Here is a 115,343-nt window from a genome sequence, read left to right as displayed (position 1 = left end):
AGCAAGACCGTCACCGCGGGCGCCTCGACGACCGTGTCGCTGCCACCGCCGCTGGCCGGTCCCAACGTGCTCTACGCGCGGGCCGTGGACAGCGCGGGCAATGTCTCGATCGGTACGAAGTACCTGTTCTACGTCACCCCGCGCGACACCGCCGACGTGGCCGGCGACACCACGGGTGACGGCACCCCCGACCTGTTCGCCATCAGTTCGGGCGGCAACCTGTGGATGTACCCCTCGTCGACCGCCGGTGACCTGCACGTCGGCATGGAGGCCGCCCATGACAACGGCGTCGGCCTGCTCTCCGACCCGGACGAGGACGGCGTGGACCACGCGCCGGCCTACTGGATGGGCGCCGACGGCACGGCGGCGCTGATCGCCCACGGCGGGGACGCGCTCGGCGCCGACGGCATCGGCGACGTCTTCGCCCGGATGCCCGACGGCAAGCTGTACGTGTACCCCGGCGACGGCTACGGCAGCGTCGACATCTCCCGGCGCATGACCGTCCGGCTGCCCTCGGGCTCCCCGGACCCGGCGACCTTCGACCAGATCATCGTGGGCGACTACGACGCGGACGGCCGCGTCGACCTGTTCGCCACCGCCACCGGCGGCGAGATGTGGGCCTTCGAGGGCTACACCGGCGCCACGTTCCTGACGGTCACCAAGATCGCCTCCACGGCGTGGCTGGACCGCGACCTCGTCTCGGTCGGCGACCACGACGCCGACGGCGCGCCCGACCTGCTGTGGCGCTCCGGCTCCTCCAGCCGTCTCTACCTGCGGTTCGGCGTCAAGGACAGCGCCGGCGGCTCCACCATCGCCTCCCTGTCGACGGCGGCGGCCTCCAAGACGGGCGCCGACGAGGTCTACGCCGAGGGATGGTCGACGACCACGGTGCCCACGAGCCACCTCTACGGCACCCCGGACGTCAACAACGACGGCATCCCCGACCTCTGGGCCCTGTCCAGCGCCGGGAGCATCTACTTCTACAAGGGCGGCGCCGCGGTGATCGGCACGGGCACGGCGGTGATCAGCGCGGACAGCGCGTGGGCGACGACGAAGCTGCGCTTCGGCTGACCCGCCCGCAACTCCCCGCTAGGGGGCCGGAGTTCGTCAGAACTCCGGCCCCCTACCCGTTTCCCGGGAGGTGTGCGGCAGCGGGCCCGCGCGGTCCAGCAGACCCGTGCGGGCCGCGAGCGCCGCCGCCTCCAGCCGGGAGCCGACGCCCAGTTTCATCAGCACCCGCTGGACGTGCGTGCGGGCCGTGGACGGGGCGATGCCCATACCCGCGGCGATCAGACGGGTGTCCTCGCCGTCCGCGACCCGGACCAGGACCTCCACCTCGCGGGGCGTGAGCATCTGGAGCAGCCGCTGGCCCTCGTCGTCCGGCTGGGCCGCCGGGTTCAGCAGTTCGCTGAACGCGCCCTGCAGCAGCGCCGGAGCCACCGCCGCCTCGCCCGCCCGCGCCTTCATGATGGCCCGCTCCACGCCCTCTATGCGCTCGTCGTGGCGTACATACCCGGAGGCGCCCGCGGCGAAGGCCGCCGCGATGCCCCGCGGGCTCGGTACCGGACCGAGGACCAGGACCGCCACCTGTGGCCGCTCCCGCTTGATGCGGACCACCGGGTCGAAGATGCCCGGCTCGGCCGGGACCGCCGTGCCCAGCAGACACACCTCCGGGGCGCGGGTGATCACCAGCTCGGCCGCGCCCGCGGCAGGTGCCGCCGCGGCGAGCACCCGGTGCCCCCGCAGTTTGAGCGCCGAGGCCAGTGCCTCGGCCAGCAGTCGGTGGTCGTCGACCACCATCAGCCGCACTCCCAACGAGCAACCCCCCAGTCCCCCCATGGATGCCCACACGGGCTCACACGGACTCACACGGACTCACACGGACCGACAAAGGGTGCCCCCCGGCACCCTGTCCTTCATGCCCCCGGAAGCTACACGCTTGTTCGACGTTGCGCTCCCCCTACCGGTGAGAAGTGCCCCGGATCGCCGAAATTCCTCACATTCGAGGGGCATGCGCGGTAAGTGAACGGCCCCGCCCCTGAGCAGGGACGGGGCCGTCACGGCGATTAAGACGATCAGCTGCCCGCGCCGTACGCGACCGCGAGGTACTGCGGGTCGCCGCTCGAGAGCGAGCCGTCGTCGGCGTACACCTCGGACATGAACAGGCGTCCCTGGGAGTAGAGGACCTCGGAGTACTCCGGGGACATGCTGGTCTCCAGGTCGTGCACCGCCTCCGTTGCCGGGTTCTCCAGCAGCTTGGTCTCCTTGAAGGAGCCTCCGGCGATGCTGACGACCTGGCCGCCCTTGTCGTACGGCGGCCGCTTGTAGGCGATCAGGTTGCTGCCGTCCATGCGCAGCGGGTAGATCGTGTAGCCGTCGCCGGCGTCCGCGCGCTGGCCGGTCTGCTTGCCGGTGGCCAGGTCGAAGGCGATGACCTCGTTGGTCCGGCTGTATTCGCCGGTGCCGTCGTGCTCCTCGGTCGGGACGTAGATCCGGTCGTTGCCGACGGCCAGTCCCGTGCAGGCCTCGATCCTGGTGATGCCCTCGCAGTCGGCCGCGTACTGGTCGCCCGGGACCGAGATGCGGGTGCGCAGCTTGCCGGTCTTGTTGTCGATGGAGAAGAAGTCCGAGATGCCGCTGCCGTCACCGGCGCTGTCGCCGACGTCGGCGGCCACCACCAGGGGGTCGCTGGACACGACGGACGCGTACTCGATGCCCGTGGCCAGCTTGTACTCGGAGATCACCTTCCCGGACACCGGGTCGATGGTCTGGATGTGCAGCTCGGGGTTGTCGTACGCGCCGCACTTGCGCACGGCCACCAGCTTCGGGCCGCCGCCGTAGCCGGCGTCGTAACAGGTGTCGGCCGGCTTCGGCGACCACAGCACCTTGCCGGAGTCGATGTCGAAGGCGGCGCCGCCGTTGGTGCTGCCGAGGGCCACCGTGTTCGCACTGACCGTCACGTTATTGAAACTGATCGGGTAGTCACCGGAGTTGACGGTCTTCTTCCACAACTGCTTGCCCGCGGCGAGGTCGATCGCCGCGACCTGGTCGCAGGAGGCCGTCTCGGCGGCGCTCGCCTGGAAGGTGACCGCCGTGCGGTAGTCGTCGGTGGCGAACTTGCTTGCCTCGCACACCGGTCCGGGCAGCGGGACCGACCAGAGCTTGGTGCCCTTGTCCAGGTCGTAGCCGGCGATCTCGCTGACGCCCGTCTTCACGTACGCCTTGTCGGTCAGCCAGGAGCCCTTGACGCCGACGCTGTCGTCCTTCTTGATCACGGGCATCGGGACCTTGAACAGGACGTCCGAGGCGGGGTCGGCCGGCACCTTCTCCTTGCCGCCGGAGGACGTGCCGCCGGTGCCTCCCGTGCCGCCGGTGTCACCCCCGCCGCCGGTCGGGCCCGCGGGACCCGCCTCTTCCTTCTTGCCGCTGTCGCTGGACTTCGCGTACCAGACGCCGCCGCCGACGATCAGCGCGATCGCGACGACCGCCCCGACGATGATCGCCACCTGCGCGTTGAACTTCTTGCCGACGCCGCCCGGTCCCTGGCCGGGGCCGCCGGCCTGCGGGTGCATGGGCATGGTGGGCTGCCCCGGGTAGCCGTAACCCGCCGGAGCGGTCGGATACCCCGGCTGCCCCGGCTGCCCCGGGTAGCCGTACCCGGGCTGCTGGCCGTACGGGGGCGTCGGCTGGCCGTAGGGGCCCGGCTGCTGGGGCTGGCCGTACGGCGCGGGGGCGGGCGCGGGCGTGCCCGGCTGGGCCGGGTAGCCGTAACCGGCGGCGGCGGCCGGAGGCGCGGGCTGTCCGGGCGCCTGCGGGTAGCCGTACCCCGGCTGGGGCTGCTGCGGGGGCCCGGACGGGGCCGGGGGCGGAGGCGTCTGCGGCGGCTGGGGGTGCTGAGCCGCCTGGGCCGGGGCCTGGGGCGGCTGGGGCGCCTGACCCGGCTGGGGTGCCTGCGGGTAGCCGTAGCCCGGCTCCGGAGCCTTCGTCAGGTCGGGGGCGGGCGGCTGCGGCGCGGCGTCCTGCGGGGCCGCGTCCTTGGGCACGGCGTCCTGCGGCGGCGGGTCCTGCGGCGGCTGGGGCGGGCCGAAACCGCCCTGCTGCGGCTGCTGCGGGGGCTGGTTCGGCGGCGGGGGCGGCGGCTGGGTCATGGTGTGGATACCTCGGGAGAACGCTCGGAAGGCTCGGGCGGCGGGCGGGGACGTCGACGGGGCGGGGAAGGCGGTGGGTCGCCTCACTTGCCGTAGGCGAGCATCAGCTTCTCCTTCGTCTCGTCGTTGCCCGTCAGCCGGGTGGAGGAGAGGTAGAGGCGCCCGTCGACCCAGGCGAGGTCGCGCGAGTAGAAGCTGTCCTCGATCTCGGCGGTGCTCTGGGGCAGCTGCATCAGCGTCGTCGGCGTGTGGGCGGACCCGGCCGTCGGGATGCCCACCACCCGGCCGGCCGCGTCGTACGACGGCTCGACGTACGCGACGAGGTTGCCGCCCTCGACCTTCACCGGCAGCATCGCCTCGTCGGTCGGGGACTTCACGCGCCACTTCTCCTTGCCGGTGGAGAGGTCGATCGCCACGATCTCGTTGGGACCGCTGCTCGACTCGGTAGGCAGGTAGAGCGTGTTCGCGTCGGAAGCCGTGCCCGTGCAGCCGGTGAGGTTGCGCTGGAGGAAGCCGGAGTCGCACTCGGGCGCGAAGTCCTCGTCGAAGCCGACCTGCGAGCGGTAGGAGCCGTCCGGCTTGAACGTCGCGATGTTCCAGGTGTTCTTGTCGTCGTTGGTGCTGTAGACGACCAGCGGGTCGACGGAGTACGTCTTCGCCACCGACCAGCCCTTGTCGAACTTCTGGGTCCACTTGACCTTGCCGGTCGCCGGGTCCAGCTCCTGGATCTCGTCGTGCTCGTTGGCCTCGGTCGCGTCGCAGGACGCCACCGCGATCAGCCGGGTCCCGCCGGCGAACGCCGTCGGGAAGCAGGAGTCGCCGTACTTCTGCTTGTCGTACAGCTTCTTGCCGGTGCGGACGTCGTACGCCGTGCCGGACTGCGAGCGGCCCACCATCAAGGTGTTGCCGGCCAGCGACAGCTCGATGCTGATGGCGCTGTCGAACAGCGCGCCGTCCGCGACGACGCCCTTCCAGCCCTGGGCGCCGGTGGTGAGGTCGATCTGCTGGAGCTGGTTGCACTTGGCGCGGTCGCTGGTGCCGCTCATGTACGCCACGACGACCTTGTCGTCCGCCGTCTTCTGCGGGGTGACCGCGCAGATCTTCTGCGGCAGCGCGATGGTGTCCCAGGTGGGCTTGCCGTCGCCGACGTTGTACGCCACGACCTCCTTGTACGCCGCCTTCACGGCCGTCTTGGAGGTGATCCACATGCCGGGGGCGTCGGCGCCGGAGGCGGGTGCGTCGGGCGCCTCCTTGTACCAGAGCACCTTCGCCTCGCCGGCCTTGCGGTCCGCGTTGAAGTCCTCGGTGTCCCCGCCGCCGTCGCCGCTGCCGTCACCGGGGTTGACCGGTGCGCCGCTCGCCGTGGCCTTGCCGTCGTCGCTCGGCCCGGCGACCGGCTTCTTGCCGCCGTCGTCGTCGCCGTTCGTGACCGCGAACACCGTCCCGCCGATCACCAGCAGCGCCGCCACCGCGGCCCCGACCACCAGCGCGGGCCGCCCCTTGAAGGGGTTGCGCCCACCGGGCGGCGTACCGGGCGCGCCGGGGAACTGGGGCGGCTGCGGATAGCCGTAGCCCGGCTGCTGGCCGTACGGCCCCGGCTGGGCATAGGGGCCGGGCTGGCCGTAGGGGCCCGGCTGCTGGGGCTGACCGTAGGGACCGGCCTGCGGCGGCTGACCGTACGGGCCGGGCTGCTGCGGCTGTTGCTGCGGATAGCCGTACCCCGGCTGCGGCTGCTGGGCGGGCGGGCCCTGGGGCGGCTGCGGCGGCATCTGGGGCGCGCCGAAGCCACCCTGTGGCGCCTGCGGCGGCTGCGATGCCTGCGGCGGCTGTGGCGCCTGCGGCTGGTCCTGCGGTGCTCCGTAACCACCCGGCTGCGGCGGCTGATTGGGCGGCTGAGCCATCAGCGTGTTCCCCCTATGTCACTGGTTTTTAGCCACGCCCCCAGGTCAGTGACCCGCCCGGAGCCGTCTTCAGAGAGTTCTCAGACGGCTCTTTCTATCACCCGCGACGGACGGCTCCCGGGGCCGCTCCACCCCTGTTCCCAAGGGAGGACCGGCCCGTGACGCCGTCGTTATGCGCCTTCACGCACCCTTCACGCGTCCTCGGCGAGTTCCAGCCACCGCAGTTCCAGTTCCTCGCGCTCGCCCACCAGTCCCCGCAGCTCTGCGTCGAGTTCGGCGACCTTCTCGAAGTCGGTGGCGTGGTCCGCGATCTGGGCGTGCAGCTTGGCCTCCTTCGCGGAGACCTTGTCCAACTGCCGCTCGATCTTCTGGAGTTCCTTCTTGGCGGCGCGCTGGTCGGCGGCGCTCTTCTCGGTCACCGGCTTCGCGACGGCCGCCGGAGCCGAGGCGGCCGCGGCCTCCTCCATGCGCTGCCGGCGCTCGATGTACTCGTCGATACCGCGCGGGAGCATCCGCAGGGCGGCGTCGCCGAGGAGGGCGAAGACCCGGTCCGTGGTCCGCTCGACGAAGAAGCGGTCGTGGGAGATGACGATCATCGAGCCCGGCCAGCCGTCGAGGAGGTCCTCGAGCTGGGTCAGGGTCTCGATGTCGAGGTCGTTGGTGGGCTCGTCGAGGAAGAGGACGTTGGGCTCGTCCATGAGCAGGCGCAGGATCTGCAGGCGGCGGCGCTCACCGCCCGACAGGTCCCCGACCGGCGTCCACTGCTTGTCCTTGTTGAAGCCGAACGTCTCGCAGAGCTGCCCGGCGGTCATCTCACGCCCCTTGCCCAGGTCGACGCGCTCACGCACCTGCTGGACGGCCTCCAGAACCCGCAGCCCGGGGTCGAGCTCACCGACCTCCTGGGAGAGGTAGGCGAGCTTGACGGTCTTGCCGACGACGACCCGGCCGGCCACGGGCTGCACCTCGCCCTCGGTGCGGGCGGCCTCGGCCAGGGCCCGCAGCAGCGAGGTCTTGCCGGCACCGTTGACCCCGACGAGGCCGATGCGGTCACCGGGGCCGAGGTGCCAGGTGATGTGCTTGAGCAGCACCTTGGGACCGGCCTGGACGGTGACGTCCTCGAGGTCGAAGACGGTCCTGCCGAGGCGCGAGGAGGCGAACTTCATCAGCTCGCTGCTGTCGCGGGGCGGCGGCACGTCCTTGATGAGCTCGTTGGCGGCCTCGACGCGGAACCGCGGCTTGGACGTCCGCGCGGGGGCGCCGCGGCGCAGCCAGGCGAGCTCCTTGCGGACCAGGTTCTGCCGCTTGACCTCCTCGGTCGCGGCGATGCGCTCACGCTCCGCGCGCGCGAAGACGTAGTCGGAGTAGCCGCCCTCGTACTCGTGGACGTCACCGCGCTGTACGTCCCACATGCGGGTGCAGACCTGGTCCAGGAACCAGCGGTCGTGGGTGACGCAGACGAGCGCGGAGCGGCGCTCGCGCAGATGCCTGGCCAGCCAGGAGATGCCCTCGACGTCGAGGTGGTTGGTCGGCTCGTCCAGGACGATCAGGTCCTGCTCCTCGATCAGCAGCTTGGCGAGCGCGATCCGTCGGCGCTCACCGCCGGAGAGCGGACCGATCACGGTGTCCAGGCCCTGCGGGAACCCCGGCAGGTCGAGCCCGCCGAAGAGCCCCGTGAGCACGTCCCTGACCTTGGCGTTGCCGGCCCACTCGTGGTCGGCCATGTCCCGGATGACCTCGTGCCGGACGGTCGCGGCCGAGTCGAGCGAGTCGTGCTGGGTGAGTACGCCGAGGCGGACCCCGCCGGAGTGCGTGACCCGGCCGGAGTCCGCCTCCTCCAGTTTGGCGAGCATGCGGATCAGCGTGGTCTTCCCGTCGCCGTTGCGGCCGACGACGCCGATCCGGTCCCCTTCGGACACGCCGAGCGAGATGCCGTCGAGGAGGGTACGGGTCCCGTACACCTTGCTGACGTTCTCGACATTGACCAGATTGACGGCCATTTCTCTCCTGCCACGGGGGATGCTCGACCCTCCAGGGTAGTCGGCGCGGCGGACACCCTTCGGTGCCCGGTTTCTTTCGCGGTCATGAGGGCGGCAGCGGCGTGCGGCAGGGCTCGCGATGGTCGTGCGCGCTGTTCACGAACGGCGCGTGCGCGAGCGGCTCACGCCCCCGTGGTTCCCGCGGTCGGCCGGTGACACCCGTCGGGCGGCGGCACGCGGCGAACGGTTGCGCGCGCGGGGCGGACGCCCCCTCGCGCACGCCGGGGCGGGCGGGGCAGGGCGCGAGCGCGCCGGGCCGCCGGGACGCCGGGACGCCGGGCCGCCGGGCCGCCGGGCCGCCGGGCCGCCGGTCGGGATCGTCACTCCGGTTCGGAGGCCCTCGGTTCTGAGGCCCTGGGCTCGGAGGCCCTCGGCTCGGAGACCTCCGGGTGGCGTTCCTCGTAGCGCCACATCGCCCGCACGAGGCCGTCGTCCGGCCCGCCGTCGACGTCGAGGGGCCGCAGCGCCCGCACGGCGGCCACACAGCGCGGGTCGTCGCGCTGCGCGAGCCCGTGGGCGGCGTGCACCCGGGTGTCCCGCAACGCGTCGTCGAGGAGTCCGGCGAGCACGTCGGTGACGCCGGGCGCCTCCGCGGGGCAGCGCGCCAGCCAGCGGGCCGCCCGCTCGCGCACCCGGGGGTCGGGGTCGCGCGCGAGTGCGTACAGGACGTCGAGCTTCTCGCGCGGCACGCGCGTACCCGCGGTTTCCGGTCGCAGGGTGTCGGGCACCTCCAGGCGGACGCGCGGGTCGGGATGCCCGGCGTACGGCAGACCGACGGCCTCGATGATCTCCCCGTTCCCGTCCGAGTCGCCCTCCTCGCTCAGCCCGGACAGCACCAGGGCGAGCACCTCGGGGTCCGGCTCCTCCAGGGCCCAGGGCAGGAACACCTCGGGCGCGAGTTTGTGGACGACGGATCCCGGCCGCGAGAACATGCCGCCGAACCCGATGACGAGGCACCTCAGCACGTCCGCGGCGAAGAGCCGGTGCAGTCGGTCGGGATGCGCGCTCAACGCCTGGGCGGCGCCCCAGGTCTCCTCGTCCAGCCGGCCGGCGAGGAGGACGACGGAGTCGGACCAGGCGCCGTGGTCCCGGTCCGGGCGGGTGAGTGCCCGCGCGAGCAGCTCATCGAACGGCGTACGGATCCGGAAGCGCTGCTCCAGCACGGTGAGGACACCCGGATGGCCGTCCCACACGGTCTGCCCGCCGAGCGAGTGGCGCTCGTACTGCGAGGACCAGGAATCGACCCGCACCGTGCCGCGCTCGACCGGCCCGGCCGCGCCGGTCCTGCGCCGCAGCTCGGTCCCGAGGTCCGCCCCGGCCCAGTACCGCGCGCGTGCCAGCAGATCGGCCCGCGCGTCGGCGTCGAGGCGCACGAGTTCGGGGAGCAGTCTGGTGACCATCCAGGAGCAGCCGCCGTCCACCGCACGGGTCAGCGCGCTGTCGCCGCCGGGCAGCCCGGGATCCCCTCCGGGCGCCCCGTCCGGCGACCGCAGCGGGTCGGCGCCGGCCCTGATCAGCTCCTCGGCGACCGGCTCGTCGTAGGCCGCCACGGCCACGCAGAGCAGGGGGACGCCGTCGGCCGGGTCGCGGGCGTTCGGGTCCTGTCCGCCGTCCAGCAGTTCACGGACGGCGTCGGCATCTCCGCGTCGAACCGCCGCCACCAGCTCCGCCGACCCCATGCGCATGCCCTTCGCCCCGGCCCGGCCTTCTGCTGGAACCGGCCGAGGGAGGCTAGCGGGCGAGGGCCGCTCGAAGCAGCCGAATTACGGCAGGGACAGGCGGTCTACGACGAGGACGGCCGCGTCACGTGCCGTCCCCGACGACCGTCGCGCCCGGCGCCGGTCCCACCGCCACCCGCACGCTCCTGCAGGTGCCCGACGTGCGCAGCGCCTGCGCGATCTTCTCCGCCGCGGCGGTGTCGCGGGCGAGGAACGCGGTGGTCGGGCCCGAGCCGGAGACGAGCGTGGCGAGGGCGCCGGCCGCGTGGCCCGCGGCGAGGGTGTCGGCGAGTTCGGGGAACAGCGACAGCGCGGCCGGCTGGAGGTCGTTGGAGACGGTGGCCGCGAGGGCGTCGGGGTCTCCCTCGGCCAGGGCGTCGAGGAGGCGCCGGGAGGCCACCGGTTCGGGGATGTCCCGGCCCTGCGCCAGCCGGTCGAACTCCCGGAACACCGACGGTGTGGACAGCCCCCGTTCGGCCATCGCGAACACCCAGTGGAACGTGCCGCCGGTCTCCAGGACCGCCAGCTTCTCGCCGCGCCCGGTGCCCAGAGCGGCCCCGCCGACCAGGCTGAACGGCACATCGCTGCCCAACTCGGCACAGATTTCGAGGAGTTCGTCACGGGTGGCGCCGGTGCCCCACAGCGCGTCGCAGGCCAGCAGCGCGCCCGCGCCGTCCGCGCTGCCGCCCGCCATGCCCCCGGCGACGGGGATGTCCTTGGCGATGTGGAGGTGCACGTCGGGCGTACGGCCGTACCGCTCGGCCAGCGCGATCGCGGCCCGCGCCGCGAGGTTCGTACGGTCCAGGGGCACCTGGCGGGCGTCCGGGCCCTCGCAGGTGACGCGGAGTCCGTCGGCCGGGGTCACCGTGACCTCGTCGTACAGACCGACCGCGAGGAAGACGTTCGCCAGGTCGTGGAAGCCGTCCGCGCGGGCGGCGCCCACCGCGAGCTGCACATTGACCTTGGCGGGCACCCGCACGGTGACGCTCACTCGGAGTCCTTCCGCTTCGGCGACGCGAGGGGCGTCGGGGACGCGACGGGCGTCTCCCGGTCCGGCGCGGCCTCGGCGATGCGGGCGAACTCCTCGACCGTGAGGGCCTCGCCGCGCGCCTGCGGCGAGACGCCGGCCGCCACGAGGGCCTCCTCCGCGCGGGCCGGGGAGCCCGCCCATCCGGCGAGCGCGGCCCGCAGGGTCTTGCGGCGCTGGGCGAACGCCGCGTCGACGACGGCGAACACCTCGCGCCGCGAGGCCGTGGTGTCGATCGGCTCGGTCCGCCGCACCAGCGACACCAGCCCGCTGTCCACGTTCGGCGCGGGCCAGAACACCTTGCGTCCGATGGCGCCGGCCCGCTTGACCTCGGCGTACCAGTTGGCCTTGACCGACGGCACGCCGTACACCTTCGAGCCGGGCCCGGCGGCGAGCCGGTCGGCGACTTCGGACTGGACCATGACGAGGGTGCGCTCGATGCTCGGGAAGGTCTCCAGCATGTGCAGCAGCACGGGCACGGCCACGTTGTACGGCAGGTTGGCGACCAGCGCGGTCGGGGCGGGGCCGGGCAGCTCGGTCACCTGCATCGCGTCGGAGTGCACCAGCGTGAAGCGGTCCGCGCGCTCCGGCATGCGCGCCGCGATCGTCGCGGGCAGCGCGCCGGCCAGGACGTCGTCGATCTCGACGGCCGTGACCCGGTCGGCGGTCTCCAGCAGCGCCAGGGTGAGGGAGCCGAGCCCCGGGCCGACCTCGACGACCACGTCGTCGGGCCGGACCTCCGCGGTGCGGACGATACGGCGGACCGTGTTCGCGTCGATCACGAAGTTCTGGCCGCGCTGCTTGGTGGGCCGCACGCCGAGGACCGCCGCCAGCTCACGGATGTCGGCGGGGCCCAGGAGGGCGTCGGGGGCGGGGCTGGTACTCACGGGACAAGGGTACGGGGGCGCACGGACACCGTCCGCCGCCGCACCTCTTCACCCGTGCAGCCGTGTCCCGCAGTGCGGCCAGGGACTGGCCCCGCGCCGCACGTACAGCTTCTTCGCGCGGAGCGTCTGTTCCGCCGCCGGCGCGTCCTGGGGCCGTCCGCTGCCGCCGAGGCTCTGCCAGGTGCGGGTGTCGAACTGGTACAGCCCGCCGTACGTGCCCGAGGGGTCGACCGCGTTCGGCCGGCCGCCCGACTCGCAGACCGCGAGGCCCTGCCAGTCCAGGCCGTCGGCGCCCCGCTCGGAGGCCGGCAGCGGCTTCGTCCCGACCTTCACCACCTGATCGCGCGGTTCGCGCACGATCTCGTCACGGATCCGCCGCGGTGTCTGCCGCACGCCGTTCACGGTGCGCAGCGAGTACGTGATCCGGCGCAGGCCGGGCTGTCCGGCCCGCTCCACCACCTCCGTGCCCTTGAACAGCGAGGAGTCGTCGGTGCGGCGCACGTCGAACGGGATCGCCTCCTCCCGCACCTCCTTGCTGCCGGTGATCCGCAGCACGGTGACCGTCTGCCCGTCGCGCGGGAAGCTGCCGGGCGCGACGGAGGTGGTGTCCTGGCCGCGCAGGGTGATCCCGGCCGCCGCCACCGCCTCGCGCACGGTCGCCGCGTTGGTGCGGACGGTGCGGGCCCGGCCGTCGGCCATGACCGTGACCGAGCGCTCGGTGCGGACGTCCAGCGCGAGCCCCGCACGGCCGATCGGCTGGGAGCGCGGGACGGACATGTAGGCGCCCTCCGCGCGCACCCCGAGTTGCTGGAGCGCCTCCTGCACGGTGTGCGCCGTCGTCCACACCTCGTGCCGGTGTCCGTCCAGGGTGAGCCGGACGGGCCGCCCGTAGTGCACCGCGATCTCGTCACCGCTGGTGAGTTCGGTGTCGGGGCCGGGCGCCACCACGTCGTGCGCGCCCACCCGCACGCCTTCCTCCGCGAGGAGTTCGCCCACGTCGTCGGCGAAGGTGTGCAGCGTGCGCGGCTTGCCGTCGACGGTCAGCTCGACCGCCTTGTCCTCGGCGACGAAGGCGGTGGTGCCGCCGGCCAGGAAGGCGACGACGAGCGCCTGCGGGACCAGCCGACGGATCGTGGACTCCGGACGCTCGGCGGAGCGCGTCCGGCGCCGGCGCGCGGCCCGCCCCACGTCCTGCCGCGGCAGCGGCGACAGCCGGGGCGGCGGGGCCTGCCGGTCCGGCACCGGTCCGGTGAGCTGGACCGTCTCGGCGTACGGGACGGCCCCGGTGAGCTGGACCGTCTCGGCGTACGGGGCGGCCCCGGTGGGCTGGGTCTGCTCGGCGAACCGGACCGGTTCGGGGAGCTGGAGCGTCTCGGGAAGCGGGGGCGGCGCTTCGTACGTCTCGTACGCGGGCCGGTACGTGTCGTCGTACGTCCCGGGCGCCGCGTACACGCCGTACGCGATCGTCTCGGCGTTGTGCAGGTCGACGTACGACCCGCCACCGGCGTACGGCTCGTACTCGAAGTACTGCGAGTTGCTCACGCCGACACTCCAGGGGAGGGGTCCGGATCGGGCCCCCAGAACCTAGCGGAGCGACGGTCACTCTCCAAAGTGGCGCGACTACCGAGAGTTGTGTTCGACGGGTGGCGGGTGCGCTCAGTAGCCGAACGCGCGTGCGGTGTTCGCGGCGAGGGCGGTGGCCAGGGTGTCCTCGTCGATGTCCCGCACGGCGGCCATGGCGCGCACCGTGACCGGAATCAGGTACGGGGCGTTGGGCCGTCCGCGGTAGGGCGCCGGGGTCAGGAAGGGGGCGTCGGTCTCCACCAGGAGCAGCTCCAGCGGGGCCACCGCGACGGCGTCCCGGAGGTTCTGGGCGTTCTTGAAGGTGACGTTGCCGGCGAAGGACATGAAGTATCCGGCGCGGGCACAGATCTCGGCCATCTCGGCGTCGCCGGAGTAGCAGTGGAAGACGGTGCGCTCGGGGGCGCCCTCCTCCTTCAGGACGCGCAGGACGTCGGCGTGGGCGTCACGGTCGTGGATGACCAGGGCCTTGCCGTGCCGCTTGGCCATCTCGATGTGGGCGCGGAAGGAGTCCTCCTGGGCCTCCTTGCCCTCGGGGCCGGTGCGGAAGTGGTCGAGTCCGGTCTCGCCGACGCCCTTGACGTACGGAAGCGCGGCCAGGCGGTCGATCTCGGCGAGCGCCTCGTCGAGCGCCTGCGCGCCGCCCGGCGTCCGCGCGCCCTGGCGGGACCAGCCGTCGGGGTCGCCGTGCACGATGCGCGGCGCCTCGTTCGGGTGCAGGGCGACCGTGGCGTGGACCGCGTCGTGCGCCGCCGCCGTCTCGGCCGCCCACCGGGAGCCCCGTACGTCGCAGCCGACCTGGACGACCGTCGTCACGCCGACCGACGCGGCTTTCGCGAGGGCCTCCTCCACCGTGCCCGACTGCATGTCGAGGTGGGTGTGGGAGTCGGCGACCGGCACCCCGAGGGGGGCCGGAAGCGGCGGCGCGGCGTTCTTGTCGGCGTTCTTGTCGGCGTTCGAAGGCATGCCCCGATCCTACGGAAGGGGCATGCCCTCCCCGGCGGGCGATCGGCCCGCCCGGCTAGCTCGCCTTGCGGAACGGGTGCAGAAGGTCGGACAGGTGCCAGTGGTGGGGCTGCGGCGCCTTGGACTGCGCGTCGGGCTGTGCGTCGGACGGCTCCTCGGCCGCCGGGACCGGCGACTGGACCGGTCCGGCCGGGGGCGCCTTGTGCTGTCGGGCCGCGCTGAGCACCGACGAGACCTGCCCCGCCCGCATGATGCGCACGACGTGCCCGTCGCAGTTCTGGCACGCGGGGCGGCTCAGCGGTGACGGGACGATCCGCCCGTTCGCCACGTAGAGGACGAACTCGTGACCGTCGGCGTCGGTGTGGTGCTCTATCTCGAAGGCCTGCTCCCAGCCGTGCCCGCAGCGCATACAGGCGAAGGAGTACGACTCGTTGACGACGGCGCTGGCGCCGCCGCGGAGGCCGGTCTGCCCTGTGATCTCACTCATGACCGCTCCTGGTGTCCGCTGGTGGGACCGCTCAGGTCCCGTCGTCCAGTGGACGCCTCGCCCGGAGCGAATGCACCCGACCTGTGCACTGTTGAAGGCGATTTGGGCGTCCCTTGCCACAACGCCCGGCGCCCTTTGCCCGCACATGGGGCGCACGCTCAGACGACATGCGCCCTGCTCAGAGGGGGTGTGAGTCCCTTCACAACACCCGGGCCACAACCGTCACAGGCCCCCGGCGTTCTTCGCCGCCACCACCGCGTCGAACACCTCGCGCTTCGGCAGCCCCGCCTCCGCCGCCACCGCCGCGATGGCCTCCTTGCGGCGCTCGCCCGCCTCCTCGCGCACCCGCACCCGACGCACCAGCTCCGCCGCGTCGAGCTCCTCGGGGCCGCGCTCGGGCGCCCCGGTGACGACGACGGTGATCTCGCCCCGCACGCCCTCGGCCGCCCACTGGGCCAGCTCGCCGAGCGGACCGCGCTTCACCTCTTCGTACGTCTTGGTCAGCTCCCGGCACACGGCGGCCCGCCGGTCCGTGCCGAACACCTCGGCCATCGCGGCGAGGGTGTCGTCGAGCCGGTGCGGGGCCTCGAAGTACACGAGGGTCCGGCGCTCCTGAGCGACCTCCCGCAGCCGGGACAGCCGCTCGCCGGCCTTCCTCGGCAGGAACCCCTCGAAGCAGAACCGGTCGACGGGCAGCCCGGACAGGGCCAGCGCGGTGAGCACCGCGGACGGGCCGGGGACGGCGGTGACGCGGATGTCCTGCTCGACGGCCGCGGCGACCAGCCGGTACCCGGGGTCGGAGACCGACGGCATCCCGGCGTCGGTGACGAGCAGCACCCGCGCGCCGCCCACCAGCTCCGCGACCAGGTCGGGAGTACGGGCGGACTCGTTGCCCTCGAAGTAGGACACGACACGGCCCTTGGGCGTCACCCCCAGCGCCTGGGTCAGCCGCCGCAGCCGGCGCGTGTCCTCGGCGGCGATCACGTCGGCGCCGGTCAGCTCCTCGGCGAGACGGGGCGGGGCATCGGAGACGTCACCGATGGGAGTACCGGCGAGAACGAGGATTCCGGGCGTAGCTGTCACGTTTCCATCCTCGCAGGGCGGGGCCCCACTCGATCGACCAGGCCGGTTGGGACCCATGCACGGGACTCACACAGACCTGTTCCCTACGATGGCGCGGTGACCAGTACCGCGTCCTCCACGGACTCCACGGACTACCGGCAGGGCCAGGCGCCGCCCGACCAGCGGCCGTCGTGGCAGCAACGGCTGCGCCGTTTCGGATACACAGCGGAGCCCTCCGCCGACGTCCGGGAGCGGCTGGTGCCGCCGTTCGCGCAGCCCAGCCCCCGGTTGTGGCAGGCGCTGGGGCTTCCGCCCGTGTGGACGGACCGGATCACCCGCTGGTCGTCCTGGGGCGGCCCGCTGCTGGTCACGCTGCTGGCGGGCGTGCTCCGGTTCTGGCATCTGGGCAGCCCCAAGGCGGTGATATTCGACGAGACGTACTACGCCAAGGACGCGTGGGCGGTCGTCCACCGCGGCTTCGAGGTCAACTGGGACAAGAACGCCAACGACGTCATCCTCTCCTCCGGCGGGCACGTCACGATCCCGTCGGACGCGGCGTACGTCGTGCATCCGCCGGTCGGCAAGTACGTGATCGGGCTCGGCGAGCTGCTCTTCGGGTTCGACCCGTTCGGCTGGCGGTTCATGACCGCGGTGCTCGGCACGCTCAGCGTCCTGCTGCTGTGCCGGATCGGCCGCCGGATCTTCCGCTCCACCTTCCTGGGCTGCCTGGCGGGCGCGCTGATGGCGGTCGACGGGCTCGCCTTCGTGATGAGCCGCACCTCGCTGCTCGACGGCGTGCTGATGTTCTTCGTGCTGGCGGCGTTCGGCTGCCTGGTGGTCGACCGGGACAAGGCACGCGAGAAACTCGCCGCCGCGCTCCCCAGGGACGCGGACGGCCGCTGCCGCCCCGATCCGCACGTCGCGGAGACCGCCCGCCTGGGGTGGCGCCCCTGGCGCTGGGGCGCCGGTCTGATGCTGGGCCTGGCCATCGGCACCAAGTGGAACGGTCTGTACATCCTGGTCGCGTTCTGCCTGATGGCGGTGTTGTGGGACGTCTCCTCGCGCAAGGTGGCGGGCGCCCGCCACCCGTACCTGGCGGTGCTGAAGCGCGACACGGGCTTCGCGTTCCTGGCCACGGTCCCGGTCGCGCTGGTCACCTACCTGGTGTCGTGGACGGGCTGGATCCTGTCCGCCACCGACGGCAAGGGCGGCTACTACCGCAACTGGGCGGCCACCGACGGCAAGGGCGGCAACTGGACCTGGCTGTTCCCCGACTGGTGGCGCAGCCTGTGGCACTACGAGCACGAGGTCTACGAGTTCCACACCCACCTCACCTCGCCGCACACCTACCAGTCGAACCCGTGGAGCTGGCTCGTCCTCGGCCGCCCGGTCTCGTACTTCTACGAGTCCCCCACCCCGGGCCAGGACGGCTGCCCGACGGACGCGGGCGAGAAGTGCGCCCGGGAGGTCCTCGCGATCGGCACCCCCCTGCTGTGGTGGGCGGCCTGCTTCGCGGTCCTCTACGTCCTGTGGCGCTGGCTCTTCCGCCGCGACTGGCGCGCCGGCGCGATCGTCTGCGGCATCGCGGCCGGCTACCTGCCGTGGTTCATGTACCAGGAACGCACGATCTTCCTCTTCTACGCCGTCGTCTTCCTGCCGTTCCTGTGCCTGGCGGTGGCGATGATGATCGGCGCGCTCATCGGTCCCCCGGGCGCCGGCGACACCCGCCGCGTGGCGGGCGCCACCGGCGCGGGCGTCCTCGTCCTGCTCATCGCCTGGAACTTCATCTACTTCTGGCCCCTGTACACCGGCCAGGCGATCCCGATCGACGACTGGCGTTCACGTATGTGGCTGGATACGTGGGTCTAACGATTGCGGAAACTCCCGCCCCACGCGCCACCCTTTCCGCTTACTGTGAGCCTGAGGGATCTTCTGAACGCGTTCAGAAACGCCCACGAGGGCGACGGGGACAACGGGGAGGGCGCACATGCACAAGGGGGCCAAGGCAGCGATAGTCGGCTCGGTCTTCGCGGTGATGGTCGGCGGGGCCGGATACGGGGCCTTCAACATCGTGAACGCACTGAACGGCGGCGGGAGCGGGGCCGACGGGTCGGGGGGCAGCGAGCCGGTGGCCGTGAAGACCGGGCCGCCGAGCGGGTCCGAGGTGAAGGACACGAGCGCCAGGTTCTTCGCGGCCTGGGAGAAGGGGCAGGCCGTGGTGGCCGCCGGTCTCACCAACAACGCGGCCAAGGCCGAGCCCCTGCTGACCTCGTACGGCCAGTCGGCACACATCACCGGCGTGAAGATCACACCGGGCGCGTCGGTGGGCGGCAGCGTGCCCTTCACCGTCCGGGCGACGGTGTCGTACGAGGGGAAGTCCAAGCCGCTCACCTACAAGAGCGAGCTGACGGTCGTCCGGGGCGTCACCACCGGTAAGGCGCTGGTGGACTGGGCGCCTTCGGTCGTCCACCCCGAGCTGAAGTCCATGGACGACACCCTGGTCACAGGCTCCTCGGCGGCGCCGTCGATCGAGGCGGTGGACCGTGACGGCAAGGTGCTCACCAAGGAGAAGTACCCCTCCCTGGGGCCGATCCTGGACCAGCTGCGCGCCAAGTACGGCGACAAGGCGGGCGGAACGGCCGGCGTCGAGCTGGCGATCAGACACGCCACCCCGGACACCGCCGACACCCCGCTGCTGACCCTCGCCGAGGGCAAGGCGGGCAAGGTGCCCACCACGCTCAGCGCCGACGTGCAGGCGGCCGCGGAGAAGGCGGTGCAGAAGTACAACCAGTCGTCGGTGGTGGCCGTCAAGCCGAGCACCGGCGAGGTGCTGGCGGTCGCCAACAACCGGACGGACGGCTGGAACGCCGCCTTCCTCGGAGAGGTCGCGCCCGGCTCCACCATGAAGATCGTCAGCGCGGCCACCCTCATCGACAACGGCCTGACCACCGCGAACGGCCCCGCGCCGTGTCCGCCCTCGGCCATCTCCGAGAGCCAGACCTTCCACAACATCAAGAACATGAAGCCGAACGAGAACGCGACCCTCGCCGAGAGCTTCGCCCGCTCCTGCAACACGGCGTTCGTGAAGTTCGCGGACGAGGTGAAGGTCGACTCGCTGACGAACGAGGCCCGGGACCGGTTCGGGATCGGCCTCGACTGGCAGACCGGCATCCCGTCCTTCGACGGCTCCGTCCCGGCCGCCGGCGGCCCGGACACCGCGGCCGGCCTGATCGGTCAGGGCCAGGTCCAGATGAACCCGCTGAACATGGCGTCGGTCACGGCGACCGCGATGACGGGCACCTTCCGGCAGCCGGTGATCGTGCCGCTCAGCCTCGACGGCCGGGAACCGGCACACGCGCGTGGGCTGTCGTCGAGCACCGTGCAGCAACTGCGCTCCATGATGAACCGCACCGCGACCAGCGGCACCGCGGCCGAGGTGATGGCCGGGCTGAGCGGCCGGATCGGCGCCAAGACCGGTTCCGCCGAGGTAGACGGGCAGAACAAGTCCGACAGCTGGTTCACCGGCTACCGGGGCGATGTCGCGGCCGCCGCGATGACCCAGGACGGCGGTCACGGCGTCGACGCGTCCGGCCCCATCGTCGTGGACGTGCTGCGGGCGGGCTGAGCGACGGCACGGTGGCTGACGTCACACGTGACGTCTCCTCACAGGACGGGACTCTAGGGTGGTAGCCGTCGTTGGGGTCAGTGAGGGCAACGAGGGCAGCGGGGCTGGGGGGAGGCCCCTGGGGATCCGGAGGATCTGGCAGTGGGCAAGAGAAGGCGTGTCGAAGAGCGGCGCAAGAAGCGGCGGCCCGCCGTCGCCGGCGGCATGATCGCCGTCGTGGTGGGCGGGGCGGGCATCGGCGTCTACGCGCTGTACGGGGGCGGAGCGGCGGCCGACGAGGGTTCGGCCGCGGCGGCCAACGGCGCGCAGGTGCCGCGGGTCAGGGCCGACGCGCCGTCGGCGACCGAGGCGAAGGCCACGGCCGCCCGGTTCCTGACGGCCTGGCAGCAGGGCAAGGTGTCCGGGGCGGCCGCCGCCACGGACGACCCGGCGGCCGCCACCGCCCTCCTGACCGGCTACACCAAGGACGCCCACGTCACGGGCGCCACCTTCACCGCGGGCAAGGCCACCGGCGCCAAGGTCGCGTTCTCCGTGAAGGGCACGGTGAAGTACAAGGGCGTCAGCAAGCCGCTCACGTACGCCAGCGCCCTCACCGTCGTCCGCAACCCCGAGAACGGCAAGGCGCAGGTCGACTGGCACGCGTCCGTCGTCCACCCGGACCTCCAGGACGGCGACACACTCGTCACCGGCGAGTCCGGCACGCCGCCGGTCAAGGCCGTCGACAGTGCGGGCGGCGAGCTCACCGCCGCCGAGTACCCCTCCCTGGAGCCGGTCCTGGACGGGCTGCGGGAGAAGTACGGCAAGAAGGCGGGCGGCAAGGCGGGCGTGGAGCTCCGGGTCGTCCGCGGCAAGACGTCGAAGGCGAAGAAGGCCTCCGACAAGACGCTGCTGGAGCTCAGCAAGGGCACTCCGGGCACCGTGAGGACCACGCTGAGTCCGACCCTCCAGGCGGCCGCCGAACAGCAGGTGGCGAAGACCGCGCGCTCGTCGGTCGTCGTGATGCGCCCCTCCACGGGCGAGATCCTCGCGGTGGCCAACGCCGGCCACGGCTTCAACACCGCGTTCAACGGCTCGCTCGCGCCCGGCTCCACGATGAAGGTCATCACCTCGTCGCTCCTCATCGAGAAGGACCTGGCGTCGGCGGACAAGGTGCACCCCTGCCCGAAGACGTTCACGTACGGCGGCTGGAAGTTCCACAACGACGACGACTTCCAGATCACCGGCGGCACCTTCAAGGCGAGCTTCGCGCGCTCCTGCAACACCGCCTTCATCAGCCAGGCACCCGACCTGGACAACGACAGCCTGACCAAGCAGGCGCAGCAGGTCTTCGGCCTGTCGATGAACAACTGGGCGATCGGCGTGCCGTCCTTCGACGGCTCGGTGCCGGTGCAGTCGGCGGCCCAGATGGCGGCGTCGCTGATCGGTCAGGGCGGGGTGCGGATGAACCCGCTGAACATGGCGTCGGTCGCCTCCACCGTGAAGGCGGGCACCTTCCACCAGCCGTATCTGGTCGCCCCGTCGGTGGACGACCGCACGCTGGCGACGGCCTCGCGCACGATGTCGTCGTCCACCCTGTCGCAGCTGCGGGAGCTGATGAACTACACCGCCGCGGCCGGCACCGCCGCCGAGGCGATGTCCGGTCTGGGCCCCGACTACGGCGCCAAGACGGGCTCGGCCGAGGTCGACAACCAGGACAAGCCCAACGGCTGGTTCACCGCCTACCGCGGCGACCTGGCGGCCGCGGGCGTCGTCCAGGCGGGCGGCCACGGCGGCGACACGGCCGGACCCATCGTGGCGTCACTGCTGCGCCTGGGCGGCTGACACCCGGCTAGTGCGTGACCGGCTGCTGCGCCGTCGCCATGTACGTGCGGCGCAGGAACCGCAGCAGCGACTTCGACTCGAACTGGACGACCGAGACGCCGTGCGGGGAGTGGAACTCGACGACGGTCTGGACGCGCCCGCACGGCCACACGCGGACCTCGCCGGTGCCGGTCGGGGCGCGCAGCCCCTGTTCGAGGAGGTCACGGGAGAACGTCCACTCGCGCCGGTCGGGAAGCCCGACGCGGACCGACCGGGGATCCTCGGGGTCGTAGCGCAGGACGACCGGGAAGGCCCTGCGTTCTTCCTCGGCCTGGTCGGCCTCGGTGACGATGTGGGCTCGCGCGTACTGTTCGACTACGGACATCGGCCGACCCTCTCACGCAGCGTGACCTGTGCGGAAGCTGTGCGTCCACTCCCCTTCCAATGTCGCATATTTTGCGGATTGCGCTCCTCCGCGCAGGCGTATCTCACATGTGCGATACACGGGTTCGGCATGGGCCTGCCACGGGGGGCGCGGCGAGCCCGCCCACCCGAAGAGACAAGCTTCTCGCTCTTGCGAACCGTTCGCATTAAGCCACTATCATCGTCGGGTGCACGTACCCGACGGATTCATCAACGCCCCGACCTCCGCCGTGACCGGAGTCGTCGCCGCCGGCGCCATCGCCGTGAGCCTGCGCGGCGCGCGCCGCGAGCTGGACGACCGGACCGCGCCACTGGCCGGCCTGGTGGCGGCGTTCATCTTCGCCGTGCAGATGCTGAACTTCCCCGTCGCGGCCGGGACCAGCGGCCATCTGCTCGGTGGCGCGCTCGCCGCGATACTCGTGGGCCCCTGCACAGGGGTCCTGTGCGTGTCCGTGGTCCTGCTGATGCAGGGCATCCTCTTCGCCGACGGCGGTCTGACCGCGCTCGGCGTGAACATCACCGACATGGCGATCGTGACGACCGTCGTGGCGTACGCCGTCTTCCGCGGCCTGGTGAAGGTGCTGCCCCGCGGCCGCCGGTCCATCACGGTCGCGTCCTTCGTCGCCGCCGTACTGTCCGTGCCCGCCGCCGCCGTCGCCTTCACGCTCATCTACTGGATCGGCGGCACCACCGACGTGTCGATCGGCAAGGTGGCGACCGCGATGATCGGCGTGCATGTGCTGATCGGTATCGGCGAGGCCGTGATCACCGCGCTGACCGTGGGCGCCGTCGTCGCCGTCCGGCCCGACCTCGTCCACGGCGCGCGCGATCTGCGGCAGAAGCTCCGGCTGCGGGTGCACGGCGAACTCGTCGACGCCTCGGCGGCCGAGGAAGCGCCGGCCGGCGCGCGCACGCCCGTGGCGGCGCGCACCTCGCGGCGCACGCTGTGGGTGACCGGCCTGGTCACCTCTCTCGTCCTGGCCGGCTTCGTCAGCTTCTACGCCTCCGCGAACCCCGACGGCCTGGAGAAGGTCGCCGCCGACAAGGGCATCGACAAGAAGGCCGAGGAGCACGCGTCCGCCGACTCCCCGCTCGCCGACTACGGCGTCAAGGACGTGACGAACGCCCGGCTGTCCGGCGGCCTCGCGGGCGTGATCGGCGTCGGCACGACCGTCGTCGCGGGCAGCGCGGTGTTCTGGGCGGTGCGCAGGCGCCGGACGGGCGACGACGTGTCACCGACCGCCGTAGAGAACGTCTGACGTCATGGGCACGGGACACGCACACCGGCTCTACCGGCACGGGCACTCGCCCGTGCACGGCCTGCCGCCGCACACCAAACTCGCCGCCGTCTTCGCCTTCGTGGTGGTCGTGGTGTCGACGCCGCGGGAGGCGATGTGGGCGTTCGGCCTGTACGCGGTCCTGCTGGCCTTCGTCGCGCGCCACGCGCGCGTGCCCGCCGGCTTCCTGCTCAAACGGCTGCTGATCGAGGTGCCGTTCGTCGCGTTCGCGGTACTGATGCCGTTCGTGGCGGAGGGCGAGCGGGTGGACGTCCTCGGCCTGTCGCTCAGCGTCAACGGCCTGTGGGGCGCCTGGAACGTCCTCGCGAAGGGCACCCTGGGCGTCGCCGCCTCCGTGCTGCTGGCGTCCACCACCGAGCTGCGTGAACTGCTCCTCGGCCTCCAGCGCCTGCGGCTGCCCCCGCTGCTCGTGCAGATCGCGTCCTTCATGATCCGCTACGGCGACGTCATCGCGGACGAGATGCGGCGCATGCGGATCGCCCGGGAGTCGCGCGGGTTCGAGGCGCGGGGCGTACGGCACTGGGGGGTGCTCGCGAAGTCGGCGGGCGCGCTGTTCATCCGCTCCTACGAGCGCGGCGAGCGCGTGCATCTGGCCATGATCAGCCGGGGGTACGCCGGTTCGATGCCGGTGATCGACGAGGTGACCGCGTCACGGGCGCAGTGGTCGTACGCGCTGACCCTCCCGTTCGTCGCCCTCCTGGTCTGCGTGTTGGGATGGTCCCTGTGACTGACGCTGTGACGCCTTCCGTGACGCCCTCGCCCTCCCTGGAAGTGGCCGGCCTGGCCTTCGCCTACCCCGACGGCCACCAGGCCCTGTTCGGCGTGGACTTCTCCGTCGCGCGAGGCGAGCGGGTCGCGCTGCTCGGCCCCAACGGCGCCGGCAAGACGACCCTCGTGCTGCATCTCAACGGCATCCTGACCGGCGGCGCGGGCACCGTGACGGTGGCCGGACTGCCCGTCGGCAAGCAGCACATGGCCGAGATCCGCCGCAAGGTCGGCATCGTCTTCCAGGACCCGGACGACCAGCTGTTCATGCCGACGGTCCGTGAGGACGTGGCGTTCGGGCCGGCCGCCGCCGGGCTGAAGGGGGCCGCCCTGGAGGCACGGGTCGACCACGCCCTGGAACAGGTCGGCATGGCGGAGTTCAAGAACCGTCCACCGCACCACCTGTCCTTCGGCCAGCGCCGCCGGGTGGCCGTCGCGACGGTGCTCGCGATGGAACCGGAGATCCTCGTCCTGGACGAGCCGTCCTCCAACCTCGACCCCGCCTCGCGCCGCGAACTGGCCGACATCCTGCGGTCGCTGGACGTCACCGCGCTCATGGTCACGCACGACCTGCCGTACGCCCTGGAGCTGTGCCCGCGCGCGCTGATCCTGAGCGAGGGCGTGATCGCCGCGGACGGCCGGACCGGCGATCTGCTCGCCGACGACGCCCTCATGCGCGCCCATCGCCTGGAGCTGCCCTTCGGGTTCGACCCGCGCTCCGCGACAATGGGCGCGTGAACAATGGGCGCGTGACGAACGAGGCACCAACCGCCGACGGCACGCTGCTCCTCGACGAGCAGCTGTGCTTCGCGCTGTACGCGGCCCAGCGGGCGGTGACGGCCGCCTACCGGCCGCTCCTGGACGAACTGGGGCTCACCTACCCCCAGTACCTCGTGCTGCTGGTCCTGTGGGAGCGCGGCGAGACGACCGTCAAGGAGCTGGCGTCGGCCCTGCGCCTCGACTACGGCACGATGTCGCCGCTGCTGAAGCGGCTGGAGGCGGCGGGGCTGGTGCGCCGGGAGCGCTCGGCGCGGGACGAGCGCTCGGTGCTCGTCGCGTGCACCGGGCGCGGTGAGGAGCTGAAGGGGCGCGCGGAGCGCGTGCCCGCCTCCCTGCTCGCGACGACGGGGCTCGGGACGGCGGAGGTCACGCGGTTGCGCGAGGAGCTGTGGGAGCTCGCGCAGCGGGCACAGGGTGCGGCGGACCGCACCCGCTGAGTCCGACCGGGGCCGCCCGGGGCCGCACTGAGTGCAACCGACTCCGGCGGAATCCCACGGCAGCCCGCGACGGACGTTACCCGCGGTTACGCCCCCCCCTGGTAAGCGAGCACCTACCTACCGGCCGGTACCTTGTGCACGATGTAATTGGGCAACGTTATTGGGCAAGTTCCCGGGGGAGGTCCCGCCGTGACCGAAGGCAGCGCCGTCGACACCGTCAACACCGTCGACACCCGTCCGACGAAGATCACGTACGTCGCCGAGGCAACCGCGCACGGCGGCCGCGACGGGTACGTGACCAGCCAGGACGGCCAGATCGAGCTGAAGGTGGCGATGCCGCCGGAGCTGGGCGGCGACGGCAACGGCACCAACCCGGAACAGCTCTTCGCGGCCGGCTACAGCTCCTGCTTCCACAACGCGCTGATCCTCGTAGGCAACCGCGCGGGCTTCGACCTCACCGGCTCCACGGTGGCGGCGAAGGTCGGGATCGGCCCCAACAAGACCAAGGGCTACGGGCTCGCCGTCGCGCTCAGCGTCTCGCTCCCCGTCCTCGACCCGGAACTCGCCGGGAAGCTGGTCGACGCGGCGCACCAGGTGTGCCCTTACTCGAACGCCACCCGCGGCAACATCGATGTAACGATCATTCTCGGCTAGCGAAACGAAGGAATCGCAGGCTCGACGGGGGTGTTCCCCCAGGAGTTGAAGGCGATCTTCCGAGAGGGCGTGCGGGCGTGAACGTGAGCGGTGCGGTGGCCGAGGGCTTCGAGCCGGTCCGGGAGGCGTTCGTACGGAACTTCGAGGTGCTCGGGGACCGGGGCGCGGCGGTGGCCGTCTACCGGGACGGGCACAAGGTCGTCGACCTGTGGGGCGGCACGCGAGACGTCGACGGCGCGCTCGGTGCGGCCGGCGAGGCGCCCTGGGAACAGGGCACCGCGCAGATCGTACGGTCGGCGACCAAGGGCGTCGCCGCCGTCGCGCTCCTGCTGCTGCACCAGCGCGGGGAGCTGGACCTGGACGCGCCCGTGGGGACGTACTGGCCGCAGTACAAGGCGGCGGGCAAGGAGCGGACGCTCGTCCGGCACCTGCTCGCGCACCGCGCGGGCGTCCCCGTGCTGGACCGGCCGCTGACCCCCGCCGAGGCCGCCGACCCCGACCTCGGCGCGGCCGCGGTGGCGGCGCAGGCACCGGCCTGGGAGCCCGGGACGGACCACGGGTACCACGCACAGACGTACAGCTGGCTGACCGGCGAGCTGGTGCGGCGGATCACCGGGCGGACCATCGGCGAGTGGATCGCCGACGAGATCGCCGGCCCGGTGGGGGCCGACCTGTGGCTCGGACTGCCGCGGGCGCAGCGCGCGCGAGTGGGGCGTGTGGGGCAGGTGGACGCGCCCGCGCAGAGCGGGGCGCTGAAGACCCGACCCAAGCCGGCCGTCACCGCCGCCTACGCCGATCCCGCCTCCCTCACCCGCCGCGCCTTCGCCGCGATCACCCCGCTGCCCGACGAGAACGACCCCGCCTACCGGGCGGCCGCGCTCCCCGCCTCGAACGGCATCGCCACCGCCGACGGCCTGGCCCGCTTCTACGCGTCGCTGATCGGCGAGGTGGCGGGCGGGGTGCGGCTGCTGCGGCCGGAGACGGTGGAACTGGCGCGCGGCGAGCAGTCCTCGGGCCCCGACCGGGTGCTCGTCGTGAACACCCGGTTCGGCCTCGGCCCCATGCTGCACGGAGCCGCGTCCCCGCTGCTGTCCCCCACCTCCTTCGGCCACCCGGGCCGCGGGGGCGCGCTCGGCCTCGCCGACCCCGAGTCCGGCGTCGCCTTCGGCTATGTCACCAACGGCTTCCGGACGAGCGTGACGGCGGACCCACGCGCGCAGGCACTGCTGCGAGCGCTGCGGACGGTCCTGACCGCCGAGCGCCGGCCCCTGCGCGTCACACGTTGATCGAGTGAGACCTGCGGCCCGAGTCGTCGTCGATCTCCACATGGGCCTTGGTCAGCAGCTGCATGGCGATCTCGTTGAGGGCGCGGGCGCCGGCGATCTCCTCGCCGACCCGCGGCTGGTTGACGTCCACGTTGTGCCGGGTGGCATGCCCCTGGGTTTTGATCTCGGTCCCGTCCGGCAGGCGTACCAGCGCCACCGCGCGCGTGTGCCGGCCGTCCTCCTCGAACTCCAGCTCGACATGCCATCCGACAGTGGTGTGCATAGTGGTCATGAGGTCACCTCCGGGAGTCCTCCTTCCAGGGTGCTCCCGGGAGCGGACGAACGCACCCAGTCGGCTCAGGGCAGCAGCCGCGTTCCGTCCGGTACGGCGATGCCGAACTCCTCGTCGAGGACCCGGCGCGCCTCCGTCTCGTCGGTGAGTTCGCGTTGTTCGGCGGTACCGTCGGGGTGGGTCTCGGTGAGCACCGGACCGTTGAGGAGGAGATGGCGGTCGGGGGTGCTGCGCTGGACGTAGGGGCGGCTGCTGAACGGCGAGCGGGGGTTGGTGGCGATGTGCCAGTTGATCACCTCGAAGTCGGGCCGCTCGAACGGTTCGAGAGTGAACGCGTACTGCGCCTGCCAGACGCTCCCGTCGGACTGCCCGGACGCCCCGGGCGCCTCGGACACTCCGGCTGTCCCGGCCGTCGCCGCGTGTGCCTGGAGCACCCACAGCTCCAGCGGGCCGCGGTGCGGGGCGTGGACGAGGCGATGGCGGCGGCCCGCGTCGTGGAACTCCACGTCCGTGGTGAGCGGGACGGCCTCGAGCAGCGCTCCGGGGGCGCCGAAACCGACGTCGGCGAGGTACGGCCGCGGGTCGCCCGGGACCTCGACGAGGAGCGCCATATGGGTGCGGGGCCGCTCCTCGAACCGCTGCGCGCCCACGACGACCCGCGCCGTCAGCAGGGTCACCCCGAAGCCCAGCGCCTCCAGGACGCCCGCGAGAAGCATGTTGTGCTCGTAGCAGTAGCCGCCGCGCCGGCCGCCCCGCACCAGCTTGGCGATCAGGTCCGCGGGGACGAGCGAGGGGACCGTGCCGCGCAACGGGTCCAGGTTCTCGAAGGGGATGGCACGGCTGTGGGCCAGATGCACACCCCTCAGGGTCGCCGCGTCGGCACGGCGTTCCCCCTCCCAGCCGATCCTCCTCAGGTAGGAGTCGAGATCGTCAGGGCCGAACGCTGTTGTCTCGGGCATGACTTCACCCTAACCAGCCGCGCATCCGGACCGACGAAGAGCGGGCGAGCGGGTCAGCCCGTGTGCAGCATCAGGCCGATACCGACGACGAGGAGTCCGGCGGCGACGAGCCGGGGCGCGCCGAACCGCTCCTTGAAGAACAGCGCGCCGATCGCCGCTCCGACGATGATCGACGACTCACGCAGCGCGGCGATCGGCGCCAGTTCGGCGCGGGTCTGCGCCCACAGGACGAGGGCGTACGCGAGGACGGACAGCGCGGAGCCGAGCAGCCCCAGGGCGGCGTAGGGGCGGAGCACGGCGAGGGTCCCCCCGCGCCAGCGGTGGACGGCGTACGCCGGGATGACGACCCCCTGCACGGCCATCAGCCAGGCGATGTACCCCAGGGAGGACCCGGAGGCCCGCACGCCCAGCCCGTCGACGACGGTGTACGTGGCGATGGTCAGCCCCGTCGCCAGGGCGGCGCCGATCGCCGCCCAGTTCGGCCGCCGGCCGCGCAGCCCCCACAGGGCGACGCCGGTCAGCCCCGCGCAGGACAGCGCGACACCGGCGGCCGCCCAGCCGTCCGGCACCTCGTGTGCGAAGACGGCGGCCAGGACGGTGACGACGAGCGGCGCGGAGCCGCGCGCGATGGGGTAGGCCTGCCCGAAGTCGCCGAGCCGGAACGACCGCATCAGCAGCACGTAGTAGGCGATGTGGACGACAGCGGAGGCCAGCAGGTACGGCCACGCGCGGGGGGCCGGGAACGCGGTGAAGGGCACGAGCGCGAGCCCGATGAGCATGCCGCCGCCGGCGATCAGCGTGAACCCGACGAGTTTGTCGGTGATCCGGTGGGCGATGGCGTTCCAGCTGGCGTGGGTGATCGCGGCGACCAGGACGGCCGCGGTGACCAGCGGGGTCACGCGGTGCGCTCGCGCACGTCCACGAGGGTCGCGTCGGCGTGCTCGACGAGGTCCCGGGGCGCGATGGGGAAGACGGCGTGCGGGTTCCCGGCGGCGGCCCACACGACGTCGTGCGCGAGGAGGTTGCGATCGGCCAGCACCCGTGTGCGCGTCCGGTGCCCGAAGGGCGGTACACCCCCGATCGCGCACCCGGTGGTCTCCCGTACGACGTCCGCGGCGGCCCGGGTCACCTTCGCCACGCCGAGTTCCCTGCGCACCAGCTCCACGTCGACGCGCGAGGCGCCGTCCATCAGCACCAGCACGGGCACCCCGTCCGCGGCGAAGATCAGCGACTTGCAGATCTGGCTCGGTCCACACCCGATCGCGGCGGCGGCCTCGGCGGCGGTCCTGGTCGCCTCGGGGAACCGGCGGACCCGGGTGTGCAGCTGGTCGAGGCCCAGTTCGTGCAGTGCCTCGGCGAATCGGGGATGCGCGGCTGTCGTCGTCATGCACGGCACGCTAGCGGTCGGTGTAGGGGGCACGCGAGCGGGTTGTGCCGCCTCACGACGCCGGGTCCGTGCGGAGCCGTCGTACGTCCCGCGCGAGCGCGTACGAAGCGCCGAGCAGGATCGCGGCTCCGGCCCCGATCCAGAGGGCCGATGCCCCTTCGCGGCACTCACGGACGGCCAGGAGAAGCAGCAATGCGCTGACGAGAACGCCGAAGGACGAGATCAGAGCGCTGATGCGGTGAGTCACCCGGACATCATGGCCGACGGCCCCGGCCGGCCGATGGCCGGTCGCGCAGAAGGAAGCCGGTGAGGGCGCCCCGTCCCCACGGAGCCCTCACCGGCGGTCTGTCGGTGGACCGGTACGTCAGGCGCGGACCAGTTCCCGGTCCTCGTCGCCGTCACGGGACGAGTCGGCGTCGGCCCGGGTCTTCAGGCCCTCGCCCTCGACGTCCACGTTGGGCAGGGCGCGGTCCAGCCACTTCGGCAGCCACCAGGCCTTCTTGCCGAGCAGGGCCAGCACCGCCGGCACGATCGCCATGCGCACGATGAACGCGTCGAAGAAGACGGCGATCGCGAGGCCGAAGCCGATCATCTTGATCATCGACTCGGTGGAGCTGATGAAGCCGCCGAAGACGGCCATCATGATGATCGCGGCGGCGGCCACCACCTTGGCGCTGTGCCGGAAGCCGGTGACGATGGCCTGGCTCGGGCTCTCGCCGTGGACGTACGCCTCCCGCATCCGGGTCACGAGGAACACCTCGTAGTCCATCGCGAGGCCGAAGACCACGCCCACCATGAAGATCGGCATCATCGACATGATCGGGCCGGTCTCCTCGACGCCGATCAGGCCGCCGAGCCAGCCCCACTGGAAGACCGCGACGACGGCACCGAGCGCGGCGAGCACGCTGAGCAGGAAGCCGAGGGCCGCCTTCAGCGGGACCAGGATGGAGCGGAAGACCACGATCAGCAGCAGGAAGGCCAGGCCGACGACCAGACCCAGGTAGGGGATCAGCGCGTCGTTGAGCTTCTGCGAGAAGTCGATGTTCATCGCGGTGGTGCCGGTGACCAGCACCTGCGCGCCGGTGTCGGCCCTGACGTCGGTGCCCTGGTCACGGATGGCGTGCACCAGGTCCTCGGTCTGGGTCGAGGACGGCTTGGAGCCCGGGATCACGGTGATCGTGGCGGTGTCGCCGGCCTTGTTGAACATCGCCGGGGTGACCGTCGCGACGTCCTTGAGGTCCTTGATCCCGTCGGTCACCGTGGTGGCCGCAGCCTCGGGGTCGTCGCTGTTCCGGGCGTCGACCACGATCATCAGGGGCCCGTTGAAGCCGGGGCCGAAGCCCTCCGACAGCAGGTCGTACGCCCGGCGCTGCGTCGTGGACGTCGGCTGCGAGCCGTCGTCGGGCAGGCCCAGCTCCAGCCGGGTGGCGGGGACGGCGATCGCGCCCAGCCCGACCACGCCGAGCAGCAGCACGGCGGCCGGACGGCGGATGACGAAGCTCGCCCAGCGGACGCCCGGGCCGGGCTTGGCCTGCTTGCCCTGCCGGCCCTTCTCACCGGTCCCGGCACCGGTCTTCTCGCCGGTCTTCTCGCCGGTCATGTCACCGGTCGACCCGCGCTTCTCGCCCGTGGCCCTGACCCTCCTGCCGGCGTAGCCGAGCAGCGCGGGGATCATGGTCAGCGCGATGAGGACGGCCACCACGACCGTGCCCGCCGCCGCGAGGCCCATCTTGGTCAGCATCGGCACGTTGACGACCGCGAGGCCCGCCAGGGCGATCACGACCGTGAGACCGGCGAAGACCACCGCCGAGCCGGCGGTGCCGGTGGCGCGGCCGACCGCCTCCTCGCGGTCGCGGCCCTCGGCCAGCTCGCTCCGGTAGCGGGAGACGATGAACAGCGCGTAGTCGATGCCGACCGCCAGGCCGATCATCAACGCGAGGGTGGAGGTGGTGTCGCCCAGGTCGAGCGCCTTGGCGAGCGCGGTGATGGTGGAGACGCCGATGCCGACACCGATGATCGCCGTCAGCAGCGGCAGTCCGGCGGCGACCAGCGATCCCAGGGTGATGACGAGGACGACGGCGGCGATCGCGAGACCGATGACCTCGCCGATCGCACCCGGCTCGGCGCCGGCCTGGAGGGCGTCACCTCCGACGTCGACGGTCAGTCCGGTCGCCCGGGCCTCGTCCCCGGCCTTCTCCAGGGCGTCCCTGGTCGAGTCCTTCAGTTCCATGCCGGGGGCGTCGTACTTCACCGACGTGTAGGCGACCGTGCCGTCCTTGCTCACGGCGCCGGTCGTGAACGGGTCGGTGACGGAGACGACCTCGGAGCCGTCGCCGAGGGTGTCGACGGTCTTCTCGACGGTCGCCCTGTTGGCGGTGTCCGTCATCTTCTGGCCCTCGGGCGCCTTGAAGACGATGCGCCCGGTCCCGCCGTCGGCGCTGGCTCCTGGGAAGCGCTGTTCCAGCAGGTCGAAGGCCTTCTGGGCCTCGACGCCGGGGATGGAGAAGGAGGTCGTGCCGGCGGCGGGCGCGGAGGCGGCGCCGACGCCGGCCAGGGTCAGCAGGGCCACCCATATCAGGGCGACGAAGTGGCGTCGCCTGAAGGCGAGACGGCCGAGTTTGTAAAGGAACGTGGCCACGGAGGCGTACTCCCGGTCAGGTCGTGGTGTGGGGCCACAGGCCCCAAGGGCAGGGTTGACCAACCCGGCGGGGAGAGCAGGGGTGATCGGCCCGACGACGTGAGCGGTGACGTCAGGTGGGCGGACCGTGGGGACGGTCAGGTGGTGGTGGAGACGCCGAGGGCAGGGAGGACCACGGCGTCGATGTACGAGAGGAGGAAGGCCTGCGTCGGAGGTTGTTCGTCGAGCATGGTGCGGGCGGCGAACGCGCCGATCATCATGTGCGGCACGTAGTCGAGCGCGGGGTTGTCCGCACGGACCTCGCCCCGGTCGATCGCCCGCTGGAGCACGTTGCGGAACTCCGCCATCTCCGGCTCGACGAGGTGTTCCTTGAACGCCCTCAGGAGGTCCGGGTTGCCATGGATCGCCATGGCCAGCCCTCGCATCAGCGCGGAGTTCTGCTCCATCTCGCAGTCGTCCGAACGCATCGTGAGGGCATGCAGGTCGCCCCTGAGCGATCCGGTGTCGACGCCGCCGGCGGACGCGCCCGGCTTGTCGTGCCGCACCGCCTTCGCCACCAGCTCGGCCTTGCCGCCCCACTGGCGGTAGAGCGTCGCCTTGCTGGATCGGGTGCGGGTGGCGACGGCGTCCATGGTGAGGGCGTCGTAGCCGACCTCGCGGAGCAGGTCGAGCACGGCCCGGTACAGCTCGGCCTCGCGCTCGGGCGTGATGCGACTGCGACGCGTCGTTGCGATCTCAGTCATGTCACTCACCTTCCGGCTCCGTCGTCACCGACTCGTCTCGTACACCATGAAGATACCCTGAGGAACAGCGAAACGAAACCGTTTCGTACGTGTGCTGGCTCACGAAGGTGAAGGACGCATAAAGCGAGCGCATAAGTTGCCCGGCCCCATTCGCCGGAAAAGCATGGGGAGGTGAGCTATCTGCGTCTGCCCCACCTCAGTGGTGACCTGCTCTGCTTCGTCGCCGAGGACGACCTCTGGCTGGCCCCCCTCGCCGACCCCGGCCGCGCCTGGCGGCTCACCGTCGACCGCACCAAGGCCGGACACCCCAGGTTCTCCCCCGACGGGACCCTGATCGCGTACACGAGCTGGCGCAGTCTCGTCCCGGAGATCCATCTGGTGCCCGTGGACGGCGGGCCGGGACGGCGGCTGACGTACTGGGGCAGCTCCGACACCCAGGTCCGCGGCTGGACGCCCCCCGACCAGGACGGGCACACCGACATCCTCGCCGTCGCCTCCCACGGCGAGCCCTTCTCCTACTTCACCTGGGCCTACAAGGTCCCCACCGACGGCGCGCCCGGCCGCAAGCTCCCCTGGGGCCCGGTCTCCGACCTGCAGACCGCCGACATCGCCGGCGAGTGCAAAACCCTCCTGCTCACCGGCACCCCACCGCACGAACCCGCCGCCTGGAAACGCTACCGGGGCGGGGCGACGGGCCGCCTGTGGCTGCACGGGCAGCGGCTCCTGGCGGACCTCGACGGCCATCTGCACTCCCCCCTCTTCGTCGGCGGCCGGATCGCCTTCCTCTCCGACCACGAAGGCGTCGGCAACCTCTACTCCTGCGCCCACGACGGCTCCGACCTGCGCCGGCACTCCGACCACGACGCCTTCTACGCCCGGCACGCCTCCAGCGACGGCACCCGGGTGGTGTACCAGTGCGCCGGCGACCTGTGGATCGTCGACGACCTCGCCGCCGACTCCGAGCCGCGCCGGATCGACGTACGGCTCAGCGGACCGCGCGCGGGGAGGCGGCCCTACCAGATCCCGGCCGCCCAGCACGTGGACGGCATCTCCGTCGACGAGACGGGGCGGGCGAGCGCCGTCGTCGTACGCGGCAGTCTGTACTGGCTGACGCACCGCGACGGCCCGGCCCGGACGATCACCGACACCCCCGGGGTTCGGGTACGGCTGCCGGAGATGCTCGGCTCGGGCGGCCAGGTCGCCTATGTGACGGACGCGGAGGGCGAGGACGCCGTCGAGATCGCCCATCTGCCCCGGGCCACCGGCGACCGCGCGCCCCGCAGGCTGGCCTCCGGGCGGCTCGGCCGGGTGCTGGAGATGGTGTCCGACCCCGACGGCGAGCGGCTCGCCGTCGCCGCGCACGACGGACGGCTGCTCCTCATCACCGTGTCCGACGACCTCGCCCTGGCCGACGACGACATCACCGGGAGCGACGACGCGGGTGACGCAGGCGGCGCGGGCACGGACGGCACGGACCCGGACGGCACGAAGTCGGACGGCACGAAGTCGGACGGCTCGGAAGCGGACGGCGCCGTCACCGAGCTGATCTCCTCGGTCAACGGACCCGTGCGGGACCTGGCCTTCTCCCCCGACGGGAGCTGGCTGACCTGGTCGCATCCGGGGATCGGCCGGTCGCTGCGGCAGATCAAGATGGCCCGCATCAAGGACCGGCTCATCGTGGACGTCACCAACGGCCGGTTCGAGGACGAGAACCCGGTCTTCACCAGGGACGGCCGCTACCTGGCCTTCCTCTCCTGGCGCGGCTTCGACCCGGTGTACGACGTGCACACCGGGGACCTGTCCTTCCCGCTCGGCTGCCGCCCCTACCTGGTGCCGCTGTCGTCGGCGACCCCCTCCCCCTTCGCCCTGACCCCGGAGGGCCGGCCCGCCGCCGGAGGCCTGGACCCGGTGGAGGACGACGAGGGCGGCGACGGGGCCGTGACCGTCGAGATCGAGGGCCTGGAGAGCCGCGTCACGCCCTTCCCGGTACCGGCGTCCAAGTACTCGGCGCTGTACCCGGTGGCGGGCGGCGGACTGGTGTGGCTGCGCTGGCCGATCTCCGGGGCGCTGGGCGAGACCTTCGCGAACCCGGACGACACCAGCGGGCGGCCGACCCTCGAGTACTTCAACATCAGCAAGGCGAAGAAGTCCGAACTCGTCGACCACCTCGACTGGTTCGCGCTCAGCGGGGACGGCTCCCGGCTGGTCGTGGTCGACGAGGGCGACCTGCGGGCGGTGCCGTCGACCGAGTCCGGCGACCTGGACTCCACGGTCTGGATCGACATGCGACGCATCCTGCACGAGGTGGACCCGGGCGCCGAGTGGCGTCAGTCGTACGAGGAGGCCGGGCGGCTGATCCGCGCCTACTTCTGGGACCCGGGGATGTGCGGCATCGACTGGGACGCGATCCTCGACCAGTACCGGCCGCTGGTCGAACGGGTCGCTTCACCCGACGAGTTCGCGGACCTGCTGCGTGAGGTGCTGGGCGAACTGGGCACCTCCCACGCGTACGTCACCGCCGCCCGCCGCAACGAGGGTCCACCGCACTACCAACGCCTCCAGGGCCTGCTGGGCGCCAACTTCGTACACCGCGAGGCCGGTTGGACGGTCCGGCGGATCCTGCCCGGCGACTCCTCCGACTCCAAGGCGCGTTCCCCGCTGGCCGGGACCGGGATCCGCGACGGGGCGGTCCTCACACACGTGGACGGACGGCAGGTCGACCCGGTGACCGGCCCGTATCCGCTCCTCGCCGGCGCGGGCGGCACCACGGTGGAACTCACCTTCACCTCGGCCGAGGGCGGTTCGGGCCGTCCGCGCCGGGTGGCGGTGGTCCCGCTCATCGACGAACGCCCGCTGCGCTACCAGGACTGGGTGGCCAAACGGCGGGCCGTGGTACACGAGTTGAGCGGTGGCCGGTGCGGCTATCTGCACATCCCCGACATGGGCGGCTCGGGCTGGGCCCAGTTCAACCGCGATCTGCGGATGGAGGTGTCCAGGCCCGCACTGCTCGTGGACGTGCGCGGCAACGCGGGCGGGCACATCAGCGAGCTGGTGGTGGAGAAGCTGACCCGCACCATCATCGGCTGGGACCTCACCCGCGACGCCCAGCCGGTGTCGTACGCCTCGAACGCGCCGCGAGGCCCGGTGGTGGCACTGGCCGACGAGGCGACGTCCTCGGACGGCGACATGATCACGGCCGCCTTCAAGCTGCTGAAGCTGGGCCCGGTGGTCGGCCAGCGCACCTGGGGCGGCGTGGTCGGCATGACCGGCCGCCACCAGCTCGGCGACGGCACCGTCATCACCGTCCCGATGAACGCGGCCTGGTTCGACGCGTACGGCTGGTCCGTGGAGAACCGGGGTGTCACCCCCGACCTCGAGGTGCTGCGCACCCCGCTCGACTGGGCCGAAGGCCGTCACGCCCAACTCGACGACGCCGTTCGGCTGGCCCTGGACCTCCTCACCAGCCGCCCCCCGGCGAGCCCGCCGACCTACGACGACGTCCCCGACCGCTCCCGGCCCAAGTTGCCGCCCCGCCACGGGCTTTAGGGGTCACGGGCTTCAGAGGTAACGGGCTGCTCGAGAGGTAACGGGCTCGAGAGGTCGTCGCGACGACGGCCTCCGCCACGAGGCAGGGCGCCCTCCCGGAAGGAAGGGCGCCCCACGTCATCACACAGACCGGGCTCGGCTAGAAGTCCTGGCCGATACGGTCGTCGTCGTCGTCGCGCCGCATACGCTCCGTGTCCTGGCCGGGACGCTGGCCGGGACGCTCACCGGGACGCTGGCCCGAACGCTCTCCGGGACGCTCACCGGACCGCTCGCCCGGACGCTCACCGGGACGCTCGCCCGGGTGCTGCTTGCCGCGCTGCTGCGCCTGCTCCTTGGCCTGCCCGACCTTCTGCTTGGCCTGCTGCTTGAACTGCTCGGACTGGTCCTGGAACTTGTCCTTCATACCCATGTGGGTTCACTCCTGTGGGGAGATGAGGGGGGTTGGGGCCCCTTGGTGGGGCCTCGACCAGATTCACACGGGTGCTCACCGCGCGCATGTCGATCAACTACGCTGCGTAGCCCTCGCCTGTTCGTCGGCGGAGCCGCCCGCGCCCACCAGCCCCGTCCGCATCCCCTGCAGCCGGGGCGCGAACCGCCTCATCTCGCGCTGGCCCACCGTCCCGATGAGCGCGGGCAGATAGCCGCGCACCCCCTGCATCCCCCGCAGCCACCACTGTCCGTACACGTGCGACGAGCGCCGTTCGATCCCGGCCACGATCCGGTCGACGGCCGGCCCCAGCGGATACGTCTTGTTCGACGGCCACGGCAGCCGCTGCCTCAACTCCCGCATCACCTCGTCCTGATCGGCACCCCGCACCATGTCGGTGTCGGTCCAGGACAGATAGCCGACGCCGACCCGGACACCCTGGTGGCCGACCTCGGCGCGCAGGCTGTGCGCGTACGCCTCCACGCCCGACTTGGACGCGCAGTACGCGGTCATCATCGGCGCCGGGGTGATCGCGGCGAGCGAGGCGATCTGGAGGAGGTAGCCGCGACTCTCCCGCAGCAGCGGCAGGAAGGCGCGGGCCGTGACCGCCGAGCCGATCAGGTTGACCTCGATGACCCGTCGCCAGGCCTGCGGGTCGGAGTCGGCGAACGGACCGCCGTTGGCCACACCGGCGTTGGCGACCACGATGTCCACCTTGCCGAAGCGCTCCTTCACCTCCGCCGCGACCCGGGCCATCGCCTCGTGGTCGGTGACGTCGGCGTACCAGTGGTCGCTGTCGCTGTGCAGGCGCTCGGAGACCTGCTTGAGCGCGTCCGGCTCCAGGCCGACCAGCGCGACCTTCACACCGCGCGCGGAGAGCTTGCGGGCCAGCTGCTCCCCGACGCCCCGCGCGGCCCCGGTCACGACCGCGACCTGTCCTTCGAGACTGACCCTGCTCATGCGCCCTCCTTCAACTGTGCGTATGTGGTGACGAGTTCCCGGATCCGGCCGGTGACCAGGTCGGGTGCCTCGACCGGTGTCATATGGCCGAGGCCGGGCAGTTCGGTGAGGCCGACGCAGTGCGGGAGCGCGGCGGCGATCCGGCGGGCGTGCACCGGCGGGGTGAGCCGGTCGCCGCTGCCGACGATCACCGCCGTGGGCACCCGCAACTCCCGTACGCCGTGGTCGAGGTCGAGCAGGTTCAGCACGTGCGACCAGGTGTGGCGCACCTTGCGCGGGCAGGCGTGCACGATGCGGGCACACGCGTCCACCATGTGCGGGGCGGAACCGGCGCCCATCGTGGCGTACTTGAGGATCCGCTTGGCGACCGGCGTGACCGGTCCGAGGGGCGCCCTCGACCCGAGGACGTGCCGGGTCAGCCAGGTCCGCAACGGGCCCGGCCGCAGGGGGAGGACGGTGGACTCGGCGACCAGGGCCGAGGCGCCGGTGCTGCACAGCAGGACGGCCGCCGCGTGTTCCCGGAAGACGTCCCTGGCGGCCGCCGCCAGCACCGTCATGCCGCCCATGGAGTGCCCGGCGATCACCGCCTTCTCGCCCGGCGCGAGCGTCGCGGCGAGGACCGCTTCCAGGTCGTCGGCGAGGGTGTCGGTGCTGCACGCCTGGCTCGGCAGGGTGCGTCCGTGGCCGCGCTGGTCGTAGGCGATGACCCGGTGGTCGGCGGCGAGGTCGCGGATCTGGGCCGCCCAGAACGCGGTCGAGCAGGTCCAGCCGTGGGCGAGGACGACGGCGGGCGCGGTCTCGGGGCCATGGACCTCGACGTGCAGGAGCGTGCCGTCGGCGGAGACGGCGGTGAGCTCGCGGGCGGAGGTCATGCCGTCACCTCGTCGTTCTCGCTGTGCTCCGCGCGGGCCGGCGGCACCGCGGGTGCGCGCAGGACCTCGTACTCGGCGAGGTCGACGCGGCGGGTGGCCCGCCGGAACTCGGCCGTGGTGCCCGGCCAGATGGTGGTGTTGCGGCCGCTCGCGTCCAGGTACCAGCTGGTGCAGCCGCCCGTGTTCCACACCGTCCGCTTCATCCGGTCCTGCACCCGGCGGTTCCAGGCGTGCACGGCGCTCGGCCGCGCGTCCAGCGCCGCGCGTCCACCGAGGACGTCGAGCTGGCGCAGATAGTCGGCCATGTAGTTCAGCTGGGACTCGATCATCAGGATCATGGAGGAGTTCCCCAGGCCGGTGTTGGGGCCGATGATCGTCATCCAGTTCGGGAAGCCGGCGGCGGAGGCACCGCGCAGCGCCTCCATCCCGTCCTTCCAGCTCTCCGCGAGCGTCCGCCCGTCGGTGCCCACCACGCGGTCGGCGATCGGCATGTCCGTGACGTGGAAGCCGGTGCCGAAGACGATCGCGTCGACCTCGGCCTCGCTGCCGTCGGCGGCGACCAGCGTGGACCCGCGGATCTCGCTCAGCCCGCTCGCGACGACGTCCACGTTGGGCTGGGCGAGGGCCGGATAGTAGGTGCTGGACAGCAGGATCCGCTTGCAGCCGATGCGGTAGTCCGGGGTGAGCCTGGCACGCAGGGCCGGGTCCTTGATGGCGCGGGCCATGTTCTGCTTGGCGAGCTGCTCGACGAGTCCGAGCTGGTTCGGGTGCTTGGTGAACGCCTGGACCTGGAGTTCCCGGATGCCCCAGAGCAGTCCCCGGCGCAGCTGGGTGGTGAGGGGCACGGCGCGGTGCAGGGCGCGCTCCGCGCCGCTGATGGGCCGGTCCATGCGGGGCATCACCCAGGGCGGGGTGCGCTGGAAGAGCGTCAGCCGGGAGACGTCGGGCTGGACGGCGGGCACGATCTGGATGGCGGAGGCGCCGGTGCCGACCATGGCGACGCGCTGCCCGGTGAGATCGTGGTCGTGGTCCCAGCGGGCCGAGTGGAAGACCTTGCCGGGGAAGGTGTCGAGGCCGGGGATCTCCGGGATCTTCGGGTCGGACAGCGGCCCGGTGGCCGACACGACCACATCGGCGAAGTACCGCCCGCCGCTGGTCTCGATGTCCCAGCGCAGCTCCTGCGCGTCCCACGTCATCCGCAGCACCTCGGAGTCCAGCCGCAGATGCGGACGGAGCCCGAAGACGTCCGCGACGTGCTCCAGATAGGCGCGGATGTGTTCCTGCCCGGAGAAGGTGCGCGGCCAGTCCGGGTTGGGCGCGAAGGAGAAGGAGTACAGGTGGGAGGGCACGTCACAGGCGCACCCCGGGTAGCTGTTGTCCCGCCAGGTCCCGCCGACGCTGCCCGCCCGCTCCAGGACGACGAAGTCGGTGATCCCCTCGCGGCGCAGCCGCACGGCCGCCCCCAGCCCACCGAAACCTGACCCGATCACCGCCACCCGTACGTGTTCGGTCATCCCGACACCTCCTAGCCGTGCGTGCGACTCTACGGACTCTGCCAGTGAACACTGGCGCAATGGGAGCGTAGAGCAGCTCCGTACCGATGGGTAGGGGCCGGGAGAGGGAAGTTACCGGCGGTACAACATAGGCTTCGCCCGTGACGGACAAGCGGGAGTACCGAACGGAGGAGCTGGCCGCGGAGGCCGGCATCACGGTGCGCACCCTGCGCTTCTACCGCGAGCGCAAACTCCTCGCGCCACCACGCCGCGAAGGCCGTATCGCCTGGTACGACGACCATCACCTGGCCCGCCTGCGCACGATCGCGGCGCTGCTGGAACGCGGCCACACCCTCACCGGCATCGCGGAACTGGCGGACGCCCTCGACCACGGCCGCGGCGTGGCCGACCTCCTGGGCGTCGGCGGCCCCACCGAGGAGGAACCGGTCCGCCTGACCCCCGAGGAACTCGCCGCGCGTTTCGAGGGCCAGGTCACCACCGAGAACCTCGCCGCCGCCCTGGACCTCGGCTACCTGGGCACCGACGGCGACGAGATCGTCCACATCAGCCGCCGCTTGCTGGACGTCTCCTCCGCCCTGGTCCGCGAGGGCATCCCGCTCGCCGAGGTGCTGGCGGCCGGCGTCCGGGTCCGTGAACACGCCGACGCCCTCGCCACCCTCTTCACCGATCTGATCCTGCGCCACGCGACCGAGGACGACCTGCCCCGCCTGCGCCCACTGGCACGCAGCGTGGTCGAGGCGGAACTGTCCCTCGCCCTGGACAGACGACTGCACAAGTCGACCTAGAGATCCCGACCGCGGTCGCGCTCGCGGTGGTGATCGCGTCGGTGACTGCCGTCATACCCAGGTCGTACGTGCCGTCGCCTTACAGGTCGCCCCACAGGTCGTCCCAAGGGTCGTCCTGGAGGTCGCCCTAGAGGTCGTAGACCACCGTCACCGGAGCGTGGTCCGACCAGCGCTCGCCGTGCGTGGCCGCCCGCTCCACGAATCCCTTGACGGCCTTGCCCGCGAGGGTGGGCGTCGACACGTGAAGGTCGATGCGCCATCCCGAGTCGTTGTCGAAGGCCCGGCCCCGGTACGACCACCACGTGTACGGCCCCGCCACGTCCGGATGCAGCGACCGCACGACGTCGACGTAGCCGCCGTCCGTCGGGGCGAAGACCTGGGTCAGCCAGTCGCGCTCCTCCGGGAGGAAGCCGGAGTTCTTGGTGTTGGAGCGCCAGTTCTTCAGGTCGGCCTGCTGGTGGGCGATGTTCCAGTCGCCCACCACGAGGACCTCGCGGCCGTCGGCGGCGGCACGGGCGCGCAGGTCCTTGAGATGGGCCAGGAACTCGCCCATGAAGCGGACCTTCTCGTCCTGCCGGTCGGTACCGACCTCACCGGAGGGCAGGTAGAGGGAGGCGATCGTCACACCGGGCAGGTCGGCCTCGACGTAACGGCCGCTGCCGTCGAACTCGGACGAGCCGAAGCCGATCCGGACGGCGTCCGGCTCACGACGGCTGTACAGGGAGACACCGGCGCGACCCTTCGCGGCGGCCGGCGCGTGGGTGACGAACCAGCCCTCGGGGGCCCGGACCGCCTCCGGCAACTGCCCCGGCTCGGCACGCACCTCCTGGAGGCACAGCACGTCGGCGGAGGTGTCGGCGAGCCACTCCACGAAGCCCTTCTTCGCGGCGGCACGCAGTCCATTCACGTTCACGGAGGTCACGGTCAGCACCCCGGCACGATACAGGCCCGGTCCCGCGCGGGCCTGCGCCCTCCGGCCTCCCTCTCCGCCCTCCGACGTCCGACCTCCGGCGGATACCGGCACACTGGACCAGGTCCAGAATCGACTTTTCCAGGATTGTGCATACAACTACTGTGAGCAGCATGAATATACGCCCGGTCGCCTTCGACCACCCCGACGCCGTCAAGCTCAACGACGAGGTCCAGGCCGAGTACCACGAGCGCTACGGCGACGGCGGTGACGCCACGGTCCTGGAGCCGTCCGACTTCCGGCGGCCGCGCGGGGTCTACCTCATCGCGTACGACGAGCTGGACCGGCCGGTGGCCACGGGCGGCTGGCGCAGCCAGGACGACGACGGCGAGGGGCACGAGGACGGCGACGCCGAACTCAAGCGGATGTTCGTGATCCGGGAGATGCGGGGCAGAGGCCTGGCCCGGCGGATGCTCACCGCGCTGGAGGAGGACGCGCGGGCGGCCGGCCGTGTCCGGATGGTCCTGGAGACCGGCACCGAGCAGCCCGAGGCCATCGCCCTGTACACCTCCAGCGGATACGCGCCGTGCACGAAGTTCGGCTACTACCGCGAGTACGAGAACAGCCGGTGCTACGCCAAGCCGCTCGGCTTCTGAGCAACCTCGGCCTCTGAGCAGCCTCGGCCTCTGAGCAGTCGGCTGCTGAGGAGCCTCGGCTCCGGAAACCGCTCGGTTCCGGGAGAACCTCAGCTTCTGAGGTAGGCGAGCACCGCCAGGACCCGGCGGTGGGTGTCGTCGGCCGGGGGCAGGTCCAGCTTGGTGAGGATGCCGCCGATGTGCTTGCCCACGGCCGCCTCCGACACCACCAGCTGACGGGCTATCGCTCCGTTGGACCGCCCCTCCGCCACCAGCGCCAGCACCTCCCGCTCGCGTGGGGTGAGCCGGGCCAGCGGGTCGCGGCGCCGACGCAGCAGTTGCCGTACGACCTCCGGGTCGACGACCGTGCCGCCGGCCGCGACCTCGCGCAGCGCGTCGACGAACTCCTCCACCTGGCCGACCCGGTCCTTGAGCAGATAGCCGACGCCGGTGCCGTCGCCGGAGTCGAGGAGTTCGGCCGCGTAGGCGCGCTGCACGTACTGGCTGAGGACGAGCACCGGCAGTCCGGGCCGCTCCGCGCGCAGCAGGACCGCCGCCCGCAGCCCCTCGTCCTGGAAGGCGGGCGGCATGCGGACGTCGGTCACGACGATGTCGGGCGCGTGGCCGGCGACCGCCTCCAGCAGCCCCGGCGCGTCGCCCACCGCCGCCACGACCTCGTGCCCGAAGCGGGTGAGCAGCGTCGTCAGGCCGTCGCGCAGCAGGACGCCGTCCTCGGCGAGGACTACGCGGAGGCCTCGCTGACCGTACCCGTCCGCTCGTTCGGCTTGCTCGGCTTGCTCGGCGGGCTCGACTGACTCGGCTCGTTCGGCGGGATCGGCTGATTCGGCGGGCTCGGCTCGCAAGGGATCTCCACACGCAGCAGGGTCGGTCCGCCCGGCGGGCTGGTCAGGATCAGTCTTCCATCGAGCACCGACACCCGGTCCGCGAGACCGGTGAGGCCGGTGCCGCGGGCACTGTCGGCGCCGCCGCGGCCGTCGTCGGCCACCTCAAGGACGAGCAGCCGGCCGCCCCGGTGCTCCGCACGCACGCGTGCGCGCCGCGCACCGCTGTGCCGGGCCACGTTGGCCAGTGCCTCACGGACCACGAAGTAGGCGGCGGCCTCCACGGCCTGCGGGAGCCGCGGCGCCGGACGGGCGAAGTCCACGTCCACCGGGACGGGCGAGCGGTCGGCCGCGTCGGCGACGGCCGCCTCCAGGCCGTAGTCGGCGAGCACCTGGGGGTGGATGCCGTGGATCAGCTCACGCAGTTCCGCGAGGGCCGCACCCGCCTCCTCATGGGCACGGGCGAGCTGCTCGGCGAGGGGGCCGCCGGGCGGGGCGTCGAGACGGGCCAGGCCGAGGTTCATGGTGAGCGCGACCAGACGCTGCTGGGCACCGTCGTGCAGATCGCGTTCGATCCGCCGGCGCTCGCCCTCGAACGCGTCGACCAACCGCGCGCGTGAGCGTGTCAGTTCGACGACCCTGGCCTGCGGATCGCCCCCGCGCGGGGCGACGAGCAGCCGGGTCAGCGCGGCCCTGGCCCCCGCCGCCGCCCCGAGGGCGTACCCGCCCACGGCCAGCAGCAGCACGCCCAGCGCGGCGGCGCCGAAGGCGGCCGGCCAGCCGGTCACCGTCCACACCTTGAGCACCTTCGTCTCACGGCCCTCGCCGACCGTCGCCAGCAGCAGCGGGGCCGCGACCGTCGCGAGAGGGACGAACAGGGCGACGGTCAGCAGCAGCGCCTCGGCCGGCCAGAGGAGGCACGCGGCGAGGAGGGTGTGGCCGAGCTCGCGCCAGGTGGCCCGTTCCCGGAGCCGGGTGACGAGCCAGCTGCGCAGGCCCGGCGTGGCGGGCTCGGCATGCGCGCCGGGCGCGTCGTCCGCGTCGACGAGGCGCAGCCGGCGCCGCTCCAGAGCGGCCACGGGCAGCCCGGCGAAGGCGACGGCCGCGAGCAGCGGAAGCCCGACGAGGACGACCGCGAGAACTCCGCCCACCGCCACCACCGCGACCAGCCCCACGAGGACGGCGGCTCCGGTGGCGGCCCCCGTCAGCAGGTAGGCGACCGCCCGCCAGGGCCACGGCGACAACAGGTAACCCGGGCGGATCAAGGCCTGCCACACGTTTCGGGTTTGCATACGGATCACCGTAGAAGGGGCGCCGCGCCGGGACCATCGGCCTGACCGGAGGTTCGGGGGTATGCCTGGCCCTACCCCAGGTCTCGGTCCTGCCCGAGAGACGGGGCCGGGGCGCGCACGGTTTCGTGGGGCCATGACCACACACGCCGTCCAACTGACCTCCGTGAGCAGGCGATACGGCGCCTCGGGCACCGGGGTGACCGCGCTCGACGACGTCACCCTCGCCCTCCCCCGGGGCTCGTTCACCGCCGTCATGGGGCCGTCCGGCTCGGGCAAGTCGACGCTGCTCCAGTGCGCCGCCGGGCTGGACCGGCCGACCTCGGGGTCGGTGCGGATCGGCGGCACCGAACTGACCGGGCTGAGCGAACGGCGGCTGACGCTGCTGCGCCGGGAGCGGATCGGCTTCGTCTTCCAGTCGTTCAACCTGCTGCCCACCCTCACCGCCGAGCAGAACGTCGCCCTCCCGCTGCGGCTGGCCGGCCGCCGCCCGTCCAGGGCACAGGTCCGCGACGCCCTGCGGCAGGTCGGACTCGCCGACCGCGCCGGTCACCGCCCGGACCGGCTCTCCGGCGGCCAGCAGCAACGCGTCGCCCTGGCCCGCGCGGTGATCACCCGCCCTGAGGTCCTGTTCGGCGACGAGCCGACCGGCGCGCTGGACTCCCGTACCGGCCGCGAGGTGCTGATCCTGCTGCGCTCCCTGGTCGACGAGGGCGGCCGGACGGTCGTCATGGTCACCCACGACCCGCTCGCCGCCTCCTACGCGGACCGGGTGGTCTTCCTGGTCGACGGCCGCGTCCACGGCGAACTCCGCGGCGCCGACGCGTCCGTGGAGGCGATCGCGACCCGGATGGCGGGGCTGGAGACCGCAGCCGACGGCGCCACCCTCTCCCCGGCAGGTGCCGCGTGCTGAGCGTCGCGTGGCACACCCTGCGCGCCCGATGGGCCGCCTTCGCCGGCAGTTTCGTCGCCCTCGCGCTCGGCGTCGCCCTGCTCACCGTGATGGGACAGGCGCTGGCCGCGTCCCTGGACGCGCCGGTGCGCGCGCCGGAGCGCTTCGCGGCGGCGCCGGTGGTGGTCAGGGGCCAGGACACCCTGCGGGTGGCCACCTCCACCGGTGAGCGGACGAAGGAGCTGGCCCGGCCGCGCCCGGTGCCCGCCGGGACCGTCGCCGCGCTCCGCGCGCTCGGCCCGGTCACCGAGGACCGCTCCTTCCCGGTCAGGGCGTACGGCACCCCCGCCGCACCGGACGACCTGGTCGGCCACCCCTGGTCGACGGCCCGCTTCGCCCCCTACCGGCTGACCGCGGGCCGGGCCCCGGCAGCGGCCGACGAGGTGGTGACCAGCGGCGACTGGGCGACCGTGGGCACCCGACTGCACACCGCGGACGGGCCGTTGCGCGTGGTCGGAACAGTCGCGACGGTGAGCGAACCGGGACCCGACACCAGACCCGACCCCGGAACAGGCCCCGGCCCCGTCTTCGAGCACGCCGTGTTCTACCCGGACGCCCAAGCCGCCCGCCTCGCCCCGGAGTCGACCCAGTTGGTCGTCGAGGCCGACGCGGCGGCCGTACGGGCGGCGGTCAAGGACGAGGACCAGGACGGGGACGATGACGTACGGATCCTCACCGGGGACGCCCGCCGGTTGGCCGACGCCGACCCGGGCCGCGACGCCGAAGCCCTGACGGCGCTGAACGCCCTGTTCGGAACGGCGGGTGGCGTGACCGCCTTCGTGTCCGTCTTCGTCGTGGCCTCCACCTTCGCCTTCGCGGTCGACCGGCGGCGCCGCGAGTTCGGCCTGCTGCGCACCGCCGGGGCGACACCGGGCCAGATCCGGCGGACGGTCCTGGCGGAGGCCCTGCTGATCGGCACGCTCGCCTCGGCGACGGGCTGCGTGCTGGGCACGTACGGCGCGCCGCACCTGGCCGAGCTGGTGGTCGACGGCGGGCTCGCGCCGAAGTGGTACGCGATCGGCGGCCCTTCGGCCGGCGTCTGGCCGTACCACCTGGCCTTCTGGACGGGCCTGCTGGTCGCCCTGTGCGGTGCGCTCGCCGCGTCCTGGCGGGCCGGACGCACCGCCCCGGCCCCGGCGCTGCGCGAGGCCTCGGTGGACGGGCGCGCGCTGACCCTGGGACGACGCGCGTGCGGTACTGCTCTCCTGCTCACGGCGGGCGCGCTCCTGGTGTACACGCTGGCGACCGACCCGGGCGAGCTGCTCCACCGCAAGGCGTACATCAGCCGCCCCCTCTTGCTCATCACTGCGGTGGCGCTGCTCTCGCCCCTGACGGTGCGTCCGCTGGTGCCCCGGCTGCCGGGCGCGGTGGGCCTGTTGGCGCGGGCCGGGGCGGTCACCGCGGTCCGCCGTACCGCCGCGGTGGCCGCGCCCGTCCTGGTGACCGTCGCGCTGGCGGGCTCCCTGCTGGGCGCGACGGCCACGATCGGCGCGGCGCGGGCCGCGGAGGTACGGCAGCAGACGGTCGCCGACTTCGTGGTGACCCCGCGGGACGGAACAACCCTGCGGGCGGAAGCACTCGAGAAGCTGCGGCAGGTGCCCGGCACGATCGTGTCGGCCGGTTCCGCCACCACCGTGTTCACGCTGGAGGACGGCGTGGCGCTGGTGAAGTCCGAGGCCAGGGCGGCCGATCCGGCGCTGCTCGCCACCACCGTACGGCTGCCGGTGACCGCCGGGCGGCTCACCGACCTCGACGACGGGTCGATCGTCGTGACCGAGGAGTGGGCGCGTCACCGGGTGGGACAGCAGGTGCGGGTGTGGCTCGCGGACGGCACGCCGAGGACCCTCCGGATCGCCGCCGTACTGTCCATCGGCACCGGGGACAACGGCGCCTACGTCACCCCGGCCAACGCCGGCGGCGGGGGCGTGGACCGCGTGGACGTACGGGTACGGGCGGGCGCCGACCCGACGGCGGTGGGAGCACGGCTGCGGACCGTCGACGGGGTGCGGGTGACGAGCCGGACGCAGTGGGTGCGAGCGGCTCTCCCGCAGACCAACCGGACGACCCGGCTCGGCATGCTGCTCGTCCTGGGCATCGCGCTTCTCTACACCGGCATCTCGGTGGCCAACACCCTGGCCATGGCTGCCGCCGAACGCGGAGCCGACCTGACGGCCCTACGGCGGGCCGGCGCCACCGGCGGCCAGATACTGCGACTGGCCGCCACCGAGGCACTGATCGCCGTGGCGGTCGGCGCACTGCTGGGCCTCCTGGTCACGGCCGTCAACCTGACCGGCCTGAGCGCCGCCCTGCACCTGCTGTCGGCCCCACCGGCCATCGCCCTGCCCTGGCAGGCACTCACCTGGACAACGGCAGCCTGCGCCCTGCTCGCAACGACCACGGCAGTGACATCGACGACACCGGCTCTACGCCCGCCCCGGTCATGAACCACCGGACCTGCCACCGGACCTGAACCACCGGCGACGACCGACCGACCGAGCCCGAACACGATAGAGCCCCCGTCGGTTACCCGACGGGGGCTCTATGCTGCGTGGACCTGTGGGGATTTGAACCCCAGACCCCCTCGATGCGAACGAGGTGCGCTACCAGACTGCGCCACAGGCCCTTGCAACGAGTGAAACTCTAGCATCCCGGTCGGCCTGCTTGGAAATCCGTTCCCCGAGGCCGGGCGCGGGATGCCGGGGCTCTCATTCGTTGGCGGCCAGCGGTCGCTCGCCGTCCTCGTACTGGTCGAACAGCGGGGTGCGGCCGCGTTCGCGCGAGCGTCGGGCGGAGGCCGCGCGCCGGGCGTCGCTCCGCTCGTCGCCGTCCGCCTCCCGGTCCTCCGCGCGGTCCGCCTCGCCGGATTCCCCGGCCGGCGCGTCCCCGGCGTCCGCCGCTTCGTGCTCGGGCGCCACCGAACTCGAGCGGGCCGAGCTCCAGGCGTCCGGCGCCCCGAGGTCCACGTCGGAGGTCGCCCGGGGCGCGACCGGCGCGGTCACGTACGTCGGCAGCGGTACCGGGACCGGGTCCCAGCTCTCACCGTGGCCGGGCCGGCGCTGCCGCTCGCGCTGCTGGTCGACCCACTCCGCGTGATCGGTCTGCTCGACGAGTGCCCTGCGGTCCGCGGCGAGCGCCAGCAGACCCGGGTCGGTCTCCGGCTCGGGGGCCGCGTGCGGCTCCTCTGCGCCGGCGTCGGGGCCGGTGTCGACGGACGAGGCGTTCGCCGAGGCGGGCGCGCGTCGGCGCGGCTGACGCTCCCGCAGCCGCTGCGCGGCGACCTCGGCGCGCCTGCGGTCCATCTGGAAGGCGAAGCGACGGCGCTCCTGGGCGCGCAGGTACCCGATGTACGCACTGAGCAGGACGGCGGGCACTCCGGGCGCCCAGAGGAACGCGAGCCCGCCGACCGCCGCGACGATCGCACCGAGCGTGAAGGCGAGGAAGAGCATCACGGTGGTGCGCCGACGGCGCGCGAGCGCCTTCGAGCGCTGGGCGCGCGCGGCGGACGCCTGCTCGGCGGGCGTGCGCCGGGCGACCGGCGCCCGACGGCCGGCCGGAACGGCGCCGCCTTCGCGTGCGGCCTTGGCGCCCTGTTCACGGTGGTCGTGCACGGGCTTGGCCGCCGGTTCGCGCGCCACCTCCGGACGCCCGGCCTCCGGACGCCCGGCCCCTCGTTCCTGTCCGCGCTCCGGGGCTCGGTCCTGAGCTCGTTCCTGAACCCGCTCCTGGACCGGCGCCTTCACCTGCGGGCGGGTCGGAGGCATGGCGAAGGACCGGACGTCCACCGATGCGGTGACGGCGTCCGGAACGTCGGCGCCGGACTCCCCCTCCTCGGTGGAGCGCGCCCGCAGGTCCTTGGCGTACCGGCGCTCCATTCCCGCCCGTCCGGACAGCAGCCGGATGGCGGTGCTGAAGCGTTCCGTCGGACGGGCCTCGTTCAGCTCGTCCTGCCTACGGAGCCACATAGGCACCAAGTAGGCGGCCCAGGCCCCGACAATGACTGCGTAGATGAGGCCGCTGCTGCTCACGCCTCACACGGTAGAGGGGTTTACGTGAGGCCATCCGCCAATTGGGCCGGTGTGTCGCACGATCTGGCTGATATTTCGAACTTTTTTTGCGACCGGTGCGATCAACCGATCATTTTCGAACATTCATTCGGCTAATCGGCTAATTCAATTGGATGCCTTCTGCGAGCGTGTACGCCGCCACCGGTTCAGCAGTCCCTCCGGGACCTCCTCCGCCGTGAGCGCGAAGACGAGGTGGTCACGCCAGGCGCCGTCGATGTGGAGATAGCGCGGCCGCAGCCCTTCCTCACGGAATCCGAGTTTTTCCACGACCCGGCGGCTCGGCCCGTTCTCGGGCCGAATGCAGACCTCGATGCGGTGCAGTCCGACGGTGCGGAAACAGTGGTCCACGATGAGCGCCACGGCCGTCGGCATCACGCCGCGACCGGCCACCGACTCGTCCACCCAGTAGCCGACGTGCCCGGAGCACATCGACCCCCAGGTGATCCCCGCGACCGTCAACTGCCCGACGAGCCGCCCCTGGTACTCGATCACGAACGGCAGCATCCGGCCCGCGTTCGCCTCGGACCGCAGATGCCGGACCATCTGGCGGTAGGTCGGCCGATGTGCGATCGGCCCGCTGGGCGCGGGCGGCGGGATGGTCGCCTCCCAGGGGCGCAGCCAGTCCCGGTTGCGCCGGTTGACCTCGCGCCAGGCCCGCTGGTCGCGCAGCTTTATGGGCCGCAGGACGATATCGCCCTCCACCAGTTCGACGGGCCAGGATGAGGTGTTCAGCTCGCACCCCCGTGGCTCGGTCTGGGGTGGTCGCCGCCACGGATCTGGTCGACGGCGTGGATCAGCAGGTGCTCCAGGACGGCCAGGCCGTCCTTCACCCCGCCGGCGGAGCCCGGCAGGTTGACGATCAGCGTGCCGCCCGCCACTCCGGCCAGGCCCCGGGAGAGCGCCGCGGTGGGCACCTTCTCCCGGCCGTACGCCCTGATGGCCTCGGCGATGCCCGGCACCTCGTGGTCGATCACCGCGCGGGTCGCCTCGGGGGTGCGGTCGGTGGGCGAGATGCCGGTGCCGCCGGTGGTGACGACGGCGTCGTACCCGGCCTCGACGGCGGCCCGCAGCGCCGCCTCCACCGGGTCCCCGTCGGGGACCACCTGCGGCCCGTCGACGGCGAAGCCGAAGCCGCGCAGGCCCTCGGCGATCAGCGGGCCGCCCCTGTCCTCGTAGACGCCGGCGGCGGCCCGGTTGGAGGCGGTCACGACCAGTGCGCTGTACGGAGCGAGCAGCGCGCCACCGGCCGACGTGTCGAGTGTCATGCCCGGCTCCAGTCGCCCGACTTGCCGCCCGTCTTCTCCTCCACGCGCACGTCCGTGATGACCGCTCCCTTGTCGACCGCCTTCACCATGTCGATCACGGTGAGCGCGGCGACGGAGACCGCGGTGAGTGCCTCCATCTCGACTCCCGTGCGGTCCGTCGTCTTCACCGTGGCGGTGATCTCCACGGCGTCGTCCGCGACCGACACATCCAGTTTCACACCGGAGACGGCCAAGGGGTGGCACAGCGGGATCAGGTCCGGGGTGCGTTTGGCGCCCATGATGCCCGCGATCCGCGCGGTGGCCAGCGCGTCCCCCTTGGGTACCCCCTCGCCGCGCAGCAGCTCGACCACACGGGGCGAGACGAGGACCCGCCCGCTGGCACGCGCGGTGCGCGCGGTGACGTCCTTGCCGGAAACGTCGACCATGCGGGCGGCGCCCACGTCGTCGATGTGCGTCAGTCGGTCCTGCGTACTCATGGTGGTGTGGCGCTCCCGGTCCGGGCCTGTTGTGCGCGACACGGTACCCCCAACCAGGGCCACTCAGCCGAGGAGGACCACCTCGACGTCGGCACCGGGCTCGACGGACTCCACGTCCTCGGGGACGACGATCAGCGAGTCGGCGTGCGCGAGGGCCGCGATCAGGTGGGAGCCGGCACCCCCGACGGGGCGGACGGTACCGTCGTCGTAGGTGGCGCGCAGGAACTGTCTGCGGCCCTTCGGCGAGGTCAGCGCCTTGTCGGCGATCAGCTTCGCGCGCGTGGTGGGCCGATGGACGTCCTCGAGGCCCATGAGGGTACGGATGGCCGGGCGCACGAACAGCTCGAACGAGACGTACGACGACACCGGATTGCCCGGCAGGGCCAGCAGGGGGATGTGGTCCGGGCCGATGGAGCCGAAGCCCTGGGGCTTGCCGGGCTGCATGGCGAGCTTGCGGAACTCGACACCGCTGCCCGCCTCGTCCTCGTCGCCGACGTGCTCGAGGGCCTCCTTGACGACGTCGTACGCCCCGACGCTCACCCCGCCGGTGGTGACGACGAGGTCGGCGCGGACGAGCTGGTCCTCGATGGTGGAGCGGAGCGTCTCGGCGTCGTCGGCGACCGCGCCGACCCGGTAGGCGATGGCGCCGGCGTCCCGGGCGGCCGCGGTGAGGGCGAAGCTGTTGGAGTCGTAGATCTGACCGCTGCCCAGCTCCTCGCCGGGCTGGACGAGTTCGCTGCCGGTGGACATCACGACCACGCGCGGGCGCGGGCGCACGCGTACGGTGCCCCGGCCGATCGCGGCGAGCAGGGCGATCTGGGGCGGTCCGAGGACGGTCCCGGCGTCGAGGGCGCGGTCGCCCGCCTTCACGTCACTGCCCTTCGCGCGTACGTGCGCGCGTGCCTCGGCGGGCCGGTACACGCGCACGTGCCCCGAGGCCTGCTCGGGGGCGAGGCTGCGGGCACGCATCCCGCTGACCGGGCCCTCGCCGAGTCCACCGTCGGTCCACTCCACGGGGACGACGGCCTCTGCGCCTGCCGGGAGCGGGGCGCCGGTCATGATCCTGGCGGCCTGGCCGGGTCCCACGTACAGCAGGTCGGCCGCCTGTCCCGCCGCGACGTCCCCGACGACGTCCAGGGCCGCCGGGAACTCCTCGCTCGCGCCCGCGACATCCGCGACCCGCACCGCGTACCCGTCCATGGAGCTGTTGTCGAAGGGCGGCAGTGAGACCGGCACCATGACGTCGTCGACCAGGACGCAGCCCTGGGCGTCGGGCAGTTGCAGCTCGATGGGTTCCAGGGGGCGGACGGTGGCGAGGATGTCCTCCAGGTGTTCGTCCACCGACCAGAGCTGGTCCCGGCCGGTGGGGCGGTGCGCGGCGGTGCTCAAAGTGGCTACATCTCCTCGGTGACGTAACTGCGAAGCCAGGACCGGAAGTCCGGACCCAGATCCTCACGTTCGCACGCGAGTCTGACAATGGCACGCAGGTAGTCGCCGCGGTCGCCGGTGTCATAGCGACGGCCCTTGAAGACGACGCCGTGGACGGGGCCACCGACCTTCTCGTCCTGCGCGAGCTGCTGGAGGGCGTCGGTGAGCTGGATCTCGCCGCCGCGGCCGGGCTCGGTCTGCCGCAGTATGCCGAACACGCTCGGGTCGAGGACGTAGCGTCCGATGATCGCGTAGTTCGACGGGGCGTCCGCCGGGTCCGGCTTCTCGACGAGGCCGATCACCTTGACGACGTCGCTGTCCACGGTGGCCTCCACGGCCGCGCAGCCGTAGAGGTGGATCTGCTCGGGGGCGACCTCCATGAGCGCGACGACGCTGCCGCCGTGCCGCTCCTGCACCTCGATCATCCGCTGGAGCAGCGGGTCGCGGGGGTCGATCAGGTCGTCGCCCAGCAGGACGGCGAAGGGCTCCTGCCCTACATGCGGGGCCGCGCACAGGACGGCGTGTCCGAGACCCTTGGGGTCGCCCTGGCGCACGTAGTGCATGGTCGCGAGGTCGCTGGACTGCTGGACCTTGGCGAGCCGGGCGGCATCGCCCTTCTTCTGCAGGGCCGACTCGAGTTCGTAGTTGCGGTCGAAGTGGTCCTCGAGAGGGCGCTTGTTGCGGCCCGTGACCATGAGGACGTCGTCGAGGCCGGCGGAGACGGCTTCCTCGACCACGTACTGGATAGCCGGCTTGTCCACGACCGGCAGCATCTCCTTGGGAGTGGCCTTGGTCGCCGGCAGGAACCGGGTGCCGAGGCCGGCTGCGGGGATGACAGCCTTGCTGATCCTGGGGTGCGACTGCGTCATGTCGGCAACCTTATCCGGTGACTTTGAGAGGGATCTGTGGCTCCGGTTAATTGATGATCATATGAACGCATTGGAGCGGTGTGGGACAAGTGCGGGAGCGACATATGAGCCACCTCGAAGGCGTACCAGAGTCTGACAAACGTACGTTGCGGCGAGGGTTCCTCGCCGTGAGAAGCAGGTTGACGCCCGATGACGTGCGCGCGGCGGCCGTCGCCCTGGCCGAGCGAGCCCTGGAGCTGCCCGAGTTGACGCACGCGCGCACGGTCGCGGCGTACGTCTCCGTGGGTACCGAACCGGGCACCCTGGCGCTGCTGGACGCGCTCCGCGCGCGGGGCGTGCGGGTGCTGCTCCCCGCTCTGCTGCCCGACAACGACCTGGACTGGGGCGCCTATACCGGCGAAGGCGCTCTCACGCGGGTCCTGCACGGCGGCAAGATGGCCCTCCTGGAGCCGGCCGGCGAGCGCCTCGGACCGGACGCCGTGACGGCCGCCGACGTGGTGCTGCTGCCGGGACTGGCGGTCGACGCGCGCGGAACGCGCCTGGGGCGCGGCGGAGGGTCGTACGACCGCGTACTGGCGCGGCTGGCGGCCTCCGATGCCCACCCCGCGCTGGTGGTGCTCCTGTACGACGCCGAGGTCGTCGAGCACGTCCCCGGGGAGGCGCACGACCGGCCGGTGCACGCGGTGGTGACGCCCTCGGGGACACGACGCTTCACCTGACCGCCGTGCCCCCATGCCGGAAGGGGCCCTCCCACGCGCGCGTGGAGGGCCCCTTCCGGACGGTCGGCAGCTCAGGGTTTGAGCACCAGGGTGTCGCTGGTGCTGTCGTCGACCGCCTTCTTCGAGAAGGACCAGTCGAGCAGTTCACCGTTGGCCCACTTGCTCGTCTGGTCGGTGTAGTGAGCGCTGAAGGCGTGTCCCGAGGCTCCGGTGAGGTTGATCCACTTCGACTTGTCGAGGTCGTCGAGGTTGACCACCATCCGCATCGACGGCACCCATACGACGCCGTAGCCGCCAGCCGCGTTCCAGCCCGTCGCGTTGACCGTCGCCTCGCCGCCGCCGAGCTTCCACGGGCCGCGGTTGAGGATGTACTGGAGGAAACCGGGGCCGCTGGTGCCCAGGGTCTGGTTCTTCAGGAACAGGCGGTGCAGCCGGCCCCAGCTCCAGGTGTCGATGTCCTTGCCGAGCTTGGCGGTCAGCTCCCAGCGGGCGTCGATCATGGCCCGCGCGAACAGCTTGTCGCGGTCGTGGTCGGCGCCGGGGCGGGTGCCCGAGTCGGGCGTCGTCCACCAGTCGCTGTCCGTCTTCGTCATGAGGTTGCGCACGACCTCGAACCAGCGGTCGCCGCCGTCCGGCTGTGCCTGGTCGGCGTCGCGCTGGCCGCACTCACGGACCTTCTCGGTGTCGTCGACCGGGCCTGTGGTGTTGACCGGGTCGACCCACAGGCACTGGTCCTCGACGCGCAACTCCTTGGGCAGCTTGTTGCCGAAGGCCAGCTTGAGGATGTTGCGCCAGACCGCGTTGAAGTAGGCGGCCGCGGCCGAGTCGGCGTCCTGGGTGAAGTCCCAGTTCTCCAGCAGCTTCTGTGCCTCGCGGACGTCCGGGTCGTCGAGGTTGATCTTCTTGAGCACGGGCACGAGCAGCTTCGCGATCTCGCTGTCGTCGTCCAGCTGCATCTGACGCATGTCGTCGGTGGAGATCTTGCCGCCACCCTTGATCTTGCCCTTGATCAGGTCGGTGATCCGCTGGCTGCGCGCGCCGTAGCCCCAGTCCGTGGTGAGCGTGTAGGGGTACTTGTCCTTGTCGACGACGGCCTGGTTGGCGGTGACGATGTAGCCGCGGGCGGGGTCGTACTCGTAGGGCAGCTCATCGAAGTCGATGTAGCCCTTCCACTTGTACTTGGAGTCCCAGCCCGGCGCCGGGATCGATCCGTCGACGCCCTTCGCGCGCGTGGGGATCTTTCCGGGCAGCTGGTAGCCGATGTGGTTCGAGGTGTCGGCGTAGACGAGGTTCTGCGAGGGCACGTCGAATTTCTCGGCCGCCTTGCGGAAGCTGTCCCAGTCCTTCGCCTTGTCGATGTCGAAGACGGCGTCCATGGAGGTGCCGGCTGTCAGCGCGGTCCACTTCAGGGCGACGCCGTAGCCGTCACCGCGGTCGGGCGCCGAAGCGTCGACGTCGTCGACGGTGGCCTTCTTGCCGACCTCGATGAGTTCGTCGTCACGGTCGGACAGGAGGGGCATCCCGTCCTCGGTCTGCCGGACGACGATCTTCTTGGACTCGCCGCCGGCGACCTTGATGGTCTCCTCGCGCGTGACGAACGGCTTCACCTTGTCGTCGTACTGGTAGCCGTCGTCCCCGGAGAGCTTCTCCAGGTAGAGGTCGGTGACATCGACGCCGGAATTGGTCATGCCCCAGGAGATGGTCTGGTTATGGCCGATGATCACACCGGGCATGCCCGCAAAGGTGTAGCCGGAGACGTCGTACTGGCACTTGCTGGAGACGGCGCGACAGTGCAGGCCCATCTGATACCAGACGGACGGCAGTGACGCCGACAGGTGCGGGTCGTTGGCCAGCAGCGGCTTACCGGTGATCGTTTTCGTGCCGGCGACGACCCAGGAGTTCGAGCCGATGCCGTTGCCGTTCACGCCGACGGCCGTGGGCAGGTCGTCCAGGACGTTGTAGAGGCCGGAGAGCTGGCTCTGGAGGGCCGAGCCTTCCGTACTACCCGAGGATGAGTCCGAGGATGTACCCGTGCCGTCCGTGGAGCTGTCGTCGGAGTCGCTCTGGCCGTCGCTCTGCTCGAACGTCTTCGTCAGCTCGTCGTACTGTCCGTCCTGGACGATCGCCTGGTTCCGGTCATACGGGTACTGCGGGTACAGCTCGGCGATCTGGGCCGGGCCGAGGCGGCTGGTCATCAGGGCGCGGTCGATCTCGTCCTGCATGTTGCCGCGCAGGTCCCAGGCCATCGCCTTCAGCCAGGAGATCGAGTCGACCGGGGTCCACTCGGTGGGCTTGTAGTCGTTGGTGAACCCCAGAGCCGCGTACTCCAGGGAGATGTCGGCGCCGTCCTTGCCCTTGAGGTAGGCGTTGACCCCCTTGGCGTAGGCCTGGAGGTACTTCTTCGTGCCGGCCGACAGCTTGCTGTCGTACTCCTCCTTGGCGACACGGTCCCAGCCCAGGGTGCGCAGGAACTCGTCGTTGTCGACCTGGCTCTTGCCGAACATCTCCGAGAGCCGCCCGGAGGTCATGTGCCGGCGGACGTCCATCTCGTAGAACCGGTCCTGGGCCTGGACGTAGCCCTGTGCCATGAACAGGTCCTCGTCGGAGTCCGCGTAGATCTGCGGGATGCCGTAGCCGTCCCGCTTCACGTCGACGGGCCCGGTCAGGCCCTCGAGTGTGATCGAACCCTTGGTCTGCGGGAAGGACGCGCGGACGGTGCTGATGGACCAGTAGGCGCCGTAGGCGATGCCTCCGATGATGGCCAGCACCAGCACAAGCACGATCAAACGGGCTTTGCGCCCCTTCTTCCTGCCGGACTTGCCGGGCTTGTCACCCGATGTGGCGGTGGTGTTGGGGGGCATCGCTGTCCTTGCTGTCCTAACGCGAGCGGCAGGCGGTCCTGGAGTGCTGGAGCAACCATAGGCGCAGGGCCTTGTGCCACTTGACGCGGAGTCGGGTACCGGTACGGAGGGATGTTCGATCTTCCCTCGCCGAGCGTCAAGAAATCGTCAAGAGTTAGGTAAGGTAACGAAGTAGTTGGGTGCGAAGCTCGCAGCTTCGTGTCCGATGTATCCGAAGCACATGCGCGCCCGCGCGCAAGCCGCGCGCGCCGGTGAAGGGAACCGCCGCTGACTGTCCACCACCTCAACCAGCTCCTGCTCGTCTGCTCGCTCGTCCTGCTCGTCGCCGTCGCAGCGGTCCGGATCTCCTCGCGCAGCGGGCTCCCCAGCCTGCTCGTCTACGTGGGCATCGGCGTCCTCATGGGCCAGGACGGCATCGGCAACATCCACTTCGACAATGCCGAGATGACCCAGGTCATCGGCTACGCCGCCCTGGTCGTGATCCTCGCCGAGGGCGGCCTGGGCACGAAGTGGAAGGAGATCGAACCGGCCCTGCCGTCCGCCACGGCGCTGGCACTGGCCGGCGTCGCGGTCAGCGTCGGGGTCACCGCCACGGCCGCACACTTCGTGACCGGGCTGGAGTGGAGACAGGCGCTGATCATCGGCGCGGTGGTGTCCTCGACCGACGCGGCGGCGGTCTTCTCCGTCCTGCGCAAGATCCCCCTCCCCTCGCGCGTGACGGGCACGCTGGAGGCCGAGTCCGGCTTCAACGACGCCCCGGTGGTCATCCTGGTGGTCGCCTTCTCCACGGCCGGCCCCGTGGAGCACTGGTACGTGCTGCTGGGCGAGATAGCGCTGGAACTGGCCATCGGCGCCGCCATCGGCCTCGCGGTCGGCTGGCTGGGCTCCTGGGGCCTCAGGCACGTCGCGCTGCCCGCCTCCGGCCTCTACCCGATCGCCGTCATGGCGATCGCGGTCACCGCGTACGCGGCGGGCTCCCTGGCACACGGCAGCGGCTTCCTGGGCGTCTACCTCGCCTCGATGGTCATGGGCAACGCGAAACTGCCGCACTGGCCCGCCACCCGCGGGTTCGCCGACGGGCTCGGCTGGATCGCCCAGATCGGCATGTTCGTGCTGCTCGGCCTCCTGGTGACCCCGCACGAGCTGGGCGACGACGTACTGCCCGCGCTCGTCATCGGGCTGGTGCTGACCATGATGGCCCGCCCGCTCAGCGTCGTGCTGTGCCTGACACCGTTCCGGGTGCCCTGGCAGGAGCAGACGCTGATGTCCTGGGCAGGGCTGCGCGGCGCCGTCCCCATCATTCTGGCGACGATCCCCATGGTGAACGGCGTCGACGGCAGCCGCCGCATCTTCAACATCGTCTTCGTCCTGGTCGTCGTCTACACCCTGATCCAGGGGCCGACGCTGCCCTGGCTGGCACGCAAGCTGCGCCTGGGCGGCGATCCCGAGGCCGCCGACCTCGGCGTCGAGTCGGCGCCCCTGGAGCGGCTGCGCGGGCACCTGCTGTCCGTGACGATCCCCGAGGGGTCGAAGATGCACGGCGTCGAGGTCAACGAGCTACGACTGCCGGCCGGGGCGGCCGTCACCCTCGTCGTGCGCGAGGGGACGTCGTTCGTACCGCTGCCGACGACCGTGCTGCGACACGGCGACGAACTCCTCGTCGTCGCCACCGACCCGGTCCGCGACGCGGCCGAACGGCGACTGCGCGCCGTCGGGCAAGGCGGCAAGCTCGCCGGATGGCTGGGCACAGGCGGCGGCGCGCGTTAAGTGCATGTTTCGCACCGTTCACACCCCATCCATTCGGAGGCGGCCGACCTTACGGTGCTCATTTTCACAGGGATGACGCACCTTGATCCCTGTACGATGAAGGCACACCTTGATCGAACCAACTCTGCCTGACGCAGAGCTGGCGCGACCGTATGGCGGCCGGGACACCTCGTGCGGCGAGCACCGGCATCTACCGCAGCACGCGCAAGAGGACAGCTCTCGGCGCCCCCGCCCTCCGGACGGGGTCGCGCTACCAGGCGGCAGAAAGGCACGGGCCGTGGCATCCACGGTCACCACCGAGCCGTCGAAGGACTCGTCGGCCTCGTCCCGCCCGGGATACGGACAGCTGCTGCGCACCCGCGGCGCCTGGACGTTCCTGCTGCCCGGCTTCGCGGCCCGCCAGCCGTTCGCCATGCTCACCATCTCCATCGTGCTGCTCGTGCAGCACACCACCGGCTCGTACGGCGCGGCCGGTGCCGCCGCGGCCGTCACCGGTGTCTCCATGGCCCTGTGCGCGCCCTACAGCGGGCGGCTCGCCGACCGCTACGGGCAGCGCGCGGTGCTGATCCCCGGCGTGCTCCTGCACACACTGTCGGGCCTCACCCTCACCGTGCTCGCCCTGACCCACGCCCCCCTGTGGACAGTGTTCGCGGCGGCGGTGCCCACGGGCGCCTCGGTACCGCAGATCGGGCCCATGGTGCGGGCCCGCTGGGGTGCGCGGCTGAAGGGCTCGCCCTTGATGACCACCGCCGCGGCCTTCGAGTCCGTCACCGACGAGCTCACCTTCGTCTTCGGCCCGCTGCTTGCGACCGCGCTGTGCACCGCCGTGAACCCGGCCGCCGGCCTGGTCACCGAGGCCGCGCTGACGCTGCTCGGTGGCCTGCTGTTCGCCGCGAGCAAGAGCACGCAGCCCCAGGTCGCCGTCGCCGGGCACACACGCGTGGAGCACGCCTCGGCGCTGCGCGTCCCCGGGGTGCGCGTGCTGATCGTGGCCTTCCTGGGCATCGGTGCCGTGTTCGGCGGCATGCAGGTCTCACTGGCCGCGTTCACCGAGTCCATCGGCGAGCCCGGCCTGAACGGCGTCCTGTACGGCACCTTCGCCGCGGGCAACATGCTCTCCGGCCTGGTCTGCGGCGCCATCGCCTGGAAGGTCGCCCCACGGCGGCGCCTGGTCGTCGCCTACGCCGCACTGGCGCTCGTCGCCTCCGGCCTTTGGGCGGCGCACTCGGTGCCCGTCCTGGCGGGCCTCGGCCTCCTGGTCGGCATGTGCATCGCGCCCGCGCTGATCACCGGCTACACGCTGGTGGAGGACCTGGTTTCGGCCGGCGCCCGCACCGAGGCGTTCACCTGGCTGACGGGCGCGGTCGCGCTCGGGCAGGCGGCCGCCGTCACGATCGCCGGACAGCTGGAGGACCGCTTCTGGGGCGGCGCCGGATTCCTGGTGCCTCTGGGCGGCACCGTGCTGGCCCTGGTGACCCTGCTGGCACTGCGTTCACGACTGGAGACGCGCCCCCGCGCGCGTACCGTCGCACGTGGCGTCGGTCACCGCGTGCCGGTGACAGTGGACTGATCCCCCGGAATACGTCAAGATAGACCGTCGTTAGCACTCACTGAGTGAGAGTGCCAGGAGGAAGACAGTGCCGACCTACCAGTACCAGTGCACCGAGTGCGGCGAGGGCCTCGAGGCGGTGCAGAAGTTCACCGACGATGCCCTGACCGAGTGCCCCAACTGCGGTGGCCGCCTCAAGAAGGTGTTCTCCGCCGTCGGCATCGTCTTCAAGGGCTCCGGCTTCTACCGCAACGACAGCCGCGGCTCCTCGTCGAGCAGCTCGCCGGCGTCGTCCTCGAAGTCGTCGACGTCCGGCTCCGACTCGAAGCCGTCGACCTCGACGTCCTCGACCTCGGACTCGAAGTCGTCGAGCACGGGCACCTCGACCGGCAGCAGCTCAGCCGCGTAAGGCGCGCTCACAGGACCCTGTCGTCTTACGACGACGGGGTCTTCGGCGTTTCCCGGGGCGGCTAGGGTGCGACGCATGGCGAACACGGCGCACGCAGAGATCGGTGTGATCGGCGGCTCAGGCTTCTACTCGTTCGTCGACGACGTGACCGAGCTCCAGGTCGACACCCCCTACGGACCGCCCAGCGACTCGCTCTTCCTCGGCGAGATCGCCGGCCGGCGGGTCGCCTTCCTGCCCCGGCACGGACGCGGACACCATCTGCCGCCCCACCGGATCAACTACCGGGCCAACCTGTGGGCCCTTCGCTCGGTCGGGGCGCGCCAGGTCCTCGGTCCGTGCGCGGTGGGCGGTCTGCGCCCGGAGTACGGGCCCGGCACGCTGCTCGTGCCCGATCAGCTGGTCGACCGCACGAAGTCACGGATCGGAACGTACTTCGACGGGCTGCCCCTGCCCGACGGCACGGTGCCCAACGTGGTGCATGTGTCCCTGGCCGACCCCTACTGCCCCGCGGGACGCTCGGCGGCCCTGAAGGCGGCACGTGGCCGGGAGTGGGAGCCGGTGGACGGCGGGACGCTGGTCGTGATCGAGGGGCCGCGGTTCTCGACCCGCGCCGAATCGTTGTGGCACCAGGCGCAGGGTTGGTCGGTGGTGGGCATGACGGGCCACCCGGAGGCCGCGCTGGCCCGTGAACTGGAGCTCTGTTACACGTCCTTGAACCTGGTCACCGATCTGGACGCGGGCGCCGAGAGCGGTGAGGGCGTGTCGCACGAGGAGGTGCTGCGGGTGTTCGCGGCGAACGTGGACCGGCTGCGGGACGTGCTGTTCGACGCGGTGGCCGCGCTGCCCTCCGCCGACGGGCGCGACTGCCTGTGCGCGAACGCGCTGGGCGGGCTGAATCCGGGGTTCGACCTGCCGTAGCGGGGCCGAGGCGAAGCGGGAAAGGGAGCCTCGGGCGCGGAAGTCCTCCTTCGAGTGAGGGAGTTGTCCACAACACGGCGGTGGTCCACCGGCTCCGGCGAGCGGCGGCGCGAAGGCTCATCGTGGCTTCGCAAACCCGTTCCTCGTCGCAGGTGGTGATCCCGTGTCCGACTCCCTCGTTCCGCCCTCTCGTCTTTCCCCTCTTTCTCCGCTTCCTCCGCCCGCCCCGTCCTCTGTCTCCTTCGCGACGCGTCCACCCGGTACGGATGCTCCGGCCACCTGCGAGGTTCCGCCCTTCCCTCCCGTGCGGGTACGCGGCGGGCGCTACCGGCTGGGACGGCTCGTGCGGAGCCGGCGGCGGGCCCTCGCCCTGGGGCTCGCCGTCACCGCCGCCGCGCTCGTGGCGTCCGGCCCCCGGGACGGCGATCCGGCCCGAGGGCATCCCGGTGGGGCCGCGCGCGTGGACGCGGGCGGGCGCTCACACCCCCGCGCGCATGCTCCGCTGCGCGCCCCTGCACATGGCTCTCGCGCCGGGGAGAAGGTGACGGCACCGGTACGGATCGCCGACGCGGCCACGGTCCGGCTGCTGCGCCCCGGTGACCGGGTCGATGTCATCGCCGCCGAGCCGATGCCGCTGGGCGGTATGGACGGCGCGGGCGGCGACGCCCGTGTGGTCGCGCGCGGGGCACTGGTGACGAAGGTGCCGGAGCCGCTGAGCACCGACGGCGCCGCCGGTGCGGCGGACGACGGGGCGTTGGTCGTCCTGTCGGTGCCCCGGTCCACCGCCGCGCGCCTGGCGGGGGCGAGTGCGACGGCGCGGCTGGCGGTGACCCTGTGGTGACGTCAAGTCCCTCGTCCGAGGGACCGAATTGGACAGGCCCTCCTGGCGTTGACGTAGGTTGCGGAGCTGTTTGTTCCACAACCTGTACATGCGAGGAGTGTCCCCGAGGTGAGCGAAAAGAAGGCAAGCGTCTGGCAGGGCTTCAAGGCCTTCCTGATGCGTGGCAACGTCGTCGATCTGGCAGTCGCGGTGGTGATCGGCGCGGCCTTCACGAACATCGTCAACTCGGTGGTGAAGGGAATCATCAACCCGCTCATCGGAGCGGTCGGCACCAAGAACCTGGACAGCTACAACTCCTGTCTCAAGGGCCCCTGCACCGGCACGGGGGACAGCGCGACGGGCGTCCGGATCCTGTGGGGGTCCGTCCTCGGCGCGACCCTCACCTTCGTGATCACCGCTGCGGTCGTGTACTTCCTGATGGTCCTGCCCATGTCGAAGTACCTGGCGAAGGTGGAGGCCCGCAGGAAGGCCAAGGAGGGCACGCAGGAGATCGTCGAGCTGACCGAGCTGGAGGTGCTCAAGGAGATCCGCGACGCGCTGGTCGCTCAGCGGGGCTCGGGGCACAACGAGCGGTAGAGGCGCTCGACGGGGCCCTGCGGGCGGTGCTCCGCCAGGGCTCCCGGGCCTGCCGGACCGGCCCTGCCCGTCGGGTTCAGACGTGGTGGGGCGGCTTCTCGTCCAGGAAGCGCTTCAGGTCGGCGACGCTGTCGCCCTCTGCGGACGGACGCTCGCCCCAACCTCGGTCGGTGTCGTCCGAGGACTGCCGGTCCAGCGGGTCGTCGAAGATCAGCGCGGCCTTCGGGTCGCGCGGCTCGGAGGCGGAGGGGGTGCTCATCCCTCCAGAGTACGGCCCCGGGACCCGCTCGGGTCAGGGCCTGGCCGTCGGCCACGCACCGCGCGAACCTGCGGATTCCGCACAAGATTTTCCGCCCGTTGTCTGCTGTGCTGGTACCCATGACGTCCAGTACGCCCCCGTCGGCCTCTCCCTCTCCTCCCGGGTCCCCCGCCTCCCCGGCGCCCGTCCGTTTGAAGCCGTTGCGCAGCCTGACCGCGCGCGGGAAGGACGAGACGCACCGGGTCGCCTCGCCCCTCGAGCTCTTCTTCGACCTGTGCTTCGTCGTGGCCATCGCCCAGGCGGGCATCCAACTGGTGCACGCCGTGGCCGAGTCCCATGCGGGCGAGGGCATCCTCAACTACGCGATGGTCTTCTTCGCCATCTGGTGGGCGTGGATGAACTTCACCTGGTTCGCGTCGGCGTACGACAACGACGACGTCCTGTACCGGATCGTCACGCTGGTGCAGATCGCCGGGGTCCTGGTGCTGGCGGCGGGCATCTCGCGGGCGTTCGAGGACCACGAGTTCGTGGCCGTCTGGTTGGGCTACGCGATCATGAGGTTCGCGCTGAGCTTGCAGTGGCTGCGCGTCGCGTGGTCCGCGGAGGGCGCGGAACGGACGATGGCGCTGCGGTACGCGGCGGGCGTGCTGATCTGCCAGATCGGCTGGCTGGGGCTGCTGGTCCTGCCCGAGGACGGCAGGGCATGGTTGTTCCTGGTAATGGCGCCGCTGGAGATGTGCGTGCCGATCTACGCGGAGAAGGACCATCCGACGTCCTGGCATCCGCATCACATCGCCGAGCGCTACGGGCTGTTCACGATCATCGTGCTGGGCGAGACGATCGCGGCGGCGACGGTCGCCGTGAAGTCCGGCATCGACGAGAACGACGCGCTGGGCGAGCTGCTGCCGATCGCGGTGGGCGGGCTGCTGATCGTCTTCGCCGCCTGGTGGATCTACTTCGTGGTGCCCATCCATGGGCATCTGCGCTCCAACAAGCAGGCGTTTCTCTGGGGCTACGGGCACTACGTCGTCTTCGCCTCGGCCGCCGCGATCGGTGCGGGTCTGGAGGTGGCGGTCGAGCAGGCGGTCGGCGAGGCCCATATCTCGACGCGCGCCGCGTCGGCCGCGGTCACCCTGCCGACGGCGCTGTACCTGCTGGCGGTCTGGATCCTGCACGCACGCCACTTCAAGGTGGGCCTGGCCCAGCAACTGGTGCTGCCCGTCGCCGCTCTGCTGGTGATCTGCAGCACCTTCCTCGGCGAGTGGGCGGTCCTCGCGGTCGGCCTGGTGTCGGCGCTGGCGGTGGCGACCGGGACGACCCTGACGGCGCGCCTGGTCGCGCGGGAGTCACGGGAGAGTCCCGGGCAAGCATCGAGCGCGGTGATGTGACGGGGCGTGACACCGCCACGCACGAAGCGGGTCGGGCGAGACTTGCCCCCATGACAGTTGATGCTCTGACGGACGTCGCCGGCCTGCGCGTGGGACACGCCACGCGGACCGGCGACGGTTGGCTCACCGGCACCACGGTCGTCCTCGCACCGGAGGGCGGTGCCGTGGCCGCCGTGGACGTACGCGGTGGCGGTCCCGGCACGAAGGAGACCGACGCCCTCGATCCACGCAATGTGGTGCAGCGGGTCGAGGCGATCGTGCTGACCGGCGGCAGCGCCTACGGGCTCGACGCGGCGTCCGGCGTGATGGCCTGGCTGGAGGAGCAGGGGCGCGGGATTCCCGTCGGCACGGACCCGGCGCACGTCGTGCCGGTGGTGCCCGCCGCCTGCGTCTTCGACCTGGCGCGGGGCGGCGACTTCCGGGCCCGCCCCGACGCTGCCACCGGCCGGGCGGCCGTGGAGGCGGCCGCGGCGACCGCTCCGGGGACTCGGGTGCGGGAGGGATGCGTGGGCGCGGGGACGGGTGCCGTCGTCGGGCCTTTGAAGGGTGGGGTCGGTAGCGCGAGCGTGCTTCTCGACTCGGGGATCACGGTGGCCGCGCTGGTGGTGGTCAACGCCGCGGGATCGGTGACGGATCCGGAGACGGGCGTGCTGTACGGGGAGTTGTTCCAGGGGCGCGCCGAGTATCCAGAGGTCCGCGTGCACGAGGGCGCGCGCCGGCGTCTCGCCGAGGCCACGGCGAAGAACGCGCCTCCCCTGCTCAACACCACGCTCGCGGTGGTCGCCACCGACGCGGACCTGACGAAGGCACAGGGGCAGAAGCTGGCGGGCACGGCGCACGACGGGATCGCGCGGGCCGTGCGTCCCGTGCATCTGCTCAACGACGGGGACACCGTCTTCACGCTCGCGACGGGCGCGCGCCCGCTCGACCCCGGTCATCCGCTCGCTCTGAACGAAGTTCTCGCGGCGGGCGCGGACGTGGTGACGCGCGCGATCGTACGGGCCGTGCGCGCCGCCGAGCCGGTGTCCGGTCCGGGTGGGGCGTGGCCGTCGTACGAGGAGTTGTACGGGGGCCGGTGAACCCGCGGGCCGGGCAAGGCGATTGTCCCGGTTCCGTCACGTGATGGTGTCAACGGCGACCGGAGGGAACCCCACCGGCCGCCGGATCCCTCCTTCTCCACGTACCAGAGCGGATCACTCACATCACACGAAGCTGGAGCAGCCCGTGACAACGGCGGACATAGCGGTGCGGCGCACGGTCGGAGCCTGTGCCGTCCTGGTGGTCGGTGCCCTGACCCTGACCGCCTGCGGGGGCAGCGCCAACGCCAAGGACAAGGACGGGGACGCCAAGGGCGGCACGAACAGCGTCAAGACGTCCACGGCGAAGATCGTCATCTCGGCGAAGGACGGTTCGACGAGCGCGTCGATCAACGCGACCGGCGTGAAGGTCAGCGACGGCCGGCTCACCGAGGTGAAGATGACGGTGGCCGGGTCGGGGCAGGCCGTCGAGGGATCCCTGTCGGCCGACGGCAGCACCTGGAAGCCGAAGGAGCAGCTGGAGCGCGGGACGAAGTACCAGATATCGGCGACCGCGAAGGATGCGAACGGCAAGACCGCCGCCGCCAACTCCATCTTCACCACCGTCTCCTCGGCCAACAGCTTCATCGGGACGTACACGCCGGACAACGGCACCACGGTCGGCGTCGGAATGCCGGTGTCCTTCACCTTCGACAAGACCATCAGTGACACGAAGGCCGTGCAGTCGCACATCACGGTCACCTCCAGCAGCGGCCAGCAGGTGGTCGGGCACTGGTTCGGGGCGCAGCGGCTCGACTTCCGTCCCGAGGAGTACTGGAAGGCCGGCTCCAAGGTGACGATGAAGATCGACCTGGACGGGGTCGAGGGCGCCAACGGCGTGTTCGGGGTACAGAAGAAGACGGTCACCTTCACCATCGGGCGGTCGCAGGTGTCCACGGTCGACGTCGATACGCAGACCATGACGGTGGTGCGGGACGGGCAGACCCTGAAGACGGTTCCGATCTCGTCGGGCAGCCCGGAGCACACCACCTACAACGGGCAGATGGTGATTTCCGAGAAGTTCACGCAGACCCGGATGAACAGCCGGACGGTGGGCCTGGGTGGCGAGTACGACATCCCGGACGTGCCGCACGCGATGCGCCTGACGCAGTCCGGCACCTTCATTCACGGCAACTACTGGTACAACAGGGGAAATCCGCCCTTCGGCCGTACCGGCACCAGCCACGGTTGCGTGGGGCTCGCGGACGCGCAGGGCGCACAGGGTGACACGCCCGCCAAGTGGTTCTACGACAACTCGCTGATCGGCGATGTGGTGATCGTCAAGAACTCGCCCGACAAGACGGTGTCGCCGGACAACGGGCTCAACGGGTGGAACCTGTCCTGGTCCGAGTGGACCGCGGGGAGCTCCTCCTGATCGTCGGAGATGCCCTCTGACCGGCGGTTTCTGATGAGCCGTCGGGCCGTGCGGGAATTTTTCGCGCGGCCCCGGCGTTTTCACGGCGCACGTTTTCTCGGTTCGCGGACATGATGTCCGACCGAGGGGCTACGGTATGCACCCACAAGGTGACATGCAGCAACGCCGGGAGAAACCTTGAGCGTTCCGTACGAGACAACAGCGTACGAACCAGCCGAGTCGCCCGAGTCTCCGGAGGAGCACCTCGCGCGACTGCTCGGTCGCGCCCTGAACTCGTTCGAGCTGCCCGACGAAGCACTGCGGCGGCTCGACTGCGCACTCGCGCATGACAGCTCCCTGCACTCCGCGCACCACAGCGCGGGCCTGCACCGGGAGACGTACCGGCACACCTGGCTGCTGGCCGACGGCTGCGCGCTCACGCTGTGGGAGCTCGTGCACAACACCGCGCCGGGCAGCGAGCCGCAGCACGAGGTGTACGTCGACGAGGAGGAGCTGCGGGCCGCCACGGCCCGGCTGCCCCTGCCGTCGGACACTCCGGACTTCGAACTGCCGGTGCTGGTGCAGCTGTCGCCGGTCCCCGGGCCCCGGCATGTGTACGTGCCGGACGACTCGGCGGACCACGCGCGCAGACTGCTGCGCCGCGCGGAGAACCCCGACCAGCCCGACGCGGACACGGCCGCGCTGCTGAAGTCGGCGTTCGCGCACCAGATCACCCAGGCTTTCGGACGCCCCTGCCGCGCGGGCAGGATCGGGCTGGGCTACTCGCTCTACGAGCACGCGTTCCTACTGGGGGACGGCCGGGAGATCTCCCTGTGGGAGGTCGAGCACACGGCGACGCCCGACGGTCGGCACATGTGCGAGGTGTACGTGTCCGAGGCCGCGGCCCGGGACGCGATGGAACGCCGGGCGGCGCAGGTCTCCTGAGCCGTTCAGCGGCCCGCCCGGCCGTCGGTCAGCGGCCCCCGCCGAGCTGTCGTACGAGGCCGGCGAAGGCGTCCCGCTCGGCCGGGGTCAGTTCGACGGCCTCGCGGCCGGGACCGGACTGCCGTTGGCGCGGGAGGGCGGGCAGCACTGGCGGGGTGGGGAGCGCGGTGCGGGCCTCGCTGCCCGAGCGGCTGCGCCGCAGGATGCGGGTCACGAAGATCAGCCAGGCGATGGACGCCACGGCGAGAACCGTGAGGACCGCCAGCTGAGGGAACGTTAGATGCACGGGCATACCGACCAGTAGACACCACGGTCCGGGACCTGTGTCCCGGACCGTGACGTATCTCGCATGCCACACACATCACGCAGATCACTCAGACCGCGCGATAGGCCTGTTCGGTGCGGAGATCCGTGAATCACCGCAGATGGTCACCAGTAGCCGCAACCTGCGGCAGGCAGCTTCGCCCTGCGGGGGCAGCTTCAACCGGTGGCCGGAGGCCGCGGCCGGAGTCGGCCGCGGCCCGTCGCAGGCTAGGCGGCCACCGGCTGCTTCGCCTCCGCCGTCGTGGCAGCCGCGGATTCCTGCGTCGTACCGGGCTCGACGGCGCCCGGGGCCGGCTTGCGCATGCCCTTGAGGACGACGACCACGGCCGTCGTCACGCACACGCCCGCCGCGATGGCGACCAGGTACAGGAACGGGTTGCCGATCAGCGGGACCACGAAGATGCCGCCGTGCGGGGCGCGGAGCGTGGCACCGAAAGCCATCGACAGGGCGCCGGTGACCGCGCCGCCCGCCATCGAGGCCGGGATGACGCGCAGCGGGTCGGCCGCAGCGAACGGGATCGCGCCCTCGGAGATGAAGGAAGCGCCCAGGACCCAGGCGGCCTTGCCGTTCTCGCGCTCGGTCGGGGTGAAGAGCTTCTTGCGGACGGTGGTCGCGAGCGCCATGCCCAGCGGCGGGACCATGCCCGCGGCCATCACGGCGGCCATGACCTTCATCGCGGAGTCGCTGGGGTCCTGGACGGCGATGCCGGCCGTGGCGAAGGCGTACGCGACCTTGTTGACGGGGCCGCCGAGGTCGAAGCACATCATCAGGCCGAGCAGCACACCCAGCAGGACGGCGTTGGTGCCGGAGAGACCGGCCAGCCAGTCCGTCATGCTCTTCTGGGCCTGGGCGATGGGCTTGCCGATCACGACGAACATCAGGAAGCCGACGATCAGCGAGGAGATCAGCGGGATCACCACCACCGGCATGATGCCGCGCAGCACCGGCGGGATCTTGATCCGCTGGATCGCGAGGACGATGCCGCCCGCCAGCAGACCGGCGACCAGGCCGCCGAGGAAGCCGGCGGCGATGTTGGAGGCGATCATGCCGCCGACGAAGCCGGGCACGAGACCGGGCCGGTCCGCCATGCCGTACGCGATGTAGCCGGCCAGGACCGGGATGAGGAAGCCGAAGGCGACGCCGCCGATCTGGAACAGCAGGGCGCCCCAGCTGTCGACCTGGGTCCAGGAGAAGTGCTCCATGACCGAGGGCGCCTTGTTGATCTCCCAGCCGCCGATCGCGAAGCCGAGGGCGATCAGCAGACCGCCGGCGGCGACGAACGGGACCATGTAGCTGACGCCCGTCATGAGCCACTTGCGCAGCTTGGTGCCGTAGCTGTCGCCGGACTCGCCGGTCCGCTCGACGGGCGTCCCGTCCTTTGCCGACGCGCTCACCTCACCGCGCGCCGCCTTCCCGCGCACCTCGGTGATGAGTGCGGCGGGCCGGTTGATGCCCGCCTTCACGCCGACGTCCACGGTGGGCTTGCCGGCGAAGCGGTCCTTGTCGCGTACGGGGACGTCGTGGGCGAAGATCACGCCGTCCGCCGCGGCGATGACGGCCGGGTCGAGCCGGGTGAAGCCGGCCGAGCCCTGCGTCTCGACGACCAGTTCGACGCCTGCCTCGCGGCCCGCGTTCTCCAGGGACTCGGCCGCCATGTAGGTGTGGGCGATGCCGGTCGGGCAGGAGGTGACGGCGACGATCCGGAAGGGCCGCGCGGCCTCGGCGTCCGTGTCCTCACCGGTGGCCGTGTCGGCGTCGGCGGAGGCCGCCGCCGACGCCGACACGGAGTCTGCGGTGGTGCTCTCGGCCTCGGCTGCCGGGGCGTCGGTGGCCGGGGCTTCAGCAGCCGCGGCGTAGGCGCTCGGGGCCGCGTCGCCGCGGATCAGCGCCGCCGCGGCCGCCGCGTCGCCGGCCGAGCGCAGCGCGTCGGTGAACTCGGCGTTCATCAGCTGCCGGGCGAGCGACGACAGGATCGTCAGATGGGCGTCGTCCGCGCCGGCGGGGGCGGCGATCAGGAAGATCAGGTCGGCGGGTCCGTCGGGGGCGCCGAAGTCGATGCCGGTGGCGCTGCGCCCGAAGGCGAGGGTCGGTTCGGTGACGTGGGCGCTACGACAGTGCGGGATGCCGATGCCGCCGTCGAGGCCGGTGGGCATCTGGGCCTCACGGGCGGCCACATCGGCGAGGAAGCCCTCCAGGTCGGTCACCCGGCCCAGGGCGACCATGCGCTCGGCGAGGGATCGCGCCGCCGCTTCCTTTGTTTCGACGGACAGGTCGAGATCGACCAGGTCCGCGGTGATCATGTCGCTCATCGCGGGCTCCTTCGCACGCGTATCGCCCGGGGCGTGGGGTGGTGGGCGAGGGTGGGGAAATCGGGGACGGGGGTTGCTGCGGCGGTGCATCGGGGGGAGGTGAGGGGTGCGGAGGCGGGGCCGGGGAAACCCCGCCTCCGCGGGGTGGCAGGCGGGTTCGGGCCATGCCTCCCCTGATCGGCAGGGCGCCACGGGCGGCCCGGCCGACCATGTCGAGCGGCGAGTAACGAGGAGCTTCGCCGCTCGACGACCGGTTCGCCGGGCAGCCCGGGAAACGCGGGAGCCGTCGCCGCCACGAAGGACGCCGGGGCCGTCGCCGGCGCGGACAACGCGGGGGTCCCCGTCAATGCGGACCGCACAGGAGTCCTCGTCGGCACGGACACCGTAGGAGTCCTCGGCATCACGGAACGCACAGGTGTCCTCATCCGTACGGACGACGCGGAAGTCACCGTCGGCGCGGACACCTCGGGGTTCGTCGTCATGACACCGGCTCCTTCAGTTCACGGTCGAGCGGCACCTGCGCCGTGACCGTCACCGCCGCCGGGTCCAGGTCGTCCGGGGTCGGCATCACGCTGCCGGGCAGCTGGACGGCCGCCGCTCCGTGGGCGACTGCGGAGGCGAGCGCCGTGGGGCCGCTGCCACCGGCGACGAGAAAGCCGGCGAGGGAGGAGTCGCCCGCACCCACGTTGCTGCGTACGACGTCGACGCGGGCGCTCGCGAACCAGGTACCCGTGTCCTCCACGAGCAGCTGTCCGTCGGCGCCCAGGCTCGCGAGCACGGCACGGGCGCCCATGCCGCGCAGTTCCTCGGCCGCCTTCACCGCGTCGCCGACGGTGGCCAGGGGGCGCCCGACGGCCTCCGCGAGCTCCTCGGCGTTCGGCTTCACCACGTCGGGCCGCTCCCGCAGCGCTTCCAGGAGCGCACGCCCGGAGGTGTCCAGGGCGATGCGCGCTCCCCCGGCGTGCGCCCGGGCTACCACCTCGGCGTACCAGGAGGGCGCGAGGCCGCGCGGCAGGCTGCCGCAGCAGGCGATCCAGTCGGCGTCGCGGGACTGCTCGCGGACCGTCTCCAGGAGCAGTTCCTGCTCCTCCGGGGACAGCTCGGGACCGGGTGCGTTGATCTTCGTCAGGACGCCGTCGGACTCCGCGAGCGCGATGTTCGAGCGGGTTGCTCCGGTGACCGGGACCGGCGCGACCTCGATGCCCTGCGCGTCGAGCAGGTCGGCGACGAGCGCGCCCGGCGCACCGCCCAGGGGCAGAACGGCGACCGTGCGCCGTCCGGCGGCCGCGACGGCGCGCGAGACGTTCACGCCCTTGCCGCCCGGGTCCATCCGCTCGCCGGTGGCGCGGATGACCTCGCCGCGGTCGAGGGAGGGGACCTCGTAGGTGCGGTCCAGGGACGGGTTGGGGGTGACGGTGAGGATCATGCGCGTACTACTTCCGTGCCGTCGCGCTCGATGGCGGCCGCGTCGTCGGGGCTCAGCCCGCTGTCGGTGATCAGCAGGTCCACGTCGCTCAGGTCGCCGAAGCGGGCGAAGTGCTCCTGGCCGTGCTTGGCGGAGTCGGCGAGCAGCACCACGCGGCGCGCGGCGGCGACGGCCGCCCGCTTCACCGCGGCCTCGGCGAGGTCGGGGGTGGTCAGACCGTGCTCGGCGGAGAACCCGTTGGCGGCGACGAACAGGACGTCTGCGCGGATCTCGCCGTACGCCCGCAGCGCCCACGCGTCCACGGCGGCGCGCGTACGGTGCCGTACGCGCCCCCCGACGAGGTGCAGTTGCATGCCCGGGTGGTCCGCGAGGCGGGCCGCGATGGGCAGGCTGTGCGTGACGACGGTGAGTTCGGCCTCGAGCGGGAGGGCCGCGGCCAGGCGGGCGACCGTGGTGCCCGCGTCGAGGATCATCGTGCCCTCGGTGGGCAGTTCCGTGAGGGCCGCCTTGGCGATGCGGTCCTTCTCGTCGGCGGAGGTGCCTTCGCGTTCGGCGAGGTCCGGTTCGAAGTCGAGGCGTCCGGCCGGTATGGCACCGCCGTGCACGCGGCGCACCAGGCCGGCTCGGTCGAGGGCCTTCAGATCGCGGCGGATCGTCTCCGCCGTGACCTGGAACTCCTCGGCCAGCGACAGGACGTCCACCCGGCCGCCGTCACGGGCGAGCCGCAGGATCTCCTGCTGCCGCTCCGGTGCGTACATGTCTGTTCTCCTCCGACCGGTACCAGCTTTATGCCCGAACCTGTGGTTTCGCCACGGAGGCTACGCCCGGATTTCCGGAAAGTAAACAGGTTCGGACGTGATTCGGGCATGAACGGACTTCCGCTTCCGCGCCAGGGCACGCACGCGTGGAGCCCGACGCCACTCCAGCGCCAGGACACGCACGCGTGGAGCCCGTCACCACCCCAGCGCCAGGACACGCGTGAGGGGCCCGTCACCACTCGGGTGACGGGCCCCTCATGCGGGAACGTCCGCTCAGGCGACGAGCTCGCGCTCCCGGTCCCCGGAGGGGGCCGCCTCCGGGGCGTCCTCGGCGCCGCCCTCCACGTGCTGGGCCGGCCGCTTGGGCAGGGCGAACATCAGCAGGAAGATCGCGAACATGACCAGGGCCACCCAGCCGAGGGCGTGCTCGAAGGCGTTCACGAAGGCGGGGCCCACCTCGGCCGGGGTCAGCCGGTCGCCGATCCGGCCGAAGAAGACGACGGCGACCAGACCGAGCCCGAGCGCGTTGCCCATCTGCTGGACGGTGTTGATCAGCCCGGACGCCGAACCGGCGTGCTCGCGCGGCACGTCCGACAGCACCGCGTCCGTCAGCGGGGCGACGATCAGTCCCATGCCGACGCCCATCACGACCAGCGGAAGCGCCATCTGCCACGGGGCGATGCCGAGGCCGTAGTGCTCGGACTCCCAGATGTAGAGGAGTACGCCGATGGCCATCGTCAGGGCGCCCGTCTGCAGCACCTTGCGCCCGAAGCGCGGAACCAGCTTCTGCACGGACAGCCCGGCGGCCGTCGAGACGGCGAGCGAGAACGGGACCCCGGTCAGGCCCGCCCGCAGCGGGCTCCAGCCCAGGCCGGTCTGCATGTACAGCGTCCAGACCAGGAAGAACACACCGAGACCGACCCCGAAGACGGTCTGCACGGCGACGCCCGCCGCGAAGCTGCGCACCCGGAAGAGGGAGAGCTCGATCAGCGGCGAGCCGTCCCGTACGCCCTTGCGCCGCTCGTACGCGACCAGCGCCCCGAAGACACCGATCGAGCCGGCCATCGACACGTACCCCCACACCGGCCAGTCCAGCTCGCGGCCGCGGGTGAGCGGGTAGAGCAGCATGAGCAGGCCGAGGGTGACCAGGACGACGCCGACGAGGTCCAGCTTCAGCGCCTTCGGCGCCTTGGACTCCGTGATGAAGCGGCTGCCGAGGATCAGTCCCGCGATGCCGACCGGCAGGTTGATGAGGAAGATCGGCCGCCACTCCAGACCGAACAGGTTCCACTCCGTCAGCAGCGCGCCGAGCAGCGGTCCGGAGACGGCGCCCAGCCCGACGATCGCGCCGAAGAGCCCGAAGACCTTCCCCCGCTCGTGCGCCGGGAAGGTGGCGTGCACGATCGACAGCACCTGCGGCACCATCATCGCCGCCATGGCTCCCTGCAGGATGCGGGAGGCGACCAGCATCTCCGGGTTCGCGGCGAACCCGCACAGCGCGGAGGCGAGGGTGAAGCCGCCGATGCCGAGGAGGAACAGCCGCTTGCGGCCGTGGATGTCACCGAGCCGGCCGCCGGTGATGAGCCCGGCGGCGAAGGCGAGCGCGTAACCGGCGGTGATCCACTGGATCTGGCTCCAGGAGGCGCCCGCGTCCTGCCGGATGGAGGGGATGGCGATGTTGACGATCGTGACGTCGACAAGGTCCATGAAGGCCGCGGTCATCACGATGGCGAGTGCGAGCCAGCGACGGCGGTCACCCGGCGCCGCCTGCGCCGTTCGAGGGTCGGGCGAGGACTCGGGCGAGGTCTCGAGGGAGGTCTCCGTGGAGGTCATGGTGTGACAGTAGGACCGCACTAGGTCAGATCGTGTCCTAGTTCTACGGCATCCTCGGATGCATGACGACGGACACTCCGGCTCGGCTGCTCCAGCTCCTCTCACTCCTCCAGACGCCCCGCGAATGGCCCGGCGGCGAGCTCGCCGACCGGCTCCGGGTCTCCCGCCGCACGGTCCGACGGGACATCGACCGGCTGCGTGAGCTGGGATATCCGGTGCAGGCGACCCTGGGCTCGGACGGCGGGTACCGGCTGGTCGCGGGCAAGGCGATGCCACCGCTGGTGCTCGACGACGAGGAGGCGGTGGCGATCGCCGTCGGCCTGCGGGCGGGGGCGGGTCACGCGCTGGAGGGCGTCGACGAGGCGTCCGTACGGGCCCTGGCCAAGCTGGAACAGGTGCTGCCGGCCCGGCTGCGCCACCGCGTCTCCACCCTCCAGGCCGCGACCACACCGCTGACCAGCGGGGACGGCGCGAGCATCGCACCGGAGACGCTGACCGCCATCGCCTCGACGGTGGCCGGGCAGGAACGGCTGCGGTTCGCCTACCGCACGAAGGACGGCACGGAGTCGCGTCGTCTGACCGAGCCCTACCGGCTCGTGTCCACGGGCCGGCGGTGGTACCTCGTGGCGTACGACCTCGACCGCGACGACTGGCGGACCTTCCGGGTGGACCGGGTCGAGGCCCCGTTCGCGACCGGGGCCCGCTTCACCCCGCGCGAGCTGCCCACGGGAAGCGCGGCGGAATACCTCCGGCGGTCCATCCAACTCCGCCCTGACGCCTACGAGTACGAACTCGACGTCACGTTCGAGGCGCCGGCGGATTTCGTGACGACCCGCCTGCCGACGTGGCTGGGAACTCCGGTCGCGAACCCTGACGCGGCGGCGGACACCGACGGCGGGAGCGGATGCCGGCTGCGGGGGACGACCCATCACCCGGTCGAGTGGGTGGCGATGCGACTGGCGACGCTGGGCTGCGAGTTCTCGGTCCAGGGCCCGCCGGAACTTGTGCAGTGCGTAAGGGAGTTGGGCGGACGATTGAGCCGGTCGGCCGGTACAGCGGGCACGGCCGGTACAGCGGGTACGGCCGGTACAGCGGGCGCGGCCGGTACGGCCGGTACAGCGGGTACGGCCGGTACAGCGGGCGCGGCCGGTACGGCCGGTACAGCGGGTACGGCCGGTACAGCGGGCGCGGGTTAGGGCTCCTCCGCCGGGTTCTCTTCCCACGCGAACCCGCGCAGAGCCCGCAGGTTGCGCAACGCCAGCTCTGCCGGGCCCTGCCGGCCGGTGGGAGGGGAGTCGGTCACCGCCCAGCTTTCCACCGCGACCCGTACCGCGGCCCCGGCCACCGCCGCGGTGAAGCGCTGATAGGGCGAGGCAACGTTGTCGGGAGCGGGCGTGGGGGCGGAGGTTGCATCGGCAGCGGCGCCGGAAGTGACGTCGGAAATGGCCTCGGAAGTGCTCTCGGAAGTGCTCTCGGAAGCCGGTGTACGGGACGACGCCGCCGTCCGCTCCGTCAGGACCTGCGCGAGCGTCGCCTCCGAGGTGTGGCAGACCTCCGCCCAGACCTTGCCCAGGGCGGGGCTGGTTCCGGCCAGCCGGATCAGGGTGCGGACCCACTCCCAGGACGCCGCCGACACTCCACGGCCGGGAACGAGGGTGTACCGCACCGCGTGCTCCAGGGCCTCCGGCACGGTCAGTTCGGCCGGCGCCTCGCGTACCGCCTCCGCCCAGCGCTGCGCCCCCGCCGCGTAGAGCGGGGCGACGGCCTCCTCCTTGGTCGCGAAGTACCGGTAGAAAGTGCGCGGGGCGATGCCCGCGGCCAGGGCGATGTCCTCGGCACGGGTGGCCTTCAGGCCCCGGCTGACGAAGAGGCCTGCCGCCGCACGGGCGATCTCCATACGGGTCGCCGCTTTGCGCCGCTCGGTCAGCGAAGCCGAAGCGGGGTGAGAGGTCGAGCTGATCACGTCGGCAGGCTATGCCCATGTGGCACAATCTGCCATTCGGGCGGGCCACCCCGTGGTTCAGGTACGGGGTGCCCCGCCCTCTCAGCGTGCCCGTCCCCCGTGTCATATGCCCGGCGGGGCATGTGCGCCCGCAATCCCCGCCCGGACAGGAAGTCTGAAGGCCCGGGTACGAAGAGGAGCCGGGCCCCGGCGCCTGGGGGGAGAGGCACCGAAGCCCGGCTCGGGGAAAGTCCCGGCGCCGGGGGGATGTGCGTCGGGACTTGGCTCATGTGCGGCGGAGATCCGGGGAAGGGCTGCGAGGTCGGGTCGGCCCGAACTCCTGTGCCGACTCGGACTCCCGTGCCCAGAAGTCTTGTTCCCGCGCTTCTCGCCATTGAAGCGGCGTTCCTCCGCCATGTTTGCGCGGCTCTCCACCACCCGGCGCACGCGGGCGGAACCCGGCACCACCAGGCGCCTCAAGCCCATTCGCCGCAACTCCGGGCCGTGACGCAGGCGCCCATTCGGCCGCGAGCCGCGCGGCGACTCCGAATCGGCCCGCGCACCGACGCGGCGAAAACACCGACTTCAGCCGCGAGGCACCGCACGTACTCGACGCACGTCAGCCGAACGACTCACGCGCCGCGCCTCTCGTCGACCAACTCCCGGCTCCCGACGGGGTGATGGCCCGATGCCCACCGCACCGGCGCCACCCCCGGCCGATCACCGACAGCCGCCACCGGCCACCGGCCGTCGCCCCTCGACGATCGGCAGGGCAGGCCCGGAGCCCTTACCGCCCGACGGAGCGTCACGCACCGTTCGACCGAGGGAGGCTCCGGCGCCTTACGCCGCCGCCTCGAAGCCCGTGTCGCGGGCCAGCTTCTTCAGTTCCAGCAGGGCGTGCTTCTCGATCTGGCGGATGCGTTCCCGCGTCAGACCGTGTTCCTTGCCGACCTCGGTCAGGGTGCGCTCGCGGCCGTCGTCGATGCCGTACCGCATCTTGATGATGGAAGCCGTGCGCGGCTCGAGACGGTCGATGAGGCCGTCCAGCTCCTCGCTGCGCAGCAGGGTCATGACGGACTGCTCCGGCGAGACCGCGGACGTGTCCTCCAGCAGGTCGCCGAACTGGGTCTCACCCTGGTCGTCGACCGCCATGTTCAGCGAGACCGGGTCCCGGGCCCAGTCCAGGACATCCGTGACGCGCTCCGGCGTCGAGCCGAGCTCGGTCGCGATCTCGGCGGGCTCGGGGTCACGGCCGTTCTCGCGGTTGAACTCGCGCTGGACACGACGGATCCGGCCGAGCTCCTCCACCAGGTGGACGGGCAGGCGGATCGTGCGCGACTGGTCCGCTATCGAGCGCGTGATGGCCTGACGGATCCACCAGGTCGCGTACGTCGAGAACTTGAAGCCCTTGCGGTAGTCGAACTTCTCGACCGCGCGGACCAGACCGGCGTTGCCCTCCTGGATGAGGTCGAGGAGCGGGAGACCGCTACGGGGGTAGCGGCGGGCCACCGCGACGACCAACCGGAGGTTGGAGCGGATGAAGACATCCTTGGCCCGCTCGCTCTCGGCGACCAGGGCCTCCAGTTCTTCGCGCGTGGCGACCGACCGCGACTCCTCGTCGCCGTCGAGGACCTGCTGCGCGAAGACACCCGCCTCGATGATCTGTGACAGCTCGACTTCCTTGGCGGCGTCGAGCAGAGGTGTGCGCGCGATTTCGTCGAGGTACATGCCGACCAGGTCGCGGTCGGCGATCTCGCCGCCATGGGCGCGAACACTGCGGGCCGCGTCGGTCGTCTCGCCGTTGGCGGACTTGCGACGGGCGACGGCACGGGTTGCCATGCGTGCTCCCTTGCGATGGAGGTTCAGCGGGTGGCCCTTCAGACACCAGGCACTCTCGGACTCGGACTCTCCTCGGGTGCCCTGCATCTGATGGAAACAACGACTGGAATCAGGACAGAATTCCCAACCCGCACCCCGATTTTTATGATCTTGCAGTACCCTGTCCGACCACGCGAGGAGGCGCGATGTTGTCGGAACGTACAGAGGTGCAGGTCAGGCCGGGAGTCGAGGGTGACCTCGAAGCCCTCACGAGCCTCTACAACCACTATGTACGTGAGACGCCCATCACGTTCGACACCGTGGCGTTCACTCCGGAAGAGCGACGTCCTTGGCTGCTCTCCCACCCTGAAGACGGGCCGCACCGCCTGATGGTTGCCACGGAAGCGGACTCACAGGACGTCCAGGGGATCTCACAGCAAATCCTGGGTTACGCCACATCCAGCGCCTACCGACCGAAGGCGGCCTACTCCACCTCCGTGGAGGTGACGGTCTACGTCGCTCCGCACGCCGGCCGGCGCGGGATCGGCACGCTCCTCTACCAGGCGCTCTTCGACGCACTGGCCGGCGAGGACCTGCACCGCGCCTACGCGGGCATCGCGCAACCGAACGAAGCGTCCGCGCGGCTGCACGAACGCTTCGGTTTCCGGCACGTCGGCACGTACCGCGAGGTGGGCCGCAAGTTCGACCGCTACTGGGACGTGGCCTGGTACGAGAAGGAGCTCTGACCCCGGGCGGAGCCCCGGCCCCGGACGGAGCCCCGGGACCCCCGCAGGGGCGTCAGCCGAACTGCACGGAGCGCTTCGCCATTCCCATCCAGAACCCGTCGATCACGGACCTCTGCGCGTCCAGTTCGCCGGACATCTCCGCCGCGCCCATGGTCACGAAGAGCGGGGCGAAGTGCTCGGTGCGCGGGTGGGCGTACCGGCCGGCCGGGGCCTTGTGCAGGAAGTCCAGCAGGCCGTCCCAGTCGCGGGTCTCCAGCGCGTTCCGGCCCCAGTCGTCGAACTCCGAGGACCAGGTGGGCACTCCCCCGCCGGTGTGCCGCAGCGCGGCCAGGTTGTGGGTGAAGAAGCCGGAGCCGACGATCAGGACGCCCTCGTCGCGCAGCGGCGCGAGCTTTCGGCCGATCTCCATCAGCTTCACGGGGTCGAGGGTCGGCATGGAGATCTGGAGGACCGGGATGTCGGCGGCCGGGAACATCTCGACGAGCGGCACGTAGGCGCCGTGGTCGAGGCCGCGGTCGGGGATGTCCTGCACGGGGATACCAGGGGCGCGCAGCAGCTTCCGTACGCTCTCGGCGAGCTCGGGTGCGCCGGGGGCGCCGTACTTCACCCGGTAGTAGTGCTCGGGGAAGCCCCAGAAGTCGTAGACCAGGGGGACCGGGTCGACGGCACCCAGGGCGAGGGGGGCCTCCTCCCAGTGGGCGGAGACCATCAGGATCGCCTTGGGGCGGGGCAGGTCGGCGGACCAGGCGGCGAGTTCGCCGGGCCAGATCGGGTCGTCCGCGAGGGGCGGGGCGCCATGGCTGAGGTAGAGCGCGGGCATGCGCTCCCGGGGGAGGGCACGCTCCTGAGGTGCGGCGGACATGGCGACTGCTCCTTCCGGGACCTCGGCCCCTGACTTCGGATACACCCGACTCCGGAAACCCGACTCCGGACATCCGGCTCCGGATACATCCGGCTTCGGACGCTTCTGGCACCGAACACCCGTGGCACCGACCACTTCCGAACCGGACGCCTCCCGGTGCGAGTGCTTCGCGACGGTTGATTGAAATCTAAAACGTCAACATCGCTGAGCATATTCCCGATTGGTTTAATTTTCAAGGAGAAGACGTTTACAGTGGAGTACATGACGAAGGCACCCGCATCCGCTGACGAGCCCCGGTGGCTCACCGCCGAGGAGCAGCGCATCTGGCGCTCCTACGTGCACGCCACGACCCTCCTCGAAGATCACATGGACCGCCAGCTCCAGCGTGAAGCGGGTATGCCGCACATCTACTACGGCCTCCTCGTCAAGCTCGCCGAGTCCACCCACCGGCGCCTGCGGATGACCGAGCTCGCCAAGTACGCGAAGATCACCCGCTCGCGTCTCTCCCACGCCATCGCCCGGCTGGAGAAGAACGGCTGGGTGCGCCGCGAGGAGTGCGACTCCGACAAACGCGGCCAGTTCGCCGTACTGACCGACCAGGGCCTGGAGGTGCTCAGGCGCGCCGCGCCGGGCCATGTCGCCGTCGTACGCCACGCGGTGTTCGACCGGCTCACCCCGGAACAGCAGAAGTCCCTCGGCGAGATCATGCAGATCGTCGCCGAGGGACTTCAGCCCGATGAAGCGGGTGCGGACCTGCCCTGGCTCCGCTAGTCGCCCAGCCGGGTCAGTGGACCATCACCGGGACCGCGGCGTCCTCGCCGTCCTCCGCTCCCGAGCCCGCGACCGCGCCCATGTCCGGCTTGCCGGCGTTGACGAGCGTGAAGGCGATGGTCGCGGCGGCGACCAGGATGCCGACGGCGAACCAGATGGCGCTGGTGTAGCCGTGCACCATGCCCTCCAGCTGCACCAGCTGCTGCTGGGGCCTGGAGGTGGCGCCGGCGACGTGGTCCTTGATGTACGAGGTCGTCGCGGACGCGGCGATGGTGTTCAGCAGGGCGGTGCCGATCGCGCCGCCCACCTGCTGCGAGGTGTTGACCATCGCGGAGGCGACACCGGCGTCACGCGGCTCGATGCCGTACGTGGCCAGGGACATGGCCGGCATGAACGCCGTACCCATACCGAGGCCGAGCAGCAGCATCGCCGGCATCAGCACGGCCGCGTACGAGGTGTCGACCTCCATCTGGGTCAGCAGCAGCATGCCGAGGGCGGCGACCAGGAAGCCGGGACCCATCAGCAGACGCGGGGCGACCCGGGTCATCAGACGGGTGCCGATCTGGGTGGAGCCGGTGATCATGCCCGCGATCATCGGAAGGAAGGCGAAACCGGTCTTGACCGGCGTGTAGCCCTTCACGATCTGCAGGTAGTAGGTCAGGAAGAGGAACAGACCGAACATCGAGATGATCGCGAGGCCGAGGGAGAGGTAGATCCCGCCGCGGTTGCGCTCGGTGATCACGCGCAGCGGCAGCAGCGGGGCCTTGACCTTCGACTCGACGATCACGAAGGCGGCCAGCAGCACGGCGGACGCGACGAACATGCCGATCGTCACCGAGTCGCTCCAGCCCTCGGACTCGGCGCGGGTGAAGCCGTAGACCAGGGAGACCAGGCCGAGGGTGGACAGGATGACGCCCGGGATGTCGAGAGCGGAGCGGTTGCGGCCGCCCTCGGGCTCACGGATGACGAAGTACGCGCCGGCCGCGGCGACGATCGCGAACGGGATGTTCACGAAGAACGTCCAGCGCCAGTCCAGGTACTCGGTGAGGAAACCACCGAGGATGAGGCCGACGGCGCCACCACCACCGGCGATCGCTCCGTAGATGCCGAAGGCCTTGGCGCGCTCCTTGGCGTCCGTGAACATCACGGCGAGCAGGGAGAGCGCGGCGGGCGCGAGCAGGGCGCCGAACGCGCCTTGCAGGGCGCGGGCACCGAACATCATCGCCTCGTTGGCGGCGGCGCCACCGAGCGCGGAGGCCGCGGCGAAGCCGCCCAGACCGACGACGAAGGCGCGCTTGCGGCCCCACAGGTCGGCTATGCGGCCACCGAAGAGCAGCAGGCCGCCGAAGGCGAGGGCATAGGCGGTGACGATCCACTGCCGGTTGCCGTCGGAGATGCCCAGGTCCTGCTGGGCGGAGGGCATCGCGATGTTCACGATGGTGGCGTCGAGGACGACCATCAGCTGGGCGAGGGCGATGAACGCCAGCGCTTTCCAGCGGTTGGCGTCCGGGCCACCCGTCTTACCGGGGGCCTTCAGGGCTGTTTCAGACATGGGAATACCCGCTTCGGGACTTCGTGACGGAAAAGAAGTGAGGTAAAGGGCGGCTCGTCGGCGCTGACGGGCCGTTGCTCGGCGGCGTGCTGGGGCGTGATGAGTGTGATGAGTCGTGAGGTTCAGCGACGGTCACCGGAAGTCACCGTCGGCACGTGAGGGCGACCGAGGCCACCGGGATCACCGGGCACCGGCGACCACCGGCGAGGGTGATGACGACTGCTGCTGCGGTTCCGCGAACCGCTCGTTCAGGCCTGGCGCAGATCCTCCAGGGTCACGGCCGAACCCGGCAGGACCGACGGGGCCGGGGCCCGTAGTCCGTCCAGGAACACCTGAAGGTGGCGGTGGACGAAGCGGTCGGCGTTCAGGCAGCCGGTACCGGCCGGGGGCCGGCTGAGCTGGGCCACCGCGATCATCACGTCCCCCACGCCGACGTCGGGCCTGAGCTGCCCGGCCGCCTTCGCACGGTCCATGACTTCCCCGATGATCCGCTCGACCCGTTCACGCGCGGCTTCGAGGTCGGGGTGGTGCTCGTCGAAGGTGCTGGAGATCATCGGGCACAGCGCACTGAGCCGCTCCTCGGCGGAGGCGTGCACGAACCGTTCCAGCGCCCCGAACGCGTCGCTCTCGGCGAGGGCGACCTGTCCGGCCTGGACCATGCGGTCCAGCACCGAGCAGACGACCTCGCGCACCAGGGCGTCACGGTCGGGAAAGTTGCGGTACACCGTGGCATTGCCGACGCCGGCCCGGCGGGCGATCTCGTCGAGCGGCACATCGGCACCGAACTCGACGAACATCTCGCGGGCGGCGGTGACGATCCGCTCCCGGTTGCGCAGAGCGTCGGCACGGGGCCGGGTCACCTTACGCACGGTGGGGGTAGCGGTCGCGGTCTGCACGGCGCACTCCTTCTGACGTTTCGGATGTTTCCGGTGTTTCTGGTGTTTCGAGTTCTGACGTACCGGACGTTTCGAGATCCTGACGATCCGGGGATCGACTCCCCGTTTCGCTCGGACACATGGCTAAACGGGGACGGCGTCCCCGGTTATTTCCCAAACCCGGAAGTTTCTTGATGTGACCTGGATCACGCATCGAACCGGGCGGCCGGGGGCGGGCGGCACAGCCGGAGCAGGAGCGGCCGAGAAGGGCTGCGACCAGGGGATGTGCGCGCCCGAACGGGACCGTCGGAGCCGTACCGGTCGGTAATCCACGATCGGTCTCCTCCAGCGCGCGCCCGCCTGCACCCCGTCGGAGGGTGATCGAAAGGGTGCAGCCGGTGATCGGTGGCTGCCTGGAGCGAAAGGCCCCCTGCATGCAGCCGCAGCCCCTGCGCACCGCCCCGGCCCGCGCAGGCGAGCCACTCCGCCGCCGGATACGCCCGCGCCGTGTCGCCGCCCTCGCCTCCGTCTCCGTGCTGACGCTCGCGGTCAGCACGTCGGCCGGATCCGGACACCTCGCGCCGGCCCCCGGTGCGACGACGGCCGGCGCGGGCCCCGTCTCCCTGGCCCGTTCCTCCGCCCTCGCCCCCTGCATGATCAACGGCCGCGCCACCGTCCAGATGTCCGAGGGCCTCCCTACGCCGGGCGGCTACTCCCGCTCCACCGGCACCGTCCGCGCCCTCACCCTGATGATCGACTTCTCCGACGCGCCCGGCCGGGGCAGCGCGCTGAACCGCTACCGCGAGTTCTTCCCGCAGACCGAGGAATGGTTCCGTACGGCGTCCTACGGCCGCCTCGACTACCGCGCCGAGACTCCGATCCGGCGCTGGCTGCGCATGCCCAAGCCGTTCCGCGAGTACGGCATAGAGCGTGGCGCGCCCTTCGACCCCGGCTACCGCGAACTCGTCCAGGACATCGTGGCCTCCGCCGACCCGACGGTGGACTTCCGCTCGTACGACCTCCTGAACGTGCTGGTCACCCCGAACGCGGGCCCCTCCGCCCTGGACACGGTCCTTTCGGTGACGTTCGCCGGCAACGCCGAGGCGCCGGTCGCCGACGGGGTCACCGTGGCGAACGCGTCCTTCGTCTACTCCCGCCAGGACGACGGCTCAGGCTCCTACGACCGCACCGGCTACCGCGTCCTCCCCCACGAGAACGGGCATGTCTTCGGCCTGCCCGACCTCTACACCCAGGAGGGCGGGGGCGCCGTCGGCCACTGGGACATCATGAGCGAGGACTGGGGCGCCAACAACGATCTGCTCGGCTGGCACAAGTGGAAACTGGGCTGGCTGGACGCCTCCCAGATCTCCTGCGCGGCCGCGCCGGGCACGACGGAGTACCCCCTGACCCCCCTGTCCCGCACGGCCGGCCCGAAGCTGGTCTTCGTCCCGCTCAGCGACCGCACCGGTTACGCCGTCGAACTGCGCGCCCGCGGCGGCAACGACGAGACGGTGTGCCGCCCGGGCGTCCTCGTCTACAAGGTCGACGCGGACGTGGACACCGGCATGGGCCCGGTCACGGTCTACGACTCCCACACCGACAGCGGCGGCTGCACCCGCAGCCCCAACGTCCACGCGGAACTCTCCGACGCCCCCTTCGCACCGGGCGAGACGTTCAAGGACCCCAAGAGGGGCATCCGCATCTCGGTGGTGGGGGCGGACCTGAAGGGCGACTACCGCGTACGGGTGAGCCGGGGGTAGCCGGCCGGAGGGGTGGAGGGGCGGGGAGACGGATGACGGAGGGGCGGTCAGGCGGCCGGGGGCGTACGGTCCGCGGGACGACCGGGCTACCGTAGGCCTGCCGCGACGCCGCACAACCACACAACACAAACCAACCCACGCACACGCGTACATGCACGCGCGCGTGCACGCACCCGCCCGATACGGACCACCACGGCACACCGCCACCGAGCACCGAGCACCGACCGCCAGTCCGCGACCACACACCGCACGCCATTCACCACGCACCGCACACCCCGCACGCCATTCACCACGCACCGCACACCCACACCCACACCCGGCCAACGTCAGTCAGTCCCGCCGCCGTATCGGAGAACCGAGCAGCCATGTCCGCGAAGACGACCGCATCCGCTCCGGTCCCGGCTCCGGTCCCGACCCCGGAGGCAGGGCAGGCGCCGGCGGAGGCGGTCTCGCCGCTGATCCGCGGGGTCGCCGTGTTGCGGCAGCTGACCGAGGCGGGCGGCACGATGAGCCTGAGCGCCCTGGAGCGGACCACCGGCCTCGCCCGCTCCACGGTCGACCGCATCACCGCGACCCTCACCCGCATGGGATACGTCCGTCTCGACGGCCGGGACGCGATCCTGACCCCCCACGTCATGGAGCTCGGCAACGCCTACCTGGCCGCGCTGCGCCTGCCCGCGCTGCTGTCCACCCACGCGGACCGCCTCGCCGACGAACTGGACGAGTCCGTGTCCCTGGCGGTCGCCGACCGCGACGGCATCCGCTTCATCCACCAGGCGACCCGCCGCCGCGCGATGTCCCTCAGTTTCCGCATCGGCGACCTGCTCCCCGCCGAACGCACCGCGCCGGGCCAGCTGTTCGCGACGGAGTGGACGGACGAGGAGTGGCGGGCCTGGCGCGCCCGCAGGACGAGGGACCCGCAGAACCGCGACTTCCCGACCGTGCCGCCGCCCCCGCAGAACGGGTGGAGCGACGAGGACTTCACCCGACGGACCGCGCGGGCGGCTGCGGAGAACTGCGCCCTGGACGACCAGTTGATCGAACCGGGCCTGGTGGCCGTCTCCGTCCCCGTGCGGGATCCGCGCACCGCCCGGATCGCGTGCGTGGCGAACGTCGTCAGCCATACGAGCCGGCACACGTCGGCGGACCTGCGCGAGACGCTCCTCCCCCGCCTTCGGCTGGCCGTGGCGGCGATGGAGGAGGACCTGCGCCGGGCGCCACAACCCGAGCCGGGCCCGCCCCCCGCGGGACTGGCGACCTGGACGGGCGCGTCCAAGCAGGAACTGGGCCGCGAGTTCATCGAGTCCCTCGCCCGGGGCCTGACGGTCCTGGCGGCGTTCGACGAGGGCCGGGCGGAGCTGACCCTCACGGAGGTCGCGAAGGCGACCGGTCTGGCGAGGGCGACGGCGCGCCGCGCCCTGATCACCTACGAACACCTGGGCCTGGTGGCCCCCACCCCCCACCGCGCGTTCGCGCTCACCCCGCAGGTCCTCTCCCTCGGCTTCCCGCCCCTCTCCCGCACGTCCCTCCCCCGGATCGCGACTCCCCACCTGACGACGCTGACGGACGCCATCCAGGAGACGACCTCCCTGGCGGTCCTGACCGCACGGCGCGACGAGATCCAGTACACGGCCCGGGCGGCCGCGAACCATGTCATGAGCGTGGACATCGCCGTGGGCACACGTCTCCCGGCCTCCTCCACAGCACTGGGCCGCCTCCTGCTCACCGGCCCCGCAGCGGCGGCCGCCGGCTCCTACGCCCTGGCCGACGAGGAACCGGAACAGGGCGTACGCGCGATCGCGGTCCCGATCCACGACCGGAACGGCCGGGTGATCGCCGCCCTGAACGCGGCGACCCACGTCGCCCGCCGCACGGCCGAGGAGTGCGTCCACGACATCCTCCCGGCCCTGCTCTCCACCGCCTCCCACATCGAGACAGACCTCCACACAGCCGCCCGCTTCACCCACGTCCCCCTGACCTGACCCCCACACCCGCCAACCCGAATCCGGTACGCTGACGCCAGTGACCCACAGGGCCACCATCCCGCCTTCGTAGCTCAGGGGATAGAGCACCGCTCTCCTAAAGCGGGTGTCGCAGGTTCGAATCCTGCCGGGGGCACAGAAAAAGGGCCAGCTCAGGAGGGTTTCCTCCCGGCTGGCCCTTCGTCGTGTTCGGGGTCGTGCCACACGCGTGCCACTTCCGCGACCGGACCACCCGGAATGCTGTCGAGGCTGACGGGTGGTCCGGTCTTTTGTTGTTGGCGGCCGCGCGCGAGTGGCGCGAGACGGGTCGCTCGGTCGGGGATTCGGGATCAGATCAGGGCTTTGCCCACCTCGTAGATGGTGGGCCGGTCCCCCGGCGTATGGCTGAGCATCGCTTCGACCAGTTCGCCCAGCTCACCGGGCACCTTCACGGGCCGACGTCGACCGTTGGCCACTGCCTCTCGCTGTACGGGGCGCGGAGCGTCGTCCGGGTACTCGACCGCCCGCCAGCCCGTGGCGGAGATGAGCAGCGACGCCCCGAGTGCGTAGATGTCGGCTTCCTGCGTCGGCTCCGCTTCCCCGGTATCGAGCACGCTGCGGGCGATCTCCGGTGCCTCGTAGTGGACGAGGCAGCCGCGGAACGGGAAGTCGTACCCATGGGGTACCTGTCCGCCTCGGGCAAGGGCGAGGTCGATGAGGTGCGTTCGGTCCGGCCCGACGATGAAGTGGGCGGGTTGCACGTCACCGTGAGCCCAGCCCCTCACGTGGAGATCGGCCAGGGCTTCGACGCATCCCAGCGCCACGCTGGTGCTCGCTTTGATGGACGAGCCCTGCTTGCGGCAGGGCTCCCACAGCTTGTGGAGATCCGGCCCGTCGTGCCACGGCTGGAAGTTCCACGTGCCGTGTTCCCATTCGCCGTACGCGATCTCGTCGAGGCCGAGGCGATGCAGGACGGCGCCCTCGCGTGCGGGCGCGAGCGCGGTCCAGGGCTGGGCAGGCCACTCGGCCGTTGCCTCGATCGGATAGCCCAGCTTCACGGCGAAGTGGCCGCGGTGGCTCTCCACCTCCCACACCGTGGAGCCCCGGCGGTTGATGACCAGGCGCTGAGTCGTGGGCATGAGCGCGTCGAGCACCACGATCGGCAGTTCAGGGGTTGGGCCGGACAAGGTCTGTGCTCCTTCCGGGCGAGCGCGGCCGACCCCGAGGCGAGGCCGGCCGCGTCGCTGTTGTCGAGGGTTACGCCTGACCGTACGGTCGGCCGCAGTCCGAATCGCACTGTGCGAGGTTCGTGCCGTCCACGGTCCACAGGTCATCGAAGACCACGAATCCGGCCGCCTTCATGGCGCGCGCCGAGGCGGCGACCTTCCCCGGGTCGCGCGCTCCTCCGCCAGGCTTCGGGTTGTGGTGCAGGAAGCGGCCCGCGTGCTGTGCGCACAGCTCGGCGTACTCCTTCGTGTGCAGGATGAGCGCGTGCAGCCCGAGGTCCACGTCGTCCGACGGAACCATGGGCACGGTGGCCGTGGCCGCCGCAACGAGGAACGCAACCGCTTGGTCCGCGATCCGCTCAGCGCGCTCGGGAGACTGCCCGTCGTGGACCACCACGAAGCGGGCGAGGCTCTGGAACAGCTCTTCACCAGCCACCGCGCGACCGGTCTTCTGATCGCTCGCCGTTGCCGTCATGTGCCATCTCCTGAGGTGAGGTGGTGCGTGGCGCTTCCCTCCGTCCTGATCGCCGAGCTGGGCGAGCGGACGATCGGGAAGCGGGCTTGGAGGCCGGCCCCGAACGGGTCGGGGAGCCGGGGAATCGGCACCCGTTCGGGGCGGCCGGTCTACTGGCTGGTGCCGAGGAAGAACAAGGCCCCGGCACATAAGCCGATGACGCGCTTCACAGCGGGACCTGACTGTTGCCGTTCCGCTCGGCAAGACGTGCGCTCAGCTCTTCCCGCGCACTGGGTGCCACCACGTTGCTGGGCAGGGCATCCCACTCCTTGCCGCCACGGACCGGCCGCATCTGCACTCGGCCACCGATCTCACCCATGACGACGCCGATATGCCCGGTGACACTGTCTTTCGCCAGTTCACCGATGGCTGGTCTGGTCTGCTGATTGCTCGCCATGCACACGAGCATCGCGAGCCGGGTACCCCCGCCAAAAGGTCAGGCTGATTACCCAACTTGGGTAACATCGCGGCAAGTAGAGAATCCGCGACGTTGCGTAGCCCTCGCAGTGTGGGAGCTTGCCCAATGCCCGACGCCGACCGGCCGCAGGAGCTGCCTGCCCGGCTGCTCACCGATCCCGAGATGATCAATGCGTGCCGGGTACGGGACTTCGGCAGAGTCTTCTGGCTCGTGAAGACCAGAGCGGGCATCTACCCGTCGATGATCGCCAGGCGATGCGAGCTGACACCCAGCCGCGTCGGTGAAGTCATCACAGGACGTCGCCAGTTACTTCACATGGACGTCGTCGAGCGCATCGCCGACGGGCTGCGCATCCCAGGGCACATGCTCGGACTTGCCCGGCGCACGTGGGAGACGCCTCAGGCTCTCGTCGTCACCGAGCATGAGGCACCCCAGGTGGCGGAGCCGGAACAGCAGCCTCCCGCGTCACTTCCGGGCCCCGACGTGGACAGCATCCTTGCGCTGACCACGCGAACCAACCTCAGCGCAGCCACACTTGCAGCCTTCCGGTCATCCATCGAGGACTACTGGCGACGAGACGACCAGCACGGTGGGGAGGCTCTCAGGCCGGCCGTCGTCGGACAGCTCCGGTATGTGGTCGGACTTCTGAAGGAAAGCCGACCGCCGGCCATCCAGAACGGCCTGTACGGAATCGCGGCCGAGCTCGCCCGCCTCACCGGCTGGACCTACTTCGACGCCCGCCAGTACAACCAGGCCCGCGCCTACTTCACCGAGGCCCTGCAACTCGCCAAGGCGATCGACGACCGCCAGTTCATGGCCAACGTCCTTGCCTGCATGAGCTTGCAGGCGACCTACCAGGACAAGCCCGCGGATTCCCTGGCACTCGTGACCGCCGCCCAGGACCAGGCCCGCTCAGCCATCGACACCACCCCGCGCGTTCTGTCGATGCTGTCCATGCGGGAAGCGTTCGCCCATGCCACGCTCGGCAGCCAGACGTCCACGCACCGGGCGATCACGGAAGCGCACCGCCAGTTCGAGCAGATCCAGGTGAGCGACCCGGACCCGTCGTGGGTGGCCTACTTCGACGAGCCGAAGCTCATCGTGGACACCGGCATTGCCCATGGCCGACTGGGCGAGGCAGCGACCGCTGAACCGTTGATCGCGGACGCCTTGCGCCGGGAAGCCCACACTAATCAGCGCGGCCGGGCGTTTCACGCGTTCTGGCTGGCCCGTACGCAGCTGGACCAAGGCAAGCTCGACCAGGCGTGCCACACGGCCACGCAAGCCCTGGAGCCCGCGTCGGCGGTCGCTTCGGAGCGAGTGTCGGGCCACCTCAGGGAGTTCTACGACCAGTTGGCCCCACACAGGCAGGAGCCCGTAGCCCTGGCCTTCGAGGCGCGGCTACGGGAGCTCCTGCCACCGGTCAGCGGATCGCCTCATCCATGAGCACGTAGAGGAGGCCGACGAGGGATCCGCTGCTGACGATCTCGCGGCGGTCGATCATCCCGCGTATCTCGCTGAGCGGGATCCATTCGATGCGGTCGGACTCGTTCTTCTCCGTGGGCGGACCCTCGTAAGTCGCACCGTCCGCACGGAAGACGTGGTGCTGCGAGTCCGTGATGCCGTTGGCCGGCTCGGCATAGATCAGGGGCTTGATGGGACCAGGACGCCAGCCCGTCTCTTCCAACACCTCTCGGGCCGCCGCCTCCTCAGGAGTCTCACCCTCCTCGACCAGGCCCATGGGCAACTCCCAGGCCCACGAGTCCGTGATGAAGCGGTGCCGCCACATCATCAGCACCTCCTGGCGGTCGTTGACGACGGCAGCCACGGCCAGGTGCCGCAGGCGAACGACGTGGTACTCCCACCTGCGCCCGTCAGGCTGTTGGACGTCGACCAGACACAGATTCACCCAAGGGTTGGTGTAGATCTGTCGCTCACCGTGGGTCTTCCACTCCATACCTGCGGCCCCTCTCGATCGGCCTCCAGGATCTCAGACCGATCCGAGGGCGGACGCAAGTTCGCCTCTTTCACGTCAGCTTGACGAGATGCCAGCGCGGCCAACATCAACGGCGTCACCCAGGCCCTCGCGCAGATCGACGGCATCCCGCCCGTGGCCGAACGTCCCGGCCGGCCACGCAGCCGCCCCGATTCGCTGGATCCTGCCGTCATCTCCCGCAAAGCTGCCCCGAACATCAAGGGCCTGGGGCGAGCTCCGTTTACGGCGTGGAGCAGGCTTTCGCCCTGCTCCACCAGCTCAAACGCTTCGCCGTCTACTGAAAGGGCCGAAACCGAACTGTACGACGATTCGTCCGGTTTGCACTACAACACGGTCTTGTTACGCCCCCACTCGCGCAGGGTCGGGACCAGTTGTGTGCCTGCGCAACGAATAGGCCGAATAACCGTTGCGGCAAGCACGTCACCCCTAGAATGTCCCCGGTTGCGGAGGCCGGGGCGATGGAGGCTGCCATGGACTATCAGTACGAGACGCTTCTGGACGAAAGATTCCAGATGCTATGCCAGTCCCTGATCATCCGCGAGTTTCGCGGAGTTCAGTGCTTCCCAGTTGGCATGCCAGACGGCGGCAGAGATGCGACCGTTTCTGAAGCTTCGGGTCGCATTGTCTTTCAGGTGAAGTTCGCGAGGAACCCGGCCAACGTTGCCGATCCACTCAAGTGGGTAACGTCGGCAATCGATGGAGAAGTGGAAAAAGTAAAACGGCTGGCTGATAGAGGCGCCACATCCTTCGTTCTTATGACGAACATGCCTGGGACATCACATCTAGACTCTGGCCGAATGGACAAGGTGCAGGCCCATCTAGACAGCGTCATGCCAATTCCTGGATCTTGCTGGTGGCGCGATGATTTGGACCGAAGGCTAGACCTAAGTTATGACCTGAAGCTGAAGTATCCAAGCCTACTTTCCGGAACAGACCTCGTACGACTCCTATGGGAAAGTACTGGAATTGGAGAGGACCGGGAGCGGCGGGCTAATGCGCTCCAGTCTTACTTCAATGATCAGAACGATCGAGATTCTAAAGTTCGATTCAAGCAGGCGGACCTATCCCCCAGCCCGCTGTTTGACTTGTTCATCGACGTTCCGGCAATTCCGCGACGTAACCCTAAACATCAAGAAAAGCGTGCAGACCATTTCAAGAGTTCGATCCTTTCGATTCTTCGAGAGGAGGGTAATAAAGACGGGATAATTCTCTACCAGCACGCCGAAGGCCAATCGGCGTATCAGGCTAGTATGACTCGTAGGCTGGTAAGGCGCGGGTTGCACCAAAGGCTTGATGCGAGTTTGTCTGTCGGCGCTGCTGGTTTGATCTTGAGTCAGGCTTTCGGGGACTCTGTATCCAAGGTCGTGATTGAAGGTGCGCCAGGCCAAGGAAAGTCGACGTTTGCACAATACATCGCTCAGGTAAACAGAGCTCGAATCCTACGACTTGAATCTGCCGCCGCTATTCCTGCGCGAGACGCACTCAGCCCGCTCATGCTGCCCTTCAAGCTGGAGCTGCGGGACTTGGCAACATGGTTGAAAGGGTTTGACCCATGGGCAGGCGGTGAAAGCACGCAACATGGAGGTCCTCGGACGCTAGAAGGTGCTCTCGCTGCTCACATTGCGAGATATTCGGGTGGGGTTCGCTTCGACGTATCCGATCTTCTATTTGTGATGGGCGGAAATTCCGTTCTTATTATTCTCGACGCCTTGGACGAGGTTGCGGGGTTGGATGACCGCCAATATGTCGTAGATGAAGTGACAGCTGCAGCAAAGCGATTGGAAGGACGCTCGGAGAACTCTCAGATCAAGTTCGTCATCACGAGCCGTCCTACGGCTGTTGCAGGATCACCGACTTTCGATGGCGACGAGTACTTCTACCTCACCCTCGCTCCGATTCATCGCTCTTTGGCCATGGAGTACACGGCGAAGTGGGCGCTTGCTCGAAACCTAGACGACGATGATCTGGCAATGCTCACATCCACTTTGGAGGAAAAGCTTCGGGCTCCACATATGGCAGAGCTCGCCAAAAACACCATGCAGCTCTCTATTCTTCTGAGTCTCACGCACCTCAGAGGATCCACACTTCCCGATAAGAGAACAGAGCTCTACGACGCATACATCGATGTTTTCCTAAATCGCGAAGCCGAGAAAGATCGAACAGTTCGCGAAAATCGCGAACTGTTGGTGAATATTCACCGCTACCTAGGCTACTATCTGCACGCTCAAGCTGAGGTCGGGGGAGGAAGCGGCCGCATTAGTACCGAGGAACTACGTCAAGTTCTGACGGAATTTCTTGTCCGAGAGACGGCCGGAAGCCATTTTATGCGGCAGAGGGTCACCGAGCTAATTGATTCTCTGCTAACAGGAGTGGTCGAACGAATCGTCGCCCTGGTGTCTCGTGTTGAAGGGACTTACGAATTTGAAGTCCAACCCCTCAGAGAGTACTTCGCAGCAAAGTACCTCTACGAGACCGCCCCCTATGCGCCAGCGACCCGAAAGCTCTCAGGAACAAAGCCTGACAGATTTGATGGCATTGCTCGGAATCCCTACTGGATGAATGTCACCCGTTTTTTCGCTGGCTGTTTCTCGATGGGAGAGCTTCTCGACCTTGCTGATCGAACCGCTCGCCTTATTGAGGAGAGTGACCTGACCGCAGCTGCCTATCCGCGCACGCTGGCACTTTGCTTGATGCAAGACTGGGTTTTCACGCAATCCTCTCCTTCAATGAAGCGGATCGTGGAAGCCGTTTTCGACAAACCGGGAGTTCGGTGGGCTACGGTCAGAGATGATCAAGTGATGTACACATACGGTAGTGGAGACACGACCGATGTTGGACTTTCTCCCTCGGCAGGTTACGAGAACCTCGTTGACCATTTCTGGCCTATGGTAACAGGTGACACCCATAGGGAGTCTCTGGCTGCAGTCTGCGCGTTGCTTCAGCAGCAGCCAGAAAATGCACTTGTCACGCAACTGTGGTACGCCGAAGCGCTCAAGAAGTCGGATTCGGAAATCGGTGAGTGGTGCATTATTGGCAACTGGCTGGGAGTATTTTCTTCGATTCGAATTGATCACTTCAATCGGATTCTAGGTTCACTATCCGGCTCGAATCGGGAGCTAGCTCTTACGGCATTCGCTGAGGCGGGTGGCGAAATCGGCAGGCTGGCACTCAATGACAGGAGGCAACTCGTCGTAGCAGTTCTTAATGGTATTGGATGCAAGCACCTCAGGCTTATGCAAGCTAGCAAGCAGCTTCCTATTCTCTCGGTGCTCGATCCGCAGTTTATTCTGCGCTGTCTATTGGATCCCAACTTCGCTGTAGTTCTATTCGATGACCTTTCCTCCGAAAACTCGCCCAGCCTTAAGTCGGGGGACTATGCAAGCATTGTGGAGTCTGTAAGGAACCTCGCCCATCCCGATAGGTTCAATAAACTTGAACTTTGGGCAGATCTGCTTGAAGCGATGCGCGGCTTCTTTGGCAAAACGTGGCGAGAGTATGAGCTCGCTAATCTTTCCGCTTCTGTAAAAAACCCGCTTGCGCGGGGTGCGGGGGCGAATAGCCTCTTCGACGAAAGTCGCACGGCTCCTGACCGCCTCCGTAACGCGCGGCGTCGGGCAAAGCAAACCGCATGGTGGCGTGAGCAGTACGGTTCCGCAACTGACAATTTCGACCGTGGGCTATGGGTTCTTGCGGTGTATTCGTGGGCTCATCCCGATACGCTCGCCTCGTTGATTGATGAGGTTGATGAGGCCTTGCAAGAAATGGATGAGCATCTGTATGCATCCCTATTGAGGTCTTGTGGACGTTCGGGAAGCTACGGAAAATTTTCGCTCGCCCCTATCCCTCTGGAAAGCTCCAAAGTTGGCGCCCTACATTGGCGCACCGTCTCTCTAATTCACGATCGACTTTCTCCTCAAGAGCGAGCAGAGACGTCTCAGAGGTTTTTGCGGTCTCGATCTAAGGAGTTTGTAGCCGGAACCAAATTCCTGGACTACTTCACGGCTCAAGTGTGGACAGGGAAGGTGCCGCCAGAGGAAGGCATAAAGGCTCTGAGGCAAGGGATTAGGCGTGGGCTTCTCTCCTCAGGTCAACGATTTTATGCTGACATGGGTCGGCAAAAGATGGATAGCGAGACTCGTTCGCTGATTATAAAAGATTCATGGGATATGCCAACGGCTCTACTTGCTGTTGTGTACACGATTCCCGACACGCGCCGTAGGTTTACCCCTGTGATGGAGATCGCTGAATCTCAGGGATGGTTCGCCAATTGACGCTGTGGTTTGGATCACCGACGGGTGCGGTGTACACCCTCCACTTCCTCATCTCCCATCCTGTCTGCCCACACACTGTGGAGCGGGCGTGGTTCAGGGCGTCAAGGTGGAGCCCACCACTGTACGAACGACCCTGAGGCCGTGTCTGCTCGGCTATGCCTGGGTCCGCGGCAGACGGGATGGGAGCAGCTCCCTGCACACGCGACTTAGCGGTCGGCACTCGCGAACGGCCCCCGAGCCTGAGCGCATCCGCCGGAGGCATGTCCTGCGGGTGCCTTCTCACTTCCGCCCCTGCAGGTAGCGCGCGCCATGCGCGGGCCTTGAATCAGTGGAGAAAGTCGTACTCACAGGAGTTCGATTTATGCAGCTGCGACGGCGGTTATTGCTGGACAACGGCGACGCCGGCTGGTCTCCGAGCCGTCTGCTCGGCACGTGCCAGCAGTCGTGCCAGATGCAGGGGTCAGCTGCGGTTAACAGGGGTGAGTGGCAGGCACCATCGAGTCCACTAGCTTGGCCGAGGTATCCGCAGGTCACCTGCCTTACTACCCAGCCTCTCTCCTAAAGCGGGTGTCGCAGGTTCGAATCCTGCCGGGGGCACCGGGTCAGAAGGGGGCCACCTCCGAGATTTCGGAGGTGGCCCCCTTCTGACATCAACGGCTGCGGTTTCCCCGTCACCACGCGGGGCGCGATCCCGGACTCTGTGAGGACCCAATCGCACCGGTTCGCAGTCGAGTTCATCAGATGGCTCGGCGCAGCCGGTACTCGTATAGTCGCTGCATGGTGACCGCGACTGTCCGTGAGTGGTACGACGAGGAAGGGTGGGGGGTACTCGACTCTCCCGAGACACCCGGCGGTTGTTGGGGCCACTACTCCGTCATCCGGACGAAGGGCTTCCATACGCTCTCGCCGGGACAACGTGTTGATCTCCGGTGGGAAGCCCCGGGCTACAAGCAAGACGGCTACACCTACCGGGCAGTGACCATTGTGCCTCGGCCGGCCTGACACTCGAACTATCGCCGGGTGGTACACCCGACGACTTGGATCACTCTGGCCGCCGCCCAGGTTCCTGGTCGGGATGCGAGGTCGTGCCGCCCGTCGGATGGTGGAGTCATGAACCACCACCAGCAGTCCCATCGGACGATCGAGATCGACACCCGGCTCGTCACGACCGGTGCCGTGCTCACCGCGGCCGGTGCCGCGGTGGCATGCGTCGGCATGGCCATCGGGGCCTTCGCCGTGTTCACGGCAGGTCGGCGCATGATCCGCGACATGGACGTGCCCCCGACCCAGCAGGCGGCCGCGAAGTGGCAGCAGGCCAAGGAGGCCTCGCGAGCGGGTGTGCGGGCGTGGCAGTCCGCGTCCGACGTTCACAACGGGTCGCTCCCCCGCTAGGGAAGGCGAAGCCGCTCCGCCGACACCGGGTCCGGGACCAAGGTGCCGACGGAGCGGTGCCTGCTGTCCCACCAGCACCAGGTCGGCCGGCATCCGCACCGACTCACGTGCCGTTCCACCGGCTCGGCACCCGCGGCGCCCTGCGGCCCCTCGCCGATACCGGTGGCGAACCGTTCACCCCCCGGCTCACCCCCCGGCGGTGCCCTTCGGGCGCGGGGGTGCCATCCGTTCGGCGTCGGTGGTGGCGCGGCCGGTGGCGGCGAGGAGGGCAAGCAGCGCGAGCACGGCCAGCAGGATGATGACCAGCAGCAAAATGGTGAGGGCCGTGGGGTGGTTCCAGAGCGCGAAGACCAGGGCCACGATCAGCAGGGCGGCCAGGGCGATCCACCGGCGGTGGGCCTGGGCCCAGGTTCCCACCCGGCCGGTGCGGACCTGGTGGCCGTACGCCCACTGTGCCGCGGAGTCGGCGGCGCGCTCGGATGTGCCCCGGACGGCGCGCGGGAGCCGTCCGGGGCCGATCAGGTAGGCGCCCAGCGCGATGACCAGACCGAGCACGATCGCTGTGCGCAGGCTGACCCTCAGGAAGCGCAGCAGGGTGTCGAAGACTGCCGCGGCGGCGGCCTCCGACTGGACCTGGGGCGGGAGGTGGTCCAGGTAGTAGCGGCGGGCGACCACCAGGACGATGGCCACGACCAGGCAGGCGAAGGCCGCGCCGAGAGCCGTGCGGGCCAGGGCCCGGCGGCGCCGGTGCGCCAGCAGCACGCCGCACGCGCCGATCACCACGACGAGCACGGGGAGCCAGTTCCCGACCACGTCCAGCAGATGGGCGCCCTTGCGGATCTTCTCCAGCTGGTCGGACTGGAGGAGCACCATCTGCTTGTCCACTTCGGGGATCTTGGAGGCCGGGGACAGACCGGCGTCCACGAGCGCCTGTTTGACCTGGTCGACGGCTTCGCCGACGTCGAGCGTGACCGTCCCGCCGTCCACGTTCACGGCGCCGCGGCCCTCGCCGGTGAGCGCGTGCACGACCCCGGCGTGGGCGCGCCGGTTGGCGTTCGTCCAGATCCGCTCGAAGCGGTCGCTCTGCACGAAGCGGGTGGCCACCTTCTCGACCGTGTCGTCGACCGCGGAGTCGAGCTGCGGGCCCAGCCCCTTCACGGCGTTCGCGGCCCGCGGGGGCAGTCCCTGTGACTGAAGCCAGGCGGCGATGTCGGAGGCGGCCTGGCTGCCGTCCACCCGTACATCGGCGGCATGGGTGATGCGTTTGACCGCCGCGTCCTCGATCGCCGGATCCGAGGCCAGCGGCGAGACCGTTTCCACGTACCGGTCGGTGTCCAGCGCGATGTCGTGCACCCACACCGTGAGCAGCGCGACCGGCACCAGGATGCAGGTGAGCACGATGAGTACCGCCGAGGCGGTGTTCCGCGTGATCCGTCCGGCCGCCGAGCCGTTCCGGGGCCCGCTCCCCGCCGCGTCACCCGATTCCGGGGCGGCATCGGGCTTGGACGGCTCGTGCGAGCTGGTCATGGGTGCTCCAGGACTCCTGGGGGATCGACCTGCCTCCATTTCCGCCGTTCCGCGGTGAGACTGCGCGCCCGGGTGGGCCGTACGGGCGAGAGAGGGTCCACCGCCCTGGAGTGGTGGCGCCGAGCCGCCTCGCCGATGACACGGAACGGCGGCCGGCCACCTCCTCGGGGCTCTCCGTGACAGCCTGGCCCGCTCCCGCCCGCTGTCACTGCGCCGGCCTTACGTCCGCCAATCAGTTGATCCCAGTGGCGGGTCAAGGAGCGCCCCTCCGGGGTAACTGGGACGATTCCACCCATGGCACCCAGGGCAGGCACTGCTGAGAGTTCGGCAACGGCGCGAATCGTCCTGCTGACACTCGCGACCGGTCAGTTCCTGATGGCGCTCGACAGCTCGGTCATGAACGTCTCGATCGCGACGGTGGCCGAAGACGTGGGCACGACGGTGACGGGGATCCAAGGCGCCATCACGGCCTACACCCTCGTGATGGCGATGTTCATGATCCCCGGCGGCAAGGTCGGCGCGCTGATCGGCCGCAAACGCGCGTTCACGATCGGCTGCGTCATCTACGGCTGCGGCTCCCTCACCACGGCGATCGCGCCGAACCTGCCCGTGCTGCTGCTCGGCTGGTCGTTCCTCGAAGGGATCGGAGCGGCACTCATCCTGCCGGCGATCGTGGCGCTCGTGGCCGGCAACTTCGCCGTCGAACGCCGTCCCGCCGCCTACGGACTCGTCGCGGCCGCAGGGGCCGTGGCGATCGCGGTCGGACCGCTCATCGGGGGTCTCGCGACGACGTACTTCTCCTGGCGATGGGTCTTCGCCGGCGAGGTCCTGCTCGTGCTCGGCATCCTGGTGCTCGCCCGCCGCATCGCCGACGCGCCGAGCGGCGAACGCCCGCGCATCGATCTCGTGGGCGCGGCGCTCTCCGCCGCTGGGCTCGGGACCTTCGTCTACGGCGTACTCCGCTCGGACGAATGGGGCTGGTTCCAGCCGAAGCCCGACGCGCCCTCCTGGCTCGGGGTCTCGCTGGTCGTGTGGCTGATGCTGGCAGGTCTGCTGCTGATCTGGTTCTTCCTCCGCTGGGAGGCTCGCGTGGTGAAGCGGCACAGGGAACCACTCATCGACCCGGCCATGCTGCACAACAAGCAGCTCACCGGCGGACTCACGATGTTCTTCTTCCAGTACCTCGTCCAGATGGGCGTCTTCTTCGTCGTACCGCTCTACTTGTCGGTCGCCCTGGGCCTGTCCGCACTCAAGACCGGCGCCCACATCCTGCCGCTCTCCGTGACACTGCTGGCGGCCGCGGTCCTGATCCCCCGCTTCTTCCCCGACGTCTCGCCCCGGCGGGTGGTACGGCTGGGGATCCTCGCGATGCTCGCGGGCGCGGTGGCCCTGATGGCCGCGCTCGACGCGGACGCCGGCGCGGAGATCGTCACCATCCCCCTTCTGTTGATCGGGCTCGGCATGGGCGCGCTGGCGTCCCAGCTCGGGTCGGTCACCGTGTCCGCGGTGCCCGAGGCACAGAGCGCGGAGGTCGGCGGCGTCCAGAACGCCGCCACCAACCTCGGTGCCTCGATCGGCACGGCACTCGCCGGGTCGATCATGATCGCCGCGCTCACGTCTTCGTTCCTGACCAGCGTGGAGCAGAATCCGGCGATCCCGGCCGAGGTCAGGAGCCAGGCGACCGTCGAACTCGAAAGCGGCGTTCCCTTCCTGTCGGACGCCCAGCTCAGGACCGCCCTCGACGAAGCGGGCACGAGCACGGAGGTGACCGAGGGCGTGCTCGACGCGAACGCCGCCGCCAGGCTCGACGGCCTGCGCGCCGCACTCGCCATCCTCGCCCTCACCGCCGTCCTCGCGATGTTCTTCACCTCCCGGATCCCGAAGACCCAGCCCCGTTCGACGGTGCCGTAGCCGCGGGACCGTCATCGGCCCGGCCGTTCGGGGGACATGGGCCGCCGCCCGCGCGCTTCCCCTTTCGTGGGGGCATCCCTTGACGGAACGAAAGGGAGACATCATGCCGCTCTATCTATCGAGGTTCAGCTACACACCGGAGACCTGGGCGCGGCTGACCGACCACCCGGAGGACCGGGCGCGGGCCGCTCGGTCGTACATCGAGTCCGTCGGCGGGAAGCTCCACGGTTTCTGGTACGCGTTCGGCACGCACGACGGCTACAACCTGTGGGAGGCTCCGGACAACGTGTCCATGGCCGCGGTCGCGCTGGCGATCAGCGGAGGCGGCGCGCTCAGCTCGTTCGAGACGACGGTTCTGCTGACCGTCGACGAAACGCTGAAGGCCCTGCGCACAGCCGAGCAGGTCCGATACCGGCCTCCTGGCGCGTAGCAGCCGACCCGTCAGGGCAACGGGTCCAGGGAGTCGGTGGGAGTGTGGGGGCTTCGGTGTCCGAGGTGGACCGCCCCGGCACCATGGGGCGCCGGGGCGGGGCGCTCTGACCGAGCCTCAGCGCCTGCCGGCCGCATGAGCGGAACCGCGTAACTCCCATGGGGCCGGGGCGAGGGCGTGTCTGCCGTCGGGCGTCGGCTCGGGCGGGTCGGCCCGGCCGACGGTGTCGACGACGCTCATGGTGTTCCTCTCGGTCGCCCGGGTGACGGCGGGTGGGTCAGACGGCCCAGTAGGGGCCGGTCGCGGTGCGGTGGAGGAGCGTGACCGGGCTGGCGTCGGCGGTCCGCACGCGGAGCTGGAACCGCAGGTGCTTGCCGGCCGGGACGGTGCCGGCCAGGGCGAACTGGTGGCCACCGCCGCCGTAGCGGGTGACGGTCTGGAACGCGGACGGGTGCTTGCCCGAGCTGTCCGTCAGATAGAAGCGGCCCTCGACGAGCGCGTCGTCCGGGGCCTTCTCCTCGAGTGAGACGTGCACCAGGGTGTTGTGCAGGCGCGGCCCGGAGTGGACGACCGGGTCCGCGAACGCCAGGCCGACCCACTGGCCGGAGGGCAGCTCCACATCGGTGACGTTCGATTCGTTCAGCATCGTGGGGTTGGGCACGGTGTCCTCCTGGCTCGGGTCGGTCGGGGTGGGGATCGGTGCGTCGGAGTCGGGGGCCTTGCGCAGCCGGGTCGCGACCCTGGCGCGGAAGTCGGCCATGGTGAAGCCGCGCGGGTCCGTCTTCGTGTTCGTCCACTCCTTGTGGCCGATCACGGAGGCGGCCGACCAGCCGTGCGCTCGGCACAGCGCGGCCGAGGCGCGGACCATGGCTTCCAGCTGGACCGCCGGCCAGGGGTCCTTGCCGTCGCCGAGGTTGACGCACTCGAAGCCGTAGAAGTGGATGTTGCCGTCGGTGTCGTTCTCGTTCGGCGCGGGTAGCCCCTTCTCGGCGACGACCGCCTTGAGCACGTCGCCGTCGCCCCTGCCGGCGTGGTTGGCGCGGCCCCAGCCGACGAGGTGCACGACGCCCCGTTTGTCGATGACGCCGTGGCACAGCGGTCCGGGGAGACCGGCGTATCCGTCGCGGCATATCGCCACGGAGGCGGCCGTCCCGGAGGTCACGGTGTGGTGGACGACCACCCCCGCGACCGGGCCCCACGCGCCGTGTCCTGCGCGGTTGTGGGTGCGCCAGCCGCCGACCTCGACGACGGTGACGCCCTCGGCTCTGAGGGCGGCGAGAACCCTGGCTGCGGTCAGGGGAGTTGCCATGGTGGTTCCTTTCAGAGAAGCCGTGCCTATCTGGATGCCCCGTCAATCGCTTCGCCATCGTCGAACTTGCCTCCGCCGCAACGGAGTCCGGCGTTCGCGGCAGGGCATTTCATCCCGCTCCCGGCCCAGCCTCCACACAGGGGAAAGGTGCGGCGTATCCGTCGGCATCGGTCCATGACGTCACATCAGGTGGCCACTGCCGCGGCCTCGTTCTCACGGCATGCCGGTGACATGCCGTCCAGGTTTTGCGGTCGGCGCCGGTCCGGACGGGGGAATGCGGGATCGCGCGGCCGTTCGCGCAGGTCGGCGTCTAGGGTCGTCCGGTGACGAGTAGCAGTGTGCGGCGCTCCCCCGTCCTCGACGGCGGCCGGCCGACGAAGGTGTCCGACGACTGGCGGGGCCGGCTGCGCCTGTTCGGATACGCCGGGCGCCCCCGGACCGGCGTCCGGGAACGTCTGGTTCCGCCCTTTCCCAAGCCTTCGACGCGCTGGGGGGAGCTCATACGCCTCGGCCCGGCCGGGGCGTACCGCGCCGCGAAGGTGATGGACTGGCTGGGGCCGGTGCTCGTCGCCGTGCCGGCCGGAGTGATCCGGTTCTGGCGTCTCGGGCAGCCGCGGGGCCTCGTCTTCGACGAGACCTACTACGCCAAGGACGCCTGGGCACTGCTGCGGCTCGGCTACGAGGGCACCTGGCCGGACCGCAAGGTCACCGACCCGCAGATCCTCGCGGACCCATCGGTGATCCCGCTCTCCGACACCGGGGCGTTCGTCGCGCATCCGCCGACGGGCAAGTGGGTGATCGCCCTCGGTGAGTGGATGTTCGGCCTCACCCCGTTCGGCTGGCGCTTCATGACCGCGGTCCTGGGCACGCTGTCGGTGCTGATGCTGTGCCGGATCGGACGCCGGCTGTTCCGGTCGACGGCGCTGGGCTGTCTGGCCGGCACGCTGATGGCGCTGGACGGTCTGCATGTGGTGATGAGCCGGTCCGCGCTGCTGGACCTCGTCGTCATGTTCTTCGTGCTGGCGGCGTTCGGCTGTCTGCTGCTCGACCGGGACCACGCGCGGGCGCGGCTCGCGGCGGCCCTCCCGGTGGGCGGGGACGGCCACGCGCGCCCTGACCGGGTCACCGGCGACCGTGCCGGGACGGGACCGCGCCCGTGGCGGCTCGCGGCCGGCGTCTTCCTGGGGCTGGCGGCCTCGACCAAGTGGAACGGCCTGTACTTCCTCGCCTTCTTCGTGGTCCTCACCCTGCTGTGGGACGTCGGCGCGCGCCGCGTGGCCGGGGCGGGGCGCCCGTACCGGGCGGTGCTGCGCAAGGATCTCGGCTGGTCCCTGCTGTCCGTCGTGCCGGTCGCCGTCGTGACCTACCTGGTGACGTGGGCCGGCTGGTTCCGGTCCGACGGCGGTTACGGGCGGCACTGGGCGGACGGCCGCGGCGGCACCTGGTCGTGGATACCGGCCCCGCTCCGCAGCCTGTGGCACTACGAGTACGGCGTCTATCAGTTCAATGTGGGGCTGCACACCTGGCACCGGTACGAGTCGAATCCCTGGAGCTGGCTGGTCCTGGGCCGCCCGGTGCTGTTCGACTACCGGTCGCCGAAGGCCGGAGAGGACGGGTGTCACGCCACGGCCGACTGCGCACAGGCGGTCCTCGCGCTGGGCACGCCGCTGCTGTGGTGGTCGGCGTGCTGCGCGCTCGTGTATCTGCTCTACCGGTGGGCGCTGCGCCGCGACTGGCGCGCGGGAGCCGTGCTGTGCGCGGTGGCGGCCGGTTATCTGCCCTGGTTCCTGTACCAGGACCGCACGGTCTTCTCCTTCTACGCGGTCGCCTTCGTGCCGTATCTGTGTCTGGCCGTGGCGATGACGCTGGGCGCGCTCCTGGGCCCGCCGGGCGCGGACGGCAGACGCCGGATGCTGGGCGCGGTCGTCGCGGGCGGGCTCGTGCTGCTCATCGCCTGGAACTTCATCTACTTCTGGCCCGTGTACACGGGGCAGGCGATCCCGGTCGGCGACTGGCGGTCACGGATGTGGCTGGACACGTGGATCTAGCCGGGCGGACGCACCGCGATGACCACCTTGGCCGACGACGACCACGCCGGCCGCGGCGAACCGCGGTCGGCGTGGTCGTCGTCGGTCGTGGTCCGGCCGCGACGGATCCGGGCCGTGGCTACTTGAGTTCGGCGTCGGTGTAGTAGCCGCCCGCGACCAGGACGTACTCGTAGTTGCTCTTGTCGACGGTCGTCGGCTGCAGCAAGTAGGCGGGCACGGCCTTGACTCCGTTGTCGTAGGCCCTTCTGTTGTTCACCTTCGGCGTCTTGTCGTTGAGTATGTCGTCGGCCATCTCGGCTGCGACACCGGCGAGTTGCCGGAGGTCCTTGTAGACGGTCTGCGACTGCTCGCCCGCGATGATCGACTTCACCGAGGCAAGTTCGGCGTCCTGCCCGGTGACGATCGGCAGGGGTTTGCCGCCGGAGCCGTAGCCGTCCGCCTTCAGCGCGTTCAGGACGCCGATGGAGATGCCGTCGTACGGCGACAGGACCGCGTCGACCTTCTTGCTCCCGTACGAGTCGGCGAGGATGCCGTCCAGGCGCTTCTGCGCGGTGGGGCCGTCCCAGCGCAGGGTGGTGACCTCCTTGAGCGCGGTCTGGCCGGACCGGACCACCAACTGCTTGGTGTCCAGGTACGGCTGGAGGAGGTGCATCGCGCCGTCGAAGAAGAACTTGGTGTTGTTGTCGTCGGGGGAGCCGGCGAAGAGTTCGATGTTGAACGGGCCCGCGCCGTCCTCCAGGCCGAGTTTGTCGATGATGTAGCGGGCCTGGAACCGGCCGACCTGCTCGTTGTCGAAGGACACGTAGTAGTCGACGTTCTCGGTGCCGAGGATGAGCCGGTCGTAGGAGATCACCGGGATGTCCGCGTCGGCGGCCTTCTGGAGCACGCCGTTCAGCGACTTGTTGTCGATGGCCGCGATGATCAGCGCGTCGACGCCCTGCTTGATCAGGGATTCGATCTGTGCGACCTGCGTCTTCGGGTCGTCCTCGCCGTACACCAGCTTGGTCTGGTAGCCGTCGGCCTTCAGGTCGTCGACGACGCTCTTGCCGTCGGTGAGCCAGCGCTCGGAGGCCTGGGTCGGCATGGCGATGCCGATGGTGCCGCCCTCGGAGTCGCCCTCGGAGCTGCCCCCGATGCTGCTGCCGCAGGCGGACAGCGTGAGGGCGAGAGAGACGGCTCCGGCGGTGGCGGCGAGGGCGGCTCTTCGGTTGCGCATGGTGATCGTTCCTCGTTCTTCTCGTCGTTGAGAGGATGGGGGGTGCGTGGGGGGTGTCGGAAGGCTGTGGGGAACCGGTGGAGCGGGTCGTCCGGCGGGGGTGGGCGGTCCGGGGTGGGACACGCCGTGTCCGCTTCCGCGCGGGCTCGGTGCGGGGTCGGGTGTCGACCCCTCAGGGGGGGTGCCGTGCGGGTGGGTTTCGGGGGCTCCGTACCGACCGGACGTGCGGTGGAGCGGTGGGCCCCGCGGCGCGGATCCGCGCGGCGAGATCTTCTGGATCCGCGTGCGGCCGCGAGGCCGTCAGGGGCCTGGCGCACCTGTTCCTGGACGGTGAACAGGCGGAGGGTCACGCTGAACCGACCGACGATCGGATCGCCCGGCGCGTCGCTCGGGCCGACGCTCGGGCGCCTCGGTGTCCCGTGGATCGTCGATCAGTGCGGCGGTACGGCCCTGTAAGCAGGCCTCGCCGACTCCCGCGATCGCGTCACCGGGGCGCACCTGTACATACGCCGGGCGGCGCCGGGGCGCGCCTGCCACGTATGTGCTGATTTCGGTGGCGCGCAGGGCACTTGCCTTTCAGGCGTTCGAAATATCGTCACGTGGTCGGAATGGTGGCGCGACAATAAGAGGGGGTGTGCGGGGTGTCAACGCTACGAACAGAAACGGTTCCGGAAAGTGGTGGAGATCGCTTTCTGTCCGGGGCGGCGCCTGCGTCACGACGCCGGAAAATCCCGACGGGCATCCGTGAGTTGCCTGGTCAACGCCATGGCCCGACCGGGCCGCGTCATGCCGGGGAGCACGACGGCCCTTGCTGTGAATACGCCATGAAAATCGGCCCGGAGCCGGCGGAGTCCGCCCCCGCGGCGGTCAGCGCCGCGTGAGGGGAGTCTCGGAGGCGACCCGGGTCAGCTTCTCGGGGTTGCGGACGTAGTAGATGTCGGTGATGCGGGCGGCCTCGACGCGGACCGCCATGACGCCGTCGTTCTCGCCGTCGAGCCGGACGAGGAGCGCCGGGTGGCCGTTGACCACGGTGAGTTCGCCGGTGAGGGCGGCATCGATCCGGACGGCGTTGCCGATGATGAAGCGGGCCACCTTGTCGGCGCCGACGACGGGCCGTCGCGCGGCCTGTTTGACGCCGCCGCCGTCGCTCAGCATGACCACCTCGGGCGCGAGCACGTCGAGCAGGCCCTGGAGGTCCCCGGTGTCGAGCGCGCGCCGGAACGACTCCAGCACCGCCCGGGTCTCGCGCGGGGAGACCACCTCGCGCGGACGCCGGGCGTCGACGTGCTTACGGGCGCGGTGCGCGATCTGGCGAACGGCCGCGGGGCTCTTGTCGACCGCGGCCGCGATCTCCTCGTAACCGACGTCGAAGGCCTCGCGCAGCACGAAGACGGCGCGCTCCGTCGGCGACAGGGTTTCGAGGACGAGCATCAGCGCCATCGACACGCTCTCGGCGAGCTCGGCGTCCTGGGCCACGTCCGAGGCGGTGAGCAGGGGCTCGGGCAGCCAGGGGCCGATGTACGCCTCCTTGCGGCGCGTCATGGTGCGCAGCCGGTTGAGCGCCTGACGGGTCGTGATCCGGACCAGGTAGGCGCGCCGGTCACGCACCTGTGCCAGGTCGACGTCGATCCAGCGCAGCCAGGTCTCCTGGAGGACGTCCTCGGCGTCCGCCGCCGATCCGAGCATCTCGTACGCGACCGTGAAGAGGAGGTTGCGGTGGGCGACGAACGTGTCGGTCGCCGGATCAACGGTTTCGTCGCCCATGGGTCGTCCCTTTCCTCTTCCTCGCGGTCGGCCCTGGCCGCCGACGGTCTGCATGCGTGCGAGTACACCGAGTTCCATTCTCCTCGTGCGGACGCGGCCGTGTCTCTAAGCCGCCCGGCCGGCGGTGTCGGGGGCTTCGGCCTGCTTCGCCCGGAGCAGTTCCGCGCGCTTGCCGTCCTTGCTCCACCAGGTGCGCACGCCGGGCTTGCGCGCCTCGTACGCCAGTTGCCAGACGGTGCTCCTGCACACGATCTCCTTGACCCTCCCGCCCAGACGGCCCCCGAGGTACACGCTGACCGCCATGTCGTTCCTGCGGGAGAACTGGAAGACGCCGGAGCGCCGTCCGAGGCTCAGGCACTGGCCCACGAACCCGACACCGATGGGCGCGGGCTGCTCGCCGGCGATGCGGCTGAGCACCGTCTCGGCGGCCTGCGGGCCGAGTTGGACCGCGGACTGGCAGCCCTGCCGGAACGGCAGGTCCGACGGTGCCGCGGAGTCCCCGGCCGCGACGATGCGCGGGTCGTCCACGCTGGTCAGGGTCTCATCGGTACGCAGACGGCCCAGGGCGTCGGTGCTCAGTCCGCTGCGCGCGGCCAGGTCCGGCACGCCGAACCCGGCGGTCCAGACGGTCACCTCGCTCGGCAGCTCGCGGCCGTCGGCGAGCCGCACGCTCGCGCGGGTCACCTCCGTCACCCGGGTGTCGGGGCCGTCGAGCACGGTCACCCCGAGCCTGGCCAGGCGCCCGGCGACCGCGCGGCGGCCCCGAGGGTGCAGATACGGGCCGAGCACGCCGCCGCAGACCAGGGTCACGGTGCGGCCCTCCTCCGCCAGTTCGGCGGCGGTCTCGATGCCGGCCGGGCCGGCGCCGACCACCGACACCGTGGCCGAGGCGGGCGCACCGGCGATGACCGGCCGCAGCCGCTCCGCCTCCTCCAGGCCGGCGAGCGGGTGGGCGTGCTCCGCCGCGCCGGGCACCCGCGGGTCGGCACTGCCGCTGCCCACCGCGTAGATCAGGTGGTCGTAGTCGACCGCGCCGCCCGAGGCCAGCTCCACACGGCGCCCGGCCGCGTCGATCCGGGTCGCGGTGTCGACCGTCAGCCGGACGCGGTCGGCCAGGATCTTCGCGTAGTCGACGACCGCGTCGTCCGACCCACCCACCAGTTGGTGCAGCCTGATCCGCTCCACGAAGGTGCGGCGGGGGTTGATCAGCGTCACGGTCACGTCGTCGCGCTGCGTCAGGCGGTTGGCCGCCATGACGCCGGCGTATCCGCCGCCGATCACGACAACATCGATGTTCTCGGCCATGTCGTCTCCTCCATATTCGGTGGTTCGGCCTCAAGACACCGCGTCGCCGACCCCTGTGACAGCGTGTGAGGCAGATCACTCCGCCGGGCCCGGAGAGGACCCTCGGAGGACCGGAGGAAGAGCCGGGGAAGGCCCGGAGAAGACCCGGGGAAGGCCCGGAGTGGTCCGGAGGAGGTCCGGAGCTAGAGGTCGCCCGCCCGGGTGCCCGCTCCCGGGGCGATCAGGCCGGTCTCGTAGGCCACGACGACGGCCTGCGCGCGGTCCCGCAGGCGGAGCTTGGCGAGGATCCGGGCCACGTGGGTCTTCACGGTGGCCTCGCTCAGCCGGAAGCGCGCGGCGAGTTCGGCGTTGCTCAGGCCGGTGCCGAGCGAGCGGAGAACCTCGAGTTCACGAGGGGTGAGCACCGTCAGATCGCGGTGCAGGGCGACGGAAGCCGCTGTCTCACGGGCGACGAAGCGTTCGACCAGGCGCCGGGTGATGGCCGGCGCGAGCAGCGCGTCACCGGTTCGGGCGAGACGGACGGCGGCGACCAGGTGCTCGGGGGTGACGTCCTTGAGGAGGAAGCCGCTCGCCCCGGCGGTGAGGGCCGCGTACACGTAGCGGTCGAGGTCGAAGGTGGTCAGCATGATCACGCGGGGCCGCTCGGGGGATTCGGTGCCGGAGAGGATCCGCCGGGTGGCCTCCAGCCCGTCGGTCCCGGGCATCCGGATGTCCATGAGGACCAGGTCGGGCCGGGTGCGGCGGACCGCGTCGACGGCCTCGTCCCCGTCGCGGGCCTCGGCGACGACGTCGATGCCGTCCGCCGCCAGGATCATGCCGAAGCCGGTGCGGACCAGCGCCTGATCGTCGGCGATCACCACGCGCGGCGGCTGTTCGGTCACGCGATCTCCTCCGCGGGTATGACGGCGCGGACCTCGAAGCCGCCCGTGGGGCGTTCGCCCGCGTGGAGGGTGCCGCCGTAGACGGCGAGGCGTTCGCGCAGGCCGATCAGTCCGCGGCCGCCGCCGAGGCCGTCCGGTGCCGCGGACGTGCCGCCGGTGTCGGACACCTCGACGCGCACGGCGCCGGGTACGTGCTCGATGACGATCCGCACCCGGCTGCCGACGGCATGCCGGACCGTGTTGGTCAGCGCCTCCTGCACCACGCGGTACGCGGCCAGGTCGGCTCCGGCGGCGAGCGGGGCCGGGGTGCCGGTGACGGTCAGCTCGACGGGCACGCCGGTCTCGCGGACCCGGTCGGTGAGGGCGGGCACCTGGGCGAGGCCCGGCTGCGGCGCCAGATCGGCCCCGACGGCCGGACCGGAGACGTCCCCGGCCCCCGCCGCGTGTCCCGCCGCGTCGTCCCCGGCACCGGCCATGGTGAGCAGGCCCATGACGTGCCGCAGTTCGGCCATCGCCGTACGACCGCCGGCCTCGACGGCCAGCAGCGCCTGGCGGGCCCGGTCGGGCGCGGTGTCCATCACCTTGCGGGCCGCGCCCGCCTGGATCACCATCACGCTCACATTGTGGGTGACGACATCGTGCAGTTCGCGCGCGATCCGAGAACGCTCGCGGTCGACGGCGAGCCGCATGGCGGCCTCGTGCTCCCCCTCCAGGTCGGTCAGCCGCTGCTTCCAGATGTGGACCGCGTTGGCTCCCAGTCCCACCCCGAGCAGCGCGAGGAACGGCACGAGGCCGGGAGCGAACGACGGGAAAGTCTCGTCGCGCAGTACGGCGAGCAGGGCGGCGGCCACCAGGCCGACGAGCGCACGCGCCCGGTACGGGCTGTACACGGCCGCGCTGTAGGCGGCGACCACACAGGACATGAACGTGTACAGGGTCGGGTCACCGCCGCGCAGATGCTGGTGGAACAGCAGGCTCGCGACGACCACCGCCCCGAACGCGGACAGCGGGAACCGGCGGCGCACCACCAGGGGCAACGCGGTCAGGGCGGCCAGCACCAGCTGCCAGGGTTCGACGGCGCCGGCGAACTGCGCCACGCCCACCCCCACGTCCGGGAACGGGCCGAACGGCGGGACGCCGGGCTCGGGCACCCGGGGCGGCACCGGCACGAGCGTCGGCGGAACCGGCCCGTCGCCGTCGCCCTGCCGGTAGGCGGCGCCCACCGTGCAGGCGGCGAGGACGAAGGCGAGGATCGCGTCGGCCGTCCACATCCACCGGGACGGGCGGGGCAGCGGGCTCCGGCGCAGCAGAGCCGCGGCCCCCGTCCGCCACCGCTCCACGATCTCCGCCCGCACAGCCCCGCCCGCCCCGCCCATGCGCACAGTGTGGCAACCCGCGTGCCCTCCCACATCCGTCCCGCTGCGGACGGCGGCGCGGGCGGCCTGCATCCGCCGCGTACATCGCAGGGATGACATGCCCGGCGGGTCATCCCGGGGCGGCAGCCGGTCTCGCCACGGCAGGCGACGACTCCGACGGGGGTCCGCCCCTAGCTTCGGACCGAACCGTCGACCGCCGAACCTGGAGGCACCGTGGCAGCGACCGCGCCCGTCATCGACATGCGGGCTGTGAGCAGGACGTACGGGGAAGGGCCGCCGGCCCTCGCCGACGTGACGCTGAGCGTGGCCGCCGGGGAGGCGCTCGCCGTCCTCGGGCCGTCCGGCAGCGGCAAGTCCACGCTGCTCAACCTGATCGCGGGACTCGACCGGCCGAGCACGGGCAGTGTCACGGTGGACGGGCTGCGGGTGGACGGGCTGAGCGAGGCCGGATCGGCGCGGTACCGGCGTACGAAGGTCGGGATGGTCTTCCAGTTCTTCAACCTGCTGGACGATCTGACGGTCACCGACAACGTGCTGCTGCCCGCCCAGTTGGCGGGAACGCCCCGGGCCGAGGCCCGCGCGCGGGCCGCCGGTCTGCTGGCGGACCTGCGCATCGACCGGCACGCGGACGCCTACCCCGGCAGGTTGTCCGGCGGGGAGCGGCAGCGCGTCGCGGTCGCCCGGGCCCTGATGAACCGTCCGGCCCTGCTGCTGGCCGACGAGCCCACCGGCGCGCTGGACACCGCCTCCGGCGCGGACGTGCGGGAACTGCTCGCCGAACTCAACGCGTCGGGGCAGACGATCGTCCTGGTCACCCACGATCTGAGCCTCGCGGCATCCTGCGCGACCCGGACCGTCGAGCTGGTCGACGGCCGTGTCGTCCGGGACACCAGGAGCGCCAAGGGCGCGGCGGCGGTGTCCCGATGAGCGCCCTCGGCCGGGTGGTGCGCGCCGGGGTCGGGCGGCGGCGGGTGCAGACCGCCGTGATGATCATGACGACGCTCATGGCCGTCACCGCGTCGTTTCTTGCCGCCGGGCTGCTCGTCGCGTCCCAGGCGCCCTTCGACCACGCCTTCGCCCAGCAGCGCGGCGCCCACCTGACCGCGCGGTTCGACGGCGCGAAGGTGACGGCGGCGGAACTCACGGCGACCGCCCACGCGAGGGGCGTGAGCGCCGCGGCCGGGCCCTTCCGGACCGTCGCGGTACGCGCGCGTACCGCCTCGTCCTCGGACATCCTCCCGGAAGGTGTCGAGCTGCCGCCGGTGACCGTCGCCGGCCGGGCGGACGCCGGGGGCGGTGTCGACCGGGTCGACCTCGTCTCCGGCACCTGGCTCACCGGGCCCGGCCAGATCGTGGTGGCCAAGGACATGCTGCCCGTCGAACCGGGCGCGCGCCTGACGTTCCCCGACGCGCCGGGCAGCCCCACGCTGACCGTGGCAGGCGTCGCCCGGTCGGTGACCGGCACCGCGGACGCCTGGGTGACCCCCGCGCGGGCCGCGTCGCTGGCCGCGCCGGGCGGCACCCCCGAGTACGAGATGCTCTACCGCCTCGCTGCCGCGGGGACGGACGCCCAGGTGTCCGCCGGCCGGGCCGCGATCACCGCGGCGGTGCCGAAGGACGCGCTGACCGGGTCGCAGTCCTATCTGACGGTCAAGCAGGAGGAGACCGCCAACGCGAAGGCGTTCGTGCCGTTCCTGGCCGCCTTCGGTGTCCTCGGGCTGCTCCTGTCGGTCCTGGTCATCGGCATCGTCGTGAGCGGCGCGGTGGGTGCCGCGACCCGGCGCATCGGCATCCTCAAGTCCCTCGGCTTCACCCCCGCGCAGGTCGTACGGGCCTACGTCGGGCAGGCGCTGGTCCCCGCGGCCGTCGGCTGCGCCCTGGGGCTGGTGGTGGGCCACCTGCTGGCCGTCCCGGTACTCGCCGAGGTCGGCGAGGCCTTCGACGGCCCGGCGGCGTCGATCCCGCCGTGGATCGATGTCGCCGTGCCCGCCACGGCCCTCGCCCTGGTCGCCTGCGCCGCTCTGGTGCCCGCCCTGCGCGCCGGACGGCTGCGCACCGTGGCGGCGATCACCACCGGACGTACGCCCGGCACCGGCCGGGGTCGCCTGGTGCGGCGGCTCACCGGGCGGCTGGCGGTGCCGCGGGCGGTCGGTCTCGGGCTGGCGGGCCCCTTCGCCCGGCCGGCGCGTTCGGCGACGATGGCTGCCGCGGTGGTCTTCGGCGCCGCCGCCGTCACCTTCGGGGTGGGGCTCGCCCTCACGCTCGGGGCCGTCCGGTCGGGCCGCATGCTGAACTCGGCCGGGTCGGTCGTCGTCGGCACCGGCGGCGGGCAGGCGCCGCCCGGCGCGCAGGCGGTCCATGTGGGCGGCGGGCCCGAAGAGCCGAAGGCCGACCCGGCCGAGATCGCCGCCGCGCTCCGCGCACAGCAGGGGACCGGCCGCTTCTACGGCACGACCCAGGCGGAGGTGAGCGCGTCCGGCATCACCGGCGCCACCACCGTGGTGGCGTACCAGGGCGACGCGTCCTGGGCCGGCCCCCCGATGGTCTCGGGCGACTGGCTGGACGGGCCGGGCCAGGCCGTGGTCACCACCCGGTTCCTGAAGGCCGCCGGAATCCGGGTCGGCGACCCGGTGACGCTGACGCGGCAGGGGCGGCAGGGGCGGCACGTCACGGTACGGATCGTCGGCGAGGCGTTCTTCACCGAGGGTGAGGGCATGGAGCTGCTGACCCCGACCTCGACCCTCACCGCGCTCGGGCTCGACGCGGCGCCGGGCCAGTACAACGTGGAGACGGAACCGGGCACGGATCTGACGCGCTACCTGACCGCGCTCGACGACACGCTCGACCCGCTCGGCGCCGTCGCCCTGGCGAACACCGACGACGAATCCAGCGTGATCGTCGCCATGGACGCGCTGATCGGGACCCTCACCCTGATGCTGGTCGTGGTCGCGGGCCTGGGCGTGCTCAACACGGTCGTCCTCGACACCCGCGACCGGGTGCACGACCTCGGTGTCCTCAAGGCCCTGGGCATGGCCCCCCGGCAGACCGTGACCATGGTCGTCACCTCGGTCGCCGGGATCGGTCTGGTGGCCGGAGCGGTGGCCGTCCCGGTCGGCGTGGCCCTGCACCACTACGTCACACCGCTCATGGGCGACGCCGTCGGCATGACCCTGCCGCCGTCGCACGTCGCCGTCTACGACGCGCCCGAGCTGGCCCTGCTCGCCCTGGGCGGGCTGGTCATCGCGGTGGCGGGCGCCCTGCTCCCGGCCGGCTGGGCCGCCGGCACGAGGACGGCCACCGCCCTGCGCACCGAGTGACCGTGCCTACGCCGCCGCGCGCCCGCCCTCGCCGCCCCGTCTGAACGCCCACTCCGCCCTCGGCTCCACCACGCGCCGGAAGACCCGCCGGACGGGGGACGTGCACAGCAGGGTCACCGTCAGGGCGGCGACGAGGGTGACGGCGAGGGCGCCGAGCGGCTGGTGGATCCAGGGGTGGTCGTACCAGTGGGCGGGGCCGGCGGCCTGCTTGACGAAGCCGTGCAGGAGATAGCCGTAGAGCGTGGCCGCGCCGAGGGCGGTGAACCAGGTGTGGCGTCCCGGCACCCAGGCCAGGAAGCAGGCCACCAGGACGAGGGAGCAGCCGAAGGTGGCCAGGGTCATCACCGGGCCGTACCAGGCGGGCGCCCCGAGCTGTACGGCGCTGTCGTTGTGGAAGAACCAGGGGTAGACGCCGCGCGGGGCCGCCCAGTACGCCACGGCCAGGGCGGCCGCGAAGACCGGCACCGCGGCGACGCGTACCGCGCGGCGGCGCACCAGCCGGAAGTGCTCCGGCTTCAGCAGCAGGCCCAGGACGAAGTAGGGCAGGAACTGGAGGACCCGCTGGAGGTCGAGGTCCTTGCCGATGGCGGGCGAGAGCGTCGCGAGCATCGCGACGGCCAGGGCGAGCGGCAGCGGCCGGCGTACGAGGCGCCAGACCGGCGCGGTCAGCCGCCAGATGAACAGGGCGGCCAGGAACCAGGTCAGGTAGAGGGGGTCCAGCAGGCTGACGTCGCGGTCCGGGGCGTCGTCGGTCCACCTCGTGACGAGGGTGTACGCCACCTCGAAGACCACGTACGGCACGGCCACGCCGGTGATCAGGCGCTTGACGCGCTGCGGGCTGCCGTCGAAGCCGCGGGAGAAGTGGCCGGAGATGACGATGAACGCCGGCATGTGGAAGGCGTACACGAGCGTGTAGAACGCGGTGACCGTGCGGCTGCCCTCGCGCAGGGGTTCCCAGGCGTGGCCCACGGCGACCAGCAGGATCGCCAGGTACTTGGCGTTGTCGAAGAAGGCGTCCCGCTTCTTCCCGGGCGCGGCCTGGGTCGGCTCGGCGGGTGTCGGCTCGGCGGGTGTCGGCTCGGCGGGTGTCGGCTCGGCCGGTGGAGGCTCGGCCGGTGTCGGCTCGGTG

Annotated in this window: 97 protein-coding genes and 2 tRNA genes (2 of these 99 only partly in view); 41 read left to right on the top strand and 58 right to left on the bottom strand. The window is 70.9% G+C overall.

Annotated features, from left to right (window positions below):
- Positions 1-1,071, top strand: partial view of a DNRLRE domain-containing protein gene (locus tag OHU34_RS24605; protein ID WP_405768339.1) — the final stretch only. It extends 2,406 nt beyond the left edge of the window; the window shows 1,071 of its 3,477 coding nt (coding positions 2,407-3,477); its start codon lies beyond the left edge, outside the window; it ends in the stop codon at positions 1,069-1,071.
- Positions 1,072-1,107: 36 nt separating this feature from the next.
- On the opposite strand, the gene OHU34_RS24600 is transcribed toward OHU34_RS24605, so the two are convergent.
- From OHU34_RS24600 to rsmI, 11 genes are all read right to left on the bottom strand, one after another.
- Positions 1,108-1,800 (bottom strand): response regulator transcription factor, encoded by a 693-nt coding sequence (locus OHU34_RS24600; protein ID WP_230195494.1) that lies wholly within the window; start codon positions 1,798-1,800, stop codon positions 1,108-1,110.
- Between the two features lie 275 nt (positions 1,801-2,075).
- Complete coding sequence (locus tag OHU34_RS24595; protein ID WP_405768336.1) at positions 2,076-4,148, bottom strand: PQQ-binding-like beta-propeller repeat protein; 2,073 nt, start codon at positions 4,146-4,148, stop codon at positions 2,076-2,078.
- Between the two features lie 83 nt (positions 4,149-4,231).
- Positions 4,232-6,049, bottom strand: coding sequence for a PQQ-binding-like beta-propeller repeat protein (locus tag OHU34_RS24590; protein ID WP_405768333.1), 1,818 nt, complete (start codon positions 6,047-6,049; stop codon positions 4,232-4,234).
- Between the two features lie 191 nt (positions 6,050-6,240).
- Positions 6,241-8,046, bottom strand: a complete 1,806-nt coding sequence (locus OHU34_RS24585) for an ABC-F family ATP-binding cassette domain-containing protein (RefSeq protein ID WP_142264723.1) — start codon at positions 8,044-8,046, stop codon at positions 6,241-6,243.
- A gap of 359 nt (positions 8,047-8,405) precedes the next feature.
- Positions 8,406-9,764: a HEAT repeat domain-containing protein gene (locus OHU34_RS24580; protein WP_405768331.1), complete on the bottom strand. Its 1,359-nt coding sequence runs from the start codon at positions 9,762-9,764 to the stop codon at positions 8,406-8,408.
- A 124-nt stretch (positions 9,765-9,888) separates the two neighbouring features.
- Positions 9,889-10,794 (bottom strand): 4-(cytidine 5'-diphospho)-2-C-methyl-D-erythritol kinase, encoded by a 906-nt coding sequence (locus OHU34_RS24575; RefSeq protein WP_405768329.1) that lies wholly within the window; start codon positions 10,792-10,794, stop codon positions 9,889-9,891.
- Positions 10,791-11,717 carry a 16S rRNA (adenine(1518)-N(6)/adenine(1519)-N(6))-dimethyltransferase RsmA gene (gene rsmA, locus OHU34_RS24570; protein ID WP_142264726.1) on the bottom strand — a complete coding sequence of 309 codons (927 nt, stop codon included), beginning with the start codon at positions 11,715-11,717 and terminating at the stop codon, positions 10,791-10,793. The genes OHU34_RS24575 and rsmA overlap by 4 nt, the downstream gene beginning before the upstream one ends.
- A 48-nt stretch (positions 11,718-11,765) precedes the next feature.
- A complete protein-coding gene (locus OHU34_RS24565) occupies positions 11,766-13,259 on the bottom strand; it encodes a resuscitation-promoting factor (protein WP_272493575.1) in 1,494 nt (497 codons plus the stop codon).
- 114 nt (positions 13,260-13,373) lie between these two features.
- Positions 13,374-14,264: a TatD family hydrolase gene (locus OHU34_RS24560; RefSeq protein ID WP_142264728.1), complete on the bottom strand. Its 891-nt coding sequence runs from the start codon at positions 14,262-14,264 to the stop codon at positions 13,374-13,376.
- Positions 14,265-14,319: 55 nt separating this feature from the next.
- Positions 14,320-14,751, bottom strand: a complete 432-nt coding sequence (locus tag OHU34_RS24555; RefSeq protein WP_142264729.1) for a hypothetical protein — start codon at positions 14,749-14,751, stop codon at positions 14,320-14,322.
- A 222-nt stretch (positions 14,752-14,973) separates the two neighbouring features.
- On the bottom strand, positions 14,974-15,834 hold the full coding sequence (gene rsmI, locus OHU34_RS24550) for a 16S rRNA (cytidine(1402)-2'-O)-methyltransferase (RefSeq protein WP_405768324.1): 861 nt from the start codon (positions 15,832-15,834) through the stop codon (positions 14,974-14,976).
- Between the two features lie 96 nt (positions 15,835-15,930).
- On the opposite strand from rsmI, the gene OHU34_RS24545 reads away from it, so the two are divergent.
- The 3 genes from OHU34_RS24545 to OHU34_RS24535 all read left to right on the top strand — a co-directional run bounded on the left by OHU34_RS24545 (position 15,931) and on the right by OHU34_RS24535 (position 21,259).
- Positions 15,931-17,682 carry a dolichyl-phosphate-mannose--protein mannosyltransferase gene (locus OHU34_RS24545; protein ID WP_142264731.1) on the top strand — a complete coding sequence of 584 codons (1,752 nt, stop codon included), beginning with the start codon at positions 15,931-15,933 and terminating at the stop codon, positions 17,680-17,682.
- A gap of 118 nt (positions 17,683-17,800) precedes the next feature.
- Positions 17,801-19,438, top strand: a complete 1,638-nt coding sequence (locus tag OHU34_RS24540; RefSeq protein ID WP_142264732.1) for a penicillin-binding transpeptidase domain-containing protein — start codon at positions 17,801-17,803, stop codon at positions 19,436-19,438.
- Positions 19,439-19,579: 141 nt separating this feature from the next.
- Positions 19,580-21,259, top strand: coding sequence for a penicillin-binding transpeptidase domain-containing protein (locus OHU34_RS24535; RefSeq protein WP_230195478.1), 1,680 nt, complete (start codon positions 19,580-19,582; stop codon positions 21,257-21,259).
- 7 nt (positions 21,260-21,266) lie between these two features.
- Here OHU34_RS24535 and OHU34_RS24530 read toward each other — a convergent pair whose 3' ends face one another.
- Positions 21,267-21,623 (bottom strand): SsgA family sporulation/cell division regulator, encoded by a 357-nt coding sequence (locus OHU34_RS24530; RefSeq protein ID WP_142264734.1) that lies wholly within the window; start codon positions 21,621-21,623, stop codon positions 21,267-21,269.
- Between the two features lie 226 nt (positions 21,624-21,849).
- On the opposite strand from OHU34_RS24530, the gene OHU34_RS24525 reads away from it, so the two are divergent.
- The 6 genes from OHU34_RS24525 (at position 21,850) to OHU34_RS24500 (ending at position 26,881) form a co-directional block, all read left to right on the top strand.
- Positions 21,850-22,920 (top strand): energy-coupling factor ABC transporter permease, encoded by a 1,071-nt coding sequence (locus tag OHU34_RS24525; protein ID WP_405768320.1) that lies wholly within the window; start codon positions 21,850-21,852, stop codon positions 22,918-22,920.
- A gap of 4 nt (positions 22,921-22,924) precedes the next feature.
- On the top strand, positions 22,925-23,686 hold the full coding sequence (gene cbiQ, locus OHU34_RS24520) for a cobalt ECF transporter T component CbiQ (protein WP_405768317.1): 762 nt from the start codon (positions 22,925-22,927) through the stop codon (positions 23,684-23,686).
- A complete protein-coding gene (locus tag OHU34_RS24515; RefSeq protein WP_199920295.1) occupies positions 23,674-24,462 on the top strand; it encodes an energy-coupling factor ABC transporter ATP-binding protein in 789 nt (262 codons plus the stop codon). Before cbiQ ends, OHU34_RS24515 begins: the two co-directional genes overlap by 13 nt.
- Before the next feature lie 11 nt (positions 24,463-24,473).
- Positions 24,474-24,941: a MarR family winged helix-turn-helix transcriptional regulator gene (locus OHU34_RS24510; protein WP_020128404.1), complete on the top strand. Its 468-nt coding sequence runs from the start codon at positions 24,474-24,476 to the stop codon at positions 24,939-24,941.
- A 189-nt stretch (positions 24,942-25,130) separates the two neighbouring features.
- Positions 25,131-25,595 (top strand): organic hydroperoxide resistance protein, encoded by a 465-nt coding sequence (locus OHU34_RS24505; RefSeq protein WP_142264737.1) that lies wholly within the window; start codon positions 25,131-25,133, stop codon positions 25,593-25,595.
- A gap of 77 nt (positions 25,596-25,672) precedes the next feature.
- Complete coding sequence (locus OHU34_RS24500; RefSeq protein ID WP_405768314.1) at positions 25,673-26,881, top strand: serine hydrolase domain-containing protein; 1,209 nt, start codon at positions 25,673-25,675, stop codon at positions 26,879-26,881.
- Here OHU34_RS24500 and OHU34_RS24495 read toward each other — a convergent pair.
- The 7 genes from OHU34_RS24495 to OHU34_RS24465 form a co-directional block, all read right to left on the bottom strand.
- Positions 26,871-27,143, bottom strand: a complete 273-nt coding sequence (locus tag OHU34_RS24495) for a dsRBD fold-containing protein (protein WP_020128401.1) — start codon at positions 27,141-27,143, stop codon at positions 26,871-26,873. The two genes, OHU34_RS24500 and OHU34_RS24495, sit on opposite strands and share 11 nt — an antisense overlap.
- A gap of 74 nt (positions 27,144-27,217) precedes the next feature.
- Positions 27,218-28,111, bottom strand: coding sequence for an arylamine N-acetyltransferase (locus OHU34_RS24490; protein WP_142264739.1), 894 nt, complete (start codon positions 28,109-28,111; stop codon positions 27,218-27,220).
- 53 nt (positions 28,112-28,164) lie between these two features.
- Positions 28,165-29,010, bottom strand: coding sequence for a DMT family transporter (locus OHU34_RS24485; protein WP_142264740.1), 846 nt, complete (start codon positions 29,008-29,010; stop codon positions 28,165-28,167).
- Positions 29,007-29,498 carry a YbaK/EbsC family protein gene (locus OHU34_RS24480; RefSeq protein ID WP_142264741.1) on the bottom strand — a complete coding sequence of 164 codons (492 nt, stop codon included), beginning with the start codon at positions 29,496-29,498 and terminating at the stop codon, positions 29,007-29,009. The genes OHU34_RS24485 and OHU34_RS24480 overlap by 4 nt, the downstream gene beginning before the upstream one ends.
- A gap of 52 nt (positions 29,499-29,550) precedes the next feature.
- The gene (locus OHU34_RS24475) at positions 29,551-29,745 is read right to left on the bottom strand and encodes a hypothetical protein (protein ID WP_142264742.1); all 195 of its coding nucleotides are present in this window, start codon (positions 29,743-29,745) and stop codon (positions 29,551-29,553) included.
- 117 nt (positions 29,746-29,862) lie between these two features.
- The gene (locus OHU34_RS24470; RefSeq protein WP_142264743.1) at positions 29,863-32,136 is read right to left on the bottom strand and encodes an MMPL family transporter; all 2,274 of its coding nucleotides are present in this window, start codon (positions 32,134-32,136) and stop codon (positions 29,863-29,865) included.
- 137 nt (positions 32,137-32,273) lie between these two features.
- Entirely contained in the window at positions 32,274-32,879 is a 606-nt protein-coding gene (locus tag OHU34_RS24465) for a TetR/AcrR family transcriptional regulator (RefSeq protein ID WP_142264744.1), read from the bottom strand.
- 171 nt (positions 32,880-33,050) lie between these two features.
- Between OHU34_RS24465 and OHU34_RS24460 the strand changes: the two genes are divergently transcribed.
- Complete coding sequence (locus tag OHU34_RS24460; protein ID WP_405768309.1) at positions 33,051-36,425, top strand: S41 family peptidase; 3,375 nt, start codon at positions 33,051-33,053, stop codon at positions 36,423-36,425.
- 139 nt (positions 36,426-36,564) lie between these two features.
- Here the strand turns inward: OHU34_RS24460 and OHU34_RS24455 are convergent, their stop codons facing one another.
- The 4 genes from OHU34_RS24455 to OHU34_RS24440 form a co-directional block, all read right to left on the bottom strand.
- Positions 36,565-36,834, bottom strand: a complete 270-nt coding sequence (locus OHU34_RS24455; protein WP_142264746.1) for a hypothetical protein — start codon at positions 36,832-36,834, stop codon at positions 36,565-36,567.
- A gap of 93 nt (positions 36,835-36,927) precedes the next feature.
- Positions 36,928-37,812, bottom strand: coding sequence for an SDR family oxidoreductase (locus OHU34_RS24450; protein ID WP_142264747.1), 885 nt, complete (start codon positions 37,810-37,812; stop codon positions 36,928-36,930).
- Entirely contained in the window at positions 37,809-38,684 is an 876-nt protein-coding gene (locus OHU34_RS24445) for an alpha/beta fold hydrolase (protein WP_405768305.1), read from the bottom strand. The genes OHU34_RS24450 and OHU34_RS24445 overlap by 4 nt, the downstream gene beginning before the upstream one ends.
- A complete protein-coding gene (locus OHU34_RS24440) occupies positions 38,681-40,198 on the bottom strand; it encodes an NAD(P)/FAD-dependent oxidoreductase (RefSeq protein ID WP_142264749.1) in 1,518 nt (505 codons plus the stop codon). The genes OHU34_RS24445 and OHU34_RS24440 overlap by 4 nt, the downstream gene beginning before the upstream one ends.
- 140 nt (positions 40,199-40,338) lie before the next feature.
- Between OHU34_RS24440 and OHU34_RS24435 the strand changes: the two genes are divergently transcribed.
- Entirely contained in the window at positions 40,339-40,983 is a 645-nt protein-coding gene (locus OHU34_RS24435) for a MerR family transcriptional regulator (RefSeq protein ID WP_142264750.1), read from the top strand.
- A gap of 127 nt (positions 40,984-41,110) precedes the next feature.
- Here the strand turns inward: OHU34_RS24435 and OHU34_RS24430 are convergent, their stop codons facing one another.
- The gene (locus tag OHU34_RS24430) at positions 41,111-41,914 is read right to left on the bottom strand and encodes an exodeoxyribonuclease III (RefSeq protein WP_142264751.1); all 804 of its coding nucleotides are present in this window, start codon (positions 41,912-41,914) and stop codon (positions 41,111-41,113) included.
- 152 nt (positions 41,915-42,066) lie between these two features.
- On the opposite strand from OHU34_RS24430, the gene OHU34_RS24425 reads away from it, so the two are divergent.
- Positions 42,067-42,549 carry a GNAT family N-acetyltransferase gene (locus tag OHU34_RS24425; protein WP_142264752.1) on the top strand — a complete coding sequence of 161 codons (483 nt, stop codon included), beginning with the start codon at positions 42,067-42,069 and terminating at the stop codon, positions 42,547-42,549.
- Positions 42,550-42,638: 89 nt separating this feature from the next.
- On the opposite strand, the gene OHU34_RS24420 is transcribed toward OHU34_RS24425, so the two are convergent.
- Together OHU34_RS24420 and OHU34_RS24415 are read right to left on the bottom strand one after the other, a co-directional pair.
- On the bottom strand, positions 42,639-43,250 hold the full coding sequence (locus tag OHU34_RS24420) for a response regulator transcription factor (RefSeq protein ID WP_230195488.1): 612 nt from the start codon (positions 43,248-43,250) through the stop codon (positions 42,639-42,641).
- Positions 43,251-43,270: 20 nt separating this feature from the next.
- On the bottom strand, positions 43,271-44,662 hold the full coding sequence (locus tag OHU34_RS24415; RefSeq protein ID WP_405768301.1) for a sensor histidine kinase: 1,392 nt from the start codon (positions 44,660-44,662) through the stop codon (positions 43,271-43,273).
- A gap of 133 nt (positions 44,663-44,795) precedes the next feature.
- On the opposite strand from OHU34_RS24415, the gene OHU34_RS24410 reads away from it, so the two are divergent.
- Entirely contained in the window at positions 44,796-45,572 is a 777-nt protein-coding gene (locus tag OHU34_RS24410; protein WP_142264754.1) for an ABC transporter ATP-binding protein, read from the top strand.
- Entirely contained in the window at positions 45,566-48,055 is a 2,490-nt protein-coding gene (locus OHU34_RS24405; RefSeq protein ID WP_405768298.1) for an ABC transporter permease, read from the top strand. Before OHU34_RS24410 ends, OHU34_RS24405 begins: the two co-directional genes overlap by 7 nt.
- A 105-nt stretch (positions 48,056-48,160) precedes the next feature.
- Here the strand turns inward: OHU34_RS24405 and OHU34_RS24400 are convergent.
- The 7 genes from OHU34_RS24400 to galU all read right to left on the bottom strand — a co-directional run bounded on the left by OHU34_RS24400 (position 48,161) and on the right by galU (position 53,713).
- Positions 48,161-48,234: transfer RNA gene (locus OHU34_RS24400), tRNA-Ala, on the bottom strand.
- A gap of 82 nt (positions 48,235-48,316) precedes the next feature.
- Entirely contained in the window at positions 48,317-49,636 is a 1,320-nt protein-coding gene (gene glpR, locus OHU34_RS24395) for a gephyrin-like molybdotransferase receptor GlpR (protein WP_230195469.1), read from the bottom strand.
- A 144-nt stretch (positions 49,637-49,780) separates the two neighbouring features.
- Positions 49,781-50,377, bottom strand: a complete 597-nt coding sequence (locus OHU34_RS24390; protein ID WP_020128382.1) for a GNAT family N-acetyltransferase — start codon at positions 50,375-50,377, stop codon at positions 49,781-49,783.
- A gap of 26 nt (positions 50,378-50,403) precedes the next feature.
- A complete protein-coding gene (locus tag OHU34_RS24385) occupies positions 50,404-50,940 on the bottom strand; it encodes a molybdenum cofactor biosynthesis protein B (RefSeq protein WP_142264757.1) in 537 nt (178 codons plus the stop codon).
- Positions 50,937-51,416, bottom strand: coding sequence for a cyclic pyranopterin monophosphate synthase MoaC (gene moaC, locus OHU34_RS24380; protein WP_020128380.1), 480 nt, complete (start codon positions 51,414-51,416; stop codon positions 50,937-50,939). The genes OHU34_RS24385 and moaC overlap by 4 nt, the downstream gene beginning before the upstream one ends.
- Positions 51,417-51,479: 63 nt before the next feature.
- Positions 51,480-52,805, bottom strand: coding sequence for a gephyrin-like molybdotransferase Glp (gene glp / locus OHU34_RS24375; protein WP_142264758.1), 1,326 nt, complete (start codon positions 52,803-52,805; stop codon positions 51,480-51,482).
- A gap of 5 nt (positions 52,806-52,810) precedes the next feature.
- Positions 52,811-53,713 carry a UTP--glucose-1-phosphate uridylyltransferase GalU gene (gene galU / locus OHU34_RS24370; protein WP_054244072.1) on the bottom strand — a complete coding sequence of 301 codons (903 nt, stop codon included), beginning with the start codon at positions 53,711-53,713 and terminating at the stop codon, positions 52,811-52,813.
- A 104-nt stretch (positions 53,714-53,817) separates the two neighbouring features.
- Between galU and OHU34_RS24365 the strand changes: the two genes are divergently transcribed.
- The gene (locus tag OHU34_RS24365) at positions 53,818-54,432 is read left to right on the top strand and encodes a 5-formyltetrahydrofolate cyclo-ligase (RefSeq protein ID WP_142264759.1); all 615 of its coding nucleotides are present in this window, start codon (positions 53,818-53,820) and stop codon (positions 54,430-54,432) included.
- A gap of 71 nt (positions 54,433-54,503) precedes the next feature.
- Here the strand turns inward: OHU34_RS24365 and OHU34_RS24360 are convergent, their stop codons facing one another.
- The gene (locus OHU34_RS24360) at positions 54,504-57,293 is read right to left on the bottom strand and encodes a penicillin acylase family protein (RefSeq protein WP_405768295.1); all 2,790 of its coding nucleotides are present in this window, start codon (positions 57,291-57,293) and stop codon (positions 54,504-54,506) included.
- Positions 57,294-57,560: 267 nt separating this feature from the next.
- Here OHU34_RS24360 and OHU34_RS24355 point away from each other — a divergent pair, with 267 nt between their 5' ends.
- The 6 genes from OHU34_RS24355 (at position 57,561) to mscL (ending at position 63,353) form a co-directional block, all read left to right on the top strand.
- Positions 57,561-59,060 carry a potassium/proton antiporter gene (locus OHU34_RS24355; RefSeq protein ID WP_405772349.1) on the top strand — a complete coding sequence of 500 codons (1,500 nt, stop codon included), beginning with the start codon at positions 57,561-57,563 and terminating at the stop codon, positions 59,058-59,060.
- 277 nt (positions 59,061-59,337) lie between these two features.
- Complete coding sequence (locus OHU34_RS24350) at positions 59,338-60,630, top strand: MFS transporter (RefSeq protein WP_142264764.1); 1,293 nt, start codon at positions 59,338-59,340, stop codon at positions 60,628-60,630.
- Between the two features lie 67 nt (positions 60,631-60,697).
- The gene (locus OHU34_RS24345) at positions 60,698-61,018 is read left to right on the top strand and encodes an FmdB family zinc ribbon protein (protein WP_020128373.1); all 321 of its coding nucleotides are present in this window, start codon (positions 60,698-60,700) and stop codon (positions 61,016-61,018) included.
- A gap of 75 nt (positions 61,019-61,093) precedes the next feature.
- Entirely contained in the window at positions 61,094-61,936 is an 843-nt protein-coding gene (locus OHU34_RS24340) for an S-methyl-5'-thioadenosine phosphorylase (protein WP_142264765.1), read from the top strand.
- Between the two features lie 163 nt (positions 61,937-62,099).
- A complete protein-coding gene (locus OHU34_RS24335) occupies positions 62,100-62,777 on the top strand; it encodes an RcpC/CpaB family pilus assembly protein (protein WP_142264766.1) in 678 nt (225 codons plus the stop codon).
- A gap of 108 nt (positions 62,778-62,885) precedes the next feature.
- Entirely contained in the window at positions 62,886-63,353 is a 468-nt protein-coding gene (mscL, locus tag OHU34_RS24330) for a large conductance mechanosensitive channel protein MscL (RefSeq protein ID WP_142264767.1), read from the top strand.
- A 76-nt stretch (positions 63,354-63,429) separates the two neighbouring features.
- On the opposite strand, the gene OHU34_RS24325 is transcribed toward mscL, so the two are convergent.
- A complete protein-coding gene (locus tag OHU34_RS24325) occupies positions 63,430-63,612 on the bottom strand; it encodes a hypothetical protein (RefSeq protein WP_054244066.1) in 183 nt (60 codons plus the stop codon).
- A 119-nt stretch (positions 63,613-63,731) separates the two neighbouring features.
- On the opposite strand from OHU34_RS24325, the gene OHU34_RS24320 reads away from it, so the two are divergent.
- The 4 genes from OHU34_RS24320 (at position 63,732) to OHU34_RS24305 (ending at position 68,375) form a co-directional block, all read left to right on the top strand.
- A complete protein-coding gene (locus tag OHU34_RS24320; protein WP_142264768.1) occupies positions 63,732-65,000 on the top strand; it encodes a low temperature requirement protein A in 1,269 nt (422 codons plus the stop codon).
- A 50-nt stretch (positions 65,001-65,050) separates the two neighbouring features.
- Positions 65,051-66,079, top strand: a complete 1,029-nt coding sequence (locus OHU34_RS24315; RefSeq protein WP_230195464.1) for a P1 family peptidase — start codon at positions 65,051-65,053, stop codon at positions 66,077-66,079.
- 145 nt (positions 66,080-66,224) lie between these two features.
- Positions 66,225-67,451, top strand: coding sequence for an Ig-like domain-containing protein (locus OHU34_RS24310; protein WP_142264770.1), 1,227 nt, complete (start codon positions 66,225-66,227; stop codon positions 67,449-67,451).
- A 177-nt stretch (positions 67,452-67,628) separates the two neighbouring features.
- Positions 67,629-68,375, top strand: a complete 747-nt coding sequence (locus tag OHU34_RS24305) for a DUF6227 family protein (RefSeq protein ID WP_020128365.1) — start codon at positions 67,629-67,631, stop codon at positions 68,373-68,375.
- Positions 68,376-68,403: 28 nt separating this feature from the next.
- Here the strand turns inward: OHU34_RS24305 and OHU34_RS24300 are convergent, their stop codons facing one another.
- From OHU34_RS24300 to OHU34_RS24280, 5 genes are all read right to left on the bottom strand, one after another.
- Complete coding sequence (locus tag OHU34_RS24300) at positions 68,404-68,667, bottom strand: hypothetical protein (protein WP_054244061.1); 264 nt, start codon at positions 68,665-68,667, stop codon at positions 68,404-68,406.
- A 239-nt stretch (positions 68,668-68,906) separates the two neighbouring features.
- The gene (locus OHU34_RS24295) at positions 68,907-71,009 is read right to left on the bottom strand and encodes a fructose-specific PTS transporter subunit EIIC (RefSeq protein ID WP_405768286.1); all 2,103 of its coding nucleotides are present in this window, start codon (positions 71,007-71,009) and stop codon (positions 68,907-68,909) included.
- A gap of 478 nt (positions 71,010-71,487) precedes the next feature.
- Positions 71,488-72,435 (bottom strand): 1-phosphofructokinase, encoded by a 948-nt coding sequence (gene pfkB / locus OHU34_RS24290; protein WP_142264772.1) that lies wholly within the window; start codon positions 72,433-72,435, stop codon positions 71,488-71,490.
- Positions 72,432-73,193, bottom strand: coding sequence for a DeoR/GlpR family DNA-binding transcription regulator (locus tag OHU34_RS24285; RefSeq protein ID WP_142264773.1), 762 nt, complete (start codon positions 73,191-73,193; stop codon positions 72,432-72,434). The genes pfkB and OHU34_RS24285 overlap by 4 nt, the downstream gene beginning before the upstream one ends.
- Before the next feature lie 273 nt (positions 73,194-73,466).
- A complete protein-coding gene (locus OHU34_RS24280; RefSeq protein ID WP_405768282.1) occupies positions 73,467-75,026 on the bottom strand; it encodes an MFS transporter in 1,560 nt (519 codons plus the stop codon).
- Between the two features lie 62 nt (positions 75,027-75,088).
- Between OHU34_RS24280 and OHU34_RS24275 the strand changes: the two genes are divergently transcribed.
- On the top strand, positions 75,089-76,222 hold the full coding sequence (locus tag OHU34_RS24275; RefSeq protein ID WP_405768280.1) for a helix-turn-helix transcriptional regulator: 1,134 nt from the start codon (positions 75,089-75,091) through the stop codon (positions 76,220-76,222).
- Here OHU34_RS24275 and OHU34_RS24270 read toward each other — a convergent pair.
- A complete protein-coding gene (locus tag OHU34_RS24270) occupies positions 76,219-76,923 on the bottom strand; it encodes a TetR/AcrR family transcriptional regulator (RefSeq protein WP_230195487.1) in 705 nt (234 codons plus the stop codon). The two genes, OHU34_RS24275 and OHU34_RS24270, sit on opposite strands and share 4 nt — an antisense overlap.
- An 885-nt stretch (positions 76,924-77,808) precedes the next feature.
- Positions 77,809-78,807 carry an RNA polymerase sigma factor RpoD/SigA gene (locus OHU34_RS24265; protein ID WP_020131920.1) on the bottom strand — a complete coding sequence of 333 codons (999 nt, stop codon included), beginning with the start codon at positions 78,805-78,807 and terminating at the stop codon, positions 77,809-77,811.
- 185 nt (positions 78,808-78,992) lie between these two features.
- Between OHU34_RS24265 and OHU34_RS24260 the strand changes: the two genes are divergently transcribed.
- On the top strand, positions 78,993-79,532 hold the full coding sequence (locus tag OHU34_RS24260; RefSeq protein WP_142264776.1) for a GNAT family N-acetyltransferase: 540 nt from the start codon (positions 78,993-78,995) through the stop codon (positions 79,530-79,532).
- Positions 79,533-79,584: 52 nt separating this feature from the next.
- Here the strand turns inward: OHU34_RS24260 and OHU34_RS24255 are convergent, their stop codons facing one another.
- Positions 79,585-80,394 carry a class III extradiol ring-cleavage dioxygenase gene (locus tag OHU34_RS24255; RefSeq protein ID WP_230195457.1) on the bottom strand — a complete coding sequence of 270 codons (810 nt, stop codon included), beginning with the start codon at positions 80,392-80,394 and terminating at the stop codon, positions 79,585-79,587.
- A 261-nt stretch (positions 80,395-80,655) separates the two neighbouring features.
- On the opposite strand from OHU34_RS24255, the gene OHU34_RS24250 reads away from it, so the two are divergent.
- Positions 80,656-81,165: a MarR family winged helix-turn-helix transcriptional regulator gene (locus tag OHU34_RS24250; RefSeq protein WP_142264777.1), complete on the top strand. Its 510-nt coding sequence runs from the start codon at positions 80,656-80,658 to the stop codon at positions 81,163-81,165.
- 13 nt (positions 81,166-81,178) lie between these two features.
- On the opposite strand, the gene OHU34_RS24245 is transcribed toward OHU34_RS24250, so the two are convergent.
- Both OHU34_RS24245 and OHU34_RS24240 read right to left on the bottom strand, forming a co-directional pair.
- Positions 81,179-82,717, bottom strand: a complete 1,539-nt coding sequence (locus tag OHU34_RS24245; RefSeq protein ID WP_230195456.1) for an MFS transporter — start codon at positions 82,715-82,717, stop codon at positions 81,179-81,181.
- Positions 82,718-82,965: 248 nt separating this feature from the next.
- Positions 82,966-83,613 carry a TetR/AcrR family transcriptional regulator gene (locus OHU34_RS24240; protein WP_020131925.1) on the bottom strand — a complete coding sequence of 216 codons (648 nt, stop codon included), beginning with the start codon at positions 83,611-83,613 and terminating at the stop codon, positions 82,966-82,968.
- Positions 83,614-84,026: 413 nt separating this feature from the next.
- On the opposite strand from OHU34_RS24240, the gene OHU34_RS24235 reads away from it, so the two are divergent.
- The 3 genes from OHU34_RS24235 to OHU34_RS24225 all read left to right on the top strand — a co-directional run bounded on the left by OHU34_RS24235 (position 84,027) and on the right by OHU34_RS24225 (position 87,470).
- Positions 84,027-85,352, top strand: coding sequence for a M6 family metalloprotease domain-containing protein (locus OHU34_RS24235; protein WP_230195455.1), 1,326 nt, complete (start codon positions 84,027-84,029; stop codon positions 85,350-85,352).
- A 365-nt stretch (positions 85,353-85,717) separates the two neighbouring features.
- Positions 85,718-87,334: a helix-turn-helix domain-containing protein gene (locus tag OHU34_RS24230; RefSeq protein WP_405768276.1), complete on the top strand. Its 1,617-nt coding sequence runs from the start codon at positions 85,718-85,720 to the stop codon at positions 87,332-87,334.
- Positions 87,335-87,397: 63 nt separating this feature from the next.
- A tRNA-Arg gene (locus OHU34_RS24225) sits at positions 87,398-87,470 on the top strand.
- A gap of 193 nt (positions 87,471-87,663) precedes the next feature.
- Here the strand turns inward: OHU34_RS24225 and OHU34_RS24220 are convergent.
- The 3 genes from OHU34_RS24220 to OHU34_RS24210 all read right to left on the bottom strand — a co-directional run bounded on the left by OHU34_RS24220 (position 87,664) and on the right by OHU34_RS24210 (position 89,462).
- Positions 87,664-88,500 (bottom strand): protein kinase, encoded by an 837-nt coding sequence (locus OHU34_RS24220; protein WP_405768274.1) that lies wholly within the window; start codon positions 88,498-88,500, stop codon positions 87,664-87,666.
- A gap of 70 nt (positions 88,501-88,570) precedes the next feature.
- Entirely contained in the window at positions 88,571-89,014 is a 444-nt protein-coding gene (locus OHU34_RS24215; protein ID WP_405768271.1) for a glycine-rich domain-containing protein, read from the bottom strand.
- Between the two features lie 205 nt (positions 89,015-89,219).
- Positions 89,220-89,462, bottom strand: a complete 243-nt coding sequence (locus OHU34_RS24210) for a hypothetical protein (RefSeq protein WP_142264783.1) — start codon at positions 89,460-89,462, stop codon at positions 89,220-89,222.
- 114 nt (positions 89,463-89,576) lie between these two features.
- Here OHU34_RS24210 and OHU34_RS24205 point away from each other — a divergent pair, with 114 nt between their 5' ends.
- On the top strand, positions 89,577-90,917 hold the full coding sequence (locus OHU34_RS24205; protein ID WP_405768268.1) for a helix-turn-helix domain-containing protein: 1,341 nt from the start codon (positions 89,577-89,579) through the stop codon (positions 90,915-90,917).
- Here OHU34_RS24205 and OHU34_RS24200 read toward each other — a convergent pair.
- On the bottom strand, positions 90,895-91,428 hold the full coding sequence (locus OHU34_RS24200; RefSeq protein WP_054244045.1) for an NUDIX hydrolase: 534 nt from the start codon (positions 91,426-91,428) through the stop codon (positions 90,895-90,897). The two genes, OHU34_RS24205 and OHU34_RS24200, sit on opposite strands and share 23 nt — an antisense overlap.
- A gap of 509 nt (positions 91,429-91,937) precedes the next feature.
- Between OHU34_RS24200 and OHU34_RS24195 the strand changes: the two genes are divergently transcribed.
- The 3 genes from OHU34_RS24195 to OHU34_RS24185 all read left to right on the top strand — a co-directional run bounded on the left by OHU34_RS24195 (position 91,938) and on the right by OHU34_RS24185 (position 97,130).
- Entirely contained in the window at positions 91,938-95,738 is a 3,801-nt protein-coding gene (locus OHU34_RS24195; protein ID WP_405768266.1) for an NACHT domain-containing protein, read from the top strand.
- A 777-nt stretch (positions 95,739-96,515) separates the two neighbouring features.
- Positions 96,516-96,740, top strand: coding sequence for a cold-shock protein (locus OHU34_RS24190; RefSeq protein ID WP_142264787.1), 225 nt, complete (start codon positions 96,516-96,518; stop codon positions 96,738-96,740).
- 108 nt (positions 96,741-96,848) lie between these two features.
- Positions 96,849-97,130 carry a hypothetical protein gene (locus OHU34_RS24185; RefSeq protein WP_142264788.1) on the top strand — a complete coding sequence of 94 codons (282 nt, stop codon included), beginning with the start codon at positions 96,849-96,851 and terminating at the stop codon, positions 97,128-97,130.
- A gap of 186 nt (positions 97,131-97,316) precedes the next feature.
- On the opposite strand, the gene OHU34_RS24180 is transcribed toward OHU34_RS24185, so the two are convergent.
- The gene (locus OHU34_RS24180; RefSeq protein WP_405768263.1) at positions 97,317-98,657 is read right to left on the bottom strand and encodes a hypothetical protein; all 1,341 of its coding nucleotides are present in this window, start codon (positions 98,655-98,657) and stop codon (positions 97,317-97,319) included.
- 294 nt (positions 98,658-98,951) lie between these two features.
- Here OHU34_RS24180 and OHU34_RS24175 point away from each other — a divergent pair, with 294 nt between their 5' ends.
- Both OHU34_RS24175 and OHU34_RS24170 read left to right on the top strand, forming a co-directional pair.
- Positions 98,952-100,568 carry an MFS transporter gene (locus OHU34_RS24175; protein WP_230195452.1) on the top strand — a complete coding sequence of 539 codons (1,617 nt, stop codon included), beginning with the start codon at positions 98,952-98,954 and terminating at the stop codon, positions 100,566-100,568.
- A gap of 103 nt (positions 100,569-100,671) precedes the next feature.
- Positions 100,672-100,998 carry a GYD domain-containing protein gene (locus OHU34_RS24170; RefSeq protein WP_142264791.1) on the top strand — a complete coding sequence of 109 codons (327 nt, stop codon included), beginning with the start codon at positions 100,672-100,674 and terminating at the stop codon, positions 100,996-100,998.
- 117 nt (positions 100,999-101,115) lie between these two features.
- Here OHU34_RS24170 and OHU34_RS24165 read toward each other — a convergent pair whose 3' ends face one another.
- Both OHU34_RS24165 and OHU34_RS24160 read right to left on the bottom strand, forming a co-directional pair.
- Positions 101,116-101,238, bottom strand: coding sequence for a hypothetical protein (locus OHU34_RS24165; RefSeq protein ID WP_268267487.1), 123 nt, complete (start codon positions 101,236-101,238; stop codon positions 101,116-101,118).
- Between the two features lie 37 nt (positions 101,239-101,275).
- A complete protein-coding gene (locus OHU34_RS24160; RefSeq protein ID WP_235034515.1) occupies positions 101,276-102,307 on the bottom strand; it encodes an N-acetylmuramoyl-L-alanine amidase in 1,032 nt (343 codons plus the stop codon).
- A 338-nt stretch (positions 102,308-102,645) separates the two neighbouring features.
- Here OHU34_RS24160 and OHU34_RS24155 point away from each other — a divergent pair, with 338 nt between their 5' ends.
- Positions 102,646-104,355, top strand: coding sequence for a dolichyl-phosphate-mannose--protein mannosyltransferase (locus tag OHU34_RS24155; RefSeq protein WP_372481737.1), 1,710 nt, complete (start codon positions 102,646-102,648; stop codon positions 104,353-104,355).
- A 118-nt stretch (positions 104,356-104,473) separates the two neighbouring features.
- Here OHU34_RS24155 and chvE read toward each other — a convergent pair whose 3' ends face one another.
- From chvE to OHU34_RS24130, 5 genes are all read right to left on the bottom strand, one after another.
- A complete protein-coding gene (gene chvE / locus OHU34_RS24150; RefSeq protein ID WP_142264792.1) occupies positions 104,474-105,571 on the bottom strand; it encodes a multiple monosaccharide ABC transporter substrate-binding protein in 1,098 nt (365 codons plus the stop codon).
- An 867-nt stretch (positions 105,572-106,438) separates the two neighbouring features.
- The gene (locus OHU34_RS24145) at positions 106,439-107,335 is read right to left on the bottom strand and encodes an RNA polymerase sigma-70 factor (protein ID WP_142264793.1); all 897 of its coding nucleotides are present in this window, start codon (positions 107,333-107,335) and stop codon (positions 106,439-106,441) included.
- Positions 107,336-107,440: 105 nt separating this feature from the next.
- Positions 107,441-108,640 carry an NAD(P)/FAD-dependent oxidoreductase gene (locus tag OHU34_RS24140; RefSeq protein WP_142264794.1) on the bottom strand — a complete coding sequence of 400 codons (1,200 nt, stop codon included), beginning with the start codon at positions 108,638-108,640 and terminating at the stop codon, positions 107,441-107,443.
- Positions 108,641-108,822: 182 nt separating this feature from the next.
- Positions 108,823-109,521 carry a response regulator transcription factor gene (locus OHU34_RS24135; protein ID WP_142264795.1) on the bottom strand — a complete coding sequence of 233 codons (699 nt, stop codon included), beginning with the start codon at positions 109,519-109,521 and terminating at the stop codon, positions 108,823-108,825.
- On the bottom strand, positions 109,518-110,897 hold the full coding sequence (locus OHU34_RS24130) for a sensor histidine kinase (protein ID WP_405768258.1): 1,380 nt from the start codon (positions 110,895-110,897) through the stop codon (positions 109,518-109,520). The genes OHU34_RS24135 and OHU34_RS24130 overlap by 4 nt, the downstream gene beginning before the upstream one ends.
- Before the next feature lie 240 nt (positions 110,898-111,137).
- On the opposite strand from OHU34_RS24130, the gene OHU34_RS24125 reads away from it, so the two are divergent.
- Positions 111,138-111,824, top strand: a complete 687-nt coding sequence (locus OHU34_RS24125; protein ID WP_230195484.1) for an ABC transporter ATP-binding protein — start codon at positions 111,138-111,140, stop codon at positions 111,822-111,824.
- A complete protein-coding gene (locus OHU34_RS24120) occupies positions 111,821-114,214 on the top strand; it encodes an FtsX-like permease family protein (protein ID WP_405768256.1) in 2,394 nt (797 codons plus the stop codon). Before OHU34_RS24125 ends, OHU34_RS24120 begins: the two co-directional genes overlap by 4 nt.
- Positions 114,215-114,220: 6 nt before the next feature.
- Here the strand turns inward: OHU34_RS24120 and OHU34_RS24115 are convergent, their stop codons facing one another.
- A protein-coding gene (locus OHU34_RS24115) for an acyltransferase family protein (RefSeq protein ID WP_405768254.1) crosses the window boundary here: on the bottom strand, positions 114,221-115,343 show its 3' portion. The gene runs 44 nt beyond the window's last position; 1,123 of the gene's 1,167 nt are visible here — the last part of the coding sequence; its start codon lies beyond the right edge, outside the window — the gene reads right to left on this strand; its stop codon occupies positions 114,221-114,223.

Source organism: Streptomyces sp. NBC_00080, assembly GCF_045041255.1.
Classification (GTDB): Bacteria; Actinomycetota; Actinomycetes; order Streptomycetales; family Streptomycetaceae; genus Streptomyces; species Streptomyces coriariae.
The sequence above is the reverse complement of the archived record's forward strand: the minus strand, read 5'-3'. Positions and strand labels throughout refer to the sequence as shown.

Coding starts and splice junctions, on each gene's coding strand:
- OHU34_RS24190 (WP_142264787.1), top strand. CDS start 96,516: ATGGTGACCGCGACTGTCCGTGAGTGGTACGACGAGGAAGGGTGGGGG.
- OHU34_RS24185 (WP_142264788.1), top strand. CDS start 96,849: ATGAACCACCACCAGCAGTCCCATCGGACGATCGAGATCGACACCCGG.
- OHU34_RS24590 (WP_405768333.1), bottom strand. CDS start 6,049: ATGGCTCAGCCGCCCAATCAGCCGCCGCAGCCGGGTGGTTACGGAGCA.
- OHU34_RS24595 (WP_405768336.1), bottom strand. CDS start 4,148: ATGACCCAGCCGCCGCCCCCGCCGCCGAACCAGCCCCCGCAGCAGCCG.
- OHU34_RS24130 (WP_405768258.1), bottom strand. CDS start 110,897: ATGGGCGGGGCGGGCGGGGCTGTGCGGGCGGAGATCGTGGAGCGGTGG.
- OHU34_RS24170 (WP_142264791.1), top strand. CDS start 100,672: ATGCCGCTCTATCTATCGAGGTTCAGCTACACACCGGAGACCTGGGCG.
- OHU34_RS24490 (WP_142264739.1), bottom strand. CDS start 28,111: ATGCCCGAGACAACAGCGTTCGGCCCTGACGATCTCGACTCCTACCTG.
- OHU34_RS24415 (WP_405768301.1), bottom strand. CDS start 44,662: ATGCAAACCCGAAACGTGTGGCAGGCCTTGATCCGCCCGGGTTACCTG.
- OHU34_RS24295 (WP_405768286.1), bottom strand. CDS start 71,009: ATGAGCGACATGATCACCGCGGACCTGGTCGATCTCGACCTGTCCGTC.
- OHU34_RS24270 (WP_230195487.1), bottom strand. CDS start 76,923: ATGGAGATCGCCCGTGCGGCGGCAGGCCTCTTCGTCAGCCGGGGCCTG.
- OHU34_RS24480 (WP_142264741.1), bottom strand. CDS start 29,498: ATGACGACGACAGCCGCGCATCCCCGATTCGCCGAGGCACTGCACGAA.
- OHU34_RS24250 (WP_142264777.1), top strand. CDS start 80,656: ATGACGAAGGCACCCGCATCCGCTGACGAGCCCCGGTGGCTCACCGCC.
- OHU34_RS24580 (WP_405768331.1), bottom strand. CDS start 9,764: ATGGGGTCGGCGGAGCTGGTGGCGGCGGTTCGACGCGGAGATGCCGAC.
- OHU34_RS24425 (WP_142264752.1), top strand. CDS start 42,067: ATGAATATACGCCCGGTCGCCTTCGACCACCCCGACGCCGTCAAGCTC.
- OHU34_RS24315 (WP_230195464.1), top strand. CDS start 65,051: ATGACAGTTGATGCTCTGACGGACGTCGCCGGCCTGCGCGTGGGACAC.
- OHU34_RS24280 (WP_405768282.1), bottom strand. CDS start 75,026: ATGACCTCCACGGAGACCTCCCTCGAGACCTCGCCCGAGTCCTCGCCC.
- OHU34_RS24120 (WP_405768256.1), top strand. CDS start 111,821: ATGAGCGCCCTCGGCCGGGTGGTGCGCGCCGGGGTCGGGCGGCGGCGG.
- OHU34_RS24450 (WP_142264747.1), bottom strand. CDS start 37,812: ATGAGCAGGGTCAGTCTCGAAGGACAGGTCGCGGTCGTGACCGGGGCC.
- OHU34_RS24145 (WP_142264793.1), bottom strand. CDS start 107,335: ATGGGCGACGAAACCGTTGATCCGGCGACCGACACGTTCGTCGCCCAC.
- OHU34_RS24340 (WP_142264765.1), top strand. CDS start 61,094: ATGGCGAACACGGCGCACGCAGAGATCGGTGTGATCGGCGGCTCAGGC.
- OHU34_RS24260 (WP_142264776.1), top strand. CDS start 78,993: ATGTTGTCGGAACGTACAGAGGTGCAGGTCAGGCCGGGAGTCGAGGGT.
- OHU34_RS24445 (WP_405768305.1), bottom strand. CDS start 38,684: ATGACCTCCGCCCGCGAGCTCACCGCCGTCTCCGCCGACGGCACGCTC.
- OHU34_RS24160 (WP_235034515.1), bottom strand. CDS start 102,307: ATGGCAACTCCCCTGACCGCAGCCAGGGTTCTCGCCGCCCTCAGAGCC.
- OHU34_RS24205 (WP_405768268.1), top strand. CDS start 89,577: ATGCCCGACGCCGACCGGCCGCAGGAGCTGCCTGCCCGGCTGCTCACC.
- OHU34_RS24530 (WP_142264734.1), bottom strand. CDS start 21,623: ATGTCCGTAGTCGAACAGTACGCGCGAGCCCACATCGTCACCGAGGCC.
- OHU34_RS24215 (WP_405768271.1), bottom strand. CDS start 89,014: ATGACGGCAACGGCGAGCGATCAGAAGACCGGTCGCGCGGTGGCTGGT.
- OHU34_RS24235 (WP_230195455.1), top strand. CDS start 84,027: ATGCAGCCGCAGCCCCTGCGCACCGCCCCGGCCCGCGCAGGCGAGCCA.
- OHU34_RS24210 (WP_142264783.1), bottom strand. CDS start 89,462: ATGCTCGTGTGCATGGCGAGCAATCAGCAGACCAGACCAGCCATCGGT.
- OHU34_RS24495 (WP_020128401.1), bottom strand. CDS start 27,143: ATGCACACCACTGTCGGATGGCATGTCGAGCTGGAGTTCGAGGAGGAC.
- OHU34_RS24455 (WP_142264746.1), bottom strand. CDS start 36,834: ATGGGTATGAAGGACAAGTTCCAGGACCAGTCCGAGCAGTTCAAGCAG.
- OHU34_RS24175 (WP_230195452.1), top strand. CDS start 98,952: ATGGCACCCAGGGCAGGCACTGCTGAGAGTTCGGCAACGGCGCGAATC.
- OHU34_RS24285 (WP_142264773.1), bottom strand. CDS start 73,193: ATGTACGCACCGGAGCGGCAGCAGGAGATCCTGCGGCTCGCCCGTGAC.
- OHU34_RS24385 (WP_142264757.1), bottom strand. CDS start 50,940: ATGACACTCGACACGTCGGCCGGTGGCGCGCTGCTCGCTCCGTACAGC.
- OHU34_RS24165 (WP_268267487.1), bottom strand. CDS start 101,238: ATGAGCGTCGTCGACACCGTCGGCCGGGCCGACCCGCCCGAGCCGACG.
- OHU34_RS24555 (WP_142264729.1), bottom strand. CDS start 14,751: ATGAGTGAGATCACAGGGCAGACCGGCCTCCGCGGCGGCGCCAGCGCC.
- OHU34_RS24180 (WP_405768263.1), bottom strand. CDS start 98,657: ATGACCAGCTCGCACGAGCCGTCCAAGCCCGATGCCGCCCCGGAATCG.
- OHU34_RS24320 (WP_142264768.1), top strand. CDS start 63,732: ATGACGTCCAGTACGCCCCCGTCGGCCTCTCCCTCTCCTCCCGGGTCC.
- OHU34_RS24195 (WP_405768266.1), top strand. CDS start 91,938: ATGGACTATCAGTACGAGACGCTTCTGGACGAAAGATTCCAGATGCTA.
- OHU34_RS24560 (WP_142264728.1), bottom strand. CDS start 14,264: ATGCCTTCGAACGCCGACAAGAACGCCGACAAGAACGCCGCGCCGCCG.
- OHU34_RS24360 (WP_405768295.1), bottom strand. CDS start 57,293: ATGCCCCCCAACACCACCGCCACATCGGGTGACAAGCCCGGCAAGTCC.
- OHU34_RS24540 (WP_142264732.1), top strand. CDS start 17,801: ATGCACAAGGGGGCCAAGGCAGCGATAGTCGGCTCGGTCTTCGCGGTG.
- OHU34_RS24300 (WP_054244061.1), bottom strand. CDS start 68,667: ATGCCCGTGCATCTAACGTTCCCTCAGCTGGCGGTCCTCACGGTTCTC.
- OHU34_RS24585 (WP_142264723.1), bottom strand. CDS start 8,046: ATGGCCGTCAATCTGGTCAATGTCGAGAACGTCAGCAAGGTGTACGGG.
- OHU34_RS24600 (WP_230195494.1), bottom strand. CDS start 1,800: ATGGTGGTCGACGACCACCGACTGCTGGCCGAGGCACTGGCCTCGGCG.
- OHU34_RS24440 (WP_142264749.1), bottom strand. CDS start 40,198: ATGACCGAACACGTACGGGTGGCGGTGATCGGGTCAGGTTTCGGTGGG.
- OHU34_RS24140 (WP_142264794.1), bottom strand. CDS start 108,640: ATGGCCGAGAACATCGATGTTGTCGTGATCGGCGGCGGATACGCCGGC.
- OHU34_RS24255 (WP_230195457.1), bottom strand. CDS start 80,394: ATGTCCGCCGCACCTCAGGAGCGTGCCCTCCCCCGGGAGCGCATGCCC.
- OHU34_RS24275 (WP_405768280.1), top strand. CDS start 75,089: ATGACGACGGACACTCCGGCTCGGCTGCTCCAGCTCCTCTCACTCCTC.
- cbiQ (WP_405768317.1), top strand. CDS start 22,925: ATGGGCACGGGACACGCACACCGGCTCTACCGGCACGGGCACTCGCCC.
- OHU34_RS24465 (WP_142264744.1), bottom strand. CDS start 32,879: ATGACTGAGATCGCAACGACGCGTCGCAGTCGCATCACGCCCGAGCGC.
- OHU34_RS24410 (WP_142264754.1), top strand. CDS start 44,796: ATGACCACACACGCCGTCCAACTGACCTCCGTGAGCAGGCGATACGGC.
- OHU34_RS24265 (WP_020131920.1), bottom strand. CDS start 78,807: ATGGCAACCCGTGCCGTCGCCCGTCGCAAGTCCGCCAACGGCGAGACG.
- OHU34_RS24325 (WP_054244066.1), bottom strand. CDS start 63,612: ATGAGCACCCCCTCCGCCTCCGAGCCGCGCGACCCGAAGGCCGCGCTG.
- moaC (WP_020128380.1), bottom strand. CDS start 51,416: ATGAGTACGCAGGACCGACTGACGCACATCGACGACGTGGGCGCCGCC.
- OHU34_RS24365 (WP_142264759.1), top strand. CDS start 53,818: ATGAGCCACCTCGAAGGCGTACCAGAGTCTGACAAACGTACGTTGCGG.
- OHU34_RS24230 (WP_405768276.1), top strand. CDS start 85,718: ATGTCCGCGAAGACGACCGCATCCGCTCCGGTCCCGGCTCCGGTCCCG.
- OHU34_RS24125 (WP_230195484.1), top strand. CDS start 111,138: ATGCGGGCTGTGAGCAGGACGTACGGGGAAGGGCCGCCGGCCCTCGCC.
- OHU34_RS24200 (WP_054244045.1), bottom strand. CDS start 91,428: ATGGAGTGGAAGACCCACGGTGAGCGACAGATCTACACCAACCCTTGG.
- OHU34_RS24515 (WP_199920295.1), top strand. CDS start 23,674: ATGGTCCCTGTGACTGACGCTGTGACGCCTTCCGTGACGCCCTCGCCC.
- chvE (WP_142264792.1), bottom strand. CDS start 105,571: ATGCGCAACCGAAGAGCCGCCCTCGCCGCCACCGCCGGAGCCGTCTCT.
- OHU34_RS24245 (WP_230195456.1), bottom strand. CDS start 82,717: ATGTCTGAAACAGCCCTGAAGGCCCCCGGTAAGACGGGTGGCCCGGAC.
- galU (WP_054244072.1), bottom strand. CDS start 53,713: ATGACGCAGTCGCACCCCAGGATCAGCAAGGCTGTCATCCCCGCAGCC.
- pfkB (WP_142264772.1), bottom strand. CDS start 72,435: ATGATCCTCACCGTCACCCCCAACCCGTCCCTGGACCGCACCTACGAG.